General features: G+C 72.1%; 98 protein-coding genes, 1 pseudogene and 1 riboswitch (2 of these 100 cut by a window edge). Of the genes and pseudogenes, 44 read left to right on the top strand and 55 right to left on the bottom strand.

Translation table 11 applies throughout. The features are described from left to right. The 6 genes in view from ACIRR9_RS08005 to ACIRR9_RS07980 are tightly spaced (at most 15 nt apart) and all read right to left on the bottom strand, a layout consistent with a single transcriptional unit that may run on beyond the window. A protein-coding gene (locus ACIRR9_RS08005) for an XdhC family protein (protein ID WP_403748778.1) crosses the window boundary here: on the bottom strand, nt 1-400 show its start. The gene continues 707 nt to the left of window position 1, outside the view; the window shows 400 of its 1107 coding nt (coding positions 1-400); the start codon lies at nt 398-400; the stop codon falls past the left edge of the window. Beyond that, a complete protein-coding gene (locus ACIRR9_RS08000) occupies nt 393-1589 on the bottom strand; it encodes a VWA domain-containing protein (RefSeq protein WP_403748776.1) in 1197 nt (398 codons plus the stop codon). The genes ACIRR9_RS08005 and ACIRR9_RS08000 overlap by 8 nt, the downstream gene beginning before the upstream one ends. Beyond that, nucleotides 1586-2461 (bottom strand): AAA family ATPase, encoded by an 876-nt coding sequence (locus tag ACIRR9_RS07995; RefSeq protein ID WP_403748774.1) that lies wholly within the window; start codon nt 2459-2461, stop codon nt 1586-1588. The genes ACIRR9_RS08000 and ACIRR9_RS07995 overlap by 4 nt, the downstream gene beginning before the upstream one ends. A 15-nt stretch (nt 2462-2476) precedes the next feature. After that, nucleotides 2477-3331: an FAD binding domain-containing protein gene (locus ACIRR9_RS07990; RefSeq protein ID WP_403748773.1), complete on the bottom strand. Its 855-nt coding sequence runs from the start codon at nt 3329-3331 to the stop codon at nt 2477-2479. Beyond that, nucleotides 3328-5700: a xanthine dehydrogenase family protein molybdopterin-binding subunit gene (locus ACIRR9_RS07985; protein ID WP_403748771.1), complete on the bottom strand. Its 2373-nt coding sequence runs from the start codon at nt 5698-5700 to the stop codon at nt 3328-3330. Before ACIRR9_RS07985 ends, ACIRR9_RS07990 begins: the two co-directional genes overlap by 4 nt. Continuing rightward, complete coding sequence (locus ACIRR9_RS07980; RefSeq protein WP_384562343.1) at nt 5697-6197, bottom strand: (2Fe-2S)-binding protein; 501 nt, start codon at nt 6195-6197, stop codon at nt 5697-5699. Before ACIRR9_RS07980 ends, ACIRR9_RS07985 begins: the two co-directional genes overlap by 4 nt. A 315-nt stretch (nt 6198-6512) precedes the next feature. Between ACIRR9_RS07980 and ACIRR9_RS07975 the strand changes: the two are divergent. Both ACIRR9_RS07975 and ACIRR9_RS07970 read left to right on the top strand, forming a co-directional pair. Continuing rightward, nucleotides 6513-7175, top strand: a pseudogene (locus ACIRR9_RS07975) (GTP-binding protein); the annotation flags it as partial. 77 nt (nt 7176-7252) lie between these two features. Continuing rightward, on the top strand, nt 7253-9109 hold the full coding sequence (locus tag ACIRR9_RS07970) for a cellulase family glycosylhydrolase (protein ID WP_403748769.1): 1857 nt from the start codon (nt 7253-7255) through the stop codon (nt 9107-9109). A gap of 86 nt (nt 9110-9195) precedes the next feature. Here ACIRR9_RS07970 and ACIRR9_RS07965 read toward each other — a convergent pair whose 3' ends face one another. Beyond that, the gene (locus ACIRR9_RS07965; protein ID WP_365349591.1) at nt 9196-10440 is read right to left on the bottom strand and encodes a YncE family protein; all 1245 of its coding nucleotides are present in this window, start codon (nt 10438-10440) and stop codon (nt 9196-9198) included. Nucleotides 10441-10613: 173 nt separating this feature from the next. Between ACIRR9_RS07965 and ACIRR9_RS07960 the strand changes: the two genes are divergently transcribed. Both ACIRR9_RS07960 and ACIRR9_RS07955 read left to right on the top strand, forming a co-directional pair. After that, nucleotides 10614-11279, top strand: a complete 666-nt coding sequence (locus tag ACIRR9_RS07960) for a TetR/AcrR family transcriptional regulator (protein WP_403748766.1) — start codon at nt 10614-10616, stop codon at nt 11277-11279. 183 nt (nt 11280-11462) lie between these two features. Then, nucleotides 11463-13442, top strand: a complete 1980-nt coding sequence (locus tag ACIRR9_RS07955) for a ricin-type beta-trefoil lectin domain protein (protein ID WP_403748763.1) — start codon at nt 11463-11465, stop codon at nt 13440-13442. Between the two features lie 111 nt (nt 13443-13553). Here the strand turns inward: ACIRR9_RS07955 and ACIRR9_RS07950 are convergent, their stop codons facing one another. The 6 genes from ACIRR9_RS07950 to ACIRR9_RS07925 all read right to left on the bottom strand — a co-directional run bounded on the left by ACIRR9_RS07950 (nt 13554) and on the right by ACIRR9_RS07925 (nt 16831). Continuing rightward, nucleotides 13554-13892, bottom strand: coding sequence for a response regulator transcription factor (locus ACIRR9_RS07950; protein WP_403748761.1), 339 nt, complete (start codon nt 13890-13892; stop codon nt 13554-13556). Beyond that, nucleotides 13829-14719, bottom strand: coding sequence for a sensor histidine kinase (locus ACIRR9_RS07945; protein ID WP_403748758.1), 891 nt, complete (start codon nt 14717-14719; stop codon nt 13829-13831). The genes ACIRR9_RS07950 and ACIRR9_RS07945 overlap by 64 nt, the downstream gene beginning before the upstream one ends. Before the next feature lie 47 nt (nt 14720-14766). Continuing rightward, entirely contained in the window at nt 14767-15165 is a 399-nt protein-coding gene (locus ACIRR9_RS07940) for a hypothetical protein (RefSeq protein WP_403748756.1), read from the bottom strand. A gap of 160 nt (nt 15166-15325) precedes the next feature. Beyond that, nucleotides 15326-16183: a bifunctional 5,10-methylenetetrahydrofolate dehydrogenase/5,10-methenyltetrahydrofolate cyclohydrolase gene (locus tag ACIRR9_RS07935; RefSeq protein ID WP_403748753.1), complete on the bottom strand. Its 858-nt coding sequence runs from the start codon at nt 16181-16183 to the stop codon at nt 15326-15328. 24 nt (nt 16184-16207) lie between these two features. Beyond that, a riboswitch (ZMP/ZTP riboswitch) is annotated at nt 16208-16290 on the bottom strand. A 17-nt stretch (nt 16291-16307) separates the two neighbouring features. After that, nucleotides 16308-16478, bottom strand: a complete 171-nt coding sequence (locus tag ACIRR9_RS07930; protein WP_403748750.1) for a hypothetical protein — start codon at nt 16476-16478, stop codon at nt 16308-16310. Then, entirely contained in the window at nt 16463-16831 is a 369-nt protein-coding gene (locus ACIRR9_RS07925; RefSeq protein WP_403748748.1) for a nuclear transport factor 2 family protein, read from the bottom strand. Before ACIRR9_RS07925 ends, ACIRR9_RS07930 begins: the two co-directional genes overlap by 16 nt. A 171-nt stretch (nt 16832-17002) precedes the next feature. Here ACIRR9_RS07925 and ACIRR9_RS07920 point away from each other — a divergent pair, with 171 nt between their 5' ends. Next, nucleotides 17003-17299: a hypothetical protein gene (locus tag ACIRR9_RS07920; RefSeq protein WP_403748745.1), complete on the top strand. Its 297-nt coding sequence runs from the start codon at nt 17003-17005 to the stop codon at nt 17297-17299. A gap of 52 nt (nt 17300-17351) precedes the next feature. Here ACIRR9_RS07920 and ACIRR9_RS07915 read toward each other — a convergent pair whose 3' ends face one another. Together ACIRR9_RS07915 and ACIRR9_RS07910 are read right to left on the bottom strand one after the other, a co-directional pair. Continuing rightward, the gene (locus ACIRR9_RS07915; protein ID WP_403749016.1) at nt 17352-19064 is read right to left on the bottom strand and encodes an ABC transporter ATP-binding protein; all 1713 of its coding nucleotides are present in this window, start codon (nt 19062-19064) and stop codon (nt 17352-17354) included. 157 nt (nt 19065-19221) lie between these two features. Then, the gene (locus ACIRR9_RS07910) at nt 19222-19803 is read right to left on the bottom strand and encodes a rhodanese-like domain-containing protein (RefSeq protein WP_403748743.1); all 582 of its coding nucleotides are present in this window, start codon (nt 19801-19803) and stop codon (nt 19222-19224) included. 93 nt (nt 19804-19896) lie between these two features. On the opposite strand from ACIRR9_RS07910, the gene ACIRR9_RS07905 reads away from it, so the two are divergent. Beyond that, nucleotides 19897-20184: a metal-sensitive transcriptional regulator gene (locus ACIRR9_RS07905; RefSeq protein WP_123979367.1), complete on the top strand. Its 288-nt coding sequence runs from the start codon at nt 19897-19899 to the stop codon at nt 20182-20184. A 21-nt stretch (nt 20185-20205) separates the two neighbouring features. Here ACIRR9_RS07905 and ACIRR9_RS07900 read toward each other — a convergent pair whose 3' ends face one another. After that, the gene (locus ACIRR9_RS07900) at nt 20206-20955 is read right to left on the bottom strand and encodes a sulfite exporter TauE/SafE family protein (protein WP_403748739.1); all 750 of its coding nucleotides are present in this window, start codon (nt 20953-20955) and stop codon (nt 20206-20208) included. Next, nucleotides 20952-22619 (bottom strand): rhodanese-like domain-containing protein, encoded by a 1668-nt coding sequence (locus ACIRR9_RS07895; RefSeq protein ID WP_403748736.1) that lies wholly within the window; start codon nt 22617-22619, stop codon nt 20952-20954. The genes ACIRR9_RS07900 and ACIRR9_RS07895 overlap by 4 nt, the downstream gene beginning before the upstream one ends. Nucleotides 22620-22850: 231 nt before the next feature. Between ACIRR9_RS07895 and ACIRR9_RS07890 the strand changes: the two genes are divergently transcribed. From ACIRR9_RS07890 to ACIRR9_RS07880, 3 genes are read left to right on the top strand one after another with little or no spacing between them, the layout of a single operon-like run. Beyond that, the gene (locus ACIRR9_RS07890; protein WP_403748734.1) at nt 22851-23939 is read left to right on the top strand and encodes an S-(hydroxymethyl)mycothiol dehydrogenase; all 1089 of its coding nucleotides are present in this window, start codon (nt 22851-22853) and stop codon (nt 23937-23939) included. Next, nucleotides 23939-24568, top strand: a complete 630-nt coding sequence (locus tag ACIRR9_RS07885) for an MBL fold metallo-hydrolase (protein WP_403748732.1) — start codon at nt 23939-23941, stop codon at nt 24566-24568. Before ACIRR9_RS07890 ends, ACIRR9_RS07885 begins: the two co-directional genes overlap by 1 nt. Before the next feature lie 56 nt (nt 24569-24624). After that, on the top strand, nt 24625-25002 hold the full coding sequence (locus ACIRR9_RS07880; protein WP_403748730.1) for a DUF4180 domain-containing protein: 378 nt from the start codon (nt 24625-24627) through the stop codon (nt 25000-25002). A gap of 1 nt (nt 25003) precedes the next feature. Here ACIRR9_RS07880 and ACIRR9_RS07875 read toward each other — a convergent pair whose 3' ends face one another. Next, nucleotides 25004-25531, bottom strand: a complete 528-nt coding sequence (locus ACIRR9_RS07875) for a hypothetical protein (RefSeq protein ID WP_403748728.1) — start codon at nt 25529-25531, stop codon at nt 25004-25006. 50 nt (nt 25532-25581) lie between these two features. Between ACIRR9_RS07875 and ACIRR9_RS07870 the strand changes: the two genes are divergently transcribed. After that, a complete protein-coding gene (locus ACIRR9_RS07870; RefSeq protein WP_403748726.1) occupies nt 25582-26400 on the top strand; it encodes an SDR family NAD(P)-dependent oxidoreductase in 819 nt (272 codons plus the stop codon). Here ACIRR9_RS07870 and ACIRR9_RS07865 read toward each other — a convergent pair. Continuing rightward, nucleotides 26386-27780, bottom strand: a complete 1395-nt coding sequence (locus ACIRR9_RS07865; RefSeq protein WP_403748724.1) for a pyridoxal phosphate-dependent decarboxylase family protein — start codon at nt 27778-27780, stop codon at nt 26386-26388. The two genes, ACIRR9_RS07870 and ACIRR9_RS07865, sit on opposite strands and share 15 nt — an antisense overlap. A 195-nt stretch (nt 27781-27975) precedes the next feature. On the opposite strand from ACIRR9_RS07865, the gene ACIRR9_RS07860 reads away from it, so the two are divergent. Continuing rightward, nucleotides 27976-28674, top strand: a complete 699-nt coding sequence (locus ACIRR9_RS07860) for a L,D-transpeptidase (protein WP_403748721.1) — start codon at nt 27976-27978, stop codon at nt 28672-28674. A 39-nt stretch (nt 28675-28713) separates the two neighbouring features. On the opposite strand, the gene ACIRR9_RS07855 is transcribed toward ACIRR9_RS07860, so the two are convergent. After that, nucleotides 28714-29916, bottom strand: coding sequence for a Gfo/Idh/MocA family protein (locus ACIRR9_RS07855; RefSeq protein WP_403748719.1), 1203 nt, complete (start codon nt 29914-29916; stop codon nt 28714-28716). A gap of 141 nt (nt 29917-30057) precedes the next feature. Between ACIRR9_RS07855 and ACIRR9_RS07850 the strand changes: the two genes are divergently transcribed. Together ACIRR9_RS07850 and ACIRR9_RS07845 are read left to right on the top strand one after the other, a co-directional pair. Beyond that, nucleotides 30058-31206, top strand: coding sequence for an ROK family protein (locus ACIRR9_RS07850; RefSeq protein WP_403748716.1), 1149 nt, complete (start codon nt 30058-30060; stop codon nt 31204-31206). A gap of 111 nt (nt 31207-31317) precedes the next feature. Then, a complete protein-coding gene (locus tag ACIRR9_RS07845) occupies nt 31318-31476 on the top strand; it encodes a hypothetical protein (RefSeq protein ID WP_365349629.1) in 159 nt (52 codons plus the stop codon). A 93-nt stretch (nt 31477-31569) separates the two neighbouring features. On the opposite strand, the gene ACIRR9_RS07840 is transcribed toward ACIRR9_RS07845, so the two are convergent. Further along, nucleotides 31570-32946, bottom strand: coding sequence for a S1 family peptidase (locus ACIRR9_RS07840; protein WP_403748713.1), 1377 nt, complete (start codon nt 32944-32946; stop codon nt 31570-31572). Nucleotides 32947-33137: 191 nt separating this feature from the next. Between ACIRR9_RS07840 and ACIRR9_RS07835 the strand changes: the two genes are divergently transcribed. Genes ACIRR9_RS07835 through ACIRR9_RS07825 form a run of 3 tightly spaced genes read left to right on the top strand, consistent with a single transcriptional unit; the run spans nt 33138 to nt 35500 of the window. Then, a complete protein-coding gene (locus tag ACIRR9_RS07835; RefSeq protein WP_403748711.1) occupies nt 33138-34310 on the top strand; it encodes a MalY/PatB family protein in 1173 nt (390 codons plus the stop codon). A gap of 26 nt (nt 34311-34336) precedes the next feature. Continuing rightward, entirely contained in the window at nt 34337-35095 is a 759-nt protein-coding gene (locus tag ACIRR9_RS07830; RefSeq protein ID WP_403748708.1) for a type 1 glutamine amidotransferase domain-containing protein, read from the top strand. Between the two features lie 9 nt (nt 35096-35104). Further along, nucleotides 35105-35500, top strand: coding sequence for a PPOX class F420-dependent oxidoreductase (locus tag ACIRR9_RS07825; protein ID WP_403748705.1), 396 nt, complete (start codon nt 35105-35107; stop codon nt 35498-35500). A gap of 33 nt (nt 35501-35533) precedes the next feature. Here ACIRR9_RS07825 and ACIRR9_RS07820 read toward each other — a convergent pair whose 3' ends face one another. The 4 genes from ACIRR9_RS07820 to ACIRR9_RS07805 form a co-directional block, all read right to left on the bottom strand. Beyond that, nucleotides 35534-38293 carry a hypothetical protein gene (locus tag ACIRR9_RS07820; protein WP_403748704.1) on the bottom strand — a complete coding sequence of 920 codons (2760 nt, stop codon included), beginning with the start codon at nt 38291-38293 and terminating at the stop codon, nt 35534-35536. A gap of 114 nt (nt 38294-38407) precedes the next feature. Further along, on the bottom strand, nt 38408-38818 hold the full coding sequence (locus tag ACIRR9_RS07815) for a DUF4440 domain-containing protein (protein ID WP_403748703.1): 411 nt from the start codon (nt 38816-38818) through the stop codon (nt 38408-38410). Between the two features lie 52 nt (nt 38819-38870). Continuing rightward, complete coding sequence (locus ACIRR9_RS07810) at nt 38871-39290, bottom strand: Zn-ribbon domain-containing OB-fold protein (RefSeq protein WP_403749014.1); 420 nt, start codon at nt 39288-39290, stop codon at nt 38871-38873. Nucleotides 39291-39460: 170 nt separating this feature from the next. Next, nucleotides 39461-40258: a TetR family transcriptional regulator gene (locus ACIRR9_RS07805; protein WP_403748701.1), complete on the bottom strand. Its 798-nt coding sequence runs from the start codon at nt 40256-40258 to the stop codon at nt 39461-39463. Between the two features lie 185 nt (nt 40259-40443). Here ACIRR9_RS07805 and ACIRR9_RS07800 point away from each other — a divergent pair, with 185 nt between their 5' ends. Then, a complete protein-coding gene (locus ACIRR9_RS07800) occupies nt 40444-41223 on the top strand; it encodes a peptidoglycan-binding protein (RefSeq protein ID WP_403748699.1) in 780 nt (259 codons plus the stop codon). Nucleotides 41224-41467: 244 nt separating this feature from the next. Here the strand turns inward: ACIRR9_RS07800 and ACIRR9_RS07795 are convergent, their stop codons facing one another. The 6 genes from ACIRR9_RS07795 to ACIRR9_RS07770 all read right to left on the bottom strand — a co-directional run bounded on the left by ACIRR9_RS07795 (nt 41468) and on the right by ACIRR9_RS07770 (nt 50732). After that, nucleotides 41468-43834, bottom strand: a complete 2367-nt coding sequence (locus tag ACIRR9_RS07795; protein WP_403748697.1) for a SpoIIE family protein phosphatase — start codon at nt 43832-43834, stop codon at nt 41468-41470. Nucleotides 43835-43918: 84 nt separating this feature from the next. Further along, the gene (locus tag ACIRR9_RS07790; protein ID WP_185149487.1) at nt 43919-44302 is read right to left on the bottom strand and encodes a hypothetical protein; all 384 of its coding nucleotides are present in this window, start codon (nt 44300-44302) and stop codon (nt 43919-43921) included. A gap of 426 nt (nt 44303-44728) precedes the next feature. Next, nucleotides 44729-45652, bottom strand: coding sequence for a MurR/RpiR family transcriptional regulator (locus tag ACIRR9_RS07785; RefSeq protein ID WP_365352930.1), 924 nt, complete (start codon nt 45650-45652; stop codon nt 44729-44731). A gap of 137 nt (nt 45653-45789) precedes the next feature. Then, nucleotides 45790-47541: an ArnT family glycosyltransferase gene (locus tag ACIRR9_RS07780; RefSeq protein ID WP_403748695.1), complete on the bottom strand. Its 1752-nt coding sequence runs from the start codon at nt 47539-47541 to the stop codon at nt 45790-45792. Nucleotides 47542-47577: 36 nt separating this feature from the next. Further along, nucleotides 47578-49509, bottom strand: a complete 1932-nt coding sequence (locus ACIRR9_RS07775; RefSeq protein WP_403748693.1) for a phosphatase PAP2 family protein — start codon at nt 49507-49509, stop codon at nt 47578-47580. Between the two features lie 275 nt (nt 49510-49784). After that, nucleotides 49785-50732 (bottom strand): N-acetylglucosamine kinase, encoded by a 948-nt coding sequence (locus ACIRR9_RS07770; protein ID WP_403748691.1) that lies wholly within the window; start codon nt 50730-50732, stop codon nt 49785-49787. A 360-nt stretch (nt 50733-51092) separates the two neighbouring features. Between ACIRR9_RS07770 and ACIRR9_RS07765 the strand changes: the two genes are divergently transcribed. From ACIRR9_RS07765 to ACIRR9_RS07740, 6 genes are all read left to right on the top strand, one after another. Next, nucleotides 51093-52226, top strand: a complete 1134-nt coding sequence (locus ACIRR9_RS07765; protein ID WP_403748688.1) for an ROK family transcriptional regulator — start codon at nt 51093-51095, stop codon at nt 52224-52226. A 275-nt stretch (nt 52227-52501) separates the two neighbouring features. Continuing rightward, complete coding sequence (locus ACIRR9_RS07760) at nt 52502-53824, top strand: ABC transporter substrate-binding protein (RefSeq protein WP_403748686.1); 1323 nt, start codon at nt 52502-52504, stop codon at nt 53822-53824. Nucleotides 53825-53947: 123 nt separating this feature from the next. Continuing rightward, nucleotides 53948-54859, top strand: coding sequence for a sugar ABC transporter permease (locus ACIRR9_RS07755; protein WP_316768053.1), 912 nt, complete (start codon nt 53948-53950; stop codon nt 54857-54859). Then, complete coding sequence (locus ACIRR9_RS07750) at nt 54856-55758, top strand: carbohydrate ABC transporter permease (protein WP_403748684.1); 903 nt, start codon at nt 54856-54858, stop codon at nt 55756-55758. Before ACIRR9_RS07755 ends, ACIRR9_RS07750 begins: the two co-directional genes overlap by 4 nt. A gap of 2 nt (nt 55759-55760) precedes the next feature. Continuing rightward, nucleotides 55761-57479: a hypothetical protein gene (locus tag ACIRR9_RS07745; RefSeq protein ID WP_403748682.1), complete on the top strand. Its 1719-nt coding sequence runs from the start codon at nt 55761-55763 to the stop codon at nt 57477-57479. Nucleotides 57480-57532: 53 nt separating this feature from the next. Beyond that, a complete protein-coding gene (locus tag ACIRR9_RS07740) occupies nt 57533-59350 on the top strand; it encodes a hypothetical protein (RefSeq protein ID WP_403748680.1) in 1818 nt (605 codons plus the stop codon). A gap of 109 nt (nt 59351-59459) precedes the next feature. Here the strand turns inward: ACIRR9_RS07740 and ACIRR9_RS07735 are convergent, their stop codons facing one another. Continuing rightward, nucleotides 59460-60110 carry a nucleoside/nucleotide kinase family protein gene (locus tag ACIRR9_RS07735; RefSeq protein WP_403748678.1) on the bottom strand — a complete coding sequence of 217 codons (651 nt, stop codon included), beginning with the start codon at nt 60108-60110 and terminating at the stop codon, nt 59460-59462. A gap of 77 nt (nt 60111-60187) precedes the next feature. On the opposite strand from ACIRR9_RS07735, the gene ACIRR9_RS07730 reads away from it, so the two are divergent. From ACIRR9_RS07730 to ACIRR9_RS07720, 3 genes are all read left to right on the top strand, one after another. Beyond that, on the top strand, nt 60188-60922 hold the full coding sequence (locus tag ACIRR9_RS07730; protein ID WP_403748676.1) for an HAD family hydrolase: 735 nt from the start codon (nt 60188-60190) through the stop codon (nt 60920-60922). Further along, entirely contained in the window at nt 60919-63264 is a 2346-nt protein-coding gene (locus ACIRR9_RS07725; protein ID WP_403748673.1) for a glycoside hydrolase family 65 protein, read from the top strand. Before ACIRR9_RS07730 ends, ACIRR9_RS07725 begins: the two co-directional genes overlap by 4 nt. An 85-nt stretch (nt 63265-63349) precedes the next feature. Beyond that, the gene (locus ACIRR9_RS07720) at nt 63350-63424 is read left to right on the top strand and encodes a 50S ribosomal protein bL37 (RefSeq protein ID WP_100661309.1); all 75 of its coding nucleotides are present in this window, start codon (nt 63350-63352) and stop codon (nt 63422-63424) included. A 20-nt stretch (nt 63425-63444) separates the two neighbouring features. On the opposite strand, the gene ACIRR9_RS07715 is transcribed toward ACIRR9_RS07720, so the two are convergent. The 4 genes from ACIRR9_RS07715 to ACIRR9_RS07700 are packed head-to-tail and all read right to left on the bottom strand — an operon-like array spanning nt 63445 to nt 66428. Further along, nucleotides 63445-64554 carry a DNA alkylation repair protein gene (locus tag ACIRR9_RS07715; protein WP_403748670.1) on the bottom strand — a complete coding sequence of 370 codons (1110 nt, stop codon included), beginning with the start codon at nt 64552-64554 and terminating at the stop codon, nt 63445-63447. A gap of 55 nt (nt 64555-64609) precedes the next feature. Further along, a complete protein-coding gene (locus ACIRR9_RS07710) occupies nt 64610-65173 on the bottom strand; it encodes an SDR family NAD(P)-dependent oxidoreductase (RefSeq protein WP_403748668.1) in 564 nt (187 codons plus the stop codon). Then, nucleotides 65155-66048 (bottom strand): M56 family metallopeptidase, encoded by an 894-nt coding sequence (locus tag ACIRR9_RS07705; RefSeq protein ID WP_403748666.1) that lies wholly within the window; start codon nt 66046-66048, stop codon nt 65155-65157. The genes ACIRR9_RS07710 and ACIRR9_RS07705 overlap by 19 nt, the downstream gene beginning before the upstream one ends. Beyond that, a complete protein-coding gene (locus ACIRR9_RS07700) occupies nt 66045-66428 on the bottom strand; it encodes a BlaI/MecI/CopY family transcriptional regulator (protein WP_123979401.1) in 384 nt (127 codons plus the stop codon). Before ACIRR9_RS07700 ends, ACIRR9_RS07705 begins: the two co-directional genes overlap by 4 nt. A gap of 177 nt (nt 66429-66605) precedes the next feature. Here ACIRR9_RS07700 and ACIRR9_RS07695 point away from each other — a divergent pair, with 177 nt between their 5' ends. Beyond that, nucleotides 66606-67526, top strand: coding sequence for a lysylphosphatidylglycerol synthase domain-containing protein (locus ACIRR9_RS07695; protein WP_403748664.1), 921 nt, complete (start codon nt 66606-66608; stop codon nt 67524-67526). Nucleotides 67527-67613: 87 nt separating this feature from the next. Further along, entirely contained in the window at nt 67614-68474 is an 861-nt protein-coding gene (prcB, locus tag ACIRR9_RS07690) for a proteasome subunit beta (protein WP_403748662.1), read from the top strand. A 1-nt stretch (nt 68475) separates the two neighbouring features. Here the strand turns inward: prcB and ACIRR9_RS07685 are convergent, their stop codons facing one another. Beyond that, entirely contained in the window at nt 68476-69159 is a 684-nt protein-coding gene (locus tag ACIRR9_RS07685; protein ID WP_403748660.1) for a phosphatase PAP2 family protein, read from the bottom strand. 285 nt (nt 69160-69444) lie between these two features. On the opposite strand from ACIRR9_RS07685, the gene efeU reads away from it, so the two are divergent. The 3 genes from efeU (at nt 69445) to ACIRR9_RS07670 (ending at nt 74377) form a co-directional block, all read left to right on the top strand. After that, nucleotides 69445-71760, top strand: coding sequence for an iron uptake transporter permease EfeU (efeU, locus tag ACIRR9_RS07680; RefSeq protein WP_403748658.1), 2316 nt, complete (start codon nt 69445-69447; stop codon nt 71758-71760). 47 nt (nt 71761-71807) lie between these two features. Continuing rightward, on the top strand, nt 71808-73079 hold the full coding sequence (efeB, locus tag ACIRR9_RS07675; RefSeq protein WP_403748656.1) for an iron uptake transporter deferrochelatase/peroxidase subunit: 1272 nt from the start codon (nt 71808-71810) through the stop codon (nt 73077-73079). Between the two features lie 137 nt (nt 73080-73216). Continuing rightward, complete coding sequence (locus tag ACIRR9_RS07670; protein WP_384562208.1) at nt 73217-74377, top strand: HoxN/HupN/NixA family nickel/cobalt transporter; 1161 nt, start codon at nt 73217-73219, stop codon at nt 74375-74377. Nucleotides 74378-74392: 15 nt separating this feature from the next. On the opposite strand, the gene ACIRR9_RS07665 is transcribed toward ACIRR9_RS07670, so the two are convergent. The 5 genes from ACIRR9_RS07665 to ACIRR9_RS07645 form a co-directional block, all read right to left on the bottom strand. Continuing rightward, on the bottom strand, nt 74393-75352 hold the full coding sequence (locus ACIRR9_RS07665; protein ID WP_403748654.1) for a hypothetical protein: 960 nt from the start codon (nt 75350-75352) through the stop codon (nt 74393-74395). A gap of 12 nt (nt 75353-75364) precedes the next feature. After that, a complete protein-coding gene (locus ACIRR9_RS07660; RefSeq protein ID WP_403748652.1) occupies nt 75365-76837 on the bottom strand; it encodes an APC family permease in 1473 nt (490 codons plus the stop codon). A gap of 295 nt (nt 76838-77132) precedes the next feature. Next, the gene (gene sthA, locus ACIRR9_RS07655; RefSeq protein ID WP_403748651.1) at nt 77133-78536 is read right to left on the bottom strand and encodes a Si-specific NAD(P)(+) transhydrogenase; all 1404 of its coding nucleotides are present in this window, start codon (nt 78534-78536) and stop codon (nt 77133-77135) included. 194 nt (nt 78537-78730) lie between these two features. After that, the gene (gene denD, locus ACIRR9_RS07650; RefSeq protein ID WP_403748649.1) at nt 78731-79741 is read right to left on the bottom strand and encodes a D-erythronate dehydrogenase; all 1011 of its coding nucleotides are present in this window, start codon (nt 79739-79741) and stop codon (nt 78731-78733) included. Nucleotides 79742-79873: 132 nt separating this feature from the next. Beyond that, on the bottom strand, nt 79874-80080 hold the full coding sequence (locus ACIRR9_RS07645) for a hypothetical protein (RefSeq protein WP_123979411.1): 207 nt from the start codon (nt 80078-80080) through the stop codon (nt 79874-79876). Between the two features lie 169 nt (nt 80081-80249). Between ACIRR9_RS07645 and ACIRR9_RS07640 the strand changes: the two genes are divergently transcribed. Next, nucleotides 80250-82085 (top strand): glycoside hydrolase family 15 protein, encoded by a 1836-nt coding sequence (locus tag ACIRR9_RS07640; protein ID WP_403748647.1) that lies wholly within the window; start codon nt 80250-80252, stop codon nt 82083-82085. A 3-nt stretch (nt 82086-82088) separates the two neighbouring features. Here ACIRR9_RS07640 and ACIRR9_RS07635 read toward each other — a convergent pair whose 3' ends face one another. The 7 genes from ACIRR9_RS07635 to ACIRR9_RS07605 form a co-directional block, all read right to left on the bottom strand. Beyond that, nucleotides 82089-83393, bottom strand: a complete 1305-nt coding sequence (locus ACIRR9_RS07635) for a hypothetical protein (RefSeq protein ID WP_403748644.1) — start codon at nt 83391-83393, stop codon at nt 82089-82091. A gap of 66 nt (nt 83394-83459) precedes the next feature. After that, complete coding sequence (locus tag ACIRR9_RS07630; RefSeq protein ID WP_403748641.1) at nt 83460-86192, bottom strand: SpoIIE family protein phosphatase; 2733 nt, start codon at nt 86190-86192, stop codon at nt 83460-83462. A gap of 43 nt (nt 86193-86235) precedes the next feature. Then, nucleotides 86236-88818, bottom strand: coding sequence for a SpoIIE family protein phosphatase (locus ACIRR9_RS07625; RefSeq protein ID WP_403748639.1), 2583 nt, complete (start codon nt 88816-88818; stop codon nt 86236-86238). 138 nt (nt 88819-88956) lie between these two features. After that, entirely contained in the window at nt 88957-89667 is a 711-nt protein-coding gene (locus ACIRR9_RS07620; protein ID WP_403748636.1) for a 2-phosphosulfolactate phosphatase, read from the bottom strand. Nucleotides 89668-89697: 30 nt separating this feature from the next. Beyond that, nucleotides 89698-89985 (bottom strand): DUF1232 domain-containing protein, encoded by a 288-nt coding sequence (locus tag ACIRR9_RS07615; protein ID WP_365348843.1) that lies wholly within the window; start codon nt 89983-89985, stop codon nt 89698-89700. Nucleotides 89986-90025: 40 nt separating this feature from the next. Next, entirely contained in the window at nt 90026-91177 is a 1152-nt protein-coding gene (locus ACIRR9_RS07610) for a hypothetical protein (protein WP_403748633.1), read from the bottom strand. 427 nt (nt 91178-91604) lie between these two features. Further along, entirely contained in the window at nt 91605-92969 is a 1365-nt protein-coding gene (locus ACIRR9_RS07605; protein ID WP_403748630.1) for an FAD-dependent oxidoreductase, read from the bottom strand. Between the two features lie 265 nt (nt 92970-93234). Here ACIRR9_RS07605 and ACIRR9_RS07600 point away from each other — a divergent pair, with 265 nt between their 5' ends. Then, nucleotides 93235-94293: an NAD-dependent epimerase/dehydratase family protein gene (locus ACIRR9_RS07600; protein WP_403748628.1), complete on the top strand. Its 1059-nt coding sequence runs from the start codon at nt 93235-93237 to the stop codon at nt 94291-94293. Between the two features lie 29 nt (nt 94294-94322). Here the strand turns inward: ACIRR9_RS07600 and ACIRR9_RS07595 are convergent, their stop codons facing one another. Together ACIRR9_RS07595 and ACIRR9_RS07590 are read right to left on the bottom strand one after the other, a co-directional pair. Then, nucleotides 94323-96650 (bottom strand): C40 family peptidase, encoded by a 2328-nt coding sequence (locus ACIRR9_RS07595; protein WP_403748626.1) that lies wholly within the window; start codon nt 96648-96650, stop codon nt 94323-94325. A gap of 382 nt (nt 96651-97032) precedes the next feature. Continuing rightward, nucleotides 97033-98262, bottom strand: a complete 1230-nt coding sequence (locus tag ACIRR9_RS07590) for a PP2C family protein-serine/threonine phosphatase (protein ID WP_403748623.1) — start codon at nt 98260-98262, stop codon at nt 97033-97035. A 299-nt stretch (nt 98263-98561) separates the two neighbouring features. Between ACIRR9_RS07590 and ACIRR9_RS07585 the strand changes: the two genes are divergently transcribed. Further along, nucleotides 98562-100523, top strand: a complete 1962-nt coding sequence (locus tag ACIRR9_RS07585; RefSeq protein WP_403749011.1) for a DUF1996 domain-containing protein — start codon at nt 98562-98564, stop codon at nt 100521-100523. A gap of 6 nt (nt 100524-100529) precedes the next feature. On the opposite strand, the gene ACIRR9_RS07580 is transcribed toward ACIRR9_RS07585, so the two are convergent. Next, nucleotides 100530-100910 carry a lipoprotein gene (locus tag ACIRR9_RS07580; protein WP_403748621.1) on the bottom strand — a complete coding sequence of 127 codons (381 nt, stop codon included), beginning with the start codon at nt 100908-100910 and terminating at the stop codon, nt 100530-100532. 247 nt (nt 100911-101157) lie between these two features. Between ACIRR9_RS07580 and ACIRR9_RS07575 the strand changes: the two genes are divergently transcribed. The 6 genes from ACIRR9_RS07575 (at nt 101158) to ACIRR9_RS07550 (ending at nt 108135) form a co-directional block, all read left to right on the top strand. After that, nucleotides 101158-102474, top strand: coding sequence for a lipase family protein (locus ACIRR9_RS07575; RefSeq protein WP_403748620.1), 1317 nt, complete (start codon nt 101158-101160; stop codon nt 102472-102474). A 77-nt stretch (nt 102475-102551) separates the two neighbouring features. Then, on the top strand, nt 102552-103010 hold the full coding sequence (locus ACIRR9_RS07570) for a flavodoxin family protein (RefSeq protein WP_403748617.1): 459 nt from the start codon (nt 102552-102554) through the stop codon (nt 103008-103010). Nucleotides 103011-103137: 127 nt separating this feature from the next. Next, complete coding sequence (locus ACIRR9_RS07565; protein WP_403748614.1) at nt 103138-105285, top strand: acetoacetate decarboxylase family protein; 2148 nt, start codon at nt 103138-103140, stop codon at nt 105283-105285. A gap of 16 nt (nt 105286-105301) precedes the next feature. Further along, nucleotides 105302-105610: a hypothetical protein gene (locus tag ACIRR9_RS07560; protein ID WP_403748612.1), complete on the top strand. Its 309-nt coding sequence runs from the start codon at nt 105302-105304 to the stop codon at nt 105608-105610. A gap of 316 nt (nt 105611-105926) precedes the next feature. After that, nucleotides 105927-107177 (top strand): beta-ketoacyl-[acyl-carrier-protein] synthase family protein, encoded by a 1251-nt coding sequence (locus ACIRR9_RS07555; RefSeq protein WP_403748609.1) that lies wholly within the window; start codon nt 105927-105929, stop codon nt 107175-107177. 31 nt (nt 107178-107208) lie between these two features. Next, on the top strand, nt 107209-108135 hold the full coding sequence (locus ACIRR9_RS07550) for an acyl-CoA desaturase (RefSeq protein ID WP_403748607.1): 927 nt from the start codon (nt 107209-107211) through the stop codon (nt 108133-108135). Between the two features lie 14 nt (nt 108136-108149). On the opposite strand, the gene ACIRR9_RS07545 is transcribed toward ACIRR9_RS07550, so the two are convergent. Beyond that, nucleotides 108150-108881 carry a DUF6454 family protein gene (locus ACIRR9_RS07545; protein ID WP_403748604.1) on the bottom strand — a complete coding sequence of 244 codons (732 nt, stop codon included), beginning with the start codon at nt 108879-108881 and terminating at the stop codon, nt 108150-108152. 269 nt (nt 108882-109150) lie between these two features. Continuing rightward, nucleotides 109151-109831 carry an ATP-binding protein gene (locus tag ACIRR9_RS07540; protein WP_403748601.1) on the bottom strand — a complete coding sequence of 227 codons (681 nt, stop codon included), beginning with the start codon at nt 109829-109831 and terminating at the stop codon, nt 109151-109153. A 331-nt stretch (nt 109832-110162) separates the two neighbouring features. Here ACIRR9_RS07540 and ACIRR9_RS07535 point away from each other — a divergent pair, with 331 nt between their 5' ends. The 3 genes from ACIRR9_RS07535 (at nt 110163) to ACIRR9_RS07525 (ending at nt 112217) form a co-directional block, all read left to right on the top strand. Further along, nucleotides 110163-111038: a helix-turn-helix domain-containing protein gene (locus ACIRR9_RS07535; protein ID WP_403748599.1), complete on the top strand. Its 876-nt coding sequence runs from the start codon at nt 110163-110165 to the stop codon at nt 111036-111038. 1 nt (nt 111039) lies between these two features. Continuing rightward, the gene (locus tag ACIRR9_RS07530; protein WP_174856016.1) at nt 111040-111276 is read left to right on the top strand and encodes a DUF397 domain-containing protein; all 237 of its coding nucleotides are present in this window, start codon (nt 111040-111042) and stop codon (nt 111274-111276) included. 125 nt (nt 111277-111401) lie between these two features. After that, nucleotides 111402-112217 (top strand): SAM-dependent methyltransferase, encoded by an 816-nt coding sequence (locus ACIRR9_RS07525; RefSeq protein ID WP_403748596.1) that lies wholly within the window; start codon nt 111402-111404, stop codon nt 112215-112217. A gap of 73 nt (nt 112218-112290) precedes the next feature. Here ACIRR9_RS07525 and ACIRR9_RS07520 read toward each other — a convergent pair whose 3' ends face one another. After that, nucleotides 112291-113076 (bottom strand): NPP1 family protein, encoded by a 786-nt coding sequence (locus ACIRR9_RS07520; RefSeq protein ID WP_123979431.1) that lies wholly within the window; start codon nt 113074-113076, stop codon nt 112291-112293. A 229-nt stretch (nt 113077-113305) separates the two neighbouring features. Between ACIRR9_RS07520 and ACIRR9_RS07515 the strand changes: the two genes are divergently transcribed. After that, on the top strand, nt 113306-114102 hold the 5' portion of the coding sequence (locus ACIRR9_RS07515) for a carboxylesterase/lipase family protein (RefSeq protein WP_403748593.1). Its footprint extends 853 nt past the window's final position; the window shows 797 of its 1650 coding nt (coding positions 1-797); the start codon lies at nt 113306-113308; the stop codon falls past the right edge of the window.

Below are 114102 nucleotides of genomic sequence, written 5' to 3'. Positions count from 1 at the left end.
GGGCGGGCCCGTCGACCACCGTGGCGACGGTCACCGGCTCGCCCTCGGCGACGGACGCGGCGACCGCGCCGAACACCGGGTCCGACGCCGCCGTGACCGGCCGCACCAGCAGCGTGATCTCGCCGCCGCAGGTCAGCCCGACCGCGAACGCGTCCTCGTCGCTGTAGCCGAACGTCGCCAGCCGCGCTTCCCCGCTCGCCACCACCTCCTGCGCGAGCTCGAACACCGCCCCCTCCACACAGCCGCCGGAGACACTGCCCACGACCTCGTCGTCGCCCCCCACCGCCATGGCGGCGCCCGGTTCGCGCGGTGCGCTGCGGCTGACCGAGACGACCGTGGCCAGCCCGAACGGGACCCGGTCCGCATACCAGCGCGCCAGCGCCGGGAGGATCTCACGCACGCTCCGCTCCTCTCGCCCGCCCCGCGGCGAACCCGTCGGCCTCCGCCCCGCGCACCACCGCCGCCAGCCGCTCCAGCGCCGCCAGGCTGTGCCCCTCGACGAACGCGTCCACGCTGGGCAGCGCCGCCGCCATCCCGGCCGCCAGCGGTGCGTAACCCGGACGTGCCTTGCGCGGGTTGGCCCAGATCACCCGGTGCGCGAGGCCGTGCAGCCGGCGCATCTGCGCACCGAGCAGCTCCGGATCGTCCCGTTCCCAGCCGTCCGAGAGCAGGACGACGACGGCGCCGCGCGCCATGCCGCGCTGTCCCCAGCGGTTCAGGAACTCCCGCAGCAGCTCGCCGAGCCGGGTGCCGCCGCGCCAGTCCGGCACCGCCGCCGCCAGCGCCGCCATCGCCAGGTCGGGGTCCCGGTGCGAGAGCTCACGGGTCACCCGGGTCAGCCGGGTGCCGATGGTGAACACCTCCGTCCGGCCGCCGCGCACCGCGGCAGCCGCGAACCGCAGCAGCGCGTCGGCGTACGGTGCCATCGAGCCGCTCACGTCCACGAGCAGCACGACCCGGCGCGGCCGCGCCACGCGCGCACGGCGCCGCAGCAGGGCCGGTTCCCCGCCGCGCCGCAGCAACTCCCGTACGGTGCGGCGCGGGTCGACGTCCCCGCGCCTGGCGGGCCGCCGCCGGGCGGAGCGCCGGGTCTGCCCGGACAGCGCGAACGCGGCCAGCAGCCGGTTGAGCTGGGCACGCTCCGCGGCATCCAGCGCGCCGACGTCACGGTGCCGCAGCACCTCGGTGGCGCTGGCGAGCGCGGCCGTCGGCGGCCCGGTCCGCTCGCCCTCGTTCCGGGAACGGCTCCCGGCCGGGGTGTCCCGCGCGACGAACCGCAGCCGGGGCGCGGGAGCGCGCCGCGCCGGCTGCCGGGCGGGCCCGTCCGACGGCCCGAAGTAGGCGGCGAAGACCCGCTCGTACCGCTCCAGGTCGTCGTGGCCTCCGCACAGCGTCGCCCGCCCCGCCCAGTACACGTCGGCACGCACCCCGGGCCGCAGCACCTCCACCGAGCGCAGGAAGGCGTACGCCCGCTGGGCGCTCGCCTCGACCCCCGCCGCCCGCAGCGCCCGGACGAACCCGAGCAGCACGGCGTCCGCCTGCGCCGTCCCCGCGGGGCCCCGCTCTCCCGCCCCGGCCACGGCGGTCACGCTCCCCGGCTCGCCAGGACCGCCGCCAGATCGAGGCCCCGTGCCCGGTCCGCGTCCTCCCGGTACTTCAGCACCGAGCCCAGCGTCTGCACGGCCAGCTCCGCGTCCACCTCGGTCGCGCCCAGCGCGTCCAGGGCCTCGGCCCAGTCGATGGTCTCGGCCACACCCGGCGGCTTGAGCAGGTCGGCGCCGCGCAGTGCCTGGACCAGCGCGGTGACCTGTTCGGCGAGCCGCGCCGACACCCGCGGCAACCGGGTGCGCACGATGGCCAGTTCGCGGGCGAAGGAGGGATGGTCGAACCAGTGGTAGAGGCAGCGCCGTTTCAGGGCGTCGTGCACCTCCCGGGTCCGGTTCGAGGTGAGCACGACCACCGGCGGCACCTCCGCCCGCAGCGTGCCCAGTTCGGGGATGGTGACCGAGTACTCGGAGAGCAGCTCCAGCAGGAACGCCTCGAACTCGTCGTCGGCCCGGTCGATCTCGTCGACCAGCAGGACCGACGGCTGCGTCTGCAGGGCCTGCAGCAGCGGCCGGGCGATCAGGAAGCGCCGGTCGTACAGCTCGCTCTCCAGGCGGTCGGCGTCGTTCACCCCGGCCGCCTCGGCGGCCCTCAGATGCAGCAGCTGGCGCGGGAAGTCCCAGTCGTACAGGGCCTGGGAGGCGTCGATGCCCTCATGGCACTGGAGCCGGATCAGCGGTGCGCCGAGCGCCCCGGCCAGGGCGGAGGCGAGCGCGGTCTTGCCCACGCCCGCGTCGCCCTCGCAGAATAGCGGCCGGTGCAGTCTCAGTGCCAGGAAGCAGGTGACGGCCAGCCCTTCGTCGACGAGGTACCCCGTCTCCTCCAAGCGGGCCCGCACCTGATCCGGGTCGTGCATGCGGGTGATCGGCGCTCACCCCATTCCGCCGGCCGCCAGCACCGCCCGCCGGGTCAGCACCCGTGCCAGGTGCTCCCGGTACTCGGACGAGGCCGACAGGTCCTGGGACGGCCGGGTGCCCTCGGCCGCCGCCTCTGCCGCCCGCGCGACGGCCTCGGGGCCGTCGGCACCCGCGAGGGCCTGCTCGGCGGCCGTGGCCCGCAGCGGGGTCGAGCCCATGTTGGTGAGCCCGATACGCGCCTCGGCGACATGCCCGTCGGCACGCCGGACCAGCGCCGCCACGCCGACGATCGCCCAGGCCTGCGCGACCCGCTGGAACTTCTCGTAGTGGAAGCCCCAGCCCTCCGTCTTCGGGATCCGCACCTCCACCAGCAGTTCGTCGGGCGACAGGGCGGACTGGAGATAGTCCAGGAAGAACTCCCGCGCCGGGATGGTGCGTTTGCCGCCCGGGCCGACCGCGACCAGTTCGGCGTCGAGGGCGAGGGCCACGGCAGGCAGGTCTCCCGCCGGGTCGGCGTGCGCGAGGGAGCCGCCGAGGGTGCCGCGATGGCGTACGGCGGGGTCGGCGACCGTGGCCGTGGCGGCCGCCAGCAGCCCGGCGTACCGGCGCACCAACGGGTCGTGGATGACGTCGTGATGCGTGGTCAGCGCACCGATGGCGAGCGCCTCGCCGTCCTCGCGGACCCCGCGCAGCTCCGGGATCCGCCCGACGTCCACGACCAGTTCGGGGAAGGCGAGCCGCAGCCGCAGCAACGGCAGCAGGCTCTGCCCGCCGGCCAGCACCTTCGCCTCCTCGCCCGCGTCGGCGAGCGCGCGCACCGCCTCGTCGACGCTCGCCGGACGGGCGTACTCGAATGCCGGGGGAATCATGCCGACGCCTCCTTCACCGCTCGCCACACCCGTTCCGGTGTGCAGGGCATCCGCACGTCCGTCACGCCCAGCGGACGCAGCGCGTCCACCACGGCGTTGACCACCGCCGGCGTCGACGCGATCGTCCCGGCCTCGCCGACCCCCTTGACGCCCATGGCGTTCGAGGACGCCGGGGTCTCCGTCCGGTCGGTGACGAAGTCCGGCAGATCCGCCGCCGACGGCACCAGGTAGTCGGCCATGGTGCCGGAGACGAGGTTGCCCTCGTCGTCGTACACGGCCTCCTCGTAGAGCGCCTGGGCGATGCCCTGCGCGAGGCCGCCGTGCACCTGGCCCTCGACGATCATCGGGTTGACGACATGGCCGACGTCGTCGACGCAGACGTACGACCTGATCCGCGTCCGCCCTGTCTCCGTGTCCACCTCGACCGCGCACAGGTGGGTGCCGTGCGGGTAGGAGAAGTTCTCCGGGTCGACCACGGTCTCGGCGTTGATGGACGGTTCGACGCCGTCGGGCAGGTCGTGGCTGGTGAACGCCTCGAAGGCGATCTCCTGGATGGTCTTGCGCGCCTCGGGCGAGCCCTTCACGGAGAACACGCCGTCCGTGAATTCCAGGTCCTGCTCGCTAGCCTCCAGCAGATGCGCGGCGACCTTGCGGGCCTTGGCGACCACCTTCGTCGCCGCCCGGTGCACGGCCTCGCCGCCGACCGCCAGCGACCGCGAGCCGTAGGTGTCCATGCCCTGCGGGGCGGCCCTGGTGTCGCCGTGCACCACCTCGACGTCGTCGAACGGCACCCCCAGCACGTCGGCCGCGATCTGGCTCCAGCAGGTCACATGCCCCTGCCCGTGCGGGCTGGTGCCGGTGACCACCTCGACCTTGCCGGTGGGCAGCATCCGGATGCTCGCCGCCTCCCAGCCGCCGGCCGCGTACCTGAGGTCCCGCAGCACCCGGCTGGGAGCGAGGCCGCACATCTCCGTGAAGGTCGACACGCCGATGCCGAGGCGTACGGTGTCACCGCGCTCGTTGCGCTTCCGCTGCTCGGCGCGCAGGTCGTCGTACCCGAACAGGGCGAGGGCCTTGCCGGTGGCCGCCTCGTAGTTGCCGCTGTCGTAGGTCAGCCCGGCGATGGTGGTGTACGGGAACTCCTCGTGCCGGATCCAGTTCCGGCGCCGCAACTCCACCGGGTCCAGGCCGAGTTCGGCGGCCAGCTCGTCCATGATCCGCTCGATGGCGAAGGTCGCCTCCGGGCGGCCGGCACCGCGGTAGGCGTCGGTGGGGGTACAGGTGGTGAAGACGCCCGTGCAGGTGAAATCGTAGGCGTCCATCTTGTAGATCCCCGGGTACATGAAGGCGCCGAGGATCGGGATGCCCGGGGTGACCAGCATCAGATAGGCGCCCATGTCGGCGAGCAGATCAACCTTCAGGCCGAGCAGCTTCCCCTCGCGGGTGGCGGCGATCTCGACGTCCTGGATCATGCCGCGGCCGTGGTGGGTGGCCAGGTAGCCCTCGGAGCGGGACTCGGTCCACTTCACCGGGCGGCCCAGCCTGCGGGCGACCGCGAGGGCGAGGGCCTCCTCGCCGTACACCTGGAGCTTGGAGCCGAAGCCGCCGCCCACGTCGGGGGCGATCACCCGGAGCTTCTGCTCGGGGATCCCGGTGACCGTGGCCAGCATGATCCGCAGGATGTGCGGGATCTGGGTCGACGAGTAGACCGTGTACTCGCCGGAGGCGGCGATCGGCGTCACCACGACCGCGCGCGGCTCCATGGCGTTGGGGATCAGCCGCTGCTGGTGGTAGCGGCGCCTGAGCGTGACCTCGGCGCGCTGCCGTACCGAATCGAAGTTCTCGCCGGTGGCGAGCGGCCAGGTGTAGCAGCGGTTGGTGCCCTTGTCGGAGTGGACCAGCGGGGCACCGTCGGCGAGCGCGGCCTCCAGGTCGAGGACCGGGGGCAGCGGGTCGTAGTCGACCTCGATCGCCTCCAGCGCGTCGGCGGCCGCGTACCGGTCGCGGGCGACCACGACGGCCACCGGGTCGCCGGCGTAGCGGACCTCGTCGACGGAGATGGGCGGGTGGTCCGGCAGGACGATGTCCTCGGTCACCGGCCAGGCGCAGGGCAGCGAGCCCAGCCCCTCGGCGAGGTCGGCGCCGCTGAACGCGGCGACCACACCGGGGCGTTCGAGGGCGGGGGAGACGTCGATGCGGGTGATGCGGGCGTGCGCCATCGGGCTGCGCAGCACGGCCAGCTGGAGCAGTCCGGCGACCTGGATGTTGTCGGTCCAGTTGGTCTGGCCGGTGATCAGCCGGGCGTCCTCCTTGCGCAGCCGGGCGCGGCCGACCTCGTGTTCGACATGGTGGACGGCCTGGTCGGTCATGCCGTGGCCTCCTCGGGTACGGGGTGCCTGGCGGTGTCCTGCTGTCCGGCGGCGGCCAGCACCGCGCGGACGATGTTCTGGTAGCCGGTGCACCGGCACAGATTGCCCTCCAGGGCCTCCCGCACCTCGTCGGAGGTGGGGTGCGGGTTCTCGCGCAGCAGATCCCGCGCGGCCATGATCATCCCGGGGGTGCAGTAGCCGCACTGCAGACCGTGCCGCTCGTGGAACGCGTGCTGGAGCGCGGTCCACTCGCCGTCCTTCGCCAGCCCCTGGACGGTGGTCACCGTGGAGCCGTCCGCCTGTACGGCGAGGACCGAGCAGCTCTTGACGGTCGCCCCGTCCAGTTCGACCGTGCACGCACCGCAGTTCGAGGTGTCGCAGCCGATCGGGGTGCCGGTCAGACCGAGACGGTCGCGAAGGTAGTGGGCCAGCAGCAGACGGGGTTCCACCTCGTCCTCGTAGGGCGTGCCGTCCACGTTCACCTTGATGTGGGTCATATGCCCTCCAGGCCGTGCGGCCGCGAATGAGGAAAACAAGGCAAAAGGGTCACCGTGGAGTGATGTAGGTCACTCTAAGACCGGGCCCTGGAGGCGGCGAGTGCTGCGGCGGCGATTTTGTTGACCATTAATCCATCGCTGTCGAGTGAGCGCCCCTGCTGCACTGCTCCCTGCCCGACGTCACACGGAGAGGGCCACCGATGCGCGCTGCGTGCATGTCCACCCGGGAAGGAATCCCACCCATGCCGAAGGACATCACGCTCGGTGCAACTGCTCGATCTCGGAATTCTCGCGCATGTCGACGCGGGTAAGACCAGCGGCAACCCGTTCCCGGCCACCATCGGTCTGCGGGTGGAGCCGGCCCCGGTCGGCGCGCGCGTCGGCTTCCGGCTGGAGGTGGAGCTGGGCTCGATGCCGTACGCCTTCTTCAAGGCCGTCGAGGACACCGTGCGCGAGACCCTCGGCCAGGGGCTGCACGGCTGGCGGATCCCCGACTGCACGGTCACCATGACCCACTTCGGCTACTCGCCCCGGCAGAGCCATGCCCACCTGGGCTTCGACAAGGGCATGTCGAGCACCGGACACGACTTCCGGGGGCTGACCCCGCTCGTGCTGGTCGAGGCGCTGCGGTGGGCCGGTACCCGGGTGTACGAGCCGATGCACCGGTTCCGGCCGGAGGCCCCGGCGGACATGCTGGGCGCGCTGCTGCCCGTGCTCACCCGGTTCGGCGCGGTGCCGCAGCGGACCGGGACGCAGGGGCCGCTCGCCGTCCTGGAGGGCGTGGTCCCCGCGGCCCAGGTGCACGAACTGGAGCAGCGGCTCCCGGGGCTGACCCGCGGCGAGGGCGAGTTGGAGAGCGCCTTCGATCACCGCGCGCCCGTGTCGCGCGGTGCGGTCCCCAGCCGCGCACGCACCGACCACAATCCGCTCAACCGCGGGGAGTACCTGTTGAAGGTGACCGGTCGGGTGAGCGGTTGAGCGCCAAGTGCCAGGCAGGTATTCAACTTACTCATGAGTCAGAAGTATTGACGGTGTCCGGAAAGCGCCTGACTGTAATGAGCATGACGAGTATCCGGGCGCGTTTGGTCGTTGTCCTGGTTGTCCTCTGCGGATTCCTCGCGGTGGCGGGCGCCCCGTCCGCCTCCGCTGCCACCCCGTCCGACTCCCTCTGGTTCGACGGCACCTCCCTCACCGTGCAGAACGGCCGTTTCGTCGACGGCCAGGGCCGTGAAGTGGTGCTGCGCGGCTACAACGTCTCCGGCGAGACCAAGCTGGAGGAGAACAGCGGCCTGCCGTTCGCCTCCGTCGCCGACGCGAAGAAGTCCGCCACCGCGCTGCGTGCCCTCGGCGGCGGCAACGCGGTCCGCTTCCTGCTCTCCTGGGCGCACGCCGAACCCGTGCAGGGCCAGGTCGACACCACCTACCTGGCCGCCGTGACCGCGCAGATGCAGGCGTTCCTCGACGCCGGCATCCGCGTCTTCCCCGACTTCCACCAGGACCTGTACTCCCGCTACCTGTTCAACACGGGCAGCTGGTACACCGGCGACGGCGCTCCCAAGTGGGCGGTGGCGCTCGGGAACTACCCGGCCGAGTCGTGCGGCATCTGCCTCTTCTGGGGCCAGAACATCACCCAGAACACGGCCGTCCAGGACGCCCAGTACGACTTCTGGCACAACAACTACGGCCTCCAGGACTACTTCCTGGCCACCGCCCAGACCACGATGACGTACCTGGCCGGGCATCTGACGTCCGACGAGTTCGCGGGTGTCGTCGGCTTCGACCCCTACAACGAGCCCTACGCCGGCTCCTACGACTCCGGGGAGACCTCCCGCACCTGGGAGCAGAACCGGCTGTGGCCCTTCTACCAGAAGTTCCGGGCCCGGATGGACGCGGCCGGCTGGACCAGCAAGCCCGCCCTCATCGAGCCCAACCTCTACTGGAACGGCAACGTCACCAACCAGGAGGGCGGCCTGCTGGACGTGGGCACGCTCGGCTCGCGCTATGTCTTCAACACCCACTTCTACGACCAGAAGGCGATCTCCGGCATCCTGATGTGGGGCAACGCCTCCGACGGCCAGTACTCCACCGACTTCGGCACCATCCGCGACCGCGCCTCGGCCACCGGCACCACGGCGGTCGTCAGCGAGTTCGGGCATCCCCTGTCCGGCACCACCTCCGGCAAGGCGCCCACCGTCGACAAGGCCATGTACCAGGCCCTCGACTCCCGCCTCTCCGGGGCGAACTGGTGGTCCACCCCGGCGTCCTCCGGCCCGGTGCTGTCCGGCACCCAGTGGCAGTGGGACATCTACAACGGCCGGCACCACGAGCTGATGAACGACAACGCCGGCAAGGTCCTCACCTCCGGTGACGCCTGGAACGACGAGGACCTCTCGGCCGTGAACATGAACGACTCCGGCACGGTGACGCTCCGTCAGGACGCCCGGCTGCTCGACCGGATCTACCCCGGCGCCACCTCGGGCTCCACCCTCGCCTTCACCTACGAGGACCGCTCCCGGGACGGCTCCACGACCCTGACCTGGAACCCGGTGCCCAGCTCGCTGCCGAACGTGGCCGCGCTGGTCGGCTCCGGACAGTACGCCGTCCAGGTCTGGCGCTCCAGCAGCGCCACCGCACCCACCGAACTCCACCTCCCCGCCTCCTTCCCGACCGCGTCCACCACCGTCGTCTCCGACCTCGGCACGGCGTACGCACCCCCGTCGTACACCTCCTCGACCCCGGTCGGTGTGGCGGTCGAACCGGGCGGAACGGGCAGCCGCCGACTGCTGCTCACCGACTCGGACTCCGGCGTGCTGCACTTCGCGCTGGTGACCAACGGGGCGACCTCGCCCAGCTCCACCGTGCTGAACGCGGCCAAGTCCGAGCTGGCCGCCTGGGTCGCGTCGAAGTTCTGAGCGCTCTGAGTGCTGTGGGCAACGCTTCGGCCTCCGGGGTGCCGCGCATCCCGGAGGCCGAAGTCCGTGCGGGTCCTGCCGGACCGTCAACTCGTGGACGCACCGGTCCAGTCGGCCGGCACATGGCCGAGCCGGACACGCTGCGGGTGGTCGCCCACCGGGACCGAGAGCACCTTCTCGCCCGTCGCGAAGTCGATGGCCGTCACCTGGTCGGCGCCCGCCTCGGAGATGATGCAGTCCTTGCCGTCACCGCTCACCGTCGCCCAGTACGGGGTCGACGCGGTGATGAGCGGGCCCTCCTGGAGGGTGGCCCGGTCGACGACGGTGGCGTAGTTGTCCATCGTCCCCGCGACGCACAGCTTGGTGCCGTCCGGCTTCATCGAGATGCCGTGGTGACGGGAGTCGAGGAGCCAGGTGGTGCGGTCCGTGCTGGTCGCCGGGTTCACCGGCAGCGTCTTCACCCGGGTGATCTTGTCGCTGGCGATGTCGTACTCCAGGAAGCCGTTGAAGAACGACACCTGGAAGTACATCTTCGACCAGTCGGGAGTGAAGGCGGCGGGCCGCACCGCGTCGGAGAAGTCGGTCAGACCGATCGCGTCCAGCCGGGAGCGCATGTCGATGATCTTGACCTGCTTGTAGGTGGTGGCGTCGGCCACGGTGATGTGGCGGTCGCCCTTGGTCCAGTCCCAGGCGGGGTCGTCGAGCGAGGTGGTGACCTCGCCGATCGCCATGTTCCAGATGTACTTGCCGTCGGGGCTGAAGACGTTCTCGTGCGGCTTGTCACCGGTGGCGAACTCGCCCAGTTCCTTACCGGTGTTGATGTCCAGCACCTGCACCTTGTTCGCGGTGGACGCCGAGACCGCGACCTTGCTGCCGTCGGGGGAGACGGCCATGTGGTCGGCGCGGTAACCGGCCACCGGGAAACGCCAGTTGACCTTGTCGGTGGCCAGGTCGATGGAGACCACGTCCGCGAAGCTCGGCCGGGACACCACCACGGACTTCCCGTCCGGTGTGGAGTACATGTCGTCGGCGTACTGGTCGTGGCCCTGTCCGACCTCGTTGCGGATCGACGTGTAGTAGATCCACTTGATCGGGTCGGCGTTGATCTCCGCGATCCGCGCGTCCTTGTCCGGGATCACGTTGATCTGGCCCACCTTGGCGAAGTCCCCTGAGGACTTCAGCACGGTGGCGGTGCCGTCCCAGTTGTTGCCCACGAACAGCACCTCGCGCAACGAGGCGTCGGCGGAGTGGGCAGCGGTCGCGGGCGCGGCGACGGTCAGGGCGAGGGCGGCGGCTACGGAGCAAAGGTGCCTGGGTCTGAAGGCAGGCATGACTGCTCTCTCCTCTGATGGGGGGTGGGGGCGCGCGTGCAGTATCGGGTCGCGGAATCTGAACACGGGCGCGTTCAAAACGAACTTACTGAAAAGTAAGGAGGGGTGGGCCTACTCCACAAGAGGCGTACACGACAAAATTGGCCAACGGGTGGATGACGGAGGGGGCGGTCTTGGCGGGCAGGATCAAGGCACCGACGGGTCGTTACGGCGGCCGGTCCGCCGAGGAACGCAAGGCAGAGCGGCGTCGGCGGTTCCTGGAGGCGGCGCTCCGACTCTTCGGCGAGGCACCGGGATTTCGCGCCACCACCGTCGCCGCGCTCAGCCAGGCGGCGGGGCTGTCGACCCGTCAGTTCTACGAGGAGTTCCAGACCCTGGAGGATGTGCTCGCCGCGTTGCACCTGGAGGTCAACGGGTGGGCCGAGCGTGCGGTGGTGGAGGCGTTCGCCGAGGCGGAGCCGCTGCCGCTGGTCGAGCGGGTGACGGTGCTGTTCCGGGCCTACGCCCGTGATGTCACCTCCGACCCCCGCCGTATCCGTATCGCCTTCGTCGAGATCATCGGGGTCAGTCCCCGGCTGGAGGAGCAGCGGCTGGCGCGGCGGGCGCGGTGGGTGGAGCTGATCTGCACCGAGGCGAACGCGGCGGTGGCACGGGGCGACGCGGCGCCGCGTGACTACCGGCTGGCCGCGACGGCGTTCATCGGCAGCGTGAACGGGGTGCTGCACGACTGGAGTGCGGGGTGGGTGGACGCGAGCCTGGACGAGGTCGTGGAGGAACTGGTGCGGCTGCTGCTGGGGATCCTCCGGCCGGACGGGTGGACGCCGGAGGGCTCCCGGTAGCCGTTCGGTCGAGGATGCGAACGTCCGCTGGAGAAGGGCGACTTCACGCCTGTCACATCCGTTGACTTCACCCTCTGGCGGCTCTACGGTCAGCGCGCGACCTGTTCGGGACATCGATCCATGTTCGGAATGCCGAACGCGGTTGGGTCGCACCCCCCTCGTGCACCCCCGTGGAGGAGCCGCATGTACCCCCCGCCCCGATCGACCGGCAGCGGTCTCGTACGACACCTGTGGACCGCTGCCGTACGCACGCTCGCCCTTGCCCTGACGGCCGCCGCCGCGCTCCTCTTCGCCACGCCGGGACCGGCCCAGGCGGCGACGGCCGCCCAGGTCTCGGTGCCCACCGCCCCGATGGGCTGGGCCTCCTGGAACAGCTTCGCGGCGAAGATCGACTACGACGTCATCAAGGCACAGGTCGACGCGTTCGTCGCGGCCGGCCTCCCGGCCGCCGGCTACAAGTACATCAACATCGACGAGGGCTGGTGGCAGGGCACCCGCGACAGCGACGGCAACATCACCGTCGACACCAGTGAGTGGCCCGGCGGCATGAGCGCCATCGCCGACTACATCCACAGCAAGGGCCTGAAGGCCGGTATCTACACCGACGCCGGCTACAACGGCTGCGGCTACTACTACCCGACCGGCCGCCCCGCCGCCGCCAACACCGGCAGCGAGGGGCACTACGCGCAGGACATGCTCCAGTTCTCCAAGTGGGGCTTCGACTTCGTGAAGGTCGACTGGTGCGGCGGCGACGCCGAGGGCCTGGACGCGGCCACCGCCTACAAGTCGATCAGCTCGGCCGTCACCACGGCCGCCGCCACCACCGGCCGTCCCCTCACCCTCTCCATCTGCAACTGGGGCTACCAGAACACCTGGAACTGGGCGACCGGCCTCGGCACCATGTGGCGGACCAGCACGGACATCTACTACTACGGCGGCACGGCGTCGCAGTCGGCGGTGCTGTCCAACTTCGACCAGACCCTGCACCCGGCCGCCCAGCACACCGGCTACTACAACGACCCGGACATGCTGACGGTCGGCATGACCGGCCTCACCGCCGCCCAGAACCGCACCCACATGGCCCTGTGGGCGATCTCCGGCGCCCCGCTCCTGGCCGGCAACGACCTCACCACGATGACCGGTGAGACCGCCGCCATCCTCAAGAACTCCGATGTCATCGCCGTCGACCAGGACGCGCGCGGACTCCAGGGCGCCAAGGTCGCCGAGGACAGCACCGGACTGCAGGTCTACAGCAAGGTCCTCGCCGGCACCGGCAACCGCGCGGTCGTGCTGCTCAACCGCACCTCCTCCGCCGCGAACATCACCGCCCGCTGGTCCGACCTCGGCCTGACCAGTGCCTCCGCGACGGTCCGCGACCTGTGGGCGCAGTCGAACCTCGGTTCGTACAGCACCGGTTACACCGCCAGTGTCCCGGCCGGCGGCTCGGTGATGCTCAAGATCAGCGGCGGCACGGAGGCGTCGAGCACCAGCTACAGCGCCTCCTCCACCGGCAAGTACACCGGCGTGAGCGCCGCGAGCACCGGCCTCGACGTCGTCGACGTCGCCTACACCAACACCGGCTCCACCGCCGTCACCGGCACCCTCCAGGTGAACAGCCAGACCGCCACCACGGTCTCCTTCCCACCGACCGGGTCCTCGCAGGGCACGGTCTCGGTACAGGTCGATCTGAGCAAGGGGGCGGGCAACTCGCTCACCTTCACGGGGAGTTCGCTGCCGACGCTAGGCTCGATCGCGGTCAGTCCGATCCCCGGCACCAACGGCACCCTCCTCGTGGGCGGCGCCTCCAGCCGCTGCGCCGACGTCTACAACAACACCATCACCAACGGCACCCAGGCGGAGATCTGGGACTGCAACGGCGGCCAGAACCAGGCCTGGACGTACACCTCCCGCAAGGAGTTCGTGGTGTACGGCAACAAGTGCCTGGACGCGTACAACAAGGGCACGACCAACGGCACCAAGGTCGTGATCTGGGACTGCAACAGCCAGACCAACCAGCAGTGGACCGTCAACTCCAACGGCACGATCACCAACGTCAACGCGGGCCTGTGCCTGGACGCCTACAACGCGGGCACCAGCAACGGCACCTCGCTGGTGCTGTGGACCTGCAACGGCGGGACCAACCAGCAGTGGAGCCAGAGCTGATCCGGTAGCCCGGAGCCGATCAGGCAGCTGCGCGGGCGCGGTCGGGCACTGTCCGGCCGCGCCCGCGCGCGTCCCGGACACAGTCGCAACGGCCCTTCGACGGCCGGGAGTTCACACCTCGTCCGAAGAGTGCCCCGCCCCGCCCGGTCCGGCGCGCATGGCGAGCAGCCCGGCCTGCACCCGGCTCTCGCAGTGCAGTTTCTCCATGATCCGTGAGACATGGGCTTTCACGGTCGGCACGCGCAGGTCGAGCCGTCGGCCGATCTGGGCGTTGCTCAATCCGTCCGCTATCGCGGCGAGGACATCCTGCTCGCGTGGGGTGAGCGGGGGTAGCCTGGGTGGCGCGGCCGGCGGTGGCTCGGCGGCGGCCCGGGCCACCAGGTGGTTCACGGCCTCGGGGGCGAGGGCGTGGCGCCCGGCCGCGGTGTTGCGTACCGCGTCGCGGACCACGGCGCCCAGTCCACGGGCACGCCCGCCGCGGCTGAGTCGGCGAGCAGCTGTGGCAGGTCCCGCAGATCCGGGCCGGGGCGGAAGGAGCTCTCGACGGTCTCCGGGTCGCGCAGCACATCGAGGATCTGGCGCAGTTGAGCCAGCGCCCGCCTGCCGGTGACCCTGACCAGCTCGCCGGTCTCGCGGGCCCGCTCCGACTCCTGCGGGTCCACACTCAGCGCGCCCGCGTGCAGCGTGATCAGGCTGACCTCGTGAGCCACCACGTCGTGCATCTCACGTGCCAGCGCGGCCCGTTCCTCCGCACGGACCCGGCGGGCGATCAGCAGTGCCTCCCGCTCGGCCTGCTCGGCGCGCTCGGCCAGCTCCTCCAGCCTGGTGTGCCGGTACCGGATCACCGTGCCGCGCCAGGCGGGCGCGCCCACCAGCAGGGCCGTTGCCAGGGCGCCCACCACCGGGGCACCCGTGGTGAACTGGCCGAGGACCGCGGTGGCGTAGACGCCGTAGCGCAGGGGACTCGCCGCCCGTCGTCTGGCCAGCGAGTACATCGCGAACGGCAGCGCCGCCTGAACGGTCAGCAGGCTCACCACGGCGACCACACCCGCCACCAGGGTGGGCCGGTCGCGCCGCCAGGCCAGCAGCAGCCCGGTGGCGCACCCCAGGCCGCCGGAGACGGCGAGGGGCAGCGGCAGCAGGGACTGTGGTGCGGCGGCCGACAGCAGCGCTCCGGAGGCGATCAGAGCCGCCAGCGCCCAGGCGACCGGCTCGGAGGGCCACCGGATCCGGGCAAGGCGAGCCGCCACCGAGGCAGGCAGAGAGGAAACGAACACGCGCTCCAAGGTGGAGGGCCCTTCGTGACGGCGTGCGACCGAGCGGCTCAGGGCTTGGCGCTCACACTGCTCTGGCCCTTGCCCTTGTCCTGGGCGCCCTCCTCCGCGGCGGACGGCAGGACCTTGGTGGCGGCGACCGTCCCGTCCCGGTAGCAGATCTGGAACGTCTGCTTCTTCTCCAGGGACACGTCCTTCTCCAGGTAGTAGTCACAGGTGGTGCCGGCCGGCGGCTTCGGCTTGTCCCCCGGCTGGAGACCGCCGGGCTTGCCGAGGCGGTCGTGTACCGCGTCCTGGGTCTCGCCGACGTGAACACCCTCGAACTGGGCCGAGGTGATCATGTGCGAGCCGATGTCGCTCGCGACGTGCCTGATGCCGAACCAGAGACCGACGCCGGCGAGCACGAGGACTCCCACGATTCCGAGCAGGATCTTTCCGAGAACGCCCATGACAGAGCTCCTTGGCTGTGGGGATTCCGACGTCCTTCGACGTCGCCCAAGCAGTCTGTTCCGGCGATCCGCGCCGATCGTCGCTCTGGACGGGTGACCCGACCCCCGACTTTCGTATCCCCCCGAGTCCTCCGTGCGGGAGAATCCGCCGGACCTCGCCTCACACCCCGAGCTGCCGGGCGGCCGCGTCGACGGTCTGCTCCAGCAGCAGCGCGATGGTCATCGGGCCGACACCGCCCGGCACCGGCGTGATCAGCGAGGCGCGTTCGACGGCGGTGTCGAAGTCGACGTCGCCGACGTTCCCGTCGTTGTAGCCCGCGTCGAGCACCACCGCGCCCGGCTTGATGTCCTGCCCCCGGATCAGCCGGGCGCGGCCGACCGCGGCGACCACGATGTCCGCCTCGCGGACGACCGCCGACAGGTCCCGGGTGCGGGAGTGGCAGTAGGTCACCGTGGCGTCGCGGGCGAGCAGCAGCATGCCGGCCGGCTTGCCGAGGATCGCGCTGCGGCCGACGACCACCGCCCGCTTCCCGGCCGGGTCGACGTCGTAGGCGTCCAGCAGGCGCATCATGCCGCCGGGGGTGCAGGAGACGAAGCCCGGCAGGCCGAAGCTCATCGTCGCGAACGACGCGAAGGTCACGCCGTCCACGTCCTTCTCCGGGGCGATCGCCTCGAACGCCGCCCGCTCGTCGATGTGTTCGCCGACCGGGTGCTGGAGCAGGATGCCGTGCACGGCCGGGTCGGCCGACAACTCCCGCAGGGCGGCAACGAGTTCTCCGGTCGTCGTGGTGGCGGGCAGGGCCACGTGCCGGGAGGCGATACCGGCCTTGCGGCTGCGGTTCTGCTTCATCCGGACGTAGGTGACGGAGGCGGGGTCCTCGCCGACCAGCACCGTCGCCAGACACGGCGTGACACCGGTCCGTGCGGTCAGGGCGGCGGCCCTCTCCGCGGTCTCCTCGACGATCCGGCGGGCGACGGCGGTTCCGTCCATGATGCGGGCGATGCGGGCCTGGGTCATGCGGCACACTCCTGAGCTGGTCGACTCGATCGCCCAGGCGCACGGCATCCTCAGTGCGGACCGCTCCCCGGTGGTGCTCCACCTCAGCGCCAGTCACGGCCCGCCCCCAGGGTAACCGAGCCGCTCAGCGCTTCCGGTGGCAGCGGACGGTCCGCAGGATCGACTGCAGCAGCACGACGGACGCGCGCGGACGCGCCCGGCGACTTTGCCCCAGCGCGGCCCGCGCCGAGAAGGTCCAGGTCACCCGGGAGCTGACCTGGACCCTCGCGGTCCTTCCGACTATTCGTCGTCCCATGCCTGGATCATGATCTGCTCGGAGATCTTGCCGTCGCGCAGCGTGATCATCGACTCGGCGAGGACCCGGACGCCGTCCCCGTACTGGCAGGACTCGCTGAAGGCGGCCTTGTCGCCCTGCACGATGCACTGGTCCAGCTTGTGCGTCATGTCGCGGCTGTAGACGTCGTCCAGCATCGCGGCGATGTCCTGGCGGCCGTGCAGGACCTTGGGGTGGCTGGGCTGGGTGTCGCGGTCGACGATGCGGATCTCCGCGTCGTCCGCGTAGAGCGCCAGAAGGCTGTTCCCGGTGTTTCCTTCTATGGCCCGGCGCAGTGTCTCGGTGTCGAAGGCGGAACCTGTCGGGGTGCCCATGGTGACCTCCTGCGGGCGCCCGCGACCCGATGCGGAGGGGTCGCGAGAACCCTCACTCCGAGCGTGCTCCGCCCCGCCGGGCTCGGCAAGCGCAGGCCGGGCGCTCCTCCTGACGGGTGAGGCGGAGTGGCTGCCCGTGTCCGGTCCGGCGCCGGGGCCGTTGCTGGAGACATGATCTCAACACGACGTATCGTCGCCGCCGTCGGCCTGGCCGTCGGGGTCACCGGCCTCGCCGCGCCGCTGGCGAACGCGGCCGGTGCGAGCCCGCAGCACACCGGGAAACTCACCGCGCTCGGCGTGCTCGACTCGCTCTCCCGCAGCGACATCCCGGCGCACTACAAGGACGAGATCCCGAAGGTCTCGGAGCAGGTGCAGGGGCTGAACGGAGTCCACAGGCTCAGCGAACTGCACCAGATCACCGACCTGGCCGCGCCCGTCATGGGACTGGTACCGGGCATCGAAGCCTGACCCCGTCCACACAGCGAGGGCCGTCCCGCGAGGGGGCGGCCCTTCGTCGTACTCAGTGCTCCGAGGCCAGGAACTGGGTCGCCGCCAGCTCCGCGTAGAGCGGGTCCGCCGCCACCAGTTCCCGGTGCGTGCCCACGGCGCGGACCCGGCCCGCGTCCATGACGACGATCCGGTCGGCCATCGTCACCGTGGAGAGCCGGTGCGCGACCACCAGCACCGTGGTCGACCGCGCCACGTCGGCGACCGTGTCCCGCAGGGCCGCCTCGTTAACCGCGTCCAGTTGCGAGGTCGCCTCGTCCAGGAGCAGCAGCCGTGGCCGGCGCAGCAACGCCCGTGCGATCGCGACGCGTTGCCGCTCCCCGCCCGACAGCTTGGTCCCGCGGTGGCCGACCAGCGTGTCCAGCCCCTGCGGCAGCCGCGCGACCAGACCGTCCAGGCGGGTCGTCTTCACCACCCGGGTCACCGCGTCCTCCGCCGCCTCCGGGTTGCCGAGCAGCAGGTTGTCCCGCAGCGAACCGGACAGCACGGGCGCGTCCTGCTCGACGTACCCGATCGCCGCACGCAGCAGGGACAGGTCCCAGTCGGCGAGCGGGCGGCCGTCGAGGCTGATCGCGCCGGACTCGGGGTCGTAGAACCGCTCGATCAGCGAGAAGACGGTGGTCTTGCCGGCACCGGAGGGGCCGACGAACGCCGTCATGCCCCGCGCCGGGATCGTGAAGCTGACCCCGTGGTGGACGTACGGCAGGTCGTCGGCGTAGCGGAAGCGTACGTCGGTGAAGGCGAGGGAGGCCGGTTCGGCGCCGGCCGACGGCAACTCGGCGGGCTCGGCCGGGGGTTCGGCGGGCAGTCGCAGCGCCTCCTGGATCCGGGCCAGCGCGCCGGCGCCGGTCTGGTACTGGGTGACCGCGCCGACGACCTGCTGGATCGGCGACATCAGGTAGAAGACGTAGAGCAGGAACGCCACCAGCGTGCCCACCCCGATCGCACCGGTCGCCACCCGAGCCCCGCCCACCGCGAGCACCGTGATGAACGCCAGCTGCATCGCGAGCCCCGCCGTGTTGCCCGCCGCGGCCGACCACTTGGCGGCGCGCACACTCTGCCGCCAGGACTCCTCGGCGGCCGCATGCAGCGCGAGCTCCTCCCGGTGCTCGGCGCCCGACGCCTTCACGGTCCGCAGCGCGCCCAGGACCCGCTCCAGCGAGGCACCCATCACCCCGACCGCGTCCTGCGCCCGGCGGCTGGCCCGGTTGATGCGCGGCACGATCGTGCCCAGCACCGTGCCCGCCGCGGCGATCACCGCGAGCGTGACTCCGAGCAGTACCGGATCGACCACCCCCATCATCACCACCGTGGCGACCAGGGTGAGTCCGCCGGTGCCGAGCGCGACCAGCGAGTCCGTGGTGACCTCGCGCAACAGGGTGGTGTCCGAGGTGATCCGGGCCATCAGGTCACCGGGTTCGGTCCGGTCCACGGCGGCGATCCGCAGCCGCAGCAGATACGACGACAGGGTCCGCCGCGCCCCGAGCACCACCGACTCGGCGGTGCGCCGCAGCACATACGAACCCAGCGCGCCCAACCCGGCGTTGGCGACCACCAGACCCGCCATGGCGAGCAACTTCCCGGTGATGGAACGGTCGTGGGACAGGTCCTCGATCAACCCCCGGGCCACCAGCGGCAGCAGCAGTCCGGCCGCGCCCGTCAGCAGTGAGAGCAACGCGCCGGCCAGCAGGGCCCAGCGGTGCGGCCGTACATAGGAGAGGAGCAGCGGGAAGACGGACGGACCGGACCGCTCGCTCGTGTCTCCCGGATCTCCCGTGTCTCTCGTCGTCGGAACTGCGTCTGCGGTGGTCACGGTGCTCCTCGTCCGGGAGGTGGGCGGCGCACCCCAGGCTACGACGGCCGCTCCCGGGTCCGGGGCCCGCTCATCTACGGGCGGAACCGATCTTCGCGAGGGTCGCGTCGAGGTCTGCGGGGCGGGGCCGGTTGTGGGGCAGCTTCGACAGGACCGCGGCCATCCCGCAGGTGTCGGTGAGCGCCGAGAAGACCAGGCCGCCCGCGACCCCCGCCGACAGCAGCAGCCAGGCCGGGTGCAGCTGCCCGAGGGCGAGGCCGGCCAGGACGACCGAGCCGGCGGTGAGGCGGACCTGGCGTTCCATGGCCCATGTCGCACGCGACCCGCCCCGCGGGCGGTGCAGTTCGTGACCGCGCTCGGCCCAGCCGCGGGTGCCGCCGGTGAGGGTGGCCGCCGGGATGCCGTGCTCGGCGAGGACCGCCCGGGCGTTCTCGGCACGGGCGCCGGAGGCGCACACCAGGAGCAGCTCGCCGTCGGCGGCGCGGAGCGCGGGCAGGGCCCGGCGCAGGGCGTCCAGGGGGATGTTGTGGGCGCCCGGCACATGGCCGGCGGCGTACTCGCCCGGCGTGCGGACATCGACGACGGTCAGCTCGGGCAGGCGGGGGAGGGCCTGGTCGGGGGTGAGATCAGGGTTCGGGGGAGTGGTGGGCATGGCGGGTGCGATCCTTCCTTGTGGTGATGAGTGACAGGGTTGCCCGAGGGGCGGGTAAAATACCCCTACGGGTATGTAAGGAGTGGTGTGGTCGTGGAGCTTCAGTTCGAGGGCGATGAACTCAAGTCGGTCCTGAACCGGCTGCGCCGGGCGCAGGGGCAGATCTCCGGAGTGATCAAGATGATCGAGGAGGGCCGTGACTGCGAGGACGTGGTCACCCAGCTCGCCGCCGCCTCGCGCGCCCTGGACCGGGCGGGCTTCGCGATCATCGCGACCGGGCTCCAGCAGTGCATCATCGACCCCGCCCGGAACGGGGCGGACGGCGAGACGACCGAGCAGATGAAGGCCCGGCTGGAGAAACTGTTCCTCTCGCTGGCCTGAGCGCGGTGTCGGGGGCCGGCGCTAGATCACCGCGTCGGCCAGCATGAACGCGGCGACCGCGAGCAGGGCGTACGCGAAGACGCGCTGGAGGGTGCCGGAGGACAGCCGGGCGGCGAGCCGCTTGCCGTCCCAGGCGCCGAGGACCGCGGTCGCGGCGAACGGGCCCACGGCCGACCAGTCGACGTCCGCCGCCGAACCGGAGCGAGCCGCGAGCGCGGTGAGCGAGTTGATGGTGATGACCAGCAGGCTGGTGCCGATCGCCGCGCGCATCCGCAGTCCCACGACGTTCACCAGGGACGGTACGGCGAGAAACCCGCCGCCCACCCCGAGCACCCCGGTCACCGCGCCGAGACCGGCGCCCGCCCCGGCCACCCGGGAGGCCCGGACCGGTACCGGCCCGCCGGACCGGGCGTCCGACGGCCGCAGCATCCGCAGCGCCGCCACGGCCGCGAGCGCCGCGAACGCCCCGGTCAGCAACGCGGCCGGCAGGTGCCGTGAGAGCAGTCCGCCGAGTGCGGCGGGTACGATCCCGGCCGCCGCGAACACCGCACCCGCCCGCCACCGCACGGTGCCCGCACGGGCGTGTGCGACGAGCGCGGTGGCCGAGGTGACGGTGACGACGAAGAGGCTCGCGGTGGTGGCCGCGGCCGGGGTGAAGCCGAGCAGATAGATCAACGCGGGTACGGCCAGCACGCTGCCGCCGCCGCCCAGGGCCCCGAGGGCCAGGCCGGTGACCGCCCCCGCACCGAGGGCGAGAAGAAGTGCGGTCATCCGTGGATGCCCTCGACACTCACCGCGAGTCCCGCCGCACTCCAGGCGTCCATGCCCCCGACGACGTCCACCGCGTCCAGGCCCCGGGCCGTGAGCAGCGCCGCCGCCTGACGGGACCGCCTGCCCGAGCGGCAGATCACGACGATCGGACGGTCCTCGGCGACGGGCGGGAGCGGAGCCCCGGCCGTCAGCGCGGACAGCGGGGTGTGCAGGGCCTGAGGCGCGTGTCCGGCCGCCCAGTCGGCGGCCTCGCGGACGTCCAGCAGGACGGCACCCGTGTCCGTACGCTCCTGCGCCTCGACCGGGGTGAGCCGGGCCATCGGCAGCCCGGCCTCGCGGGCCGCGCCGAACCCGTCGTCGACGGCGACCACGTCCCGCCCGGTCGCGTCGAGGAGCGACGCGGCGACCGCGGCCCGCATCCCGCCCGCGCAGTGCACCCACACCGTGCCGCCGGGTATCTCGCCCAGCCGTTCCCGCACCTGGTGCAGGGGTATGTGGAGGGAGCCGCGGATGTGGTCGCCGGCCCGCTCGGAGTCCCGGCGCACGTCCAGGACGACGACCCCGTCCGTCCCGTGTGCGGCCAGCTCCGCGAACGTGGCCCGGGGGAAGGTGCGCGGGGCGTCCCCCGGCCGGAGCCAGGCCCCGGGGGCGCCGGTGGCGGCCGCGGCCGGGCGGTCGATGCCGACACGGGCCAGTTCCCGCTGGGCGGCGGCGAGTTGGGTCGCCGACTCGGCGAGGAGGCTCACCGGTCTGCCCCAGGGCAGCAGCCAGGCCAGATAGGCGGCGAGCTGCCCGTCGGCCTCGAAGTTGAGCGTCCCGGAGACATGCCCCTCGGCGAACGCCACCCGGTTGCGCAGGTCCACGACCCACTCCCCGGCGGCCAGCCGCGCCGCGATCTCCTCGGCGTCCGCCGGGCGCGGCGGGGTGAGGTCGACGGGAGCCGGGCCCCTGGAGTTCAGCGGAGCCATGTGCGCGTAGTACGCCGGTATGTCGTCGAGCCCGGCCAGCAGCTCGGCCACGAACGTGTCGACGTCCTTGACCAGTGCCTCGTTGACCGCACGCTCCCGGCCGATGGTGGTCGCGGTGCCCGACGCGTCCCCGGCCGAGCAGAAGCTGCCGAAACCGTGCGTCGGCAGTACCGCCGTGTCCTTCGGCAGCTCGGCGGCCAGTCGGTGCACCGAGGCGTGCTGCGCCCGGGCCAGTTCGCCGGTCAGCCGGGGCTCCACCAGGTCGGGCCTGCCGACCGTACCGATCAGCAGCGAGCCGCCGGTGAAGACGGCCGTCGCCCGGCCGTTCTCCTCCAGGACGTACGACGTGTGGTGCGGGGTGTGCCCGGGGGTGGCCAGCGCCCGCAGCGCCAGCCCCTCCTCGATCTCCAGCACGTCCCCGTCGGCCACCGCCGTGCGCTCGTACGCCACCCGTGCCCCGGCCGGCACCACGTAGGAGGCCCCGGTCAGGCGGGCCAGCTCCAGCCCGCCGGAGACGTAGTCGTTGTGCACATGCGTCTCGACGACATGGGTGAGCCGCACTCCGCGCCGGGCGGCGGTCTCGATCACCCGGTCGATGTCCCTGGGCGGATCGACCACGACGGCGCTGTGCGCCCCGCCCGCCAGATAGCCCCGGTTGCCCAGTCCGGGCACCTCGATGGTGTCGACGAAGGACACGGCGGCACTCCTCTCTCGAACCCCGGCTCGGAATTACCCCCGGGGGTATGCTCACCACCGTAGCAGAGGTACCCCTGGGGGTATCTGGAGAGTGTCGACGGCACATCGGCGGCGGGTGCGGCGGCCGGCCGGAAAGATCGGGAACGGTCGACGCGCTCCGTGCGGTTACCGATCGGTCACACGTAGGGTCGGGAGGCAGCACGTCCATAGATCGACGGAAGGGTCAGGAGCATGGCGCAGGAAGTACGCGGCGTGGTCGCACCGGGCAAGAACGAGCCCGTGCGGGTCGAGACGATCGTGGTGCCGGACCCCGGGCCGGGCGAAGCCGTCGTACAGGTGCAGGCCTGCGGGGTCTGTCACACCGACCTGCACTACAAGCAGGGCGGAATCAATGACGAGTTCCCGTTCCTGCTCGGCCATGAGGCCGCCGGTGTGGTGGAGTCGGTCGGCGAGGGCGTCACGGACGTCGCGCCCGGCGACTTCGTGATCCTCAACTGGCGTGCCGTGTGCGGGAACTGTCGGGCGTGTCTGCGCGGGCGCCCCTGGTACTGCTTCAACACGCACAACGCGAAGCAGAAGATGACCCTCGCCTCGACCGGGCAGGAGCTCTCCCCGGCGCTCGGTATCGGCGCCTTCGCCGAGAAGACGCTGGTCGCCGCCGGGCAGTGCACCAAGGTCGACCCTGCGGTGTCGCCCGCCGTCGCCGGCCTGCTCGGCTGCGGGGTGATGGCAGGCATCGGCGCCGCGATCAACACGGGCAACGTCGGCCGGGGCGACACGGTCGCCGTGATCGGCTGCGGCGGTGTCGGCGACGCGGCGATCGCAGGGTCGAACCTGGCGGGCGCGGCGAAGATCATCGCCGTCGACATCGACGATCGGAAGCTGGCGAAGGCGCGCGCCCTGGGCGCCACCCACACGGTCAACTCCCGCGAGAACGACGCGGTCGAGGCGATCCGCGAGCTGACCGGCGGCTTCGGCGCCGACGTCGTCATCGAGGCGGTCGGCCGCCCGGAGACGTACCAGCAGGCCTTCTACGCCCGGGACCTCGCCGGCACCGTCGTCCTCGTCGGCGTGCCCACGCCCGAGATGAAGCTCGAACTCCCGCTCCTCGACGTCTTCGGCCGTGGCGGCGCGCTCAAGTCGTCCTGGTACGGCGACTGCCTGCCCTCCCGGGACTTCCCCATGCTGATCGACCTGCACCTGCAGGGCCGGCTGCCGCTGGACGCCTTCGTGACCGAGACCATCCAGCTCGACGAGGTGGAGAAGGCGTTCGAGCGGATGCACGGCGGCGACGTGCTGCGTTCGGTGGTGGTGCTCTGATGACCACCCGCATCGAACGCCTCGTCACCGCCGGACAGTTCACCCTCGACGGCGGCACCTGGGACGTCGAGAACAACGTGTGGATCGTGGGCGACGAACGCGAGGTGATCGTCATCGACGCCGCCCACGACGCCCAGGCCATCGCGGAAGCGGTCGACGACCGCACCCTGAAGGCGATCGTGTGCACCCACGCCCACAACGACCACATCGACGCCGCGCCCGCCCTCGCGGACCTCACCGGCGCCAAGATCTGGCTGCACCCCGACGACCTGGCGCTGTGGAAGCAGACCCACCCCGACCGGGACCCGGACAACCACCTGGCCGACGGGATGGTCATCGAGGCCGCGGGCACCGACCTGACCGTGCTGCACACGCCCGGCCACGCGCCCGGCGCCGTCTGCCTCTACGACCCCGGCCTGGGCACCGTCTTCACCGGCGACACCCTCTTCCAGGGCGGGCCCGGCGCCACCGGACGGTCGTACTCCCACTTCCCGACGATCATCCACTCCATCCGGGAGAAGCTGCTCACCCTCCCGCCGGAGACGAAGGTCCTGACCGGCCACGGCGACCCGACCACGATCGGCGCCGAGGCGCCCCACCTGGAGGAGTGGATCGCCCGGGGCCACTGACGGCACCGGCCGAAAACCGCGGGCGCGTGGCCGTGGGTCCTCCTAGGATCACGCCCATGACCACCACCGCCACGCTCGTGACCCTGCACACCACCCGCGTCCTGCGCTGCGCCCCCGAGGGGCCGGCGCTCGACGGCGAGAGCGCCGCCCTCGATCTCGTCGGCGACGCGATGGGCCAGGACGCGGAGTTGGTGGCGGTCCCCGCCGAGCGGGTCGGGGACGAGTTCTTCCGGCTCCGCTCCGGGGTCGCGGGCGCGGTGGTGCAGAAGTTCGTGAACTACCGGCTGCGGCTCGCCGTGGTCGGTGACATCTCCCGGCACCTCGCCGCCAGTTCCGCGCTCCGCGACTTCGTGTACGAGGCGAACCGGGGCCGCCACCTGTGGTTCGTCGCCGACGACGCGGAGTTGGCGGAGCGACTGCGCCCCGCCGGGTGACTCACGCCTCCGGCAGCGGCAGGCGGCCCGAGTGGCCGGGGGGCAGGGTCAGGTCCTCGCGTACGGCCGCGTAGAAGGCGTCGCGGCCGTCGCGCTGCCGCTCCAGCAGGGCCCGCCAGGTCTCGGGGTCCTGCCGTTCCTCGCGCAGGAAGCGCTCCATCTCCATCACCGCGACGACCCACTCCTGGGCCTTCGCGACCACCGCCGGATCGCCCAGCATGATGAGCTTCTCCCCGTACGGATCCCGTTCCGACTGGGCCGCCTCCAGCAGGGGTTCGGCCTCCTGCGGGGAGATCGGGTGGGGATGCGGGTCGTTGCCCAGATGCGCGGCCACCCGGTAGTCCACGGAGACGGTCTTCTTCAGCGCCTGCGCCCACTCCGCGTACACGGACAGCCGGCGCTCGTCCCAGCGTGCCTCCTGCTCCCGCCGGAACCGCGCCCGGTCACCGCGCACCACGGCGAGATACGAGCCGAGCGCGCCGATCACGACGCCTATGAGAGCCGGGAGTTGCTGCAAGAACGCGGACATGTGCGCACGCTATCTGTCCGGTTGATCGTGGCGCCCGTACGGTCGTTGCCATGACCGGACTCGATCGCTTTGCGGGACACGGGGTTCTCGTCACGGGCGCGGCCCGCGGCATCGGCGCGGCCGTCGCCCGACGGCTGGCCGAGGAGGGCGGACGGGTGCTGGTGACCGATCGGGACCTGCCCGAGGCGGCGAAGACGGCGGCCACCCTGCGCGAACAGGAACTGGCGGTCGAGGCGTTCGCCTGTGACGTGGCCGACCGGGCGTCAGTGGAGGCGGCCGTCGCCCGTGCCGTCGACGCCTTCGGCACCCTCGACGTACTGGTCAACTGCGCCGCGCACTGCACCCCGGACCTGCCCCTCTTCGAGGACCAGCCGGACGACGGGTGGGCCCTGGACCTCGACATCACGCTCACCGGTGTCCACCGCTCCTGCCGTGCCGCCCTCCCGTACCTGGCCGCCTCGGGCAGGGGCGCGATCGTGAGCATCGGCTCCGTCAACGCCGAGGCGGACTTCGGCAACCACGCCTACAGCGCCGCCAAGGCAGGCCTGGTCTCGCTGACCCGTACGCTCGCCGGGCACGCGGCCGCGCGCGGGGTCCGGGTCAACCTGGTGGAGCCGGGCACGGTCCGCACCTCGGCCTGGGAGGGGCGCGCGGACGAACTCGACGCCCTCCAGCCGCTCTATCCCCTCGGCCGGGTCGGGGAACCGGAGGACGTGGCCGCCGCCGTCGCCTTCCTCGCCTCCCGCGACGCCGCCTGGATCACCGGCACCACCCTCCGTGTCGACGGCGGGCTCACCGCCGTCCACAGCGGATTCCACGCGGCGCTGCGGCCGCACCGGGAGGCCCGGCGCGCGTCAGAGAGCCGCTGACGCCGCCGTGAGCACGTCCAGCACCCGCCGGGTGTCGTCCTCGGTGGTCCGCCAGTTGCTGAACGCCGCCCGCAGCGCCGGCACCCCGGCGTAGACGGTCGGGGTGAGGAACGTCTCCCCGGACGCGGCGACCGCCCGCGCCAGGGCGCCCACCCGGTCCTGCGTGGGCTGCTCGGCGAGTGTGAAACAGACCACGTTCAGCCGGACCGGGGCGAGCAGGCGCAGGGCGGGGAGGGCGTCGATGCCCGAACCGAGACGGCGGGCCTCGGTGACGTTGCGCTCGACGATCTCGCGATGCCCGTCCCGGCCGTACGCCGTCAGCGAGAACCAGGCCGGCAGCGCCCGCATCCGGCGGGAGTTCTCCGGGGTGAGGTGCACGAAGTCGGGCTCGCCCGTGGGCATGCCGAGGTAGGGGGAGGCGTTGTGGAACACGGCCACCTGGAGATCACGGCGCCGGGTGAACTGGACGGCCGCGTCATAGGGGACGTTCAGCCACTTGTGCAGGTCCACACAGACCGAGTCGGCCGCGTCCAGGCCCGCGACGAGCGGGGCGTGGGCGGGGGAGAGGGCGGCGAAGGCGCCGAACGCGGCGTCCACGTGCAGCCAGAAGTCGTACCGCTCCTTCAGGGCGGCGATCGCCCGCAGGTCGTCGAAGTCGACGGTGTTCACCGTGCCCGCGTTGGCGACGACGATGGCCGGCCGCCCCTCCAGTGCGGCCAGCGCCGCGTCGAGCGCGGTCACGTCCACCGCCTCCCGGTTCCCGGGCAGCGGCGGCACCCGACGCAGCCGTTCCCGCCCGATGCCGAGGACCGAGAGTGCCTTGCCGATGCTGGAGTGCGGGCTGCCGGAGAGCACGTCGACCGGGCCGAGCGCGGCGGCACCCGCCCGGGAGACATCCACCCCTAGCCGCTCGCCGAGCCATTCCCGGGCGATCGCCAGACCGACGGTGTTCGATGTCGTCGCCCCGGTCACGAACGCACCGCTGTGCGCCTCGCCGAGCCCGAACAGCTCGGCCAGCCAGGCCACGGTCTCCTGCTCCAGGGCGGCACCCCAGGAGCCGACGGCCCCCGACAGGTTCTGGTCGTAGGCCGAGGTCAGCCAGTCGCCGGTGAGGGAGGCGGGTGTCACGCCACCGGTGACGAAACCGAGGTAGCGTGGCCCGGCCGAGGCGGACATACCCGGCGCCCACCGCTCGGTGAACCGGGCCAGCGCGCCGGCACCGCCCTCTCCCCGCTCGGGCAACGACGCCCGCGCGGGTGCGGGTCCGAGCGCGACCACCGGCCGCCCGGCCGGCCCGGCCACCTCACCGGCGGCCAAGTCGCGGGCGGACTGGAGCAGTCCGGGAAGCCGGGCGAGATCCTCGGCGAGCACGGGGTCCATGGGCCGCAGACTAGGACGGCCGTGACGCGGTGGCGCGGGCCACTCCGGGGAAAGTGGACTGATACCGCCCGCGGAGGCGGCGGCGCCCAAAGCAACCGTTTCGTCACAGGCCGACCCGGGCTACAACCAATGCCCGTCAGTGGGTGGTCTAGGAGCACGAGATCGCAGGACAGAGGAAAAGGAGACAGACGTCACATGGGGGTCATAACCAGACGAAGTGCCGTGGTGCTCGGTGTCGCCGGGATGGTGGCGCCGCTCGCGCTCGCCTTCACCGCCGTACCGGCACAGGCCGCGAGCAGCTGCACCACGCAGGCCGGCCCGTACCAGAAGCAGGTCGAGAAGTTCCTCGGGCGGCCGGTCGACGGCAAGCAGTCCACCGCCGACTGCAAGGCGATCCAGGCGTTCCAGAACAAGCACGGCATCACGCCCGCCGTCGGGTACGCGGGGTCCGTCACCTGGGGCGTGATGGATCTCATGAACAAGCAGAAGGCCGTCGGGAACAACCCCAACAAGGACGGCAAGTGCCCCACCGACAAGGGGCGCATCGCCTGTGTGAACCTGACGCTCCAGCTGTCCTGGATCCAGGACGGCAACAAGCTCGTCTACGGCCCGGTCCCGGTGCGTACCGGCCGCAAGGGGTTCGTCACCCGCACCGGCCTGAAGAAGATCTACTGGCGGGACATCGACCACGTCTCGTCCGTCTACAACGTGCCGATGCCCTACAGCCAGTTCTTCGACGGCGGCCAGGCCTTCCACTCGGTGAACCTCAGCATGTGGAACCCGCCGGGCTCGCACGGCTGCGTCAACATGACCCCCGCCGTCGCCAAGAAGTACTGGTCGCTGCTGAAGACCGGTGACGACGTGTTCGTCTACGGCCGCAAGCCGGGCACCTGACGGCACCCGGCCTCCGGTCTTGGGCCCGCGGCTTCGGGCTCAGCTCTCCGGGGCGTCCCCGAAGTCCGGGATCTCCAGCCTGGCCCCACCCTGCCGCGCGGACTCGTGCGCGATGATGCCCGGCAGGGTGTAGCGGGCGGCGACCCACGCGTTGACCGACGGCAGGGTGCGCGAGTTCACGGCCGTCACGAAGTCGTCGACCAGGAAGTGGTGGCTGCCCTCGTGCCCGTTGTGCAGCGCGTCGAACTCCCGCGGCAGCCGCGCCCGGTCGTGCACCGGCGCCGAGCCGGAGGTGAAGGCCGCCCGCAGCTCCGGTGCGATGTGCTGCAGTGACGGGTCGTCCGGGGACATGGTCGGCTTGGGCTCCAGCAGCTCGCTGATGTCCTTGACGCCGTTCTTGTCCTGCCACAGCGCGACCGTCGCCAGCTGCTCCATGCTCGCCTCCGTGCCGAAGAACCGGAAGCGCGACTCACGGATGTGGGACGGGTAGCCCACCCGCCGGAACTCGTTCGTACGGAACGAGCCCCCGCCCGCCACCTCGAACAGCGCGGTGGCGTTGGACATGTCGTTGCCGAACTGGCTGACCTCCTTGTCGAAGACGCCGTCGCCGCGGTCGTCGACCACGCCGATCGCCGAGACGCTCACCGCGTGCGTCTGCCAGGCGCCGAGCACCCCGCCCACCGAGTGCGTCGGGTAGAGCAGCGGCGGGTAGCTGGCCGTCGCCTTCCAGTTCTCGCCGCCGCTGTAGCGGTACGCGTCGTAGAAGCCGAGGTCCATGTCGTGGACGTAGTCGCCCTCGGCGTAGAACAGCCGCCCGAAGGAGCCCTCGGCGATCTGGTTGCGGGCGTGCACGGTCGCCGGGTTGTACTGGCTGGTCTCGCCCATCATGTACGTCAGTCCGGTCGCCTTGACCGTGTCGATGATCGCGGCGATCTCCTCGGCGGCGATCGCCATGGGGACCGCCGAGTACACGTGCTTGCCGGCGTTCAGGCCCTGCAGGACCAGCGGGCCGTGCGTCCAGCGCTGGGTGAAGATCGCGACCGCGTCGACGGCCGACGACTCCAGCATGGCCTCGTACGACGGGAAGGTGCCCGCCAGTCCCTGGGCGGCGGCGAGTTTCTCCGCGCGCTCCGGCAGCAGGTCGGTGACGTACACGTCGCCGACGCCGGGATGGGCCTGGAACAGCGTGGCGAACTGGCCGGAGAACTGTCCGGCGCCGACGATGCCGAGTGAGAAAGTCATGGTGGTTACTTTTGCTGCGAAAGAATCTCGAAGTCAAGGGGCGGAAGGAAGTAGGAAAGGTGGCAGGAGGGCGCTTCTGCGGCGCACCGGGCGCACAGTAGGGTTGTCAGGTTGCTTCAGCTCCAGAAGAAAAGGGATGCCGTGACCGACTGGCTGCCGCTGAGCCCCGCGGTGCGCTCCGTGGCGATCGAGGTACTCGTCCACGGCCCGCTGTCGCGCACCGAACTGGCCCACCGGCTGAACCTCTCCCAGGGCAGCCTCACCCGCCTCACCAAGCCGCTCATCGAGTCCGGACTGCTCGTCGAGACCCCCTGGTCGGGCGCCCCGGCGGAGGCACGCCAGGGACGCCCCTCGCAGCCGCTGGACGTGGTCGCCGAGTCCCGCTCCTTCCTCGGCTTCAAGGTCACCGACGAGACGGTGTACGGCGTCGTCACCACCCTCAGGAGCGATATCGTCACCCGCCTCGAACGGCCTCTCACCAGCCACGATCCCGATCGGGTCGCCGACCTGCTGGCCGCCATGGCCGCCGAGCTGGCCGACCGGCACCCCGCCGTCGCCGGTATCGGCATCGGTGTCGGCGGGTACGTGCGCGAGCACGCCGTGGTCGGCGAGTCGCCGTACCTGCGGTGGCGGGACGTCCCGCTGGCCGACCTGGTCCGCGAGCGCACCGGGCTGCCGGTCGTCGTCGAGAACGACGTGGCCGCCCTGGTCGAGGCGGAGACCTGGTTCGGCGCCGGCCGTGGCCTGGACCGCTTCGTCGTCCTCACCATCGGCGCCGGTATCGGCTACGGGCTGGTGCTCGGCGGCAAGCGGGTCCCGTACGCCGAGGAGGACCGCGGCTTCGGCCGGCACTGGATCATCGACCCGCAGGGCCCGCTCACTCCTCAGGGCGAGCGCGGCAGCGCGGTCTCGCTGCTCACCATTCCGAGCATCCGCTACCAGATCAGGGCCGCCACCGGCCATGACGCGTCGTACGAGGAGATACTCGCCCGGGCCGCCGCGGGCGAGCCGATGGCCGCGCGGGTGATCGGCGAGGCCGGCCGGGCGCTGGGCACCCTGCTCGCGCAGATCGCCAACTTCGCCATGCCGCAGAAGATCCTGCTCGCCGGGGAAGGGGTCGGCCTCATGGACGTGGCCGGGGACACGGTGCGGGACGCCGTCGGTGCCCACCGTCATCCGCTCGCCGAGCCGATCCGTCTGGAGACCAAGGTGTCCGACTTCCACGACTGGGCGCGCGGTGCCGCCGTACTGGCCATCCAGGTGCTGGTGCTCGGTGGGGCCGGGGACTGAACTCCCGCTTCTCCTTGACATATTGACGTGACGAGTAACACGGTCCGAAATGTCCATATCGGTCGTACTTACTCACGGCGTCTTCACGCCGATCGGCATATGCTTCACACCATGTCCACCACTGTTGAAGCCGTCACCGAGCGATCGGCCGACGAGGTCAACGAGGAGATCCGGGCCCTGTGGCTCCGGTCGGGCGGGACACTGAGCACCGAGCAGCGCGAGGTATACCAGCGGCTCGTCCTCGAATGGGCGGCAGCGGCCCCGCAGTAGCCGGATCAGGCGGCCTGACCGTCCGTCCAGGGCACCCGTCGGAACGGGTGCCCTTCTCGTAGGCCCGTGGGTCCATGACCCCTTCGGTCCCCGTCAGCCCCAAGTCGCCGAGTAGTAGCGCTGGTACGCCTTGCGGTCCTGTTCCGCGCGGATCCAGCGGGTCCCGACCAGGGCGATCAGGCTGCCCCCGATCACCAGCAGACCCGGACCGACGTTGCGGGTGTCCGTGAGCCGGGCGACCAGGCTGGTGTCGTCCGAGGAACCGACCGCCGCCGTCGACCCCGGCGAGGCGGCGCTCGGCGCGATGGTGCTGTGGGTGGCCGACGCGGACGGCGCGGCCGAAGCGCCCTGCGTCCCGGTGGCGGCCTGCTTCGTCACGATCAACTGGACGTTCAGCGCGGCCATCGCCCGCGTCACCGGCTGGAAGAACGTCACCCCGCCCGTGGTGCAGTCACCGCTGCCGCCCGAGGTCACGCCCAGCGCGATGCCCTCGGAGAACAACGGGCCGCCGCTGTCGCCCGGTTCGGCGCACACGTTCGTCTGGATGAGCCCGGTGACCGTGCCCTCCGGGTAGTTGACGGTCGCGTTGAGCGCCGTCACCGTGCCGTCGTGCAGACCGCTGGTGCTGCCGCTGCGGAACACCTTCTGCCCGACCGTCGGATCGGCGGACCCGGTGATCCGCACGCCCTGGCCGTTGCCGATCGCGACCACGTCGGCGTTGTCGCCGGCCTTGCCCTTCGCGTACTGGATCAGCGAGAAGTCGTTACCGGGGAACTGCGTGTTGATCGTGGTGCCCAGTTGCTCGTTGCCGCCCTGGGCCTCGTCGAACCAGATCGTGTTGGCCGGACCGCAGTGGCCGGCGGTCAGGATGAAGTCGGTCTGCCCGTTGGTGACGTTGAACCCCGCCGAACAGCGGCCGCCCGTCGACAGGATGGGCTGAGCGCCGTTGAGCCGCGGCGTGAACGTGCCCCCGGTGCGCTGCATCTGCACGAACCCTCCGATGCCGGCGGCGACTTGCTTGAGGGCCGCCCAGTCGGAGGTGGAGACCGTGCTGTCGGCCTCCACCATCACCCGGTTGGTCCGGTAGTCCACCGCCCACGCGGTGCCGGCCACCCGCGGCGCCGCACGCAGCGTGGCGGTGGCCGCCTTCAGTACGTTCATGCTGTGCGAGACCATCTTGGGCTCGGCGCCCGCCTGCTTGACCATCGCGGCGGCCTGTTCGTCGGTCACCGCGACCACCGGCTTCCCGTCGGCGCCGATCCAGCTGCCCGCCGTACGGGCCGTGCCGAGCCTGGTGACCAGCGCGGTACCGGTGTCACCGGCCTCCGTCGCGGAGCTGAACGGCACGGCGGACGTGCCGGGAGTCTCGCTCGCCATGGCCGTGGTGACCATCGCACCTCCCAGAAGGAGTCCGCCGACCGCCGCCAGCTGTGTCCCTCGCCGGACGACCCGTCGTCGTGCGTGCCTCATCCATGGCTCCCGAAACCCCGAACGCGCGGTGTCGACACCGCGGGGCCCTCCGGTCGTCGAGCGCCCTGCTCTTCATACGCGGACGGGGCACGGGGCGTTCACAGCGTCGGTGATCTTTGCGATCCCATGGCAGTACGACGTTGCCGTCCGCCTCGTTCCCGGGCGCCCGGCAGCCGCCTATCTTGACAGCCATGACCAGCATCCCGCAGGAGAACCCGGACGAACCGAACCCGCTGCGCGCCCTCACCCTCGACCGGCTGCGATGTCGTACCAGCATGAAATGGCGCACCTACCCGCAGGACGTGCTCCCGGTGTGGGTGGCGGAGATGGACGTACCGCTCGCCGAACCCGTGATCCGCGCGGTCACGGACGCGCTCGCGCTCGGGGACACCGGCTACCCGGCGGGCACCGCCTACGCCGAGGCGCTGGCCGCGTTCGCCGCGAAACGCTGGGGCTGGGACGGGCTCGACGTGGCCCGCACCGCGATCGTGCCCGATGTGATGCTCGGCGTGGTCGAAATGCTCAGACTGGTCACGGGGCCCGGCGACCCGGTGGTGGTCAACTCGCCGGTGTATCCGCCGTTCTACCAGTTCGTCGAGCACATGGACCGCCGGGTGGTGGAGGCCCCGCTCGGCATCGGCGCACGCATCGACCTCGACGTCCTGGAAGACACCTTCCGGGACCTCGGCGGCGGACCGGCCGCCTTCCTGCTCTGCAGCCCCCACAACCCGACCGGCACCGTCCACACCGTCGAGGAGCTCACCGCCGTCACCGCCCTCGCAGGGCGGTACGGCGTCCGGGTCGTCGCCGACGAGATCCACGCCCCGCTGACCGCCCCGGGCGCCGGCTTCGTGCCGTATCTGAGCGTGCCGGGCGCCGAGCGCGGGCTGTCGCTGATGTCGGCGTCGAAGGCCTGGAACCTGGCGGGCCTCAAGGCCGCGCTCGCCATCGCCGGACCCGGGGCCGCCGCCGACCTCGCCCGGATGCCGGAGGAGGTCAGCCACGGCCCGAGCCATGTCGGCGTCATCGCCCACACGGCCGCTCTGACCGACGGCACCGCCTGGCTGGACGCGCTGCTCACCGGCCTCGACGAGAACCGGCGCCTGCTCGCCGGCCTGCTCGACCGCCACCTGCCCGCCGTCCGGTACCGGCCCGCCGAGGCCACCTACCTCGCCTGGCTCGACTGCCGCGCCCTCGGCCTCGGCGACGACCCGGCCGAGGCCTTCCTGGAGCGCGGGCGGGTGGCGGTCAACTCCGGGATCCCCTTCGGGACGGGCGGCGCCGGGCATGTCCGGTTCAACCTGGCCGCCTCGCCCGAGGTGATCACGGAGGCGGTACGGCGGATGGCGGCGGCGCTCGGGTGAACCGCGGCGGCTGACATCATGGCCGTATGCGTGTGCTGATGCCCGTCCCCGACCACGACTTCGACGTGACCGAGGTGGCCGTGCCCTGGCGGTTGCTGACCCGGGCCGGCCACGAGGTCGTGTTCGCCACCGAGCGCGCCGGCACCCGGCCCGCCGCCGACCCCCGGCTGCTCACCGGCGTCCTGTTCGGACAGCTCGGCGCCGACGGCGAACCCAGGACGTTCTACGAACAGCTCACCGCCGCACCGGAGTTCGCCGCCACGCTCGCCTGGTCCGACCTCGACGTCACGGACTACGACGGCCTGCTGCTGCCCGGCGGCCACGCGCCCGGCATGCGCCAGTACCTCGGCTCGGCCGAACTCCAGGAGCAGGTGCGGAAGTTCTGGGCGCTCGGCCGCCCGGTCGGCGCGATCTGCCACGGCGTACTGGTCCTCGCCCGCACCCTGGACCCGGCCACGGGCCGCAGTGTGCTGTCCGGCCGCCGGACCACCTGCCTGCCCAAGTACATGGAACGCACCGCCTACTTCGCGACCGCCTGGCGCCTCGGCCGCTACTACCGCACCTATCCGGCCTACGTCGAGGACGAGGTGCGTGCCGCGCTCGCCGACCCGGCCGCCCAGTTCGAGCGCGGGCCCCGCGAGCTCTCCCGGCGCGGGACCGAGACCGACGACACCGCCGCCTTCGTCGTCGAGGACGGCACCTATCTCTCGGCCCGCTGGCCCGGCGACGCCTATCTCTTCGCCCGCCGCTACCTCGGCCTCCTCGCACGGCCGAGGGACGCCTAGACTTCCGGCATGGACGACACCACCGGGACGGACCTCGACCGGCTCGGCGCCGGTAAGTATCTGCTGGTCACCAGCTATCGCAAGGACGGCACGCCCGTGCCCACCCCGGTGTGGGTGGTGCAGGACGGGGACGGGCTCGGCGTCTGGACGACCACCGACAGCTGGAAGGTGAAGCGGATCCGCCGCCGCGCCGATGTCCAGGTCGGCCCCTGCGACCTGCGCGGACGTCCGACCGGCGACCCGGTCCCGGCCACCGCCGAGATCGCCGACGCGGCCACCACGGCCCGCTACCGCGGCCTCATCGCCCGCAAGTACGGCATCACCGGCCGCCTCACCCTCCTCGGCAGCAGGCTGCGCCGGGGCCTGGACGGCACCGTCGGCATCCGGGTGACCCTGACGCCCTGAGGAGGCCGCGACCTCCCCAGGGCGCACGGGGCGTTACGAGGCGTCCAGCACCGTTCCGGTGAGCACCAGCCCGCCGGGCAGCGGTCTGTCCGAGTCGTCGGTCTGCTGGAAGCTCACCGTCTCGGCGGACTCCCTGACCTGGTCCTTCACCGTGGGTATGGTCACGTCGAGGCTCGTCTTCCCGGCGGGGACGTCCAGCCACAGGTAGAGGCCGTCCACCTTCGACAGCGGCCGCTCCGGGTCGGGTTCGGCGCCGGAGGTCCCGGCCAGCCATTGCGGGTCGACGTCCTTGGTGGACAGCTCAGGGCCGCTGACCGGAACCGGGACGAACAGCGTGGCGATGTCCGTGTCCGCGGCCTCGGACAGCGAGATCCGCCACTTCAGGGCCTCGCCCTCGGTCACCCGGTCGGCGAGCGGGGTCACGGTGACGGTGGGCGCCGGGTCGTCGTTGCGCACGGTCAGCCCGCCCCGGTAGGAGCCGACGACCGCCCCGTGCACGGCCTTGACCAGCACGTCGTACGGCACGTCGGTGCCGTAACGCGTGTTGCCCTTCACCTCGATCGGCACGTCGATGTCGTGGCCGCCCGGCCGCACGGTGACCAGGCGGTCCCCGGCCTCGCCGGTGGCCGGGTCGACGACGTACACCCGGACCCGGCCGCTGCCCTGCCCGGACACCCGGACCGGTACCCGGTAGGTGCGCACGCCCGAGTCGCCCTCGTCGACCGTCAGCCGGCCGATGTCGACGCGCGGCAGTGCCGCCGCCCGTACCGCGGGGGTGCCCGGCCGCCAGCCCCAGGCATCCATCAGCCAGGCCTGTCCGGACGCCGAACGCGAGGTCAGATCAAGGGACTTGACCGACCGCAGGTCGACCCCGGCGCGGCGGGCGGCGGTCAGCGGCACCCGGACCTCGCGGGCCCAGTAGGACGCGGTGCGGTCGCTGCCGGGCAGCCCGTCGATGCCGACCCGGCCCAGCGTCGCCTGCCGGCCGTGGGTGTCCGTGACGGAGACGTCGAGCTTCGTGCCCCGGGAGTTCGGCGGCACGAAGAGCCGCAGGGCGAGCGCCTCGCTGCCGTGGAGGGAGACCGGCCGCGCCACCGCGACGCGGGTCCGTGCTCCCGTGGCCGTCCAGCGCAGCGCGACCGCGTGCCGGCCGGCCTCCCGTCCCGTCTCCCACTGCGCGAAGTGCGGCGAGACGCCCTCGGCACCCTGGCCCAGGCAGGCCTTCGCCGGGGCGGGGTCGACCGCGGCGCACAGCCGGCCGCCGGTCACGGTCACCCCGCCGTCCGGCAGGAAGCCGGCGCCACGGTTCGCGCCGACCGCGTGGCTGAGCACCCGCGCCGGATCCGCGGAGGGCGCCCGCCGCCCCGAACCGTCCAGCAGCGGACGCACCTTGTCGTCACCGGCCACGAACAGCCGGGCCGCCGCCGCGATGTAGGTCGAGCCCGCCCGGTGCTGCTGGTCGGCGGTCAGCCGGGTCGCGGCATGCTTCCCGCACACCGGGTCCGGGTGGTCCCCGTCGTCGTAGAAGTCGTCCTCCGCCGGGGCCTGCGCCTGCCCGGGCGTCCACTCGGTGTTGAAGAAGTTGTGGTTGGCGCCGATGACGAACACCGCGCTGTGCAGGGCCTTTCCGGCGCTGACCGCGCGGGTGCCGTCGACGTACACCTCGCCCTGGAGGTCGGAGACATCACCGTCGCAGCCGGGCAGGACCGTGAGCGACGGTACGTCCGGCACCGGGTTCTGGCCGAAGACGGTCGGACCGATCAGCACGGTCCCGCTGATGTGCCAGCGCACCGCGCCGTGGTAGCCGTCCTGGTCGGCCGGTGGCGGGTAGAGGCTGTCCAGCGCGGCCCGGTTCACGCCCTCGCCGCCCCGCGAGTGGCCGATCAGCAGGACCCGGGACAGGTCGGCGCGGGGCGCCTCGCGGACGATCCGCGGCGCACGCTGCGGATGCCGCGCCCAGTCGGCCCACTGCGCCAGGTGCAGCCGGATCAGCGACGAACGGGCCTGTGCCCCGCCGTCCTCGGCCTGCCAGTCCTGGCCGTTGATCCCGTTCGCCGCGATCGAAACGGTCACATAGCCCTGGGACGCGAGCAGTCGCTGGTCGCGCAGATAGCCCCGGTCGCTCGGCACCGCGATCGACCCGATCGGGCACGGCCAGGCGCCGGCCGCCTCACCGTCGTCGCCGTGCGGGGTGTAACAGGTGGCGTGGCGGCCGTGCAGGAACAGCGCGAGCGGGCGCGGACCGGAGATCCCGGTGGGCGCGACCACGACGGCACTCATCTCCACGGGGACGGAGAACCCGGGCAGCCGGACGGACTTGAGCTGGTACGAGCCGGTGGTGGTGCGGTAGCGGCCGGGCTTGCCAGGGTCCACCGGATCGGCGGGCAGCGGAGCAGGGGGCCGGGCGGCCGGCGTCGGTGACGTGGTGACGGGGGAGCTGGTGTCCAGCCGCCGTCCACCGGACCAGACCTGGAGGTCCTTGAGGTCGCCGGTGCGCGCCGCTTCGAGACCGAGCCGGAAGGTGTGCCCGTCGCGCTCGGGCTTCGGCACCCCCAACAACCGTCCGTCCGAACGGAATTCGACCCGGGCGTCCCCCATCGGCACCTGTCTGCCGGACCGCCACACCAGCTCGGGCGCCGACCGCCCGTCGTCGATGCGCCAGCCCGGCGGCAGCTTCCCGCCGGACTCGGTGGCCGCCAGAACCTGTTGAGCGTGTGCGGTGGTACCGGACACCCCTCCCGCCAGCGCGAGCACCGCGGCCGCGGTGACCCATATTCGCCGGGTACGGACCAATGTTCCCCTCCTCGGAAGGCGAGCACAGGCACCCCGGCCGTCCCGGGATGCCTCTCGCGTTCCGGAGGACGGAGAGGTGAGTCTGTGGGTTGCCTGTGAGGGGGGAGTGGCTGGTTATGGGGCAGTGGCCGGTGGTACGGGATCGACGCCGGGCGGTACGGCCGTGGCCTGGTGGTAGTACATCCGCCAGCCGCTCTGTCCGTCGCGCCGGCGCCACAGGGAGCTGTGCCGGGAGCGGCGGTCGCCGAGCCTCGCCTCGAAGGTCACCTGCACCAGGCCCGGGGCCAGGACCACCCCGGTCATGCCGGAGGGCTCGTACCGCGGGCCGTCCTTCGACGCGCCCGGCTTGTCCGGCAGTTCGGCGAGCAGCTGCTCGTACCCGTACCGGCGGCCGGACGCGCCCACCTCCACGAACTCAGGGTCCAGCAGCTCGCGCGCCAGTACCCGCGAGGCGCGCACCTCGGGGTCCATGAGCCGCAGCTCGCCCGCGATCGCCGCCGTCACCTGGGCCGATTCATCGTCCATGGCCGTATCCTCGCCCAGGCCGCCGGCTGCCGCGCAACCGGGTTTCCGACCGTCAGCTCCAGGCCCGGTAGGGCTCGTCGAGCAGCTGGAAGACCGGCTCACCGCGCACCGGGTCCCTGGTCGTGGAGAGCTTGACCCGGTCGCCGCTGTGGATGCCGATCGGCGGGCCCATGACCCTGCCCCGCACCACGAACCCCTCGGCCATCTCGATCAGCGACACATTGCGTGCGGCGGGCGTGTTGCGGTGCACCACCGACGAGTGGCGGACCGTGCCCACGCCTTCGCTGCGCTCCGTGCGCAGCTCGCTGCCCTGGCACACCGGACACAGCAGCCGGTGGTACATGGCGGTGCCGCACCAGGTGCAGCGCTGGAAGACGATGGCGTCCTTGTGGTGGTCCGCGGGCGCGGGGTCGAGAACGCTCGTCGCGAATCCGACCGCCGACTGTGCGGCGCTCGCCGAGTGGTGGTACACGCTGGTCAACTCCCTGCGCTCGCCCGGAATCCCGAATCCGGCGTGCCCGGACCCGGCCGGACACGCAGGTGCCCGGTTCGCCGTGCCACCGCGCACGTCGACAGGGTATGGCACTCAGTGCCACTCGTAAAGGCACTGCGTACCCCAAATTTTCGCCGGTCTTCCGGCGGTCAGGTGCGGCCGAACGCGGTCTCGATCTCCTGCACCACCCGCCACAGCGGGGCGTCGCGCCGGGAGACGAGGACAACGACGTCGTCCGGGTGCTCCGCGGGGCCGCCGAACAGCGCGGCCGACGCTCCGTCGGACGCGACCTCCGTTGCGGCCCCGGCCCCGGCCCCGGCCCCGGCCCCGGCCCCGGCGTCGGCGTAGGCGGCCGGGGTGCCGAACGCGTCCTGCACATAGCGCAGGGCGTGGTCGACGGTGGCGCCCGCGTCTGCCCGGCCGTCCGAACGCAGCCAGGAGCGGAGCGCGTTGTTGTGCGCGGCGACCACGGCCGCCGCGATGACGTCCGCCCGCAGCGTCCCGTCCCGGCGGCCGGCGAAACGGTCGCGCAGATACTCGGCCAGCGCCCGCTCGTAGCGCCACACCACCGAGAGCTCGTACGCCCGCAGTCCGGGCACCTGCTTGGTGAGCCGGTAGCGCTGCACGGAGAACGTGGGGTTCTCCGCGTACATCCGCAGCACCAGCCGGGCCGCGTCGCACACCCGCCGCACCGGCTCGTGCTCCGGTGCGCTCGCCGCCAGGAAGGCGGTCATGTCGGCCAGGCAGCCCTCGTGGTCGGGGAAGACCACGTCCTCCTTGGACGGGAAGTAGCGGAAGAAGGAGCGCCGCCCGACGCCGGCCAGGGCAACGATGTCGTCGACCGTCGTCTGCTCGTAGCCGCGCTCCAGGAAGAGCTGGAAGGCCGCCGCGACCAAGGCGTCCCGCATGGCCGGTTTCGCGGGTGGTGCCGTGCTGCTGGAGCTCATGGACGCGAACGTAGCATTCCGTCCGCCCTCCTGGCACTCAGTGCACTCGTGTGGGGGACTGAGTGCTCTTCAAGGCCCCGTCCGCCCGCTCGGTCCGCCCGGGCTGAACCGTTGTGCCGGTCCTCCCGTATCTGTTCTCGGGGATCGCGGACACCCGTGCGCACGGGACGTAGAAGGAGAGCAGTGTGTCGACACCGCCCGACCCGGAACAGCCGCACCGCGGACCGGTCCTGGAACCGGTCCGGGTGCTGCGCCCCCGCCGGCTCGACGCCCTCGCGGAGCTGATGCGCGAGATCCGTGAGGAGGCGGAGGCCGACGAGAGGGCACGGGAACAGAACAACGAGCAGAAGTACGGGCAGAAGAACCAGCCGGGCCCGGCGGAGTTCGACGCCTTCGGCACGGCATCGTGGACCGGCGCGGGAACCGAGGACGAGACCCAGGAACTGCCACCCGTCACCGACGGCCCGCGCACCGGGCCGGGCGGCCATGCCCACGGCCACGGTCACGGACCGGGCGCCCACGTGTCCCGCGCCTTCGGCTTCGGCCCGGGACTGCGCCGGGCGGCCGCCGTCGTGGCCGTCGGAGCCGCGGCCCTGGTCGGCTTCGGCTGCGCCCTGCTGCTGCCCGGCCGCGGGAGCACCGCCGAGGCCGCCCAGCCGTCCCCGTCCGCCACCACGGCACCGGCCACCACGGCCCCGACGGCGTCCGGCTCCGCCGACCCCGACGGCGCCGGCACCCTGCGCCAGGGTGACAGCGGCCCCCAGGTGGTCGAACTGGAGCAACGCCTGCTGCGCATCCCGGACGTCTACCGCGACGGCTCCACCAGCGGAACGTACGACGCCACCCTCGCCGCGGCCGTGGAACGCTTCCAGATCTGGTACGGCATCAGCGGCGACGAACGCGGTGTCTACGGCGACGACACCCGCAAGTCCCTGGAGTCCCGCACCAGCCTCGGCGACGGCTGACCCCGCCGCCTCGAACGCCGGGCAACGGATCGGGAAAGCACCGGAAAGTCCGCTGGGCGGGCGCCACGATGGGCAGCCACCCGGCGGTTCCGTGCCGCCGTGCTCCCGTCGTACGACCCCGAAGGCCATGCCGATGAACGGCTCCCGCGTCCCGGGCCTGCTGGTGCCCGCCGTCTTCCTGCTGGCCCTCGTGGCGGGCCTGTTCTGGTACTGGCTCCACCGGGACGACGACTGACCGGTCCGGCTACTCCTCGTCCGCGACCGGCACCCGGATGTCCAGCACGCAGACGTCGTCCCGCCGCTCGCCCTCCAGCATCGCGGCGAGGAGCGCGTCCAGGGAGCCGGGGCCGGCGGCGCGGACGGCCCCGGACAGGCGGGCCAGGCCCGTGTCGATGTCCTCGCCCGGCCGTTCGACCAGGCCGTCGGTGTACATCAGCAGCCGGTCGCCGGGCTCCAGCCGGCACTCGGCGGACTCGTAGACCGGGTGCGCCGAGGCGCCGAGCAGCATGCCGTCCGGGCGGTCGAGCAGCTGGACCTCGCCCGCGCGGACCAGGAGGGGCGGCAGATGACCCGCCTGGGCCCAGGTGAGACGGCGATCGGCGGGCTCGTAGCGGGCGAGGACGAGCGTCGCGGTGGCCTGGGCGTCGCGCGAGTGCAGCAGCAGGAAGTTCAGCCGGGCGAGCGCACCGGTCAGGGAGGATCCGGTGGTCACCATGCCCTTGGCGGTGAACCGGAGCTGGGCCATCGTCGCCACCGCGTCGACACCATGGCCCGCCACGTCGCCGATCACGAACAGCGCCGCGTCGTCGGGCAGTTCGATGGCGCTGAACCAGTCGCCGCCGACATGCACCCCCGCCTGAGCGGGCAGATAGGCGACCTCGACGCGCAGCCCGCGCAGCCGCATCGGCTTGCTGGGCAGCGGCAGCAGCGCGTGCTGGAGCCGGGCGGCCAGCGCGCGCTCGGCCTCCAGGACACCGCGCTGCACCAGGATCGCCCGCTCGCTGTCCACCAGGGCGAGTTCGGCGCTGCGCTGCGCGGTGAGGTCCTGCACGAAGCCGTGCACCTCGACGACCGTGCCGTCCGGGGCGGTCACCGCTTCGGCGACGGCTCGCAGATGCCGTACGGCGTTCCCGGACCTTATCCGGAACGGGACGTCGAACTGGTTGCCGCCGCGGGCGAGTTCGGAGACCGCGCGGGCCAACGCATGGGCGTCCTCGGGCAGCACGAGATCCGGCAGCAGGTCCAGCGGAACCGCTCCGCGTCCCGGGTCGCGGCCCAGGATGGTGTAGACCTGCGAGGACCAGGTGACCTGACGGGTGACCAGGTTCCAGTTCGCCCAGCCGAGGTTGCCCAGCCGCTGCATGTCCGCCAGCCGCTGTTCCTGCCGTTCCTCGGTGTCGTGCCGCAGCCAGGTCACGAGCAGCCCGTCATCGAGCCGCGCGGCCCGTACCGAGTAGGTGGCCGTCACGGTGACCCCCGCGACGACCTCCTCGTAGACGAACGGCTCGCCCTCGTACGGCTCACCGCCGAGCGCCTTGAGGTATCCCTGCCACAGCGACTCGCCGGCGACGGCGGGGTAGCTCTCCAGGATGCGCGCGCCGACCATCTCGCGGCCCGTGCGGCCCAGGATGTCGAAGGCGTCCGGGGTGGCCGCCTCCACGAGGTAGTCCTCCACCTCCCCGGTGGCGGCGCGCAGCGGGGTCAGCAGCACCGCCGCTCCCGGCAGCGCGTCCAGCACCCGCTGCACCGTCCGGGAGAAGCCCGAGGCCTCCGGTTCGGGCGGGCCGTCGAGGGCGGTGAGCCGGCCGGCGCACAGCCGGGTGACGGCCCTTAGCAGCTCACGGGCCGCGGGACCGAAGACGGCCTCGTCCCGGCGCAGTACCCCGAGGGCCGTGGCGGCCGGCCCGTCACCCGGGACCGGCAGCCAGGCACGGGACCGCCAGCGCCCCGGCGGCTCGTCGATCAGCTGGAACTCCTGCCGGTCCACGGCGAAGCGCTCCAGCCAGAGCGGCTCACCGGCCTTGAGCGCCTCCAGCGGGGCGATGCCGTCCAGCGGGGGCACCTGGTGCCACCGGACGGCGAGCGTGGTGTCGATCCCCGCGTGCCCGATGAGTTCGAGCCCGTCGCCGGGCAGCCGCCGGTACAGCAGCACCGCGTCGGCGTCGACCTTCGGCGCCAGGTGCTCCAGCAGCGCTCCGGCCAGTTCCTGCGGGGAGCCCACGTGCACCAGGGCCCTGCCGAGGCGGCCGAGCGTCTCGGTGGTGCCGGGCGCCGCGATCGGCTCCCGGGGGGCTGCCGGGGCGGGCACCTCGGCGGCGGCGGCCGGGGCCAGGGGTGCGGTGGGCATCAGCGCGCCCAGGGTGAGCCAGCACTCCTCCAGCAGCGTGCGGTTCCCGGTTTCGGCCCGCTGCCGCAGTGCTTCGTGGGCGGCCTCGGGCGAGCAGCCCGTGGTGGCCATCAATGCGCCCGTGGCCCGCTCCACCACGGCGGATGTGGCCATCGTCTCCCGTAGCCGGTCCAGCTCGGCGCGTTGCCTGGACACGATCTTGGCGAGTGCTGTCAGCTCGGCGACCGCGCCGGTGCCCACAGGAGATGCGTGCTCGCTCGTCACGGGTCGAGCATCGCACAGGAGGGTGCCTCTGATCACACCCGTGCCGGATCCGTGAAGGACATGCGCCTACGTGGGCCGCCATGGTCAGCGGCCGGTGCTGTGCCCGACGAGCGCCTCGGTGACCGCGCGTACGCTGCGCGCGATGTGCTGGAGCTGCATGACCTCCGCCGCGTACAGCTTGATCGTGTGCTCGATGACCGACTCCGGCAGGCCCAGCAGGGGCAGTTCGGCCCGCGCGGTCTGCAGTGCGGTGCGCGCCACCCGGACCTCGTGCTGGACCTGGATCTGCGCGTGCCGGGCGAGCAGCACGGGGTGGCGGATCAGCGCCGGGTAGCTGGCGTAGCGGGCCGGCACCAGTTCGCGCAGCCACTTGGTGGCCGAGCGTTCCCAGTCGTAGCTGCCCGGCGCCTTGACCTGGCAGGGCCAGTCGGGGCTGATGCGCGTGGTCGTCGTCAGGGTCATGATCATCGCTTCCGGGTGCGGCGTCGTGAGGGTGGTCGACGGAGGTCTCGGCGGCTCCGGCCTAGGGGATGGCCGGAGCCGCCGCGGGCGAATCGCGCAGGCGATGCCCGTTCGAACACCCGGGGCGCCGACGCGGGTAGGAGACGGCGGCAGAGGGTGTCCGTGCAGAGGCCCCGGGCGACGGCCGCCGGCACTGCGGGTGGTGCTGCGTGCGCATGGGCGGTCCGTCGGCTTTCTCGGGGCGGGTGCGGGTGCGTCCTCGGTTGCGGAACGTGCCCGGGGTGTGCCGGGGTGATCCGTGAGCAGTATTTATATATGCCGTCCGCTTTGCAAGACGTATGAAAACATTCATGCGTGGAATGCGATGAATGATCCCCTTACGCGGCCATGCGGTGGGAAGAGGACGGGACGGCCGGTACGCCGGACCCGGGGTCAGTCCTTGAGGAAGAACTGGTGCTGCTCGGCGACCTGCTCGTACTCCTCCAGACGTGCCTGGGTGCGCTCGGGGTCGGCGTCGGTCATGGCCTGCAGCAGCGCGGCGGCCATCAGACCGGGCACCGCGTAGGTGTCGAAGACCAGGCGGGCCCCGATGCCGGTGCTGAAGGTGACGTCGGCCTCGTCGGCCAGCGCGCCGAGCGCGAGGTCGGTCACCAGGGCGACCCGCAGACCCGCGGTGCGCGCCACCCGGATCGCGGTGAGCGTCTCCTGCGCGTGCCGCGGCATACCGAACGCCAGCACCCAGGTACCGCCCGCCTCGCGCGACTGCAGCAGCGCGTCGTAGGCCACGCTGCCGCCCCGGGTCACCAGCCGTACGTCGGGGTGGATACGGCGGGCGGCGTAGGCGAAGTACTCCGCCAGCGAGACGGAGATACGCAGGCCGAGCACGGTCAGCGGGGACGACTTCGACAGCTCGCGGCCGATCCAGATCACCCGGTCCGGATCGGCGAAGTCCCGGCGCAGGTTCTCCAGGTTCTCGATCTCGGCGTCCACGGCCGCCTGGAGCTCGTTGCTGCGCTGCTCGGTGGCCGGCCCGGTACCGCCCGCCAGGGTGCGCAGCGCGATCGACTGGAGCCGCTCCCGCAGCGCGGGGTAGCCGCTGAAGCCGACCGCGGCCGCGAACCGGGTCACCGACGGCTGGCTGACCCCGACCCGGTCGGCGAGGTCGGTGATGGAGAGAAAGGCCGCCTCGGTGATGTGGTCGATCAGGTACTGGGCGATGCGCCGCTGCCCGGGGGAGAGCCGGGGGCCGTCGAAGAGCTCGCGGAGCTGGGAGGTGGGCGCGGCCTCCGCCTCCGGCACGGTTTTGCCCGAGGTGATCGCGGATGCCTGAGCGCGAGCCTGCTGCGGCGATGGCACCGAAGCGCCTCCTTTGTCTCCCACGAGGACTCAACATAGCTCACGGACCGTGGTGACCAGGGGGTGTGCACTACGCCGGACCGCCCCGGCGGCCGGACTCCCGGAGAGCGGAACCGGCGCCGGAGTCCCGGTGATCGTCACCGCCGGTAGATGGTGATCGAATGCCCGACATCATCGACCGGACGGCTGCTGTGGATCAATTCGGCCAGTTCACCCCGGGCTTTGGCGACCCACGAGTCCGAGACGACCAGCAGCCCGTGCACCTTCCCGGCCGGCACCTTGCGGGGGTCGGCGGCATGGATGCCGTAGTACGCCGGAACGCCACTGCCCTTGTACACCAGCCAGATCCGCTCGCCCGGATAACGCTCCTTCAGCCGGTCGGCGAGCCTGCCCAGGTCCTGGCCCCAGTCCACGTTGGAGTCGTGCAACCGCAGATGCGTCTTCGCCGGACCGCCGAACGCCTCGTTGGAGTACGGCAGATACAGCGGGAACGTCCGCAGCGAACTCACCGCGACGAACAGCACCAGCGCCCCGGCGGCCGGCCGCGCCCACCGCCGGCGCAGCGCCAGCACCGAGGCCCCGCCCACCGCCAGGAACATCGGCATGAACACCGCGTACCGCGTCCCGAAGTCCCGCGACCCGGTCATCGCCGAGGCCAGCAGCACGGCCGGCGGCACCAGCACGTACGGCGCGGCCGGCCGCAGCCGGCGTACCGTCACCACCGCCACCGCGCCGGCCGCCCACAGTGCCAGCATGCCGAGCGGGGTCTTCACCAGCAGCGCGGCCGGCAGGTAGTACCAGCGGGACCCGGTGTAGAGGTGCCCGAACAGATAGCCCTGCCAGGGCAGGTCCTCCAGGGCGAACTGCACCCGCATACCGTCCCGGTAGGCCCGGGGGAAGGGCATCAGATCGACCAGGGCTCCGCGCAGGCCGTGCACCGCCGGCACCGGTTCGGCGGGCAGGAAGCGCAGCCGGGGATCGACCGCCAGGTAGGAGAGCCAGACCACGGCGACCGCCGTCACCGCCACCACCGCCGCGGCCGCCAGGGCGCGCAGCGCACGGCCCGGGCGTGCGCCCCACACCGACACCACCGCCAGCGCCGCCAGCACCGGGATCGCCGGCAGCGCGCTCATCTTCGTCGCCACCGACGCCCCCAACGCGGCCCCCGCGAGCGGCAGATACAGCCGGGGCCGCCGCCGGGCCCGCCACACCAGCCAGGCCGAGGCCAGCACGAACCCGGCCGACGGCACGTCGAGCGTGGCCAGCGAGCCGTGTGCGATCAGGTCGGGGGAGAAGGCATACAGCGTGAGCGCGAGCAGCCCGGCCGTCCTGCCCAGGATCTCGCGGGCGAAGGCGAAGGCGACCAGACCGAACAGCAGCGTCAGCACGATCATCGGCAGCCGGGCCCACAGCATCACCCGCCAGGGGTCGTTGCCCGACGCGTACAGCAGATGCCGGCCCACCTGCCCCTGGTTCCCCTTGTACGACGGGTCGTAGTGCGGGTCGGCGACCGCGAGGCCGGCCATGATGACGAGCTTGCCCAGCGGCGGGTGCTCGGGGTTGTAGCGGATCCGGTGCTCGTGCAGATAGTCGACGGCCGTCGCCACGTACACAGGTTCGTCCGTGGTGGGCGTCTGCTGGACGGCCGTGGTCACCATCGCCGCCGCCATCTGGGCGAGCAGCAGCACCACGAGGGCCGGCAACAGCCACCGGCGGCGGGCGCGCAGGGCGGCGACCAGCCGGGCCGCGGGGGTGGGCCGCGGGACGGGCCCGGGGCCGACGGGGACGTCGGGTACGTCGGGTTCGAGAACCGACTGCTGTTCGCTTGCCATCATCCGCCCCGCGGGGACACCGGGCCCGCGGTGACGGGAACGATCACTGGCCGCCATGGGCCTACTTTCGCATCGCTCCCGTCACCGGGCGCGTCACCGCTTCACGAGTCGTACCGACAGACCGTCTGCCGTGTACACGGGTACGGCCCGCAGCGTGGCGGAGTTCAGCTCCACCTTGTCGAACTGACCGCGCAGTCGCGGCACGTCGATCACGGCGAGGGTGCTGCCCGCGGCCGGCGGGTGCTCGGTGTCGAGGTTCAGGGTGAGCGTGGTGCCCTTACCCAGGGCCGCGAGGTGCTTCACCGTGAGCGGCGCCTTGCAGCCCCTGCTCAGCGTGACCTCCAGGGAGCCCCCGTCCTGCGCGTACGCACCGCGCACGAACAGCCGGTCCGTCACCCGCAGGGTGCCGGCCGAGACCCGGACGTCGCCGTGGCCCAGCGCGTCGTCCGAACCGGCGGCCAGGGTGCCCGCGGCCAGCACGGTCCCGCCCGAGTAGCGGTTGCGGCCGGTCAGTGTGAGCGTGCCGGTGCCGAGCTTGGTCAGACCGCCCCGGCCGTCGATGTCGTTGCGCCAGCTGTCGGCCGCCGCGAAGCCGCCGGCCGCCGCGTCCAGGGTGACCGCGACGTCCGAGTCGAAGGCGCCGTAACCGTCCGCCGCGGCGAACAGGTTGAGACGGCCCCACTGCTCGACGCCGTCCAGCAGCACATAGCCGGAGGGCAGGCCGGTGGTGCGCAGCACCTCGCGGCGCTGGTCGGCGGTGAGGTACGGCTGGCGGGTCTCCAGGAGCACCTCCGCGCCCTTGGGCACGGTGAGCGGCAGGTCGCGGCCCTGGCGGGGGAGCACGTACGTCAGCCGGGGGGTGGCGGCGCGCTCGTTGGCCTCGCGGTCGGTGTACGGGTCGGTGGCCGCGCCGGCCGAGTGCGCGTAGGCGTACAGGGTGTCGGCGGTGGTGCCGGTCTGCGCCTCGAAGTAGGCGAGGGCCTGGGCGCGGGCGGCGGCCTTGAGATCGGCGTTGGCCGGGTCGGCGAGGGTGGCGGCGGCCAGCGCGGTGGCCATGATGCGGCCGCCGATCACGTCGACCGTGTTGTGCATGCCCGCGACGATGCGGGTGTCGGCGAGCTCCAGGGCGCGGGTCACCAGCTCCTGGAAGCGCTCCGGCACCGCGTACGCGTAGGCCAGGCCCGCCAGGTGGAAGGCGTTGGTGTGGCCGGACGGGAAACCGCCGTCGTCGGTGGGGGAGGTGCCGCGCTGGCGCAGCAGCTGCGGGGCGACGACCACGTCGGACTCGTAGACCGGGAAGCCGAAGGCGTCGGTCGTGCCGGTGTCGACGACCTCGCTGTCCTCGTTCATCCGCCACGGACGCGGGTACTGGTAGGCGTACTTGGACGGGTTGCCGGACGCGTAGTTGCCGCGCACGGTGTCGACCAGGGTGGCCACCTTGCCCAGCGCCGAGTCGTGCGAGCCCGCGCCGAGCGCCGAGCCCGCCGGGGCGCCGGCCGGGACGGCGTCGCTGATCGTGGTGGCGGGCGTGGAGTCGGGCGCGCTGGTGATCGAGGTGACCGCGAGGGAACCGGCCTTGTAGAGGTCGGCCAGCGGGCCCAGGCCGGCGATCATCGCGTAGCTCTGGTGCTGCCGGTCGTACAGGAACGCCTTCTTCGCCTCGGCGTCGGTGCGCCGGGTGGTGACGCGGGCGCAGTAAAGCATGTTGGCGCGCAGGATGTCGGCGCGCAGCACGGTGCCGGTGTTCCAGGCCGAACCGGTCTTCCATATCTGCGCGAAGCCGCCGAGGATCCGGACCACCGCGTTGGTGTCGGCCGTCAGGTTGGTGCTGATGTTCGTCTTGTAGTCGTCGACGAACGCGAGGGCGGTGGCGGCCTTGGCGTCGGCGGCGGCCAGCCAGCTGACGAGGGTCGGGGCGGCCACCATGCCCGCCGACGCGCCGAGCGAGGTCTTCAGGAATCCCCGTCGGCCGACGGCGAGTCCACGGGCCGGAGAGGAGGAGTGGTGCCCGGCAGGTGACGGCATGGGTGTGCCTCTCTTGAGTTCTACGGGGAGTTCACGCGAACGGCCGGTGCGCCCGATGTGCGTGAGCGTGTGGGTTCGCGTGGGAAAAGTGTTGAACGAGCGAAGTTCTAGGACCGGCCCGTGTCCCGATGGTCATGGTCCGACGACCGCCACATGGCCCGGAGTTGAACGGCAGTCCGGTGGTTCACAGGAAGCGGGCCGGGACCTGCGTGTTCGCAGCGTCGAACGGCCCGTGGTCCGCGGGCCCGTGGGTGAACGGCCTGCGGACGGATTCCTCACAGGATCGAACGCGCGAGTGCCACCGCGCCCGCCACGGGCGGACTGCGCAGCGGCTGCGGCCGGGCGCCGGGTACGGCCTCGGCGAGCGCGGCGGCGAAGGCGTCGTACAGGCGCGGCTGGGACAGGATCGTGCCGCCCGCCACCACCACGTCGTCCACGGCGAGACCGCGGGCGGCGAGCCGGGTCACCAGGGCGGCGAGCGCGCGGCCGCCGTCGGCTATCACGTCCCGGGCGATCAGGGAGCCCGCGTCGGCCGCCGCGAACAGCACCGGGGCGTGCCGGCCCCACTGGGCCGAGACGTCGGTGGCGCTCTCCAGGGCGGCGCCCAGCGCGGGTACCTCGGCCACCTCGAAGGCGGCGACCAGTCCCGTCGCGAGCGCGTCGGGTGTCTCGCCGCGGTCGTGTGCGGCCCAGGCGGCGCGGGCGGCCTCCCGGACGAGTCCGGCGGCGCCGCCCTCGTCGCCGAGCACCGCACCCCAGCCGCCCACCTGCACGGGGCTGCCGTCGGCGAGCCGGCCGACCGCCACCGAGCCGGTGCCGGCGACCAGACCGACGCCCTTGTCCAGACCGGCGGCGGGGACGAGGAGCTCGGCGTCGCCCACCACCCGGACCGGTACGCCGAGGGAGTTCCGCAGCGCGGCGGCGATCCCGGCGCACTGCCGGGGCGTCTCACAGGCATGCCCGCCGACGGCCAGTGCGGCCGGGCGGGCGTCTGCGGGCAGAGCTTCGTGGACCAGCGCGGTCAGCCAGCGGGCCGCGGCGGCCGTGTCGTGCGGCCGCCAGCCGCTGCTCGGACGGACGTGGTCGGCGACCTGCTCCGCGCCGGCGAGCGCGCGGAGGTGGGTCTTGGTGCCGCCCACGTCGATACCGACCACGAGCGGGGAAGAAGGAACGACCGGCACGGATCCTCTTTCGTCGTCTGGGCACGGAGCGCCGAAGAACATGGCACTCAGGGCCTGGCCGACGGATCCAGCCGCAGAAGCGGACAGTGACCGCTGATTCTCTGCGACTTGATCCGCCGGCCGGGCCCTGGCTGCGACGGCGGGCGAACCGCGCCTGGCAGAACGGGAGTTGAGCAAGTAGGGAAGCCCCGGGACGGGCTTCTTACGGAGCACGGCAGGCGAGTACCGTGTACTTCGTTAGGAAGTTAACTAACGAAGTACAGTGCGTCAAGAGTTGTCGCGCTCTCGATCGACGGGCCGCTGTCGAGGGCAGAGCCGCGCGGCACAAGGGCACCGCATCGCCGCATCCCACGACACCCGGGAGCGCGGCCCCTGACCCATGGGGGAACTGTGGAACACGTCGTGACTGAAGCCCCCCGTCTCACCGAGAGCGCCGGCGCGGTGTTCGCCGTGCTGGCCCAGGCCGGCAGCGCCACCCGGCCGCAGCTGGCGAGCCTCGCCGGCCTGTCCAAACCGACGGTCTCCGCCGCCGTCGCGGAACTGGAGGGAGCGAGGCTGGCCACCCACTCCGGTACCGCCTCCAGCGGCACCGGCCGCTCCGCCGCCGTATACGGCCTCGGCCCCGCCGCCGGCTCGGTGCTCGCCGTCGACCTCGGCCCGGCCCGCACCCGGGTGCGCTGCTGTGCCCTGGACGGCACCCTGCTCGCCGAGGTCAGCACACCGAGGGCCCGGGCGGCCGACGCCGTCCGCGAGGCGCTGGACGCGCTGCCGGCGGACGCACCGCTGCGGGCCATCGTGGTCGCCGTCGGTGACGTCACCGAGCCCGACCGGACGAGCGGCGGCATGCGCCCGGCCACCGCCAAGGCGGGACCCGTCTTCGACGCGGTGTCCGTCGCGCTGCCGCCTGGCGTTCCCGTCCACCTGGAGAACAACGTGAACTGCGCGGCCCTCGCGGAACTCCACGAGGGGGCCGCCCGGGGCCGGCGCACCTTCGGCTATCTGCGGATCGGCGTCGGTATCGGTCTCGGCATCGTCATCGGCGGCCAGGTGCTGCGTGGTGCCAACGGAGCCGCCGGTGAGCTCGCCCGGCTGCCCTACCCCTGGGACGACGACCGGGAGCCCCGCCAGGAGGCTCTGGAGGCCTACGTGGGCTCCCAGGCACTGCTGCGCCGGGCTGCCCAGGCCTGGCGGCCTGCCGACGGTCCACGCCCGCGCACAGCCGACCGGCTCTTCGCGCTGGCCGCCCAGGGCCGGGAGCCCGCCCGTTCCCTCGTCGCCCGGCACGCCGCCGACGTGGGCCGGCTGGCCGCCGCCGTGACCGCCGTACTGGACCCGGGGCTGCTCGTACTGGGCGGCAGCACGGGCGCCGATCCGCAGCTGCTGCCCGGCGTGCGGGCCGAGCTGGGGCGGCTGAGCTGGCCCACCGAGGTGGTGAGCAGCCAGATCGGCGACCTCGGTACCGTGGTGGGGGCCGCCCGTCTCGCCGTGGCGCAAGGAGTCCAAAACGTGACCGAAGGAGCGCAGGTGAAGGATTGACGGCCTCCGACTTGGTCTGCCAATGTCCGGACAAGCGCTTTCTAAGCCGGTCGGGACACCGGCTTGGGGTGAGCCTCCCAGCCCGTACACGACGTACGGCAACCGCACGAGGGCGTGTCCGTGCGGTGACGGCCAGGACGGCCGGGGATCTCGCCCCGCGTGGACGATGCGGCCGGGCGAGGCCGCGCCCCCGGAAAGTGACTTTCCTCAAAAAATGCACCTGTGCCGCCTCAGCCGGCGCCGTGCTCCGTCCCTCCGAAGAAATGGGATCGAAGATGACCACTGTGGGTGTGCGGCGCTCTCGCCGACTCGGCCGCGGCGGTATGCGCCGCCTGGTTCCCCTCGCTGCCGCGACCGCGGCAGGTGCCCTGCTGCTCTCCGCCTGCGGGTCGGGCTCCGGCTCGGGCGGGACCGCCAAGTCGCTGACGTTCTGGATCTCCACGGTTCCGGGCCAGGACGCGGGCTGGAAGAAGCTGGTGGCGCAGTACAAGAAGGAAACGGGCGTCAACGTCAAGCTCGTCAACATCCCCTACGACGGCTACCCGACGAAGCTGCACAACGCCGCGCAGGCGAACTCCCTGCCCGACGTCGCCGACGTGCCGGCGCTGGACCCGATCTGGTCGAACAAGCTGATCGACCTCAGCTCCATCGCCAACAACAAGAGCTACAACATCAACTCCAACTTCCTCGCCAAGGACACGTCCGGGAAGGTGCTGTCCATCCCCTCGGACGTCACCGCGTCCGGCCTGTACATCAACAAGACGCTGTTCAAGAAGGCCGGCGTCGCCGTCCCGGCCTCGCCCTCGAACACCTGGACCTGGGACGAGTTCATCGCCGCGGCGAACAAGGTCCGCGAGAAGACCGGCGCCAAGTACTCCCTGACCTTCGACCAGTCGCCGTCCCGGCTGCGCGCCATGGTGTACGAGATGGGCGGGCAGTACGTCCACGCCGACTCCTCCGGCAAGTTCTCGGTGGACGCCGCGACCAAGAAGGCCGTGAAGTACTTCGTCGGACTGAACGACGACAAGGTCATGCCGAAGTCGGTGTGGACCAGCGGCGCCGACCCGTCGGCCCTGTTCCAGAGCGGTGACGTGGTCGCCTACTGGTCCGGCGTGTGGCAGGTCGCCTCCTTCGCGGACAGCATCAAGAAGTTCGACTGGGCGAGCGTCCCGACCCCCGCTCAGCCGGTGCAGGCCAGTGACGTCAACAGCGGCGGCATGATGGTCGGCTTCAACAACAACAGCGACGCGGCCACCGCCGCGAAGAAGTTCATGTCCTGGGTGTACGACCCGAAGCAGTACACCCAGCTGGTCGAGTCCTCCGGGTTCCTCCCCGTCGAGAGCGGTCTGAGCCCGAAGTACCCCTTCACCTCCGAGGCGGCGCAGGCGGCGTTCAAGCTGTACAACGAGGAGATCCCGCTCTACGCCCCGATCTCGGGTTACTTCAACAACGCGCAGACCGCGTGGGTGCTGAAGGGCAAGAGCCTCACCACCGACCCGACCAAGACGGAGCTCGGCAAGGCGATCAACGGCCAGCAGTCGGCCGACAAGGCCCTCCAGAACATCGTCGACGGCTACAACCAGCAGGTCGGCGGCTGATCACAGGCCGGTGGGCCGGGCGGCGGTGTCTCGACCCCGCCGCCCGGCCCCGGCCGGCCGCCTGATCACGGGCTCATGGCCCGAGCCCACGGCAATCCATCCCCACAGCACGGAGTCAGGAAGATGACAAAACGCGCCTCGGACGTGTCCGGGAGCCCGCCCAGGCGACGCAGCACCTACACCCTTGCGCCGCTCGTCCTCATCGCGGCCAATGTCGTGCTCTTCGCCCTGTTCTTCGTGTGGCCGGCGGTGATCGGGCTCGTCTACTCCTTCACGAACTACACGGGTGTGGGGGCGTTCCAGTTCGTCGGACTGGACAACTACCACAACCTGTTCGGGGACTCCGCCTTCTACGACGCGCTGACCCGGACGCTGCTGTACGCGGTCCTCTTCGTGCCGCTGAACTTCGCGGTCTCGCTGCTCATCGCCAATGTGCTGGTGAGCAAGCACGCCAAGGGCACGTCGGTCGCACGGATCATCTTCTTCATCCCGTGGCTGCTGTCGCCCATCGTCGTGGGTGTCCTGTGGCGGTGGCTGTTCGGCGAGAACTTCGGACTGGTCAACTACTTCATAGAGAAGCTCGGCGGCCACGCCGTTCCGTGGCAGTCCAACGCGGACCTCTCGCTGCTCGTGGTGGTGATGGCGGCGTCCTGGGCCTGGACGGGCTTCTCGATGCTGCTGTTCATCGCGGCGATCAAGAACGTACCGGTGTCGTACTACGAGGCGGCCTCGCTCGACGGCGCCGGCCCATGGCGCCAGTTCTTCAGCATCACGCTGCCGAGCATCGCGCCCACCTCCTTCATCGTCATCCTGCTCAACACGATCAACGCGATGAAGGAATACCCGGTGTTCGTCTCCCTCAACAACGGCGGACCCGGAACGTCGAACAACCTGCTTGTCCAGTACATCTACCAGACCGGATTCCAACGGGGCCAGATCGGCTACGCGAGCGCCGCGTCGTTCGTGCTCATGCTCATCCTGATGGCCGTCGCGATCATCCAGCTGATCGTCAACCGACGGGTGGAGAACCGATGACAACCACAGACCTGCCACGCCCGGTCGACGCCGATCCCGAACGGTCCGTCTCCAAGAAGCGGTCCCGCGGCGCGAACAGCGGCGGGCTCCGGCGGGCGGTCCCCGCGACGACGCTGCTGTGGATCCTGGCGTGCCTCTACGGGCTGCCGGTGCTGTGGTTCATCCTCAGCTCCTTCAAGCCGGCCGGGGACCTGTTCTCCTATCCGCTGACGATGGTTCCGCACAACCCCACCCTGTCCGGTTACCTGACGGCGTGGCGCAGTGCCAACTTCTCGCAGTACTTCATCAACACGACCCTCGTGTGCGTGATCACGACGATCCTCACGGTGGGCGCCAGCTGCTGCACCGGGTACGCGCTGGCCAAGTACGACAACAAATGGCTCAAGGCGTTCTTCATCTGCATCCTGGCCACCACGATGCTGCCCGGCGAGGTCATGCTCGCCCCCGAGTTCCTGGTGGTCCGCAACCTAGGCCTCTACAACTCGTTCGCCGGCGTCATCCTCCCGGCCGTGCTCACCGCGACCGGATGCTTCATGTTCCGCCAGTTCTTCCTGACGGTTCCCGACGAACTCGTGGAAGCCGCCCGCATCGACGGCGCCCGTGAACTGTCGATCTTCCTGCGGATCATGGTGCCGCTCTCCCGGCCCATCATGCTGACCCTCGCCATCCTGTCCTTCCAGTGGCGGTGGAACGACTACATCTGGCCGCTGCTGATGCTGAACGACCCCGACAAGTTCACCGTGCAGATCGGCATCCAGAGCATCGTCGGCGCGCAGAACATCAACTGGTCGGTACTGCTCGGCGCATCGGTGATCTCCATGATCCCGCTGATCGTCATCTTCCTGGTCTTCCAGCGCTATGTGATGGGCGCCGACATCAACGCCGGACTGAAGGACTGATCTTGCCCACCCCGCTCGACCACGAGTTCGTCCGCGCGGTGGCACTCGCCGCCGACGGGTCGGCCGCCCCGCTGGCGGCCGGCCCCGGCGAGGAACCCGCCGGGGTGCCGCACCGCGCTCTGGCACGCCGGGTGAAGACTCTGGTCGCGGCGTACCGGTCCCCGGACTCGGCACTGCACAGCAGCGGGCAGGCCGTCGCCGCCGCGACGACCCACCTCCGCGCCCTGAGGGCCGCACAGACACCCACCGGCCTCTTCGCCGGCGGCGACAACGTGCAGTCACCGCCGGACTCCGCGTTCACCGTCAACGACGTGTGCGACGCGCATGTCCTCGCCGCCGGCGCGGGGCCGGAACTGCGCGAGGTCACGGCCGCGCTCGCCGAGATCGCCGGCGCCGCCACCGGCGCCCTCCTGACCGGCGGGGTGCACACCCCGAACCACCGCTGGGAGCTGTGCGCGGCGCTGGCCCGGCTGCACCGGTCGTTCCCGGACGACCGGCTGCCGGCCCGCGTCGAGCAGTGGCTCGCCGAGGGCGTCGACATCGACGCGGAGGGCCTCTACTCGGAGCGCAGCGCCGTCTACGCGTCCCACGTGACCAACCCGTCACTGCTGCTGCTGGCCGACGTGCTCGGCCGCACCGACCTGCGGGACGCCGTCGAACGCAACCTCACCGCGACGCTGGACCTCATCAGGCCGGACGGCACGGTGGAGACCGTCCACTCACGACGGCAGGACCAGCAGCACCCGTTCCCGCTGGCGCCCTACCTGCCGCACTACCGGCTGCTCGCGATCCGCACCGGCCGGGGCGACCTCAGCAGGGCGGCGCGGCTGGCGGCCGCCGACGGCATCGACGACCCCGACCTGCTCGCCCAGACCATCCTCACCCCCGACCTGTGCCGCGCACTGCCGACACCGGCGCCGGAACCCCTGCCCCGCGGCCGCTACCTCACCACCGCACGCCTCGCCACCCGCGCCTCCGCCACCGCGCACACCGTCCTGTACGGCGGCTCGGACGTGCCCGAGCACCGGCGCATCCGCTCGGGCCTCGCCTGCAACCCCACCTTCCTGCGCCTGTTCGCCGGCGACGCCGTCCTCGACGCGGTCCGCCTCTCACGGGGATTCTTCGACCTCGGCCCGTTCCGCGCCGCAGGCATGGAACAGCTCGCCGGCAACCGGTACCGGCTCACCGAAACCCTCACCGCGGCCTACTACCAGCCGCTCCCGCCGGACCTGCGGCGGGCCGACGGCGCCTACCGGATGGCGGACGAGGGACGCTTCTCGGCCGCGATGGCCTTCCCGGACCGCCCCCGGGACGAGGTCTCCCAGACGACCCGCGTCGACGTGGACCTGCGGGAGGACGGCGCCGACCTGCGGATCGACATCGACGGACCACCGGTGCCCTGGGCCCTCGAACTGACCTTCCGGCCGGGCGGCGTGCCCGAGGGCGCCGTACCGATCGGCGACGGACGCTGGTGCCTGACGACCGGGCCGCTGACCTACCGGGTCGGTGACGACGAGATCCGGGTCGAGGCCGAGGTCGAGGCGGGCGAACCGCTCGCCGGGCCGGACCGGAGCGACATACTGCGGTACGACCCGGGCCAGGACCACACCGTGGTGGGCGGCACCGACGCGACGACGGGAAACCGCGTCTACATAGGCGGGCAGGGCCCGCAGAGCCTGACCGTCGCACTGCGCGCCCACCGACCCGCGCCTCTCCTCTGACCCCGACGACCCACGCCATGGCCACCTCCGGCATGAAGGGCTGACCTCCTCCGATGCATCTGCCGCGCCAACTCGGCCCGCTGCACGACCTGCCGTCCACCCCCGAGGCGTACGACGCGGTCCTCGCCGACGTCGTGGAGCAGGCCCTGTCCCGCCTCACCGCCGAGGGCAACCTCGAACACCCCGACGCCGACGACGACATCGGCGACACCTCCCTCGGCATCACCTCCCTGCTGGCCCTCGCCTGGCAGCGCTCCAAGGACCCGCGCCTCCCGGAGGCCGTGCACCGCAGTCTCGCCTTCCACCTGCGCGAGCGCGTGTACACCGAGGACAACCCCGGCTACCCGAACCTCACGGTCCGCGACTCCGGTTTCCCGTACGCGCGTTACGTCCTGGCGGCGGGCGCGCATCCGATCGGGGACTGGCCGAGCACCGTGTGGGCGCTGCTCCAGGCCGTCGACGTCCTGGACCTGTCGGACGGTCTGGTCGACGACGGACAGCGCGCCGAACTCCTGGCGCTGGCCCAGGGCTACTGGAGCTGGCTCACCGAGGCCACCTTCTTCAACCCGCAGGAGGCCGGCAACCAGGCGATCGGATGCGTGGTCGGCGGGCTGATGCTCGCCCGCCATCTCCCCACCGGGGAAGGGGAGCCGGTCCGTGAGCGGGCCCTGACCCTGTACGCCGACGAGATCCGCGCCCATCGCGTCCTCGACCGGGGTGCCCTGCTGCCGCCCGAGCACGGCGGCGCCTACGACAACAACTACGGCCCGATCTCCCTCTCCTTCCTCGCCCAGGCGCACCGGATCAGCGGCGCGGAGATGTTCGCCGAGGACGGCGACGCGCTCGCGCGGTACATCGACGCCCGCCTGACGAACGGCGGCTTCGACAACGGCGGCCCCCGCTACAGCGAACAGCACTCCGCCTTCGAATCGGTGCTCGGCCTGCGCTACTTCGGCGCCCGGATCGGCTCGGACCTGGGCCGCTACCGGGGCGACACCAACTGGGGGCGGCACGCGGTCAAGCCGGACGGCGGTGTGGACGGGCACTTCGCCTGGATGCTGGTCTGGCAGATCCAGGACACCACCCCCTGGCACCGCACCCCGTCGACCACCCCGGCCCGCCATCAACTCCGCGCGGGATCCGTCTCGGTGGCCTTCGACAGCAGGATGACCCCGGCCCTGGTCGAGACGGCCGGCACCTACTACCTCCCGGCGGCGGTGAACCGGCAGCACGGCTTCGGCCCGGTCCTGGACGGCTTCCTGTTCTGCCGGCCGATGGGCGAGGTCCGCGTCCGGGACGTGAGCGCCGACGGCCTGACCGCCAAGCTGGTCAGCAAGCCGGTCGTGGGGCGCGACCACGTCCTGCGGCAGGTGCGCTCCCTGTATGTCACGGACGGCACCAGCCTGTGGGTGACGGTGGCCGTGGAACGTTTCGACGGGACGCCGTACCTGCTGGCCGGGCTGCCGTACGCGGCGGACGACGGGGACCGGGTGCGCCGGGTCGCCGAGGGGGAGGTCGCGGCGGCGGGTGCGCTGCGGCTCACACACCCCTCAGCCCAGGGCGCCGACCACTTCGACGCACGCGCGGAACTCACCCAGGAACAGGCCGCGTTCGCCCTCGCCGCCGACCCGCGCGGCTACGGGAACCCGGACGAGGGCTGGAGCCACCTGGTGACCTCCAGCGCCTACGAGGCCGAACCGGCGCCGGGCGCACCGGAGCACCTGCAGGTGTTCGCCGTACGGTACGGGGCCGCCGGTGACTTCGCGCCGTCCTTCGAGGGCGACCTCACCGTGCGCACCGAGGCGTTCACGGCTGTCATCGGGCCCGAGGACGCCCACGGCGTGCCCGAACTCGCCCTCACCGCCTGCTGAGCCGCTCGGCCGGCATTGCCGCGGCATGCCGTCCGCGGACTGCGGCGCCGTCGTGGCTGGTCGCGCAGTTCCTCCCCCAGCCTTCGGCCGGGGGCACCCCCAGCGCCCCCTACGGGGCGCTGCCCAGCACCGTCTCCGGAATCACCAGGTCAGCCCGGTCCCGGGTGGCGGCGACCAGGTCGGCGTTGAGCTGGTCGGTGCCCGCCACCCAGGCCACGGCCTGCTCGTACCCCTTGCCGAACTCCTCGTGCCGGGCGACCAGTCGGCGTAGCCGCTCGGTCTCGTCGAGCTCGCAGAACCACACCTCGTCCAGGGCCGGCCGTACCCGCGCCCACAACCCGTCCGCCAGCAGCAGGTAGTTGCCCTCCGTCACCACCAGCCGGGCCGTCGGCAGCACCGGGATCGCGCCCGCGATCGGCTGTTCCAGCACCCGCTCGAAGCCCGGCGCGTACACCACGTCGCCGGTGTCCTCGCGCAGCCGCCGCAGCAGCGCCGCGTACCCGGCCGCGTCGAAGGTCGCGGGCGCGCCCTTGCGGTCCCTGAGGCCAAGGCGTTCCAGCTCGACGTCGGCCAGATGGAAGCCGTCCATGGGCACATGCGCCACCCACGGCTCGCCCGTGCCGTTCAACTCCCGCACCAGCCGCTCGGCGAGGGTCGTCTTCCCGGCGCCGGGGCTGCCCGCGATGCCGAGGATCGCGCGCGGACCGCGTCCGGCGAGTGAACGGGCGCGGTCGAGGAGGTCGTCGAAAGTCAGCGGCACGCAAAAAGTGTGACACCGGCCCCGGGATGTGGCGGAGGCCACCCCCTCAAAGGCGCGCGGTGGGGAAGATGCCGGACATGACTGCACTCGGTCTGCCCGACACCATCCAGGCCTGTCTCTTCGATCTCGACGGGGTCGTCACCAAGACCGCCGTCGTGCACGCGGCGGCCTGGAAGGAGACCTTCGACGCCTTCCTGCGCGGCTACGACGGCCAGCGCCCCTTCGACGCGACAGCCGACTACGACGAGTACGTCGACGGCCGCCCACGGGCCGACGGTGTCCGCGCCTTCCTCGACTCCCGGGGCATCCACCTGCCCGAGGGCACCCCGGACGACCCACCCGACGCACCCACCGTGCACGGCCTCGGCAACCGCAAGAACGTACTGCTCCTGGAGAAGATCCGCACCGACGGCGTCGAGGCATACGACGGCACCCTGCGCTATCTGGAGGCGGTCCGAGCGCACGGACTGCGCACCGCGATCGTCTCCTCCAGCGCCAACTGCCTTGACGTGCTGCGCTCGATCGGTGCCGAGCACTTCTTCGACGTCCGTATCGACGGGGTCGTGGCCGCCGAGCGCCGGCTGCCCGGCAAGCCGCACCCGGACACCTTCCTGGCCGCCGCCCACGACCTCGGCGTCGAGCCGTCCCGGGCGGCCGTCTTCGAGGACGCCCTCGCCGGGATGGACGCGGGTCGCGCGGGCCGTTTCGGGTACGTCGTCGGAGTCGACCGCGTCGGACAGACCGACGCCCTCTACGCGCACGGCGCGGACACGGTCGTGAAGGACCTCGCCGAACTGGGAGGCAAGCAGTGATCACCCACCGGTCGTACGCCGTGGAACCCTGGGCGGTCCGCGAGACCGAGCTCAACCTCGACGTGCTCGCGCAGAGCGAGTCGGTGTTCGCGCTGTCCAACGGACACGTCGGCTGGCGCGGCAACCTCGACGAGGGCGAACCGCACGGCCTGCCCGGCAGCTACCTCAACGGCGTGCACGAGGTGCACCCGCTGCCGTACGCCGAGGCCGGCTACGGCTATCCGGAGTCCGGGCAGACGGTCATCAACGTCACCAACGGCAAGATCCTGCGACTGCTGGTCGACGACGAGCCCTTCGACCTGCGCTACGGCCGGCTCGTCGCCCATGAGAGGGTCCTCGACCTGCGCCGGGGAGTCCTGGAGCGGACCTGCGAGTGGACCTCGCCCGCCGGATCCACCGTGCGGGTGCGCTCGACCCGGCTGGTGTCGCTGACCCAGCGGGCGGTGGCCGCGGTCTCCTACGCGGTGGAGGCGGTCGACCGGCGCTGCCGGATCGTGATCCAGTCCGAGCTGGTCGCCAACGAGCAGCTCCCTGAGTCGGACGGCGATCCACGCGCGGCCCAGGCGCTCCAGTCGCCGCTGGAGCAGGAGGACGGCTTCGCCTCCGGACAGCGGCTGCGGCTCGTGCACCGCACCCGGCACAGCGGCCTGCGGGTCGCCGTCGCCGCCGACCACACGGTCTCCGGGCCCGAGCGGACCTCCACCCACGCCGAGAGCGGTGCGGACGTGGCCCGGCTGACCGTCACCTCCGTGCTGGAGCCGGGGGAGCGGCTGCGGGTGGCGAAGTTCGTCGCGCACGGCTGGTCCGGGGTGCGCTCGCTGCCCGCGATGGCCGACCAGGTGGACGCGGCCCTCGCGGCCGCCTCGCACGAGGGCTGGCAGGGGCTGGTCGACGAACAGCGCGGCTACCTGGACGACTTCTGGTCCCGGGCCGATGTGGAGGTGGACGGCGACGAGGAGGTCCAGCAGGCCGTCCGCTTCGCCCTCTTCCACGTCCTGCAGGCCGGGGCCCGCGCCGAGCAGCGGGCGATACCCGCCAAGGGCCTGACCGGCTCCGGGTACGACGGGCACGCCTTCTGGGACACCGAGATGTTCGTGCTGCCCGTCCTCACCCACACCGCCCCCGGCGCCGTCGCCGAGGCGCTGCGCTGGCGGCACAACACCCTGCCCGCCGCCCGTGAACGCGCCACCCAACTGGGCCTGGACGGGGCCGCGTTCCCCTGGCGGACCATAGCGGGCTCGGAGGGCTCGGCGTACTGGCCGGCGGGTACGGCGGCCTTCCATGTCAACGCCGACGTCGCCGACGCGGTGGTCCGCTATGTCGCCGCCACCGGCGACACGGACTTCGAACGGGACACCGGCGTCGAACTGCTCGTGGAGACCGCCCGGTTGTGGCGTTCGCTCGGCCACCACGACAGCCGGGGCGCCTTCCACATCGACGGCGTCACCGGCCCCGACGAGTACAGCGCGGTCGCCGACGACAACACGTACACCAACCTGATGGCCCGGGCGAACCTGCTGGCCGCCGCCGACGCCGTCGAACGCCACCCGCGCCAGGCGGCCCGGCTCGGCGTCGACGCGGAGGAGAGCGCCGCCTGGCGGGACGCGGCCGAGTCCGTGCACATCCCCTACAACGACGAACTGGGCGTCCACGAACAGCACGCCGGGTTCACCCGCTACCAGCGCTGGGACTTCGAGAGCACCCGCCCCGAGCAGTACCCGCTGCTGCTGAACTTCCCCTACTTCGACCTCTACCGCAAACAGGTCGTCAAACAGGCCGACCTGGTGCTGGCGATGTACACCTGCGAGGCCTTCTTCGACGAGGAGCACATCGCCCGCAACTTCGCCTACTACGAACCGCTGACCGTACGCGACTCCTCCCTGTCCGCCTGCTGCCAGGCCGTCGTGGCAGCCCAGGCCGGCCACCTCACCCTCGCCCACGCCTACACCGCCGAGGCCGCTCTGATGGACCTCGACGACCTGGAGCACAACACCCGCGACGGACTGCACATCGCCTCCCTCGCCGGCACCTGGATGGCCCTGGTCGCCGGATTCGGCGGGCTGCGCCACTACGACGACGGAGCCCGCTTCGCCCCCCGGCTGCCGGAGCGGCTGCGCCGGCTGGCCTTCAGCCTGCAGCTGCGGGACAGCAGGCTGCGCGTGGAGATCGGCTCCGACAAGGCGACCTACACCCTTCTCGACGGCCCACCGCTCACCGTCCACCACTACGGGGAGCCGGTGACGGTCGGCACCGACGGCCCCGCCGTGCGCGCGGTGCCCCCGGCACGCCCGGGCCCGGCTCCGCGCCAGCCACCGCACCGGGCTCCGAACCGGCCGGCCTGAGGGCAGCGTCACCTGATGCGGACATATCGGGGCGAATCTAGACTGGCGAGGCCCGGAGAATGACGGAATCAGGGAGATATGTGCCATGGCCAAGCGAGGGAACAAGCGACGGGCCCGCAAGAAGAAGAAGGCCAATCACGGCAAGCGCCCCAACGCCTGAGCCGGCCTGGACGGTTGCCGTCAGGGCTGCAGCAACCGGAAGTCGACAGCGTCGAACTGGTGGCCGTTGACCTGGAGTTGCACCTGGTGGGCGCCTGGGTAGTAGACGCGGGTACTGATCGGCCGGAACGAGTGCTCGCGTGTGACCTCGGTCGAACGGCCGGGGTCCAGGGTGCGTTTGGCGAGCTTGAAGACTTTCGGTGCGGTCCTGCCGTTCGCCTTCATGTGATGGATGACGTAGTCGATGGAGAGGGTGACCGGCCGCCGGGAGATGTTCGTGATCCGGGCGGTGAAGGCGAGCGCGCCTCCGAACGGGATGTCGGTCTCTTCCGGCAGCGGTCCGACGACCGTGAGGTCGTCGCGGCCGCCGTGGAAGCCGACCAGCCGCAGGGCGGTCGGGTCGCCTTTCTTGACCAGGGTGCGCATCGCGTGGCGGATCAGGGCCGGTGTGGTGTCCTGCGGGGTGCCGGCCCAGCGCGCGGCGGTGCTGCCGGCGAGGCCTGCGTCCAGCCGGGAGACGTCGTTGAGGTGGTTGGCGACCGAGCGGCGTACGAACGCCGAGCTGTCCGGGTAGAGGGCGTCCAGGATCGGGATGGCCAGGGCGGGGTTGTGGTTGAGGGCGGGGACCTGGCGCGCCCAGGGCAGTTTGGGCCGGGTGCCTTCGCTGGCCAGGCGGCGCACGGCCTCCTCGGGTGAGGTGGTCCAGGTCCGGGCGACGGCAAGGGTGCGTTCCAGGTCTGCGTTCAGGAAGGTACGCAGCGCGAATTCGCTGGTCAGCCGGGGTGTGAGGGCGGCCATGAGGGTCAGGCCGTCGTCGAGGTCCCAGCCCGTGCCGGATTCGGCGGCCGCGGTGGCGACGGCCTCGGTGACCGGCCAGACCATCCAGCCGGTCAAGTCCTGCCGGGGCAGGGCCGCGCGGACCGCGCGGGACAGCCGGCGGTAGTCGTGGCCGGCGTCGGCCAGCAGCGCCTCACCGACCGTACGCGCGCGTTCGCTCAGGCCCAGCGATGCCAGTGTCCCAGCGCTCTCGGCCACGGTCTGCCACGACGAGGTCCCGGGTGAGGTCTCCTGCAGGATCAACGCCAGGCTGCGGATGCTGCCGGGGCTGATCAGCTCGTCGGCGGTGGGCACTGATCCTCCAGGAGAACGAGATGTGGGGCGGCTGCTCAGGGGGTGCGCGCTCGGGCTACGCCGCTCGGGGGAAGTCCGCGGCCCGGGAGGCGGTCTCCTGGGCACGCAGCTCGTCCAGGGCGCCGCGCAGTTGGTCGTGGACGCGGTCGTAGCCGCGGTTGCCCAGCACGATACGGCGGGGCGGCGAGTCCTGGCTCATGGCGTCGACCACGGCCTTGACGCCGCGGTGGGGATCGCCGGCCTGTCGGCCGTCCTGGCCGACCATGTCCACCCGCACCGTCTCCACGAACGCCCGGCAGGCCTCCACGGTCTCGGTCGCCGGCTCCTCGACGAAGCCGGCATAGGCCTGGGTGCGGAAGGCACCCGGCTCCGCGGCGAGGACCTGGATCCCGAACGGCTCCACCTCGGTCCGCAGCGCGTCCGTCATGCCCTCCACCGCGAACTTGGCGGCACTGTAGAAACCGAAACCGGGCACGCTCGCGATCCCGGCCACCGAGGACATGTTGACGATCCATACGGTCCCCCTCGCGCCGGTGGCACACACGAGGCCCCCGGCGGCAGCGGTCATGTCGCAGTGGAAGACCCCGGACGGGCTGCCGGTCAGGTCAGCGCGTTCCACAGCAGCCCCACCAGATCGCTCGTCGCGTCGGCCGCGAACAGCGCGGCCAGCGCGCCCAGCGCGAGAACGGCCGCGGCGGCGGACCACAGACGCGGGGGCGGGGCGGTCTGCAGCGCCGCGATCCTGCGGGTGACCGCGCGGTCGGTGAAGCTCAGGGCGCAGGACCGGCGGGCGTGGCCCGCGCTGAGGGCGGCGCGGGCAAGTGCGCGAGCCGTGGTCACCCGGTCCCCGACGGCGGACGCCGCCTGCTCGTCCGCCCAGCGCTCCACCAGGAAGGACACGGTGGCACGGACCCGGCCGAGCAACGGGTTGGCGGCCTCGGCGAGTGTCGCCGCCGTCACCAGACGGCCGTGCCGGTGGGTCAGATGGGCCCGTTCGTGGGCCAGCAGCACCCGCCGCTCCGCCGGTGCCAGCGCGCTCAGCATCGCCGACGTGACCAGGATCCGGCCCGGCCGGCCCGGGATCGCGAACGCCTGCGGTACCTCGGAGGCGGCCACCACCAGTTCGACATCCCGCGGATGCCCCTCGCACAGCCGCCGCAGCGTCCGCCGGGTACGGCGCTCGGCCCGCACCGCCCGCTGCACCCGCCGGACCACCACGGCCAGTGCGAGGCACGCGGCCATACCGATCACCTCGGGCACCGGGTCGGCCAGATGCCGGCCGTCCGCCCGGGCTTCCCGGACCACCGGTGGGGCGTCGCCCACCAGAGCGGTCGTCAGCAGGATCAGGGACCAGGTGGTCGCGGCGGCGGTCAGCACGGCGGCGGACGTGAGCACGCGGGCGGCCAGCGCCGGGGCCACCCGCCGGCCGATCACCGGGCCGACCAGGGGCAGCAACAGGGAGACCAGCAGCGGGGTGTAGACGTCGAACCTCATGCGCCGCCCCCGGCGAACAGGTTCCTAAGTGCCCGCTCCTCCTCCGGACTCAGCCCGGACACGAACTGCTGGAGCGCCGCGATCGGATCCGGACCCCGGTCCAGGGCCTCGTGCATGGCCTGGGCGGTCAGCTCGGCCGCGTTCTTCGCCGGCCGGTACGCGCCACGCCGCCCGTCCGCGTCCCGCAGCACCAAGCCCTTGTCGTACAGCCGCTTCAGGATCGTGTGGACCGTGTTGTACGCGAGGCCGCCGCCGATCTCGGACTGGATCTCGGCCGGGGTCAACGGGCGTTCGGTCGCCCACAGGGCTGCCAGTACTTCGCTCTCCAGCTCTCCGGCACTGCGCCGCTCCGCTCTGCCATGGGCCCCGGTACCAGCCATGGCACAACCTTACAGGCTGTAGTGCCGCTGTCCGGGTGGGCGTACCGGCGCTGCCTCGACCCACAATCTCGGTTAATTTGTCACTGTTTGTCCCCTAAGTCCATGGACGGTCCTACGAGCTGTAGGGGAACAGGGGTGGGTGCCTCGATGGTCCCGAACGTGAACGCGGTGCCCGCCATGAGCCGCCGAGGGGTCTACTGGCATGCCGCCGCCTGTCTCGCCGTGCTGCTCGGTGCGGGCTGGCTGGTCCGGCGGCACTGGCCGGTCGTGGAGCACGGGGCGCTCCGGCTCGCCGTCGCCGATCAGGGCTGGCTGCTCGTGGCGGCCCTGGCGGCGGTCGGGACCTGGGCGTCCTCCGCGCTCGCCCAGCAGGGCGCGGTCGCCCGCCGGCTCCCCGGCGGGCGACTGGTGGCCGCGCAGTTCGCCGCCTCGGCCGCCAACCATGTGCTGCCCGCCGGGGTCGGCGCGGGCGCGGTGAACCTGCGCTTCCTGATGCGCTGCGGACTCCCGCCGGGCCGCGGTGCGTCGGCCCTCGCGGTGAAGGCCGCCGCCGGGGCCGTGGTCCGGCTGGCCCTCGTGGCCGTCCTCGCGCCCGCCTGCCCCGGGCTGTTGCGGGCCCCGCACCTGCCCACGGCCGTACTCCTGGCCGGGGCCGCCGTGGTCGCCCTGGCGGGCGTGCTGCTGCTGCGGGCCCGGGTGTGGCCCCGTTGCCGGGGCGCGGTGGCCGCCGTGGTGGCCGACATCAGGGCCCTGCACTCCCGACCGGCCCGTGCGGCCGCGCTGTGGGGCGGTTCCCTCGCCTTCATCGGTCTGCACACCCTGGTGCTCATCTCCGTGGCCCGGGCGGTCGAACTGCCGCTGTCTCCGGTCCGGGTGGCACTGCTCTACCTCGCCGCCAGCGGTGCCGCCGCGCTGCTGCCCACCCCGGGCGGCCTCGGTTCGCTGGACGCGGCTCTCGCGCTGGCCCTCACCGCCTCCGGAACGCCGGCCGCCGCGGCCGCCTCCGCCGTGATCGGATACCGGCTGCTCACCGTGTGGCTGCCGTTGCTGCCGGGCCTGCTCCTGCTCGGGGTGCTGATCCGGCGCCGGGCGCTGTGACCCGCGAGGCGTTTCCCGGCGGCCCGCATCAGGTAGGAGTCCGATGTCGTCGGCCGACTCAAGGGGCCTGCACGGGAGGGGAGTGGCATGGCAGCGAACGACTACGACAGCGGTGGCCGCCTGGGGGAGGAGTTCTTCACGCCCGGGACCTCGTCCTTCGCGGGGTTCCTCGCCGCCCACCGGCCAGGACTGCTGCCGACCCGCAGCCCCCTGCCCGCCGGCACGGTGGCCGGACCCGACGCCTTCCCGCACGGCACGACCGTCCTCGCGCTGGCCTACCGCGACGGCGTACTGATCGCCGGCGACCGCCGCGCCACCATGGGCAACCTCATCGCCCAGCGCGACCTGGAGAAGGTGCATCCCGCCGACGACCACACGGCGGTCGCCTTCGCCGGCACCGTCGGCCTCGCCCTCGACATGGTCAAGCTCTACCAGGTCGAGCTGACCCACTTCGAGAAGATCGAGGGCATCCCCATGACCCTCGACGGCAAGGCCCGCCGCCTCGCCGGGATCATCCGGGAGAACCTCGGCCAGGCCATGCAGGGCCTCGCCGTCGTCCCCCTGCTCGTCGGCTACGACACCAAGGCGCCCGAGGGCGAACGCGGCCGTATCTTCAGCTTCGACGTCGCCGGCGGCCTCTACGAGAAGCGGGAGTTCCATGCCGAGGGCAGTGGGTCGCCGTACGCCCGGGGTGCCCTGAAGAAGCTGTACCGCCCCGGCTTCACCCGCCGCGAGGCCGCCCTCGCCGCGCTCCAGGCGCTCTACGACGCGGCCGACGACGACTCGGCGACCGGCGGCCCCGACATCAACCGCCGTATCTTCCCGCGGGTCTCGGTCATCACGGACGACGGCTTCGAACGGCTGCCGGAGCCCGAGACGGAGGAACTCACCGGGGAGATGGTCGAACAGCGCCGCACCCGCCCGGACGGACCGGGCGCCACGCCCTGACTCAGGGAGCGGTCACCGGTCTCTCCGGTACGCCGTTGCGGGCTCCCGGAGCCGGCACCCACCGGGCGCCCACGCACAGCCAGATCCCGAGCCAGCCGGCGGCGAACAGCCAGCCGCCGAGCACATCGGTGGCCCAGTGCACGCCGAGAAACACCCGGGTGGCCCCGACGGCGAGCCCCCAGCAGGCGGCGGCCGCGCACCATGCCGTACGACCGTGCGGGGCCCGTACCCACAGGGCGAGGATCACCAGGCCGGCGGTGAGCGCTGCCGTGGTGCTGTGCCCGGACGGGAACGACAGGCCGCTGGCCTGTGTCTGCCAGTCGGCCTGTGGCGGCCGGGCGCGGGCGACCAGTTCCATCACGCCGAACCGGGCCGTCTGGCCCAGTCCCAGGCAGGTGACGCCGAGGAGCGCGGCGATCAGCCGCTGCCGTCGGGTGCGGCCCGCGAGCAGCCCCGCGACCACGACCAGGGCGTACGGGACGAACCCGGTGCCGGTCGCGGTGAGTCCCCGGGCCACGGCCACCGCCACGTCCGGGCGATGGCCGAGGGACCAGGTGAGCAGTGTGCGGTCCAGGGGGAGCGGGGCGCCGTGGCGGCCGGTCACGACCAGGGCCAGCACGGCGAACGCCGCCCAGGCGCCGAGGCCGACGCTCCCCGCGAACTCCGCGATCCTCTTGCGGTTCATCACGCAGGCAGCGGCCCTTCCGGTGACTACTTAGGTGACGACTTCGATGACGAGTTCGGTGACTACGAATGTGTAGACGGTCTACTCGACTGTAGACGATCGTGGTCCGACCCGTGGTTCCGGGTGTGCGCGCCCCCGTTCGTTCACGGCTTTTGCCGCACCATTGCCATTTCATGACTTTCCGACTACATGGGTGTAGTCATCATGGTCGGCGGAAGTAAGGCATGCCTTCACTAAGTTCGAGCCATAGGGCGGGGACGGGCCTGCCGGGGAGGGCTGCGACGGATGTGGGACGACGCGTTTCCGAGTTTCCTGATCGGGCTGAGGGAAGGTCTTGAGGCCGGGCTGATCGTTTCGATCCTCGTCGCCACCCTGGTGCGGGCCGGCGCCAGAAACCGGCTGGCGCAGGTGTGGACCGGTGTCCTGGCCGCGATCGCGCTGGCGATGAGCTTCGGTGCGGTCCTCACCTTCACCGCCGCCTCCCTCTCCGCGACCGCCCAGGAGGCCTTCGGCGGCACCCTCAGCGTGATCGCGGTCGCCTTCGTCACCGCGATGGTCTTCTGGATGCGCCGCTCGGCCCGCAGCCTCTCCGGCGAGATCAAGGAGAAGGTGACCGGCGCCCTGGCCATGGGCTCGGGCGTGCTGGTCGTCACCTCCTTCCTCGCCGTCGGCCGAGAGGGCCTGGAGACCGCGCTGTTCCTGTGGACCACGGCCCGGGCGGCCGGTGAGTCCGCGGGCCCCCTGACCGGCGCCGGGATCGGCCTGGTCCTGGCGGCCGGCCTGTGCTGGGGCCTGTACCGCCGCGTCCTGAAGATCAACCTGACGAAGTTCTTCACCTACACCGGTGCCGTCCTCATCGTGATCGCCGCCGGCGTCCTCGGCTACGGGCTGCGCGACCTCCAGGAGGGCGGGGTCTTCCCGGGCAACACGGCATACGCCCTCGACCTCAGCGGCAGCGTCGACGCGGGCTCCTGGTACAGCACCCTCCTCCAGGGCGTCCTCAACATCACACCGACCATGACCTGGCTCCAGACGGCCGCGTACGTCGGCTACCTCGCCGTCGTCATGACGCTGTTCGTGCGGGGAGTGCGCGCATCCGCACCGAAGCCGGCCGCCGAGCCGAACGCGCCGCGGCCCGCCGCCGACCGGCCGGAGCCGGAGGCCGCTGCGGGCGCGGCCGCCGGAGGCCTGCCCGAACCGGACCGGGCGCCGGCCGCCGACGGCTCTGCGCCGCAGTCCCCGGCTGAGAAGTCCGAGGCACCGGAACCGGCGTCCAGCGCCGAGAAGCAGGGGCAGGAGCAGGAGCAGGAGCACGAGCAGGAGCCGGAGCCGGAATCGGAGCCGCAGTCGGCTGCCGGAGAGTCGGAGTCGCGGCCCCCCGCCCCCGCCCCCGCTCCCGCCGCCGACCGTCCCGAGCCGCAGCCGGCCAGGGGGTCGCGCCGCCGCCCCGCCTGGGTCGTCCCCGTGGCCGTGGTCGCCGTTCCCGTCGTGGTCGCCGGGGTGGTCGTCGCGGTCGCCCGGCCCAAGCCCAGCAGCGGGCAGACCGTCGCCGTCTCCGAGACCGAGTGCGGCAAGGGCTTCACCGCGCCCAAGGCGGGCCGCCAGACCTTCCAGATGCAGAACACCGGCAGCAAGACCTCCGAGGTGTACCTGATCGACCCGGGCACCAACGCGGTCTACGGCGAGATCGAGGGCCTCGCCCCCGGCACCACCCGCGACCTGGTGGCCACGGTCGCCGGCGGCACCTACGCCTGGCGCTGTGTCCCGTCCAGCGGCAAGGCCGTCACCTCCAAGTCCGTCACCGTCACCGGCGGCGGAAGCAGCGCCAAGGCGGTCGTACCGGTCTCCGAGAACGACCTAGCCGCGCCGCTGAAGGCGTACAAGGAGTATGTCGACCAGGGGCTGGCCACCCTCGTCGCCCAGACCCGTACGCTCGACGCCGACATCGAGGGCAACCACCTCGACCAGGCCCGCACCGACTGGCTGACCGCCCACCTCACCTACTCCTCCCTCGGCGCCGCGTACGGCACCTTCGAGGACTTCGACAAGAAGATCAACGGCCGCGCCGACGGCCTCGCGGGCGGGGTCGCCGACCCGGACTTCGCGGGGTTCCACCGGATCGAGTACGGGCTGTGGCACGGCCAGTCCGCCGACGCGCTCAAGGCCCCGGCGCAGGCGCTCGTCGACGCGGCCGCCGGACTCCAGAAGGCCTTCCCGACCCAGGACTTCGACCCGGGCGACCTGCCGCTGCGCGCCCACGAGATCCTGGAGAACACCCTCCAGTTCGAGCTGACCGCCGACACCGACGAGGGCAGCGGCACCAACCTCGCCACCGCGAACGCCAACCTCGCGGGCACCGACGAGCTGCTCACCGTACTGAGGCCGCTGCTCACCGCCCGCGCCCCGAAGCTCCTGCCGACCGTCGACGCGGACATCGCCCGGCTGCAGAAGCTGCTGGACGCCGAGCACCAGGGCGCCGTATGGACCTCGGCCGAGGCGCTCGACGCGGCCACCCGGCAGCAGCTGAACGGGGCCACCGGTCAGCTGCTGGAGGACCTCGCCCCGGTGCCGGACCTCCTGGAGATCAGGAAGTCCGCCTGATGACCGCCGCAGACCACACGCACCCGTACGACGAAGGGACCCCTCCGATGTCCGCTGCCGACACCCCGTCCTGCCCGATGGGCACGGGCCGCCGTTCCTTTGTGCGGACGGCGCTGGGCGCCGGTGCCGCGGGCGCGGTCCTGGCCGGCGGCGGCTTCGCGCTCAGCCAGGCCGGCGGCACCGCCGAGGCCCAGGCCGCCGACGCGACCGGCACCGCCAAGGTCCCCTTCCACGGCGCCCACCAGGCCGGCATCCTCACGCCGGCCCCGGCCGCCGCCACCTTCGTCTCCCTCGACGTCATCGCCGGCAACCGGCAGGAGCTCGCCGACCTGCTGAAGACGATCACCGCGCGGGCCCGTTTCCTCACCTCCGGCGGCACCCCCGAGGACCTCGGCGTCGGCGCGCCGCCCTCCGACAACGGCATCCTCGGCCCCGACGTCCCCGCCGACGCGCTGACCGTCACCGTCGGCGTCGGCGCCTCCCTCTTCGACGACCGCTACGGTCTGACGAAGGCGAAGCCGGTCCGGCTGACGCCGATGCGGACCTTCCCCAACGACAACCTGAACGCGGCCGAGTGCCACGGCGACCTGTCGCTGCAGATCTGCGCCGACAGCACGGACACCGTGCTGCACGCCCTGCGCGACATCGCCAAGCACACCCGCGGCGCCATGCAGATCAAGTGGCGCATCGACGGTTTCCAGAACGCCCCGCGCCCCACCGGCGCCCAGCGCAACCTGCTCGGCTTCAAGGACGGCATCGCCAACCCGGACGTCACCTCGGCCCGCGAGACCGACCGGCTGATCTGGGTCGGGGAGGGCCAGGGCGAACCGGCCTGGACGACGGGCGGCAGCTACCAGGTGATCCGGATCATCCGGATGCTCGTCGAGTTCTGGGACCGGGTCTCGCTCAGCGAGCAGGAGCTGATGTTCGGCCGCCGCAAGGACACCGGCGCCCCGCTGGACGGCGCCAAGGAGACCGACATCCCCAACTACGCCAAGGACCCGAAGGGCAACGCCATCCCGCTGGACGCCCACATCCGGCTCGCCAACCCGCGCACCGCCAAGTCCGACAGCACCCGCATCCTGCGCCGCGGCTACAACTACGACCGGGGCGTCGACAGTGTCGGCAACCTCGACATGGGCCTGGCCTTCTGCTGCTACAACCAGGACGTCCAGCGTCAGTTCGAGGCCACCCAGACCCGGCTGATCGACGAGCCCCTCGTCGACTACATCTCCCCGACCGGCGGCGGCTACTTCTTCGCCCTGCCCGGTGTGAAGAACGGCAAGGACTGGCTGGGCAGCGGGTTGCTGTCCGCCTGACCGCCTTACCTTCCCTTTACCTTCTCATGGGAAAGGCCTGTCACCGGATTTAGTGCGAACGATTTGCAAGTACGGGAGGATGGCATAAGGCTGTCGATCGCAGCTGCCCATGCTCGACCGAAGGATGTCACCCCCCGATGACGGCCGCCCCTGGTTCCGCCCCGTCCCTCCCCGCCCAGGCCGACGCCAAGCGCTCGGCCTGGCGCCGTGTCCGGGCCTCCATGACCCGGCAGGAGTGGACCAGGGTCGGCGGGATGGCCGCGTTCGTGCTCGCCCTGCATGTCATCGGCTGGGGGACCCTGGTCGGGATCATCGCCCCGCAGCACTTCAGCGTCGGCAAGGAGTCCTTCGGCATCGGCATCGGCGTGACCGCCTACACGCTGGGCATGCGGCACGCCTTCGACGCCGACCACATCGCGGCGATCGACAACACCACCCGCAAGCTGATGGGGGAGGGGCAGCGCCCGCTGTCGGTCGGCTTCTGGTTCTCCCTCGGCCACTCCAGCATCGTCTTCGGGCTCTCCCTGCTGCTGTCGTTCGGCATGAAGGCCCTGGCCGGACCGGTCGAGAACGACGGCTCGAACCTCCACGACGTCACCGGCCTGATCGGTACGACGGTCTCCGGCACCTTCCTCTACCTCATCGCCGGCATCAACCTCGTCATCCTGGCCGGCATCTGGAAGGTCTTCCGGCAGATGCGCTCCGGCGCCTACGACGAGGCCGCCCTGGAGACGCAGCTCAACAACCGCGGCTTCATGAACCGCTTCCTCGGCCGGGTCACCGGCTCGATCAGCAAGCCCTGGCAGATGTACCCGCTCGGCCTGCTGTTCGGCCTCGGGTTCGACACCGCCACGGAGATCGCCCTGCTGGTCCTGGCCGGCTCCGGCGCCGCCTCCGGTCTGCCCTGGTACGCCATCCTCTGCCTGCCGGTGCTCTTCGCGGCCGGCATGTCGCTGCTCGACACCATCGACGGCTCGTTCATGAACTTCGCCTACGAGTGGGCGTTCTCCAAGCCGGTCCGCAAGGTCTACTACAACCTCACCATCACCGGCCTGTCGGTGGCCGTCGCCCTCATCATCGGTACCGTGGAACTCCTCGGCCTGCTCGCCGACAAGCTGGACCTGCACGGTTTCTTCTGGGACTGGATCGCCGGGCTCGACCTCAACACCGTCGGCTTCGTCATCGTCGGCCTCTTCTTCGCCACCTGGGCGATCGCCCTGCTGGTCTGGAAGGCCGGCCGCATCGAGGAGAAGTGGACGACGGGCCTCGCCCGGCCCGCCGAGCAGACCGAGGGCTAGCCCGCCGCCCTCATCTCAACCCCGTACCTTCAGATCCGCCCGCCACTTGATGATCTGCTTCTCCGGGTCGCCGGTGTACGACCAGGGGGTGCGGGTCGCCCGCCGGCCCTGGAGGCGCAGCAGTTCCGCCGCGATGTCGGTGGCGCCCGCCTGACAGGCCGCGTGCGTCAGGTAGTTGAGGTCGCGGAGCTCGCCCGGGGCGATCGGGCCCTCGCCGCGCTGGGCGATCCAGCGCTCCCAGGTGCGCCGTACGTCGCTGACCGCGCCGTCGTGCTTCCAGTGCTGGCTGAGCCCTACCGGGTTCTGCTGTCCCTCGGCCCCTTCCACGATGTACCGGAACTCCTCGACGCGGGCGTACTGCACCAGGACCGGCAGCGCACAGCCGGGCGGGGCGACCCCTGCCGCGTCGCGGGCGAAGTCGTACATCAGGCCGTGCGTGCCGTGCCAGCGTGCGGAGTAGTAGTGGAGCACCTGGAGATGGCCCTCCACGTTGTACGGGTCGCGCCGGTGCAACTCGTCCCACCAGCGGGCGAGTTCCTGCCGGCGCACTCCGGTCGGGTAGAGGCGGGCCACCGAGATCAGGGAGACCCAGGGGGTCGGGTCCTGCGGGTACGCCTCCGCGGCCGCCAGGCAGGCCAGCACGGCGGTGTCGATCCTGGCCCGGTCCATCGGGGCGCCCCGGCCCGCCGAGATGGCCAGGGTGAACGCCCGGGCCGTCTCGGTCGCCGCCCGCAGCACCAGCGCGTCGGCGCTGTGCGGCTCGGCGGCCAGCCAGGACTCCGACGTCGAACTGCCCGCGCAGGCCTGCGCCAGCAGCCGTACCCGGTGGCCCCGGACGAGCCAGTCGGGGCCGGTGTCCCGCAGCAGTGCCCGCAGTCCCTGCCAGCGGCCGATGACGATGTCCTGTCGGGCCGAGGTCAGGGGTTCGTCCCCGCAGTCCGGGGCGAAGTCGGGGGCGAAGCGGTCTCGCGCCATCGGACTCGTACCTCAGAAATCGGTGGGGAGGCCTTCGTAAGCCTGGGCATGGACGGTGGCATGATCGTCGGGGACCCAGTCGGCCTCGACCGTACGGGTGGCGTCCAGCTTGGCCGGCCGGTAGTAGTCGCTGCCCTGCTTCCAGTACCAGAGCATCGGGATCAGTCCGACGGCCAGACCGCCGATGCCGATCGCGATCGCCGCGTCGCTCAGCTCGCCCAGCGACTCGACGAAGATCCAGAACATGAACACCGCGCCGAACAGCGGCCACACCCCGCCGAGCAGGAAGTTGCCCGCGGACTTGAAGAGCATCTTGCGGTAGGCCACGACCACGGCGAGGCCGGCGAGCCCGTAGTAGACGGCGATCTGCAGACCGATCGCCGAGATGGCGTCGGAGAGGATCTCGCCCACCGACTTCAGCGCGTTGGCGGCGACGAACATCGCCAGTGCCACGCCGCCGACCACGGCGATCGCCACATGCGGGGTGTTCCAGGTGCGGTGCACCTTGCCCAGCGCGGCCGGCATCGTACGGTCGCGGCCCATCGCGAACAGCGACCGGGTGACCTGGATGAGGGTCGTCTCCAGGGTGGCGATGGTGGACAGCATCACGGCGACGATCAGCACCTTGCCGCCCCAGCCCGGCCAGACCTCCTCGCCCAGCACGCCGAGCACGTTGGCGTCGTTCGCGGCGATCTGGTCCGAGGACAGGATGACGTTCGCGGCGATGGTGAAGACCTCGAAGAGGAGGAAGACGATGCCGATGCCGACCAGGCCCGCGAGTCCGGTCGTACGGCGGGAGTTGCGGGTCTCCTCGCTGAGGTTGCTGGTGACGTCCCAGCCCCAGTAGTAGAAGGCGGCGATGAGGGCGCCCGAGGCGAAGCCGGAGACGCCGTCGAAGTGGGAGAAGCCGAGCCAGGACCAGTCGAAGGTGCGGGCGTTGTTGGTGTGGAAGAGGGCGAGTACCGCGAACAGCAGCAGGATCGCCAGCTCGATGCCGGACATCAGCAGCTGGGCCCGGACGGTGAGGCGGGCGCCGCCGAGCACCACCGCCAGCATGATCACGAACCAGGCGGCGCCGACCACCGTCGACAGCGCCACGTTGTCGGCGAGACCCGTGTCGAACAGGGACAGTGTCATCGACCCGGCGGGCAGTGAACCGGCCACCATGAAGATGGTCGCGGACACCACCAGCGCCCAGCCGCTGACGAAACCGAGGAACGGGTGCAGGGTGCGGCCCACCCAGGAGTAGCTGGCCCCCGCGTTGACATCGATCCGGCCCAGGTAGCTGAAGGCGAGCGCGATGCCCAGCATCGGTATCGCGCACCACAGCAGCGCGGCCGGACTGGCCAGTCCCACCGACCCCACCAGCACGGCCGTGGTCGCGGCCAGCGAGTACGCCGGTGCGCTGCCCGCGACGGCCATGACCACGGTGTCGAACGTACCGAGGGCGTTGGCCTGCAGCCCTCTGCCCCTGTTGTTGCTCATGGTTGTGCTGCTTTCCGGTCGTGCAGGGCGCACGGGAGTGCAGGCCCGCGATGGTACGGGTGGGGGGTGCGCGACCCGCCTCGTACCCGGAGAGGGATGGCCTCGGGCAAGACGCCGGTCAGAAAGAAGAAAGAACTGGTGAAGGCCGTATGCCGAGCGTCGGCGAACGGTCACACCGCGTGTGTGGGTGTGACTATAGCGGCCCTCTTTGACCTTTCAAGCTGACTGACCGGTAATCACATATGCCACTTGAGTGAGCCAACTGTCACGACGGAAGCAGCGGTTCCGGAAGCTCTCAGTCCTCCAGCCGGTCGAGCTGGCGCAGCTTGTTCGTGGCGTCCAGGGCCGCGACCTTGTACGACTCCGCGAGCGTCGGGTAGTTGAACACTGCATCCACCAGGTAGTCGACGGTGCCGCCGCAGCCCATCACCGACTGACCGATATGGATCAGTTCTGTCGCACCCGTTCCGAAGCAGTGCACTCCGAGCAGCCGTCGGTCCTCGGGCGACACCAGCAGCTTGAGCATGCCGTGCGAGTCGCCGATGATCTGGCCCCGGGCCAGCTCCCGGTAGCGGGCCACCCCGACCTCGAACGGCACGCATTCCTCGGTGAGTTGGTCCTCGGTCCGGCCCACGAAGCTGATCTCCGGGATGGTGTAGATCCCGATCGGCTGGAGGTTGTCCAGCTCCCCGACCGGTTCCCCGAAGGCGTGGTAGGCGGCGACCCGGCCCTGTTCCATCGAGGTCGCGGCGAGCGCCGGGAAACCGATGACATCGCCGACGGCGTAGATGTGCGGCACCTCGGTGCGGAAGTGCTCGTCCACCTTGATCCGGCCACGCGGGTCCGCCGACAGACCGGCCTTGTCCAGGTCGAGTTCGTCGGTCAGGCCCTGCCGGCCCGCCGAGTACATCACCGTGTCCGCAGGTATCTTCTTGCCGCTCTCCAGCACGGTCAGCGTGCCCCGCGGATGCCGTTCGACGGCGGCGACGGTCTCGCCGAACCGGAAGGTGACGGCCAGATCCCTGAGGTGGTACTTGAGCGACTCGACGACTTCGATGTCGCACATGTCGAGCATGGCCGCGCGCTTCTCGACCACGGTGACCTTGCTGCCCAGCGCGGCGAACATCGAGGCGTACTCCATGCCGATGACGCCCGCGCCCACGATGACCATGGAGCGCGGGACCCGCTCCAGGGACAGCACGTTGTCCGAGTCCATGATGGTGCGGCCGTCGAACTCGACGCTGTCCGGCCGGGCCGGCCGGGTGCCGGTCGCGATGACGATGTGCTCCGCGCTCAACAGCCGTTCGTCGCCGTTCGGTTCGCGCAGGGCGACGGTGTGCGCGTCGACGAACCGGCCGGTGCCGGAGCAGAGGGTGACGTGGTTGCGGGAGAGCTGGTTGCGGATGACGTCGACCTCGCGGCTGACCACGTGCTGGGTGCGCGCGGTCAGGTCGGCGACGGTGATGTCCTCCTTCAGCCGGTAGCTCTGGCCGTACAGATCGCGCTGGGTGAGACCGGTCAGGTAGAGGACCGCCTCGCGCAGGGTCTTGGAGGGGATGGTGCCGGTGTGGATGGACACACCGCCGACCATCTCGGGGTTGTCCACTACGGCGACCCGGCGGCCGAGCTTGGCCGAGGCGATGGCGGCCTTCTGGCCGCCCGGTCCGGATCCGATGACGAGCATGTCGAAGTCTGGCACCTTGCGGAGTCTGTCAGCAGGCGCACCCGCACCGGAAGGGTGAACAGGCAAGCTTCCCGTGAAATCCGGTGCGGACCTGGGCCGTTGCCCGTCCCGAGGGCCGCGCCCGCCTCACCGCGCCCCGCCCGCGTGCTTCTTGCGCGGCGTCTGCGCCCGCGGTGCCGAGCAGTCCGAGGAGGGGCGCCTGTCCCACGTCATCGGCTCTCCTCCGGCGGTGCCTGATCGGCGAGGTAGTCCTGTACCAGGGAGAGCGGACTCGGGTCGGGGTCCAGGCCGAGCGCGGTGGCACGGGTGTTGTCGAAGACGGCGGGCCACGAGCCCACGATGGCCTCGACCGCCGGGTCGGGGGCGACGGTCACCAGGTCGGCCGCGCGGTCCCCGGCCACCTCCCGGACCGTGGCGAGCAGGTCGGCGACCGAGACCGTGAGCCCGGGAAGGTTGACGGGCACATGGCCTTCGAGGCGGCCCGGCCCGGTGCCGCGCTCGGCCTCCGCGATCCGCAGCAGCCCCTGGACGGTGCGGCGCGGTGAGGCCAGCGCGACCCTCAGGTCAGGGCTGACCGGGCAGGTCGCGGGGAGTCCCGCGAGCGGCTCGCGGACGATCGAGGAGAGAAAGCCGGAGGCGGCCGCGTTCGGGCGGCCCGGCCGCACCGCGACCGTCATCAGACGGGCGACGCGCCCGTCCACGAAACCGCGGCGGGTGCAGTCCGCGATCAGGTGCTCGCAGACGAGCTTCTGGGTACCGTAGCTCGACCGCGGCAACGGCGGGGTCGTCTCGCTGACCACGGGCGGCAGCGGCAGCGCCGGGTCGACGCCGTAGACGGCGATACTGCTCGCGAACACCAGCAGCGGCACCGGCCCGCCGTCGCGGGACTGCGCCCGGGCGGCGTCCAGCAGGGCACGGGTGGTGTCCACGTTGGCGCGCATGCCGAGGTCGAAGTCGGCCTCGCACTCGGCGGACACCGCGGCGGCGAGATGGAACACCGCGTCGACCGGGCGGGCGAACACGTCGTCGAGGCGGTCGGTGAGGTCGCCCCGCACGACCTCCACCAGCGGATCTGCCGCCGCCGGGGAGCCGGGCGGTGCCATCCGGTCGGCGAGGACCAGCCGGTCGATCGGTGCGCCCCGTAAGGTCCGGGTCCGCAGCAGGGCGCCGGTCAGCCGGCCTCCCAGGAAGCCGGACGCGCCGGTGACGACGACCCTCACGTCTTCTCCTCGACGAGCGCAGGCGTGGCGAGCGCCGGTCCCGGCAGCCCCGTACGGGCTACCCGCGCCGATCCGCTCGCCAAACGCCACGCGCCGCCGGGCAGGGTGCCGTCGGGCCCGACACCGCCGGATTCAGGGCAGGAGCCGTTCGATGCAGTTCGGCCCCTCGCGCTCCATCTTCTTCCTGGCCCATTCCAGCGTGGCCGGGGTGACGTCCCGGCCGGACGCCATCACCAGGTCTTCGGGCGCCACCCCGGTGCCGGGGGCGCTGTGCAGCAGGGAGTCCGGGGTGGCGCGGTCGTCGGACGGCCGGGACGCTTCGGGTTCTGAGGTCGACATGGGGCCCTCCTTCACGGAGCGGGGTGCACACTCTCACGATTGCCCGCCCGGACGCGCCCCGCATCCCGAACGGGCCAAGACCCCCGTCCGAGCCGGTAGCCGGTGCGGAAAGGAGAAGGGCGCTCCTAAGCTGGTAGGTGCTCGTACGCACATCCGGGGAGGCCACACCATGGCCGAACAGCAGTTCTATCAGAATGCGCCCGGCAGCCCCCGCTACCTGCCGATCGCCGAACATGGCCTGATCGGCGACCTGCGTACCGTGGCCCTGGTCGGCAGCAACGGAACGATCGACTGGTACTGCTGCCCGTCCTTCGACTCGCCCAGCGTCTTCGCGGCCGTGCTGGACGCCGAGCGCGGCGGCTTCTTCGCGCTCGCCCCGGCCGTACCGGCGCGCACCAAGCAGTTCTACTTCCCCGACACCAATGTGCTGATCACCCGGTTCTTCACGGACGACGGCGTCGGAGAGGTCCAGGACTTCATGCCGGTCACCGGCGAGTCCGACGAGTGCGAGCGGCACCGGCTGATCCGCCGGGTGCTCTGCGTGCGCGGGACCGTCCCCTTCCGGGTCCGGGTGGCGCCCCGCTGCAACTACGGCGCCGACCCGCACACCCTGCGCATGGGCGGTGACGCTGCCCTGTTCGAGTCCGAGTCGATGTCCCTGGCGCTCACCTCCACCGTGGTCATGGAGAGCGACGGCCCGGACGCCCGCGCCGACTTCAAGCTCGCCGAGGGCGAGTCCGCCGTCTTCGCCCTCGACCAGGCCGGCGAGCACATCGCCCCGCGCGGCTGCGCCCGCACCGAGGCCGAGCTGCAGTTCGAGGCCACCGTCTGCTACTGGCGGCGCTGGCTGCACAAGTCCCGCTACCGGGGCCGCTGGCGCGAGATGGTGCACCGCTCCGCGCTGACCCTGAAGCTGCTCACCTTCGCGCCCACCGGCGCCATCGTCGCCGCGCCCACCACCAGCCTCCCCGAGCAGTTCGGCGGCGAACGCAACTGGGACTACCGCTACGTCTGGATCCGGGACGCCGCTTTCGCCGTCTACGCCCTGCTGCGGCTCGGCTTCAGCGGCGAGGCCGAGGCCTTCATGAAGTTCGTGACGACCTTCATCAGCCCCGGCGACGGCTTCGCCTCCGGCCCGCTGCAGATCATGTACGGCATCGACGGCCGCTCCGAACTGCCCGAACGCGAGCTCCCGCACCTGGAGGGCTACTGCGGATCGGCCCCGGTACGGGTCGGCAACGGCGCGGCCGGCCAGCTCCAGCTGGACATCTACGGCGCCCTCATCGACTCGATCTACCTCTACGACAAGTGGGCCCAGCCCATCTCCAGCGCCCAGTGGGACGACGTCACCCGCCTCGTCGACTGGGTCTGCGACCACTGGGACCAGCCCGACGAGGGGGTCTGGGAGACCCGTGGCGGCCGAAAGAACTTCCTCTACTCGCGGCTCATGTGCTGGGTCGCCATCGAGCGCGCGATCCGCCTGGCCAACCGGCGCGGCCTGCCCGCCGACCTGCCCCGCTGGCGGCAGTCCCGCGACGCCATCTACCGGTGGATCATGGACCGCGGCTGGTCGGAGCGGCGCGGCGCCTTCGTCCAGCACGAGGGCGGGGACGTCCTGGACGCCTCGCTCCTGATGATGCCCCTGGCCAAGTTCATCGCTCCGACGGACCCCAAGTGGCTGTCCACCCTGGACGCCCTGACCGAGGACCTGGTCTCCGACTCCCTCGTCTACCGCTACGACCCGCAGGCCAGCCCCGACGGACTCCGCGGCGACGAGGGCACCTTCTCCATCTGCTCCTTCTGGTACGTCGAGGCCCTGGTGCGCGCCGGACGTCTGGACGACGCCCGGCTCGCCTTCGAGAAGATGCTCACCTACGCCAACCATCTCGGCCTGTACGCCGAGGAAATCGGCCGCACCGGCGAGCAACAGGGCAACTTCCCACAGGCGTTCACCCACCTCGCCCTCATCAGCGCCGCGTTCAACCTGGACCGGGCGCTGGGCTGAGCGTCAGGCGAACCGGGAACTGCGCACCGGCCCGGACGACTTGATCCGGGCCCGGTCGCCCCGGAGCCAGGTGTCCCGGACGGAGCCGGCGAACGCGGCGAACGCCTCGTCCGTGTCGGCCGGGCCCTCGCCGTCGCCCTCGTCGGGGGTGGCTTCGGCCCCGGCGATCTCGTCGGCCAGCTCCTCCTCCGGGCGGTCGTCGGCCGGCTCCTGATGCCTCTCGCCGTCCTCGCCGAACCGCAGCCGCTCGCCCCACGGGGCCACCACCACCTGGTGCAGCAGCCCCACGCTGTCGGCCGCGACGGCCGGGGTGTCCGTCCAGGAACTCGCGTGCTCGTGCAGCACCTGACCCGGGGCGCGCTCGAAGAGACCGCCGATGATCTCGGGGCCCGCGGGATGCCCGGCCAGCTCGTCGAGGTCGTACGCCACGACGACGGTGTCCGGGCATCCCGCCTCGAACGGCACGGCCGGCAGCCGCAGCACCTCGGCGGCGGCCAGACCCAGGATCCGTGAGCCGCGGTCGGGCAGCAGGGACACCGAGCGAGGGCTCTCCCCCGTAGCGGCCAGGAGGGTCTCCAGCCGGCGCAGGCCGCGCAGACACAACTCCGGGGTGTCCTGGAGGTAGGCGTACCGGCCCGCCATGCCGGCGTCGAAGCCGAACGGCGAGAGCGTAGCGAGCACCTGACCGCCGATCACGTACTGCCAGTCCCGCAGTCCGGACGGTTCGCCCAGGGCGGCGGCGCGCTCCAGCATCCGGGTCTGGCGCGCCTGCGGGGGCCGCCACTGCTCGTCCTCGGGGTCCGGCAGCAGCGCGTGCTGACGGCGGGCCAGGTCCAGGTCACCCGCCATGATCGCGTTGTACACCAGCAGATACCGGTCCGGCCAGTCGGCGAACTCTCCCTCGCGCAGGGCCAGTTCGGCGGCGGCCTCCTGGTGGCGCTCCTCGCGCTCGTATGCCGACACCAGCTCCCGCAGGACCATGAGGGAACCCGGGTTGTGACTCAGCACCGTGCGCAGCGGCGGGATCGCCAGGAAGGACAGGCTGCGTTCGACGCACGCGTACCCGAAGCCGAAGAGGCTGTTGGCGTCGCCGGGCTCGGCGGCCAGCGCGGCGGCGGCCTGTTCGAGGTCGTCGAAGCCGGCGCTCCGGGCGGCCCGCTCCACCACGAGGGCCACCTCGGCGATCGGCGCCTCCTCCCCGGCGGCCCGCAACTGCCGTACGGCTCCCGGGAGATCCCCGGAGTCCAGGCACTCCCAGGCCTTGGTGAGTTCGGCGGACCTGGGGCGACGGGCGCGGCGCGAGAACATGCCGGAGATCATCACCCATGCGATGACGTGTCTTCAACACATTTGTGCGAGGGGTGTCTCCCTGGCTCAGGGCAGCGGCTGCTCCGCCCAGATGACCTTGCCGGCGGGGGTGTACCGGGTGCCCCAGCGTTCGGCCATCTGCGCGACCAGGAACAGGCCCCGGCCGCCCTCGTCGGTGCTCGCCGCGTACCGCAGATGCGGCGAGGTCGTGCTGCCGTCGGAGACCTCGCAGATCAGCGTCCGGTCGCACAGCAGCCGTACCCCGATCGGCTCGCGGCCGTAGCGGATGGCGTTGGTGACCAGCTCGCTGAGGATCAGCTCGGTGATGAACGACAGCTCGTCCAGGCCCCAGTGCGCGAGCTGCCGGGTCACCTTGGACCGGACCTCGGAGACGGCCGCCGGGTCGGCCGGCACCTGCCACTCGGCCACCCGGTCCGCGGTGAGCGCCCGGGTGCGGGCGACGATCAGCGCCACGTCGTCGTTGGGGTGGGCCGGGAGCCGCTCCAGGACGGCCGCGCAGGTCTCCTCGGGCGTGCTGCCCGCCGCCGACTCCAGGGCGCCGGCGAGCAGTTCGAGCCCCTCGTCGATGTCCCGCCGCCGGTCCTCGACCAGTCCGTCGGTGTAAAGGACCAGACTGCTGCCCTCGGGCAGCTCCGACTCGGCCGTCTCGAAAGGCAGTCCGCCGAGCCCCAGGGGCGGTGCCGCCGGGACGTCCAGGAACTCCACGCTGCCGTCCGGCTTGAGGAGGGCCGGCGGCGGATGACCGGCCCGGGCCACCGTGCAGCGCCGCGAGACGGGGTCGTAGATCGCGTACAGGCAGGTCGCGCCGGTGATCGTGGCCGCGTTGTCCGCCGGGGTCTCGTCCTGGTCGATACGGCCCACCAGCTCGTCCAGCAGGCCCAGCAGCTCGTCCGGCGGCAGGTCCAGCGCCGCGAAGTTGTGCACGGCCGTGCGCAGCCGCCCCATGGTCGCCGCCGCGTGCAGCCCGTGGCCCACGACGTCCCCGACCACCAGCGCCACCCGGGCCCCGGACAGCGGCAGTACGTCGAACCAGTCGCCGCCCACGCCCGCCTGCGCCGGCAGATAGCGATACGCGATCTCCAGGGCGCTCTGCTCGGGCAGGCGACGCGGCAGCAGACTGCGCTGGAGGGTCACCGCCATGCTGTGCTCGCGCGTGTAGCGGCGGGCGTTGTCGATGGAGACGGCGGCGCGGGCCACCAGCTCCTCCGCGAGGGCCTGCTCCTCCGTGTCGAACGGCATGAGCTTCTCCGAGCGGCAGAAGTTGGCGAGGCCCAGCACCAGGTTCCCGGCCCGCAGCGGCACGCTGATCAGCGAGTGGATGCCGAACTCCAGGATCCGCCCGGTCAGTTCCACGTCCTGGGCCCGCCAGCCGGGCGAGTCCCGCAGCCGGGGCTCGATCACGGACTCGCCGGTCTCCAGACTGCGGCCCTGCGGCGAGGACGGCACGAACTGGAACCGTTCGCCGAGCGGGTACAGCGGAGCGTCCTTGCGGATCCCGGTGACCGCCACCCGGCGCAGCGCGTCCCCGGGCTTCGGCTCCTCGCCCTTGAGGATCGCGTCGTACAGGTCGATGGTGACGTAGTCCGCGAACCGGGGCACGGCCAGCTCCGCCAGTTCCTCGGCGGTGCGGGTGACGTCCAGGCTGGTGCCGATGCCCACGCCCGCGTCGTACAGCATGTTCAGACGCTCGCGGGCCACCTCGGCGCGGCCGGACAGGGCGCGCAGCTCGGTGGAGTCGCGCAGGGTGATGACGCTGCCGGGCGGGCCGCCGTGCACCGCGATGGGCCGCTGGTTGACCGCCAGCAGCCGGTCCTTGACCAGGTGCACCTCGTCGGTGGCCACCCGGCCCGAGGCGATCAGCTGCGCCGTGTCGCTGTCCAGCCCGAGGTCCAGGACCCGGCGGCGCTCGGCGTCCGCGGGCAGGTCGAGCAGGCGTTGCGCCTCGTCGTTGGCGAGCATCAGCCGGCCGTCGCCGCCGACGATCAGCACGCCCTCCCGCACGGAGTGCAGCACCGCGTCGTGGTGCTCGTACATGCGGGTCATCTCACCCGGGCCGAGGCCGTGCGTCTGGCGCAGCAGCCGTCGGCTGACCAGCGCCGTCCCCGCCGTCGCCAGGGCCAGACCGGCCGCGGCCGCGGTCAGCAGCAGCGGCAGCTGCTGGTCGGCGGCGCCGCCCACGTGCGCGGTGGTGATGCCGGCCGACACCAGGCCCACCACCTTGCCCGCGGAGTCCTTGACCGGCACCACGGACTGCACCAGCTCCCCGATGGTGCCGTGCACCTCCTGGGAGACCGTCCCGCCGGCCAGCGCGGGTCCGATGTCCCCGACGAACTTCTTGCCGATGCGGTTCGGCTTGGGGTGCGTGTACCGGATCCCGTCGGTGTTCATGACAACGATGAAGTCCACGCCGGTCGCCTTGCGGGCCGCCTCGGCCTTCGGCTGCAGTACGGACGTGGGGTCCGGCAGTTGCAGCGCCGCCGCCGTGCCGGGTGCGTTGGCGAAGGTCTGGGCGACCGCCAGGGACCGGTTGCGGGCCTCGTTGCTGCTGTCGTGCCGCACCTGGAGCACCTGGGCCACCACGGCCGACACGACCAGCAGCAGCACGATCACCACCTGCAGCATGAACACCTGTCCGGCCACGCTGCGTCCGCCGACGACCGATTTCAGCCGTCCGGCCCGGCCCTGGCCCGCTGTCTGCTCATGCTCGCTGAGCGGGACGTGCGGGCTCCCGGAACCACGGGGCGGCCGAATGACGGACCGGCCGGGCTGACGGACCATGAGCCCATGTCTACACTGCCAGGCCCCGCGAGGCGAGAGCGTCTCAAGAGGTAACCGGCTTGATACCCCGTTGTGCCGTGTCACCGGCGCTGCTCGGGCGCCGGGTGGCGAGCAGCAGCGCCACGTCGTCCGGGCGGTCGGTGGCGTGCCGGGCCCCGGCGGTGAGCCGGTCCGCCACCCCGGCGAGCGAGCGGCCGCCGCGCCGTCCGGGCAGCGCCCCGGCCTTCGCCAGCGCCACCCGCAGCGCCGTGATGCCGTCGTCGATATCGGCACCGGGCCGCTCCACCAGCCCGTCCGTGTACAGGGCGAGGATCGCGTCCGGCGCCAGCTCCAGCTCGGTCACCGGGTAGCGGGCCCGCGGGTCCACGCCCAGCACGACGCCGCCGGGTATCTCCAGGACCCGGGTGCGGCCGTCCGGGGCACGCAGCAGTGGCGGCGGATGACCGGCCCGAGCGATTCGGGCGTGCCCGGTGGCGGGGTCGAGGCGCAGATAGCAGCAGCTGGCGAACTGGCCCGGGTCGAGGTCGATGAGCAGATGGTTCGTGCCGCTCAGCACCTCGTCGGGCGGCCGGTCACCGAGCGCGAACGCGCGCACCGCGCTGCGCAGTTGGCCCATGGTGGCGGCCGCCTGCACGCCGTGCCCCTGCACGTCGCCGATGACCAGGGCGAGACCGTCGCCCGCCTCCACGACGTCGTACCAGTCGCCGCCCACGTCCATGCCCTGGGTGCCCGGCAGATACCGGCCGGCGGTCTCCACCAGCGGATGCGTCGACAGCCGGCGGGGCAGCAGCGCCTGCTGGAGCCCGCGGGCGAGGGCGGCCTCGGTGTCGTAGCGCTGGGCCTTCTCCATCGCGTGCGCTATCAGGCCCGCGAGCGCCGTGAGGACGGTGCGCTCCTCGGTGCTGAAGCCGCGATCGACGTCGAAGCCGAGGATGCAGGAGCCGACCGGACGGCCGGAGGCGATCAGCGGCAGGAAGGCGCGGGCGCCCTCGGAGGCGTCCAGCGGGATGCCGGGGTAGGAGTCCGCCAGCTGCCGCATCGACTCGAAGAACAACGGCCTCCCGCTGGTGAGGGTCTCGACTCCGGGCAGGTGGGCGTCCAGGCCGACGCCGTCGAAGGGGGCGAGGAAGCCCGGCGGGAAGCCGTTCTCCCAGGCCAGGTAGAAATGCCGGTCCTGGAGCAGGTAGATGGCCAGCCGGCCGCCGCCGAACGCCGGGAGCAGCTCCTGCGTCACCACCTCGGACACCTGCCGGGCGGTCACGGCGTCGGTCAGCGCGATGGCCAGGGCGATCGGCCGGTACAGCGGAGCCATCGAGGGCCGACTGCCCGGCCCGGCCCGGCCCGCCTCGCCGGTTTCGCCCGCCGCTCCCGCTTCTTCTCCCGGCTCGCCGGCCTCGCCCGGCTCGGGCCGACGGGGCAGATGCAGGGCCGGGTCGATGCGGTTGGCCGGGACCACCGTGCAGGTGACCAGGTCCGGGCCCGGGTGCAGGGACAGTGCGAGCCAGTCGCCTTCGCCGGTGTCCTCGTGGCGGACCTGGAAGTGCACCGGGCCCGGGGCGAGCAGCGCGCCGCGCCAGTGGTCGTCGTACGGCGGCCCGCTCAGCCACGGCATGCTCTCCCACACGGGCCGGCCGAGCAGCTCGGCGCGCGGCCGGCCCGCCAGACGGGCGGCGGCCGGGTTGACGTAGAGGACGAGCCCCGTGCGGTCCAGGCAGAACACGCCATGGGGGAGCAGATCGGCCGCGCCGTCGGCGGAGGCGGCCGGGCCCGGGTCGACGACGATTCCGGAGACCAGGCTCGGATCGGCGGCACCGGGCGGCGGCCACAGCTCCAGCAGCCGTGCTGCGCCGTCCCCGGCCCGTACCCGCAGCGGGGACACCGGGGGCTTGCCGGCCGCGGTCTCACGCAGCGCGGTGAGCACATGGGGGGCGTCGGCGGGCGCCACGGCCGCCGCCAGCTCCGCGCCGGTGCCGGGGAAATCCTCCGGTGCCATGCCGAGCAGGGCGTGCAGCCGGTCGTCCGCGCGCACCGCCGAGGTGGCCGGGTCCCAGGTGAAACGACCCACCCGGGCCGGCCCGGGATGCCTCGCCGGCGGCCGTACGCACACCGGCTCGCCCTCCCAGGCGACCGCCGCGTCGCCCTCCTCGGCCACCAGCTCGCGCAGCCCCGCACCCAGGTCCTCGGCCAGCCGGCACAGCCGGTCCAGGTCGGGCAGCTCGTCCACCGTGTCCGGGGTCGCCGGACGCAGCACGGTGAGCACCCCGAAGGACGGGTCCGCCCCGGGCACGGGTGTGTACACCGACCCGAACTGGAACGGCAGGCCGGCCGCGAACTGGGGGTAGCGGCGCACCATCTCGGTGGCGTTGGGCAGCACCACCCGGACCCCGAGCCGGTAGGCGTCCGCGACCGGGAACGGCCGGTCCACCTGCAGCCGCCACCACGGCCGGAACAGCTGGCCGGGCAGCCCGAGGAGCGTCGAGAGCCGCAGCAGGCCGGGCGTGCCGGTGCGCAGGTACACCCCGGCGACGTGGCCGCCCGCCGCGCCCAGGGCGCCGGTCGAGGCGTCGACCAGCAACGCGGTCAGCCGTTCACGCGCCCGGCCCACGTGCTCCCCGCTCCCAGTCATCCGGTCCTACCTCGTCCGTGCACCGCCGGGTGGGTGACACAGCAAGAATGCGTCAGGACGGCCTGGAATCGCACCTCCGCGGCACGGATTCGGTACAGGCAGTCGGCGTCGAAGGTCAGGGAAGTGTGCACCGGCGGCTCATCCGAGGGGGCCGAATACGGCCGGATCACCGGAAACCTGGCGCAGCACCAGGTGTCCGTCCTCCAGGGCGGCCGCCATCGCGAACGGGAAGGTGTCCGCTTCCAGGCACAGTGGTACGTCCTCGGGGTCGACGCCCTCCCAGCCGAGCCGCACGCCCTCGGCGAGCCGCGCGGCCGCGCCGGAGTTCCGCGCCCGCTCCACGAACGGGTCCGGGGCCACGGTGTCGTCGGCGACGCGCTCCGCGATGTACTGGGCGCAGGCCAGGTCCTCGTCGGCCCGCCCGCCGTCCCCGGTGACGACGAAGGTGACCGAGTCCGGCCGCTCCTGCCGCAGTACGGCGGCGGTGGCCTCGGCGACCACGAAGCTCGCGCACAGCAGCAGCCGGGCGCCCGCGACGGACAGCGCCCCGACCGTCCCGGCGGTCGTCTTCTGTACGACCGTGCGGCCCGCGACGTCCAGCGAGCGCAGCCGGGCCGGTGAGTTGGCCAGATCAAAGCCCGGCACCACCGGACCGTCCTGGAAGGCCAGCCAGCCGGGGTTACGGGCCTTCAACTCAAGGGCCTCGTCGAGGGTTTCGGCGAAGACGATCCGCTCGGCGCCCCGCCGGAAGGCCCAGGCGGTCACCGTGAAGGCGCGCATCACGTCGATGACGACGGCGACATCGGGCGTCGAGGAGAGACCGGAGACACCCGTGAAGGTGGATCGCATCGCCCCATCATGCCCTGGACGCCTCGGAGTTCAGAGCTCGGGGTCCTCCGAGGGCAGCACCCGGGCCGCCCGCATCGAGCGCAGGGCCAGCAGCAGGACGCCGATGTCGTCCAGGTAGATCGGGTCGGGCAGCAGGTCGGTCGGCAGCACCAGATACAGGACGGCACCCCAGAAGATCCAGCGCGGGCCGGTCGGCAGCCCGGCCCGGCGCAGCGTGCGCCGGGTGCGGACCAGCCGTACCAGCACGGCGATCGCCCCGGCGAGCAGCGCCGCGGCGACGAGCGCGCAGATCACGAGCACGGTCGTGGTGGTGTCCATGGCTGTCCTGTCGTCCGGCCCCGATCCGGCCCGGGGTCTGTCACTGGTCCGTCTTCCCGGTTTCTTCCTCGGGCATGGCAGCCGGCCCGGCACTCTCCTTCGGGGGCCGCAGTCCCTTGAAGACGCGGGTCAACTGCTGCAGGGGCGAGGCGGTCTGGGGCAGGGGTGCGAGGGGGGCGGGGGTGTCGCGGAGGGCGGCGAGCGCCTCATGGGCACGCTCGGCGGACTCCCGGTACAGATCCCGCGACCTGGTCATCGCCTCCAGCGCCTCGGAGTACTGCGCGACGAGTCTGCGCTGGCGGTCGAGCTGCTCCTCCAGCGTCATCAGGGTCCAGTTGTCGCGCAGATCGGCCAGCGCCTCCTCGGCACCCTGTGGGGCCGGCTTGGGGAGCGCGGTGAACCGGCTCACGGCGGCGATCAGTTCGGTGGGCTCCGAGCCGTCCAGGAAGACGCTGCGCACCGCGAACTCCTGCGCGTCGTACCCGGACGGTGCCGGGTCCGGGGGCAGCAGGACGGCGCCACCGCGCGGCACCTCGACACCGAGGTCGCGCACCGCCCAGTTCACGGCACGGAACTGCTGGGGCGTGGCCCGGTGTTCCACGACGCGGTGGACGAGGCCGGGCGGCAGCCGCCGGACCAGTGGCAGCCGGCCGAGCGTGTCGGGCGTCATCGCCTCGTGCACGACGAGGTTGACGCACCAGGCGTCCTTCGCGGCGTCGCGCAGGTCCCGGCGCATGTCCTTGTCGTCGGCGGGCAGCGGGTTGACCGTGCGCAGCCGCAGGCCCGCGACGGCCGGGTGGTAGTCCCAGGCGGCCTCGCCGCCGTCACCGGCCTCGTCCCCGTCCGGCCAGAACATCGTCGCCGGGGAGGGCCAGGCGTCGTCCCAGGGCCGCTCGGCCTCGGCGACCAGCTGCCACTCCCGCCCGGCCGCCTGCCGGCCGAGCGTCGATACGAGCGTCAGCCGGGCGCGGACCGTGACCGCGCCGTCGTCGACGCGCCAGCGGGCTTCGAAGACCCGCCGGTCGGGATCCTCGGGTACGGGGGGTTCTGCGAAGTCGTCGAGGGCGCCGGTCTCCTTGCGGCTGCGCAGGATCCGGCGGATCACCTCCTCGGAGTCCGGGCCCGTGTGGCGCCCGCGGGCGGGCCAGACGGTCGGCGGAAGGACGGCACGGTCGGTGGCGGAGTTCGACATGGGCCAATCTGCTGGTCGGAGCGGGGTGCGTCCTCCAGTATCACCGCTCGGGAGCATGTCTCACAGAGCGGGGGGCGCCCGCGCACGGGGAGCACGCCCCGCACCCGGGGTGTGAACGGAGCGCGCCATACGACGCCGGTTCACCCGTGTCCATGATCCGCCGCGCCCCGCACAATGGTGCGGCGAACGGGGCCCGCCCGCCCATCCGCTCAGGGACGGGCCCCGTTCACCACGGCTTCGGCCGCCTTCGCGCAGGTCACCGGCGCCTTCGTGCCGAAGGCCTCGCCTGTCATGAGCTCGCGGCGCACCGGCCGCAGACCGCCGCGGTGCGGTTCGCCTCCCGGGCGGTCGCGAGCGAGCCGGCCGCCTGCCGGTGAAACGCGGAAAGGGGGCCGGCGCAGATCCGCCGGCCCCCTCTCTCAGTGCGTCACGCGCCGCTCTCCCGGAGCATGTCCTCGCGCTCGACGAGCTTCACACGCTCGCGGCCCTGCGGCTCGCCCAGCGCCTTCTCGGCGGCGTCCAGCTTGTACCAGCCCTCCCAGGTGGTGAAGCGGACGTCGCGCTCGGCGAGGAAGGCATCGACGGCCTCCGGCGCGGGCGCCTCGGGGGTGTGCAGCCGGCCGCCCGCGTAGTCGTCCAGCAGGTTGGACACCGTCTCGTTGGCGTCACCCTTGGTGTGGCCGATCAGACCGACCGGGCCGCGGCGGATCCAGCCGGTGACGTACGTCGACTGCTGGTGGTTGCCGCTCTCCTCGATGACCCGGCCGCCCTCGTCCGGGACCGTGCCCGACTCGATGTCCCAGGGCAGCTTGGGCAGCTTGTCGGAGAGGTAGCCGACCGCGCGGTAGATGGCGGTGACGTCCCAGTCCTTGAACTCGCCGGTGCCCTTCACGTTGCCGGTGCCGTCGAGGGCGGTGCGCTCGGTGCGCAGGCCGGTGACCTGGCCGTCCTCGCCGAGGATCTCGGTCGGGGACTCGAAGAAGTGCAGGAAGAGCCTGTGCGGGCGGTCGCCGGCGTCGCGGATCGCCCAGTTCTCCAGGGTCTTGGCGACCATGTCGGCCTGCTTGTTGCCGCGCCGGGTCTCGATCGAGCCCTTGTCGTAGTCGATGTCCTCGGGGTCGACGATGACCTCGATGTTGGGGGAGTGGTCCAGCTCCCGCAGCTCCATCGGGGAGAACTTCGCCTGCGCGGGGCCACGGCGGCCGAAGACGTGCACCTCGAGGGCCTTGTTGGCCTTGAGGCCGTCGTAGACGTTCGGCGGGATCTCCGTGGGGAGCAGCTCGTCGGCGGTCTTGGCGAGGATGCGGGCCACGTCCAGGGCCACGTTGCCGACGCCGAGGACGGCGACCTTCTCGGCCTCCAGCGGCCAGGTGCGCGGCACGTCCGGGTGACCGTCGTACCAGGAGACGAAGTCGGCGGCGCCGTAGGAGCCGTCCAGCTCGATGCCGGGTATCCGCAGCTCGCGGTCGGCGGTCGCGCCGGTGGAGAAGATCACCGCGTCGTAGAAGGAGCGCAGGTCGTCGAGGCTGATGTCGGACGGGTAGTCCACGTTGCCGAAGAGGCGGATCTGCGGCTTGTCGAGCACCTGGTGCAGGGCCGTGATGATGCCCTTGATGCGGGGGTGGTCGGGGGCGACGCCGTAGCGGATCAGGCCGAACGGGGCGGGCATCCGCTCGAAGAGGTCGATGGACACGCCGGGCTCGGCGGCCACCTCGGACTTGAGCAGGGCGTCGGCGGCGTAGATCCCGGCCGGGCCGGCTCCGACGATGGCTACCCGCAGGGGGCGCGGCATGATCAGGTTCCCTTCGAGCGGAGACTGTCGATCGAGTGAAGACAATCGATCTCGAACGGGAAGCCTAAACTAAGGCAGTCCTAAGTTAGTACGCGGGTCCGGTCTATGACCCCATAAGCTGATCTTATGCCCTCTGTCGGGCCCGGCTTATGCCCCCAGGACGTTACCGGTGCCCTCCCGGTGCTTGGCGCCCGCCCCGGGCATGCACCAACCTGTCCTCTGCGGCGCACCGAGGCGCGGTGGCCGGAGGGCGAGGGGGAAGAGCGTGGACGCACGCGGGGAGACGGCCGTCGCGGTGACCGGCGGCAGCGGATTCGTCGGCAGCCATCTGGTCCGGCGCCTGCTGGAGCGGGGGTACGCGGTCCGCGCGACCGTCCGCGGAGCCGCCGACGCGACGAAGGTCCGGCCACTGTGGGAACTCCAGGAGGCCTTCCCCGGCCAACTCACCCTGTTCGAGGCCGACCTGCTCAAGGAGGGCTCCTTCGACGAGGCCTTCCGCGGCTGCGCGACCGTCTTCCACGTGGCCTCGCCGTTCCTGATGCCCGAGTGGATCAAGGACGGCCAACGGGACCTGGTGGACCCGGCGTTGCTCGGCACCCGCAATGTGATCGGCAGCGTGGAGCGCACCCCCGAGGTCGAGACCCTGGTCTTCACCTCCACCGTGGGCGCGATCTTCGGCGACTACGCGGACGTCCGCGAGATGGCCGGCCAACTGCTCATGGAGAAGTACTTCAACACCAGCAGCACGGTGGCGAACAACCCGTACCACTACGCCAAGACGGTCGCCGAACGTGCCGCCTGGGACGCCGAGGCCGCCCAGGACCGCTGGCGCCTGGTCTCCGTCAACCCCGGCCTGATACTGGGCCCTTCCCTGACCCCCGCCTCCGAGTCCGGCAGCCTGTTCCTGCTGGACGAGCTGTTCAAGGGCTACTTCTGCTACGGCGCCCCGGACTTCAGCTTCACCACCGCCGACGTCCGCGACGTGGCCGACGCGCACATCGCGGCGGCGGAGAACCCGGTGGCCAAGGGCCGGTACATCGTGGCCAACGAGACGATGACGTCCTTCCACGAGATGTCGCGCATCATCCGCACCCGCCACCCCCGCGACCTGCGCCTGCCCCGCACCGCGCTGCCGCACTGGCCGGTACGGATCCTGGGCCCTCACTTCGGCCTGACCCAGGACTACATAGAGAAGCACCTCGGCATCCGCTTCCGCGTCGACAACAGCCGCAGCGTCGACGAACTGGGCCTCGTCTACCGGCCGATCGAGGAGACCCTCCTGGACCACCACGAGAGCTGGCGCACGCGGCGGCGGAGGGTCTGACCTCGACGGTCGTACGGCGGTCGTACGGGCTACGCGGGGCGGACCACCCGGTGGATGGCCGACTCCCCGGCGTTGTAGACCGACTCCTCGCGGATGGTCGCCCCCGGGCTCGGCGCGTGGATCATCGTGCCGCCACCCGCGTAGATCCCGACGTGGCTGTCGTTGTCGAAGAAGAAGATCAGATCGCCCGGCTCGATGGCGGCGAGCGTCATCGGGGTGCCGGCGAACGTCTGCTCCGGTGCGGTACGCGGCAGCGTGACGCCCGCGGCGCGCCAGGCGGCCTGGGTCAGGCTGGAGCAGTCGTACGACTCCGGACCGGTCGCTCCCCAGACACACGGCCGCCCGATCTGCGCCCGTGCGAACGCCAGCGCCTTCATGGCCTTCCCCGGCTCGGGCACGGCGGCCGGCTGGGGGAGGGCGCCGGTGTCGACGAAGGTGCCCGGGGCGAAGGTGCCCGGGGCGAAGGTGCCGGTGGCGTAGAGGGGGTCGGCCACGGGGGGAAGCGGAGCCGAGGCGACCGGGGGCGCGGCGACGGGCATCGCAGCCGGGGCGGCCGGGGGTGCGACGGGCATCGCCGCAGGGGCAGGGGCCATGGTGCCGACGGCCATGTTCATGGCCATGGCTGCGGGTGCCGGTGCGGGAGCCATGGCCGCCGACATGCCCGCAGGGGCAGGCGCGGGGGCCATGGTCGCGGCGGCCATCGCCATGGGGTCCGCGGACGCCGTCATAGGGGCGGCGTAGGCGGTGGCGGCAGGCTGCGCGCTGCCCGGATAGGCGTACGGGGCGGGGGCGGGCTGCGCGGCGTAGGCGTACGGGGCGGGGGCGGGCTGCGCGGCGTAGGCGTCGACCGGCGGCATGGGGGCCATCTGGGGCATGGGGGCGGCGGCGGGTGCTCCCATGGCGTACGTGCCGGTGGCGTAGGCAGGTCCGGCGGCGGCCGGGGGCGCTGCGGCGTAGGCCGCGGGGGCCGCGGGCGCGCCCGGGGTCATGACCCGGAACGTGCCGGTGTCCATCGGGTTCTGGGCGGGGATGACGGCGGTGGCGGCGAGAGCCTCGGCCTGGGCGGCACCGGCGTTCGCGTCCGGTATCGGGGAGTAGGCGGTGGACGCGCCCGGGGTCATCACTCGGAACGAGCCGGTGTCGGCCGGGTGCGGGGCCGGAGCGGCACCCATGTCCATGGGGGGCACGGCCGGGAAGCTGCCCGTGCTGCCCGGGGTCATCACGCGGAATCCGCCGGTGTCGGCCGGGTTCGGAGCGGGGGCCGCGGGGGCGCCCGGGGTCATGACCCGGAAGGTGCCGGTGTCCATCGGGTTCGGGGCCGGAGCCGCACCCGCGCCACCCGGGGTCATCACGCGGAATCCGCCGGTGTCGGCCGGAGACGGGGCGGGGGCCGCGGGGGCGCCCGGGGTCATGACCCGGAAGGTGTCGGTGTCCATCAGGTTCGGGGCCGGAGCGGCACCCATGTCCATGGGGGGCACGGCCGGGAAGCTGCCCGTGCTGCCCGGGCTCATCACGCGGGCGCCCGTGTCCGCCGCGGTCACCGTCGGGAACGCGCCCGTGCCGGTGAGGGCGTCGGTCCCGAAGGAGCCGCTGTCGGTGCGCTGGGCGGGGATGCCGAAGGGGGGCGCCTGCCACTGCTCCGCCGGGGCCTGCATCTGGGGCTCGGGGGTGGGCCAAGGGCTCTGCGCGACCGGAGCGGGCTGGGCGACCTGGGCGGGCTGCGGCATCGGAGCCGGCTGTGCGGCCGGGGCCGGGTCGAGCGCTGCGACCGCACGCTGCCCGGTCCGCTGGGACAGCAGCTCACGCGCCTTGGCGACCTTGAGCTGGCTCTTGGTCTTGGAGGTGCCCGGTGCATGCCGCTGCGGCACGGCGGAGGAGGGGGCCTTGGGTGCGGGCGCGCTCGGCGCGCCCGGCGGCAACGCCGCGCCGGGCCCCGCGGTCAGCTCCAGCTTCGGGCGCTCCGCCGGCAGCTCGCGGACGACCTCGATGTCGCTCTGCCCGGACGTTCCCGCGGGCAGCGCCAGACGGGACGGGCCGGAGTCCTCCAACTGGCTGAGCAGGTCGGCGGCCATGGCGCTGACGGGCCGTCGCGGGCCCGAACGGTCGGGCATCCGGTCGGTCGGCAGCGCGGCGGGGACACTCGGTCCCAGCTTCGTGCGCGCCCCCTCGAACCACTCCCTGGCGATGTTGTCGAGGCCCGGGTCGTCACGACGCTGGCGCTTGAACAAGGGGACACCGCGTGAGCGCGAACCCCCGCTCATCGCACGTGTGGCGTTGTAGTTCCCGGTGGCGTTCTCGGCCTGGTCGTAGAGGTTGTTGATCCGCTGTCGAACCTCGTCACGGCTCTCGGACGCCATGGGGGTCGTGCTCCTTCCGTACTCCGCCTACCGGGTTGGCGATGGGGGTACCCCCAGGCCTTTCAGGCACTGGGGGAGGGTTCGGGCGTCGAATCCGGAAGGTATGCCCTACGGCCCTTGCCCTGGTGGGCAGTCGGCCGATTCACCCCAGTGGTATCGGTCGGGTCCCCGGCTCCGGATCGCCTCGGGAGGCCCGGACTCGGCGGAGGCCGCGCGGCCCGACGGGATTCGCCGGGGGGAGCCGAGCGGCTTAAACGTCAACTTAGCCAACTTGTGTCACTCGTGTGAAGGTTGAAGTGCGTAATGTCCGATACGTATTTGTGATGTTCGTCGTACTGTTCGGAACTCGACCGTGGGGGACGGCATTTCGCACGGTGATCGATCACAGTCGTACGACCACCAGGGCGGTGTCGTCGGTGGCTCCCTCCGGGGGCAGCAGCTCCCGCAGGACGGCGTCGGCGAGTGTCTCCGGATCCAACTCGCCGTGCAGGGCGAGGGATCGGGCGAGGCGGTGCAGTCCCGTGTCGATGTCCTCGCGGCGCCGTTCGATCAGTCCGTCCGTATAGAGGACAAGAGTGGCGCCGTCGTCGAACGCGGTGACGGCCTGCGGGCGCGGCAGCGGATCGGGGCGGGCGTCGAGCGGGGGATCGGTGGCCCGGTCGAGAAACTCCACGCGGCCGTCGGCGTGCAGCAGTACGGGTGGCGGATGCCCGGCGCTGCTGTAGGTGACCGTGTGCCGGTCGAAGTCGACGAACGTCGTCACCGCCGTGGCCGACTCGGCGCCGTCCACCACGTGCGCGTACCGTCCCAGCACGTCGAGCGCCTGGGCGGGCCCTTCGGCGACCCGGGAGGCCGCGCTGAGTGCGCTGCGCAACTGTCCCATGACACAGGCGGCTTCGAGTCCGTGCCCGACGACGTCGCCCACCGAGACGCCGATGCGGTCGCCGTCGACCAGGTCGACCAGGTCGTACCAGTCGCCGCACACGTTCAGCGCGCCCACGGCGGGCCGGTAGCGTACGGCCGCCAGGTGGTGGGCCGGCTGCCGGGGTGCGGGCAGCATCGCCTCCTGCAGGGCGACCGCCACCTCGCGTTCCCGGGCGTGTGCCTGCCGCAGCCGCTCGTTGACCTCCTGCAGCTCGCCCGCGCGCCGGTACAGCTCGGCCTCCAGGACCCGTGTCTGCCCGTCGTCGGCGGCCCGGCGCGCTCGGATCAGCTCGGTGACCTCCTCGACCCGGTGCACCAGCAGGACGACCTTCCCGTCCGCGCCGAGGACCGGCACGTTGACCGGGCTCCAGTAGCGCTCCTCCCAATATCCGGGCCGGTCGGGGATCTGTACGTCGTACCGCTGGAGGGCCATGGTGTCCCGCTCGCCGGTGGCCAGGACCCGCAGCAGCGATGTCTCAAGGTTGCGCATGCCGGTCGCGTCGTCGTGGTTCGGATTGTCGGGAAACACATCGAACAGATACCGGCCGATCAGGTCCTCGCGCTTGCGCCCGGACATGCGCAGGAACTCCTCGTTGGCGTCCGCGTACACCAGGTCGGGGGTCAGCAGCGCCACCATCCCGGGCAGGGTCTGGAACACCGTCGCGTAGTCGATCTCCGCATCGGTCATGACAGGGCCACCTCCCCGCCTTTTTCGCACCAGTTTCTCATGGAAAGTCTTCATCGCGCGGTGTGATGGCCCCGGCCGGAGGGTGCGCACCGTGTTCGCTCGATCACTTTGCGGAGTGGCAATCTGTGAGGTCGCCGTGAATGTGCGGGGTTGTTGAACACGGCGGTGCCACGGCCCGTATCCGGCGGGGGATTTCCATGCCCGGCCGCCCACGACCACGCAGGGGTACGACCGTGAGACGCAACAGGCGCAGACGCCCGACCGGCGCACGACGCGCGACCTTCGCAGCGGTCGCGCTGATGCTCGGAGGGGGAGGGCTGGTCGCGGCGAACGTCTACGCCTCGGCCACCGAAGGCGGCTCGGACCAGCAGTCCTGGCCGAACGTCCAGGTGCTGTCCGCGCCCACGGTCTACTGCCCCGACGTCGGCAGCAGACTGACGGCCGTGCCCGACGGGGCCCGGTCCGACGTCGACGGTGAACTCGCCCAGCTGGATCAGCAGATCGCGGCCGCCTACCGGCAACTCAAGGAATCGGGACAGGCCCTCCAGCAGGACCCCGGCTTCGCCGACCGGGAGATCATGAACCCGCTGAAGGAGAAGCGGTCCGCGACCCTCCAGCGCATCGCCGACGCCATCGGACGCGAGGGCGACCGCCCCCAGGGCCTCGACGACCTCGCCGCCTGCACCCTGCACTCCTCGAACGAGGGCGGCCAGCAGTCGGCGTCGCCCCAGGACAGCGCCACACCGAGCCAGGGCGGCGCCGCGCCGAGCCAGTCCGCCGGCGCCGGCGGCCAGGGCGGCAACGGCCCCGTCGTCGCCGACTACGCCGACATCACCACGGTCCAGCCCGACGTCTCGACCCCGGCCGAGCGGCCCGGCGGTTCCACCGGCACCTTCAGCTCCAGCTGCGGCGTCAACGCGAACGGCCTGTTCAACTCGGACAACGTGATCGTCGCGCCCGGTGTCTCCAACGGCGCCCACCACTTCCACGACTACATCGGCAACCAGTCCAACAACGCCTTCGCCAGCGACCAGGACCTCGCGAACGCCGACACCAGCTGCGCCGACAAGGGTGACAAGTCCACGTACTACTGGCCCGTCCTGCGGCTGCAGAACGGCAAGCAGGAGCGGGACGCCGACAAGCCGGGCGGCGGCACGGAGGGCAACGCCGGCCAGATCGTCACGGCGAAGCAGGTCACGCTGACCTTCGAGGGCAACCCGACCTCCAAGGTCACCGAGATGCCCCGGCTGCTGCGCATCATCACTGGCGACGCCAAGGCCTTCGTCAACGGCCCGAAGAACGCCAACGCCTCTTGGAGCTGCACCGGGTTCGAGGACCGGCAGCTCAAGGACAAGTACCCGCTCTGCCCCTCGGGCAGCGACGTCGTGCGCACCTTCAGGTTCCAGAGCTGCTGGGACGGGCGGAACATCGACAGCGCCAACCACCGCACCCATGTGGCGTTCGAGGGTCCCGACGGCAGCTGCCCGGAAGGCTTCAAGGCCATCCCGCAGCTGGTCCAGCGCATCGTCTACGACGTGGCCGCGCCGAGCCTCCAGGACGGCGGCCGGACGGTCCCGCTGTTCGCGGTGGACTCGTTCCCCGAGCAGCTGCACAAGCCGGTCACCGACCACGGTGACTTCATCAACGTCTTCGACGAGAGCCTGATGCGGGACATGGTCGACTGCATCAACTCGGGCCGGACCTGCGGGGCGGGCGCCGCCCAGCAGCCGCCGTCGCAGAGCGCCGAGCCGGACCCGACGCAGACGGCTTCGAGCCCGGCCGACCCGCCGAGCGACGCGTCGACCCCGCCCGCCGAGACGTCGACACCGCCGAGCGACACGACCGCGCCGCCCGCGGAGACCGAGAGCGCCCAGCCGTCCTCCGAGCCCCCGGCCGACACGCCGACGACGGAGGCTGCCCCCGGCACAGTGACGGAGCTGCCGAGGGTCGACGCGAGCGTGTCGCCCAAGAAGTCGTCCACCACCACGGGCGGCGGTGACATCAGCCGGCCCACAGAGCGGCCCGACACCCAGGCCCCGGCCGCGTCGACCGCGCCGACCAGCACCGCCGCGGCCGCCCCGGCCGGGCAGCAGGAGAGCCCGTCCACCGCACCCCAGACCGAACCCCAGACCCAGCCCCAGGCCGTCCAGGGCGGTCTCGCCGAGACCGGCGCCCACCTCTGGCCCGCCGCCCTCGGCGCGCTGCTGCTGGCGTCCGGGTTCGTGCTCCTGTGGCGCACCCGGTGGCGGAACGAGGCCTGACCCTTCCTAGGTCGTGTGCAGCGTCTCCTGGGCGAGCTCGAACGCGGGGAGCATCTCTTCGTGCTCCTCGCTGTCGAGCCCGCCCAGGTGCAGTACGACGGGGCCGCGAGGCGTGACCACGGTCAGGGCCGACTCCTTCTTGCCCTCGTTGAGGACCCTGCTGCTGCAGACGTAGTCGACCCGCACCCCGGAGAGGCCGTCCGTCCTGAAGTTCCGGTACTTCGCTCGACCGGCGCAGTCCTCGGCGGCCACGAACGCCCGCAGCACCGCGCCCGCGTCACCGCTGCACCGCTCGACCCGTGCCCCGACACCGTGACGTCGGCCGAACGCGGCGACACGTCGCACCCGGTCAGCGCCCCCGTCGGCCCCGTCAGCAGCGCGAGCCACGCCACCCATCTCCGTGCGGTCCCCATCCCGCGCCTGCCCCTCGGCTCGTTGACCCACCGTCATATTACTGAACCGTAACCAAACGGCCGCTACCACCGGTAACGCATCGCTCGTTACCGTCGAGTAAATCGCGCATGCCCCACATACGCACCGCGCGTGTACCGCACACGCACCGCACACGCCCCGTCGGCCGCTCCGGGGACTCCCCGTACCACCTCCCACGTCCAGCACGTCCAGGAGGTTCCCCATGCCCGTACGCATCCGTCTGCTGGCCACCGCCGTCGCCGCTGCCGCCTGCCTCTGCGTCCAGACGCTGCAGGCCACGGTCTCCCAGGCGGAGGTCTCCCGAGGCGTCACCATCCCAGCCTTCTACGACCCGCCGGCCACCCTGCCCACGGCCGACGGCACCCTCATCCGCACCGAGCCCCTTCCGCTGGCCCTGAGCCTGCCGAGCCTGCCCGGCCCGTTGCCGGGCAGTGCGACCCGGCTCATGTACAAGTCCACCGACTCGGCCGGCGAACCCGTCGCGGTCACCGGCGCCTACATCGAGCCGACGCTCCCCTGGCTGGGCCCCGGCGCCCGCCCGCTGGTCGCTCTCGCCCCCGGCACCATGGGCCAGGGCGACCAGTGCGCCGCCTCCATGGGCCTGCAGTACCCGCTGGTCCTCAACGGCCAGACGGTGTCCGTAGGTTACGAGGACCTGTCGATCTACCGGCTGCTCGCCGAGGGGGTCGCGGTCGTCGTCACCGACTACGTCGGCCTCGGCGCGACCGACCGGCTGCACACCTACGTCAACCGGCTCGACGGCGCCCACGCGGTCCTGGACGCCGTACGCGCCGCCCGGAGCGTGCCCGGCACCTCGGTCACCGCGGCCTCGCGCGTCGGCCTGTTCGGCTACAGCCAGGGCGGCGGCGCGACCGCCGCGGCCGCCGAACTCCAGCCCCGATACGCCCCCGATGTCACCCTCTCCGGCAGCTACGCCGGGGCGCCGCCCGCCGACCTCACCGCCGTCACCGCGGCCATCGACGGCAGCGACCTGGCCGGCGCTCTCGGCTGGGCGGTGAACGGCTTCGTCCAGTCCGACCCTGCGCTGAAGCCGATCGTCGACGCCCACCTCGGCGCGGCGGGCCGGGCCGCGCTCACCGACCTGTCGACGATGTGCGTCGGCGACGCGATCCTCGCCTACGGCTCCACGCACAGCACCGCCTGGACGAACGACGGCAGCTCCATCGCCGACGTCATCGGCGAGGAGCCCGCCCTCCAGGCCTTCCTGGACGACCAGCGCATCGGTACGACGGCACCCGCGAGCCCGGTCCGGCTGGCGACCGGCGTCAGCGACGACCTCGTGCCGCACGCCCAGGCGCGGCGGCTCGCCGTCGACTGGTGCGACGAGGGCGCGAACGTCACTTACGTCCCGGTCGTCCTGCCGGACGCGGGCCGTGCCCTGCTGAACCACCTGGAGCCGTTGATCACCGACCAGGGCGACGCGGTCGCCTGGCTCACCGCCCGGCTGTCCGGCGTACCGGCCGTCTCCAACTGCTGGACCATGCCCGCACAGCCCTGACCGGCCGCCGCCCTGTGCCGCCGCCCGTCCGCGGTCGCGGTTTGCCGTCGGCGGGCGGCGCAGGGCAGGGTGCCGGTGTGCCTACCTTGCTGATCGTCCATCACACTCCCTCACCGAACTGCCAGGCCATGTTCGAGGCCGTCGTCTCCGGGGCGACCACCCCGGAGATCGAGGGGGTGCGGGTCGTGCGGCGGGCGGCCCTGTCCGCCACCGCCTCCGACGTGCTCGCGGCCGACGGATACCTCCTCGGCACCCCGGCCAACCTCGGCTATCTCTCCGGCGCCCTCAAGTATTTCTTCGACCAGATCTACTACCCGTGCCTGGACGAGACCCGGGGCCGCCCCTTCGGCGCCTACGTCCACGGCGGCAACGACGTCACCGGCGCCCTGCGCGCCCTCGACGCCATCACCACCGGCCTCGGCTGGCGCCGGGCGGCCGAGCCGGTCACGGTGACCGGCGAGCCGGCCAAGCCCGACCTGGAGGCGTGCTGGGAACTGGGTGCGACCGTCGCCGCCGGACTCACCGCCGACGCCTGAGCGGTCGCCGCCGGCCGCCGCAGGCCACCGTCGGACGGGGCCGGCGGCGACGGAGTCGAAGGTGCGCGCGCCCGGTCCAGGGCACACGATGGGACCAGGCCATGTCGTCGATCCGAGGGAGCGTCGGATGGCAGCGCATCGCCGCGCCTCCGGGCCGCCCACGAAGGAACTGCTGCGGGAGTGCGCCCATGACGTGGTGGACGTCGCCGAAGGCATCCGCGAGGTCTGCGCACGGACCAGCTCGGTCCTGTTCGCCCCGGCGCTGACAAGCTCCGCGCACCGCCGCCCGCGCACCGGCCTGGCCGCCCGCTGGGCGCTGCTGCGGGCGCTGACCAACAAGCAGGGACTCGGCGGCTCGGCGATCGTCGCGCCGGACGGGGTGGGCCATCTGCTCGGCGCGGCGGGCGAGGCGCTGGGCCGGGAGAGCCTGGCCGCGCAGGTGGCGGTCACCTCGCTGCGGCTCCGGATCGCCGCCCTGCTCCTCGACCACCCCGAGTTCGAGCACGACCCGGGGATGCGCCGGCTGACGGACGCCGTCACCGCCGACCGCGACCCGGAGGCCGTACGGGCGCTGCGCACCCTCTTCAAGGACCAGGGCGCCCAGCACGCGCTCGCCGGACTCACCCCGATCCTCGCCGAACTCCTCGCCGTCCGGGGCCTGCTGGACGAGGACCCGCTGAACGACGAGACCGCCTGGGCGCTCGCCGTCGGCCGTGACCTCACCGCCGACCCGGTGACGGGCCTCGGCGCCTCCCGGCTCTTCGCCGTGGACCAGGGCGAAGGCGCCACCGCCCGGTCCGTCGAACTGTCCGTGCGGGAGCGCCAGGGCGTCGCCGACGAGGGCTCCTTCCTCGGCTTCCTGCGCAACATCGACCTGCTCTCCGCCGACGGCCGTGTCCTCGTCCAGGAGGTGCGCGGCCCCGACGGCGTCCTCCGGTACGTCGTCCAGGCGCCCGGCACGGCCCCCGGCCGCCCCCGGCACGACTCCCCGCAGGACTTCGCCGACGCCTGGCGCAACCTGTTCATGGCCGACTCGCCGTACACCCGCTCGATCCTGCTGGCGATCCGGCGCCACGGCATCCCGCGCGGCGCCGACCTCGCGCTGCTCGGACACGGCGAGGGCGGGACCGCGCTGATGAACCTCGCCCAGGACGACGAGTTCTGCCGCGCCTACCGGGTCACCCACGTCGTCGCCGTCGGCTCGCCGGCCGGCGACAAGAGGCCCGCCGACCCGCGCACCTGGGTCGCCGGCATCACCAACCGGTACGACATCGTCCCCGGCCCCGACGGCCGGGGCGCGAGCGCCCTCGCCCCGCACCCCAACCGGTACGAGGCCGACTACGCAGGACCGGACCGCGAGTTCCCGCTCTGCCACCTGCTCCGCGTCTACATACAGCACCTGGAGACGGTGATCCCGCAGACGGCCCAGGACATCGACCGGGCCCTCACCCCCTACCGGGGCCCGGTCGAACTCACCCGCGCCTACCAGCTCCAGGACCGCGCCCACCCGCCCGAGGGCTACCCCTTCCTGACCGTCCCCACCACGAGCCTCCCCACTTCCGCCGGTCCGGTCGACGTGCCGGTCCGCTACTACGACTCCTCCGCCGCCCACCTGTGCTACCCGGTCGACACCGACGTGGCCCGCAGTCTGCTGCCGGACGTGACCTGGATGGTCCCCACCCGGCTCGGCCGCCGCGCCCTGGCCGTGCTCTCCCTCTACGAGCACCGCTGCACCACCATCGGCCCCTACACCGAGCTCGGCCTGTCGATCCTGGTCGACGACCTGTGGCGGCCGCACGCGTACGACATCGCCGTGGACCTGCTGCGCCGCGTCGACCTGCGCCGCACCGGACGGTACGTCGTCTCGCTCGCGGTCGGCACCGAGGAGGCGCGGGCGGTGGCGGCGGAGGTGTGGGGCCAGCCGGCCGTGCACGGATCCGCCGCGGTCGACCTCCAGGCGCGCGAACTCCATGTCGAGGCACCTGAGCTGGGTCTCAGCGTGGAGGGCGGTCCGGGCCCGGGCGTGCGCTGTCCGGAGGTGGACTGGGTGTTCTACGGCCGCCGCGGCGACAGCACGGTCCGCACCCTCGTCCGCGCCCACGGGAGGCTGCAGCTCCATGGCCGGCCCCGGGTGCGGCTGCGGCTCGACGGCGCCCACGGGCCGTTGGCCCGCCACCTCCAGATCCTCGAACTCGACACGGTCCGGCCCAGGTTCGTGCTGTCCAGCCGGCGCTTCGTGGCCCGCAGAAGCGCCGGCGCGGTACTGCCCCGCTGAGAACAGGTGAGCCCCCATGGCGACCGAATCCCGTCCCGCCACCGCGTCCCCGGAACTCCTCGCCTACGTCGACGACCTGAGAGTCGACGCCGACCGGATGGACGGCTATGCGCAACGGCTGCGCGGCGCCGCCGCGACCCTGGGCGGCCGCACCGGGACACCGGAGTGGAGCGGCGCCGCGCTGGAGCGGCACGCGGTCGCCTGCACGGCCGCGGCGGCACAACTACGCTCCGCGGCAACCGCATTGCTGGCCCACGCGACAGAACGCACCGCCCGACCCCACCACCCGGCACCCATCGACGCCAGCCTTCGCCCTCTCAAGTAGAACCAGCGGCCCCACCTCCTCGGGATCGCCGAGAACCACGCGCCCAGCCCCCATGGGCCCGCAGGGGCCGGAGGCTTGAGCGCACTCCACACCCGCTCCTTCGGTTGGGACCGGTGGGCCGACCTGCTTGGGGGCGCGGGGATCTGCTCGCCCAGCCCCCGCCGGCCCGCGCGGGTCGGCGGTCGCTCGGTGTCGCGTGCCTCCCGGCGCTGCGCCGACGGCGTTCGCACTTCCGGGTGGTAGCGGACCGTCCGCCTGGGCCGAACGAGGCGTGGCGGCCGGTAACCGCCGGTCGCGCCGCGCATAATCACCGCCCATGCAGCTCGTGAACACAGGCGACGCACGGCGCGCCCCGGTGGCCGTCACCGGCCTCGGACTGGTGACACCGGCCGGCATCGGCAGGGACGCGGCCTGGGAGGGACTGTGCGCGGGCGACTCCACGGCGCAGCCCGACCCGGAGCTGGCAGGGCTGCCGGTGGCTTTCTCCTGCCGGGTGCCCGACCTGGACGCGACCACCCTGCTGGGGCGCCGGCTGAGCCGCCGGCTCGACCGCTTCACCACCTTCGCCCTGCTGGCCGCCCGGGAGGCGGTCGCCGACGCCCGGCTCGACCCGGGCGCCTGGGACGGGACGCGGATCGGTGTCGTGATGGGGGTGGGCACCGGATCCATGCAGGGCTGGCAGCCCGAGTTCGACCGGCTCGCGAACCACACCCCCGAACGTGTCTCCCCGCTGGCCCTGCCGCGCAGCGTGCCCAACATGGCCGCCGCCGAGATCGCCCTGGACCTCGGCGTCACTGGCCCCAACATGGTCGTCAGCACCGCCTGCGCCTCCGGCACCAGCGCGATCGGGCTCGCCCGGGACTGGCTGCTCGCCGGCCGCTGCGACCTGGTGCTGGCCGGGGGCAGCGAGTCGGCCCGGCTGCCGATGACCGCCGCCTGCTTCGCCCAGATGCGGGCGCTGTCCCGCCGTAGCGGCGAACCGCACAGCGCCTCACGGCCGTTCGACCGGGACCGGGACGGCTTCGTGCTCGGCGAAGGGGCGGGAGTACTGGTCCTGGAACGCGTCGCGGACGCCCGTGCCCGGGGCGCGCGGCCCGAGGCGTACCTGGCCGGGTTCGGTGCCTCCTGCGATGCCCATCACTTCGCCGCCCCGCACCCGGGCGGCGACGGTGCCGCCCAGGCCCTGCGCGCCGCCCTCGCCGACGCCGGGCTCGCCCCGGCGGACGTCGATCACGTCAACGCCCATGGCACCGCCACCCCGCAGGGGGACGCGGCCGAGCACAACGCACTGCACCAGGTCTTCCACCGGCCGCCCCCGGTCACCGCCGTCAAGGGCACCATCGGGCACGCCATCGGCGGCGCCGGCGCCATCGAGGCCGCCTGCACCGTACTGAGCCTGCGCCACCAGCTCGTCCCGCCCACCGCCAACCTCGATGTGCTCGACCCGGCGCTGGACCTCGACGTCGTCACCAAGGTGCCGCGCGCCCACCGGATGCGTGCGGCCGTCAGCAACTCCTTCGGGTTCGGCGGGCAGAACGCCGTACTCGCCTTCACCGCCGTCGACTAGCGGCGCCCCCGCCCCCGGCCGAAAGACAGTCATGTCCCAGGAAGCCAGCACCACCCCGGCCCGCGGGCCCGCCCTGCCGACCGCCGAACAGTTCATGATCGGCGTCTTCGTCGCCGTACCGTTCCTGGCGCTGCTCGCCGCCGTGCCGCTGGCCTGGCGGCACGGGCTGAGCCCGGTCGACCTGGCCCTCGGCGTCGTCTTCTATCTCGTCAGCGGGCTCGGCATCACCGTCGGCTTCCACCGGCACTTCACCCACGGCTCGTTCAAGGCGCGGCGGCCGCTCAGGATCGCGCTCGCGCTGGCGGGCAGCATCGCCGTGCAGGGCCCGCTGATCACCTGGGTCGCCGACCACCGCAAGCACCACCAGTTCTCCGACAAGGACGGCGACCCGCACTCGCCCTGGCGGTACGGCCGTTCACCCGGCGCCCTCGCCAAGGGCATGCTCTACGCCCACCTCGGCTGGCTGTTCGAGACCGAGCACGCCTCGCCCCGGCTGTACGCTCCCGACCTGGTCAAGGACCGGACCCTGATGCTGATCTCCCGTCGCTTCGGGCTCCTGGTCCTCGCCTCGCTCGCGCTGCCCGCGCTGCTCGGCGCGGCCCTGACCCGGTCCTGGCAGGGGGCGCTCACCGCGCTGTTCTGGGCCGGCCTGGTACGGATCTGCCTGGTCCACCACGTCACCTGGTCGATCAACTCCATCTGCCACGCGGCCGGTTCACGGCCCTTCCGCAGCCGGGACCGGTCCGGCAATGTCTGGTGGCTCGCCCCGCTGTCGTTCGGGGAGTCCTGGCACAACCTCCACCACGCCGACCCCACCAGCGCCCGCCACGGCGTGCTCACCGGCCAACTGGACGCCAGCGCCCGGCTGATCCGCTGGTTCGAACGGCTGGGCTGGGTCTACGAGGTGCGCTGGCCGGACCGGCGCAGGGTGGACGCCAAGCGCACCGGGGCAGGTTGAACGCGCGTCGGGCGTCAGCCGCGCAGCGCGGCCTCCAGCACCAGCAGGCTCGCCGCGCCCGGTGCCGAGGAGTCGTCGGGCAGCGCGTACAGCCGGAGCCGGTCGGCGCCGGCGACCTCGAAGTCCGTGGCCCCGACGGTGACCGCGCGCCCGGTGGGGGAGCGGACGGCGACGGCCACGCAGTCGTGGAGGCCGACGCGGCGGCCCGGCACCGCGGTTCTGCCGACGGGTTCGCCGTCGGTGCTCAGCACCAGGATGCGCCGGCCGCCCCAGGTGACGGTGTGCAGCAGCCCGGTCTCCGGGTCCCTGGCGATGCCGGCGAGGTGGTCGGGATAGCGGAACATCTCCTCGACCTCACCGCTCGCCGGGTCCAGGCGGTAGACGATGGACCGCGAGTCGGGCCGCTCCTCGGCCACGGTGACCCAGACGAACTGTCCGTCGTGGGTGAGCCCGCCGGCGTGGTGGACCGTGTCTTCGCCCAGGTCCCAGTGGCGCAGCAGCCGGCCCCGCGGGCTCATCTCGAAGAGGTGCGCACGGCCCCGGCCCGCGGCGTACGACGTGCCGTCCGCACCCCGGACGGCCGCGGCCGGCTCCAGGATCTCCGAGCCGCTCACGAAGAAGGTGCCGTCTGCCCGGTCGATGCCCCGGGGGTGGTGGCAGACGAAGTCCAGCGGAACCGTGTCCACGAGCACCCACCCGGCGGCCCTGTCCACCCGGGCGATGGCCTCGTCGACCGTCGGAGTCATGGGGCTGCCGCCTTCCACCACGGGCCGTTCCACCCTCGATCATGCGGTGCGGCGACCGGGACCGCATCCCGTGCCGCCGCCCCTGCCAGGGGTGCGGTTCGCCGGGGCGGGCACACGGCGGCCCGGCCCTCTTCCCGAGGGCCGGGCCGTGCGGCCGGTGCGGTGGGCAGCCGACCGGCATGGTGCGGGATCAGCGGGCCGGAGCGGTGTGGGGTTGATCCGGGCCGGGTTTCGGGCGGGTGCGGGTCCAGGACGGGTCGGCGGCGGGGTCAGGAGTGGGGGGACGGTCCATGGGTCGACGGGCCTCCTGAGTAGTGCGGGGTGGTGGGGGGTTCGTCCGGTGCCGTCGACAGTTCGGCCCAGACGACGCGTACCGAGGGGCCCTCCGGCGCGATCGCGACGCCCCAGTCGAGACTGAGCGCGTCGACCAGGAACAGCCCGCGCCCGTTCTGCTCGTCGGGTCTGGCCTGGCGGGGCGCCGGGAGCGTGAAGCCGCCGTTCTGGTCCTCGACCTCGATACGGATCCGGTCGCGGCCGGCGTGCACCCGGCACACGATCCGCCGGCCCGCCGAGTGGACGATCGAGTTGGTGACCAGTTCGGAGGTGACCAGGACCGCGTTGTCGCGGGCCTCTTCGCACACGCCCCACGAGTCCAGCAGTTCGCCCACGCTCCGGCGGGCGTTGCCCACCGCCCGCGGCGTCGGCGCCAGGTCGAAGGCCCGGCTGTGGACTGGGGTGGTGGATCCGTCCCCGGAGGCGAACCGATCGAGGCCTTGCGGCCCAGGGAGTCGACCGAGGCGTTCGCCTCCGGGTGGTCTGGGGACGTCGCCCGTCACGTCGGACGAGCGGTGCGGGCCCTCGATACCGGCCGTCAGAGCCGGGCGGGGCAGGCCGGGTATCCGGTCCTCGGGGAGTCGGTCGAGCGGCTGGGGGAGAGAGGGCGGTGCCATCGCCGTACGCCTTTCGTCCGGCTTCGCAGCGTGGGGGGCTGAGTGGTCGCGGTCCGCCCCGGAGCTCCCGCAGGGCAGACGACGGCCCGTGCCTGGACGGCGCCGGGTCACAGCTCAGTCTCCCCCAACTGCACTGTTTCGCCTGCTCCTTGGTCGACCGGAGCATTGAGCCCACTCTGACATCTGCCAACATCGCCTCGCAACCAGCAAGTTGAAAATTGCAAGAAGTGAAGTGCATGCTGCTCCCGACAAGAAGTGATCGAAAGAGTCCGTGTGCCGATCACCGCCGCGTGAGACGGTGACCCTGAAACCTGGTGTGAGGGGGTAGGGCGTGACCTCGGAGACCGACTGGGGCGGTGCCCCTTCCGTCCTGCGCATGATCCTGGGCCGGCAACTGGAGGAGCTGCGGACCCGGGCCGGACTGACCTATGAGCAGGCCGGCACCGCGATCGGCGTCAGCCACTCCACGATCCGCCGGATGGAGGCCGCCAAGGTGGCCCGGCTCCGGCTCGCGGACGCCGAGAAGCTGCTGCAGACCTACGGGGTGACGGACCGCCAGGAGCTCGACACTTTCCTGCAGTCGGTGCGCGAGGCCAACAAGCGCGGCTGGTGGCACACCTACCGCGATGTGATGCCGGACTGGTTCGCCGCCTATCTGAGCCTGGAACAGGCTGCGTTGCAGATCCGTGCCTACGAGAACGAGTTCGTGCACGGCCTGCTGCAGACCCGTGAGTACGCCGCCGCCCTGCTCGGCGCCGGCAACCCGCACGCGCCGACCGAGGCCACCGAGCGCATGGTGGCGCTGCGCATGCGCCGCCAGGAACTGATCACCCGTCAGGCGCCGCCGCGGCTGTGGGTCGTGATGGACGAGACGGTGCTGCGCTGGCCGGTCGGCGGCTCCGGGGTGATGCGCGCCCAGATCGACCATCTGATCGAGCTCAACCGGCTGCCCAACGTCACCTTGCAGATCATGCCGTTCGCCAACGGCCCGCACCCCGCCATGCGCGCGGGCGCGTACCACCTCTTCCGGTTCAAGGCCCCGGAACTGCCCGACATCGTCTATCTCAACGGCCTGGTGGGCGCGGTCTACCTGGACAAGGGTGACGACGTCGTGGTCTATCGCGAGGCCCTGGACCGGTTGGGCGCCCAGGCGGCGCCCGCCAGAAAGACCGAGGCGGTCCTCGGTGTGATTCGCAAGGAGCTCTGACGTGCACCACCCGATACACAACGGCATTCCCTCCCGGCAACTCGGCGCGCGCGGCTGGTCCAAGCCGTGGAGCGACGACGCCGGCGGCGCCTGCGTGGAAGTGAAGAAGCTCGCCGACGGCCGGGTCGCGGTACGCCAGTCGACCGACCCGGACGGTCCCGCGCTGGTCTTCACGCCCCGTGAGATGACGAGTTTCCTGTCAGGTGTGAAGGCGGGTGACGCCGACTTCCTGATGTGACCCCTGTTCCTGGAACTTCCTTGATATAGCTGATCGTTCAACCAACCTCCCGCACCCGACGCACCACCCCCGCAGTCCCTCCGAACACCCCCGCATCCCCCCTCACCTGAATGGGAGACACGGCGTTGCCCGACAACGGATGGCCGGCCGACCGCATCGACACCGAGAACGCGCACTCCGCGCGGATCTACGACTACATCCTGGGCGGCAAGGACTACTACCCCGCCGACCAGGAGGCGGGTGACGCCATGGCCCACGAGTGGCCCGCGCTCCCGATCCACATGCGCGCCAACCGCGACTGGATGAACCGCGCGGTGCGCTGGCTCGCCGAGGAGGCGGGCATGCGTCAGTTCCTGGACGTCGGGACCGGCATCCCCACCTCCCCGAACCTCCATGAGATAGCCCAGGCGGTGTCCCCGGACTCCCGGGTCGTCTACGTGGACAACGACCCCATCGTCCTCACCCTGTCCCAGGGCCTGCTCTCCAGCACGCCCGAGGGCAGGACGGCGTACATCGAGGCCGACTTCCGTGATCTGACGGACCTCTTCGACGCCCCCGAACTGCGCGAGACCCTCGACCTGGACAAGCCGGTCGCGCTCACGGTGATCGCCATCGTGCACTTCATGCTCGACGCGGACGACGCGGTCGGTGTCGTACGACGCCTCCTCGAACCGCTGCCGTCGGGCAGCTACCTGGCGATGTCCATCGGCACCGCCGAGTTCGCGCCCGAGGAGGTGGGCCGGGTCGCCCGCGAGTACGCGGCCCGCAACATGCCGATGCGGCTGCGCACCATCGACGAGGCCGACGAGTTCTTCGAGGGCCTGGAGCTGGTCGAGCCGGGCATCGTCCAGGTCCACAAGTGGCACCCGGACGGCACCGGCGAAGAGGGCATCCGCGACGAGGACATCGCGATGTACGGAGCGGTCGCCCGCAAGCCGTGACACGGTCTCCGTGCCGGGGCCCGGCTCACCTTCCCGGCCCCGGCACGGTCGTTCCCACGGGGTACCGGCCGGCTCAGGCGTTCGGGTCGAACGAGATCCCGGACGGCATGGAGTACCCCAGGTTGGCGTTGAACGAGCCGTCCTTGATCTTGATGGTGGCGTCGCCGAAGTCCGCGTTCATCAGCTTGTCGCGGTAGCCCGCCGGGTAGCCGTCCCAGCCCACCAGTCGCGGGTAGAACCAGCCGCCGGTCACGTTCTCCGGCGGGTCGTCGTTGGAGTTGGCGAAGCGGAAGTCGTGGGTGGACAGGCCGTCCTTGTGGTACACGATCTTCGGGTGGGTGCCGTCGAACCGGATCGCCGAGGCCGCCGCCACCTGGTAACTGCTGTGCTGGGACACCGAGACGTACTGCACCTGGTTGTTCTGGATCCACACGATCACGTGTTCCCAGTCGTGCCGGTGACCGATTGCCAGCGGCCCGTACGTCGCCTGGTCCTTCTCGAAGTAGCTGGCGTACATCACGGCGCACCAGCCGTTGTTGCACTTCTCGCGCGAGTACGTGTTGGCATTGGCGAGCTGCGCGTAGTCGTGGCAGTGGCCGTTGACGTCACCGCCGAGCTTCAGGCCCGGGTTGATGGTGCCGTCGGCGCCGATCGCCGCGGTGGCGTAGCAGCCGTCCCCGTCGTAGTCGTAGGCGGGGGAGAAGGTCTGCTCCAGTCCGTCGGCGTTCTGCGGCAGCAGTGTCAGGACGTCGGCGTGCGCGGTCGCGGGCACGGCGACGACCAGAGCGAGCGCACCGAGGGCCGCGGCGAGGGCCTTGCGGAACGGCCGTCTGCGGGTGGGGGGTTGCAGGTCGGGCATGTCGGCTCCCTGTCTGTGAAAGGCGAAGCGGAGTCTGGCAGGCAGCCAGTGGTCAAGACCACCTGTAGGACTGAACTTTTATCCGAAGCCGGTTGAACAGTCGCCCCAACTCCGTTGCTATAAGCGCCTGTTGAGTTGCTGTCAGTCATCCGGATGCGCTTGCCGCACGGTCCGCTCCGGCTCCACGCTTCTCGTCTGCTCGTCCCCCCACCACCCGAAAGGGAGCTCCGTGAGCGACAGAGACATGCGTTCCGCCGTGCTGAACCGGCGCGGCTTCCTCGCCGCCGCCGCTGCCGGACTGCTCGGCGCGACGGTCACCCCGGCCGAGGCGGCACGGAGCGCGGCCGCCACCCCGGTCACCACGGAGTCCGGCCAGGTCACCGGAGCCCAGGGCGGCCTGCGGGGCGTCACCGTCTACAAGGGCATCCCCTACGCCGCCTCCACCGCCGGAGCGGGCCGCTGGCGCCCGCCGCAGCCGGCCCCGTCCTGGGACGGCGTGCGTGCCGCCGACTCCTTCGGCCCCGCCTGCCCGCAGCCGGTCACCGGCATCGCCGGCGACCAGGTGCCCGCGCTGAGCGAGGACTGCCTGAACCTCAACATCTGGACGGCGGCGACCAGTTCGAGCGACGCCCGCCCCGTCCTCGTCTGGCTCTACGGCGGCGACCGGGCCCTGTGGTCGGGCCAGGAGCTCTACGACGGCTCGCTGCTCGCCGCCAAGGGCCTCGTCGTCGTCACCCCCAACTACCGCGTCGGTGTGCTCGGCGGCCTCGCCCACCCCGAACTGACCGCCGAGTCCGCGTACGGCGGTTCCGGCAACTGGGGGATCCTGGACGCCGTCGCCGCACTGGAGTGGGTCCAGCGGAACATCGGCGCGTTCGGCGGCGACCCGGACCGGGTGACCCTGGGCGGCTGGTCACAGGGCGCCTCCTTCGTCGGCATCCTGCTCGCGTCCGGGTGTGCGAAGGGCCTCTACCACCGTGCCCTGCTCTCCTCCGGCGTCCGGTACACCAAGGACCCGGCGCTCGC

Origin of the sequence: Streptomyces sp. NPDC101234 (assembly GCF_044767525.1) — a bacterium.
Classification (GTDB): domain Bacteria; phylum Actinomycetota; class Actinomycetes; order Streptomycetales; family Streptomycetaceae; genus Streptomyces; species Streptomyces sasae.
This window is presented reverse-complemented; position numbering and strand designations above follow the sequence as displayed.

Coding starts and splice junctions, on each gene's coding strand:
- ACIRR9_RS07995 (WP_403748774.1), bottom strand. CDS start 2,461: ATGCACGACCCGGATCAGGTGCGGGCCCGCTTGGAGGAGACGGGGTAC.
- ACIRR9_RS07990 (WP_403748773.1), bottom strand. CDS start 3,331: ATGATTCCCCCGGCATTCGAGTACGCCCGTCCGGCGAGCGTCGACGAG.
- ACIRR9_RS07985 (WP_403748771.1), bottom strand. CDS start 5,700: ATGACCGACCAGGCCGTCCACCATGTCGAACACGAGGTCGGCCGCGCC.
- ACIRR9_RS07980 (WP_384562343.1), bottom strand. CDS start 6,197: ATGACCCACATCAAGGTGAACGTGGACGGCACGCCCTACGAGGACGAG.
- ACIRR9_RS07970 (WP_403748769.1), top strand. CDS start 7,253: ATGAGCATGACGAGTATCCGGGCGCGTTTGGTCGTTGTCCTGGTTGTC.
- ACIRR9_RS07965 (WP_365349591.1), bottom strand. CDS start 10,440: ATGCCTGCCTTCAGACCCAGGCACCTTTGCTCCGTAGCCGCCGCCCTC.
- ACIRR9_RS07955 (WP_403748763.1), top strand. CDS start 11,463: ATGTACCCCCCGCCCCGATCGACCGGCAGCGGTCTCGTACGACACCTG.
- ACIRR9_RS07940 (WP_403748756.1), bottom strand. CDS start 15,165: ATGGGCGTTCTCGGAAAGATCCTGCTCGGAATCGTGGGAGTCCTCGTG.
- ACIRR9_RS07935 (WP_403748753.1), bottom strand. CDS start 16,183: ATGACCCAGGCCCGCATCGCCCGCATCATGGACGGAACCGCCGTCGCC.
- ACIRR9_RS07930 (WP_403748750.1), bottom strand. CDS start 16,478: ATGGGACGACGAATAGTCGGAAGGACCGCGAGGGTCCAGGTCAGCTCC.
- ACIRR9_RS07925 (WP_403748748.1), bottom strand. CDS start 16,831: ATGGGCACCCCGACAGGTTCCGCCTTCGACACCGAGACACTGCGCCGG.
- ACIRR9_RS07920 (WP_403748745.1), top strand. CDS start 17,003: ATGATCTCAACACGACGTATCGTCGCCGCCGTCGGCCTGGCCGTCGGG.
- ACIRR9_RS07910 (WP_403748743.1), bottom strand. CDS start 19,803: ATGCCCACCACTCCCCCGAACCCTGATCTCACCCCCGACCAGGCCCTC.
- ACIRR9_RS07900 (WP_403748739.1), bottom strand. CDS start 20,955: ATGACCGCACTTCTTCTCGCCCTCGGTGCGGGGGCGGTCACCGGCCTG.
- ACIRR9_RS07890 (WP_403748734.1), top strand. CDS start 22,851: ATGGCGCAGGAAGTACGCGGCGTGGTCGCACCGGGCAAGAACGAGCCC.
- ACIRR9_RS07885 (WP_403748732.1), top strand. CDS start 23,939: ATGACCACCCGCATCGAACGCCTCGTCACCGCCGGACAGTTCACCCTC.
- ACIRR9_RS07880 (WP_403748730.1), top strand. CDS start 24,625: ATGACCACCACCGCCACGCTCGTGACCCTGCACACCACCCGCGTCCTG.
- ACIRR9_RS07875 (WP_403748728.1), bottom strand. CDS start 25,531: ATGTCCGCGTTCTTGCAGCAACTCCCGGCTCTCATAGGCGTCGTGATC.
- ACIRR9_RS07870 (WP_403748726.1), top strand. CDS start 25,582: ATGACCGGACTCGATCGCTTTGCGGGACACGGGGTTCTCGTCACGGGC.
- ACIRR9_RS07865 (WP_403748724.1), bottom strand. CDS start 27,780: ATGGACCCCGTGCTCGCCGAGGATCTCGCCCGGCTTCCCGGACTGCTC.
- ACIRR9_RS07860 (WP_403748721.1), top strand. CDS start 27,976: ATGGGGGTCATAACCAGACGAAGTGCCGTGGTGCTCGGTGTCGCCGGG.
- ACIRR9_RS07855 (WP_403748719.1), bottom strand. CDS start 29,916: ATGACTTTCTCACTCGGCATCGTCGGCGCCGGACAGTTCTCCGGCCAG.
- ACIRR9_RS07845 (WP_365349629.1), top strand. CDS start 31,318: ATGTCCACCACTGTTGAAGCCGTCACCGAGCGATCGGCCGACGAGGTC.
- ACIRR9_RS07840 (WP_403748713.1), bottom strand. CDS start 32,946: ATGAGGCACGCACGACGACGGGTCGTCCGGCGAGGGACACAGCTGGCG.
- ACIRR9_RS07835 (WP_403748711.1), top strand. CDS start 33,138: ATGACCAGCATCCCGCAGGAGAACCCGGACGAACCGAACCCGCTGCGC.
- ACIRR9_RS07830 (WP_403748708.1), top strand. CDS start 34,337: ATGCGTGTGCTGATGCCCGTCCCCGACCACGACTTCGACGTGACCGAG.
- ACIRR9_RS07825 (WP_403748705.1), top strand. CDS start 35,105: ATGGACGACACCACCGGGACGGACCTCGACCGGCTCGGCGCCGGTAAG.
- ACIRR9_RS07815 (WP_403748703.1), bottom strand. CDS start 38,818: ATGGACGATGAATCGGCCCAGGTGACGGCGGCGATCGCGGGCGAGCTG.
- ACIRR9_RS07805 (WP_403748701.1), bottom strand. CDS start 40,258: ATGAGCTCCAGCAGCACGGCACCACCCGCGAAACCGGCCATGCGGGAC.
- ACIRR9_RS07790 (WP_185149487.1), bottom strand. CDS start 44,302: ATGATCATGACCCTGACGACGACCACGCGCATCAGCCCCGACTGGCCC.
- ACIRR9_RS07780 (WP_403748695.1), bottom strand. CDS start 47,541: ATGGCGGCCAGTGATCGTTCCCGTCACCGCGGGCCCGGTGTCCCCGCG.
- ACIRR9_RS07775 (WP_403748693.1), bottom strand. CDS start 49,509: ATGCCGTCACCTGCCGGGCACCACTCCTCCTCTCCGGCCCGTGGACTC.
- ACIRR9_RS07770 (WP_403748691.1), bottom strand. CDS start 50,732: ATGTTCTTCGGCGCTCCGTGCCCAGACGACGAAAGAGGATCCGTGCCG.
- ACIRR9_RS07760 (WP_403748686.1), top strand. CDS start 52,502: ATGACCACTGTGGGTGTGCGGCGCTCTCGCCGACTCGGCCGCGGCGGT.
- ACIRR9_RS07755 (WP_316768053.1), top strand. CDS start 53,948: ATGACAAAACGCGCCTCGGACGTGTCCGGGAGCCCGCCCAGGCGACGC.
- ACIRR9_RS07750 (WP_403748684.1), top strand. CDS start 54,856: ATGACAACCACAGACCTGCCACGCCCGGTCGACGCCGATCCCGAACGG.
- ACIRR9_RS07740 (WP_403748680.1), top strand. CDS start 57,533: ATGCATCTGCCGCGCCAACTCGGCCCGCTGCACGACCTGCCGTCCACC.
- ACIRR9_RS07730 (WP_403748676.1), top strand. CDS start 60,188: ATGACTGCACTCGGTCTGCCCGACACCATCCAGGCCTGTCTCTTCGAT.
- ACIRR9_RS07705 (WP_403748666.1), bottom strand. CDS start 66,048: ATGAGGTTCGACGTCTACACCCCGCTGCTGGTCTCCCTGTTGCTGCCC.
- ACIRR9_RS07700 (WP_123979401.1), bottom strand. CDS start 66,428: ATGGCTGGTACCGGGGCCCATGGCAGAGCGGAGCGGCGCAGTGCCGGA.
- ACIRR9_RS07695 (WP_403748664.1), top strand. CDS start 66,606: ATGAGCCGCCGAGGGGTCTACTGGCATGCCGCCGCCTGTCTCGCCGTG.
- prcB (WP_403748662.1), top strand. CDS start 67,614: ATGGCAGCGAACGACTACGACAGCGGTGGCCGCCTGGGGGAGGAGTTC.
- ACIRR9_RS07685 (WP_403748660.1), bottom strand. CDS start 69,159: ATGAACCGCAAGAGGATCGCGGAGTTCGCGGGGAGCGTCGGCCTCGGC.
- efeU (WP_403748658.1), top strand. CDS start 69,445: ATGTGGGACGACGCGTTTCCGAGTTTCCTGATCGGGCTGAGGGAAGGT.
- efeB (WP_403748656.1), top strand. CDS start 71,808: ATGTCCGCTGCCGACACCCCGTCCTGCCCGATGGGCACGGGCCGCCGT.
- ACIRR9_RS07670 (WP_384562208.1), top strand. CDS start 73,217: ATGACGGCCGCCCCTGGTTCCGCCCCGTCCCTCCCCGCCCAGGCCGAC.
- ACIRR9_RS07665 (WP_403748654.1), bottom strand. CDS start 75,352: ATGGCGCGAGACCGCTTCGCCCCCGACTTCGCCCCGGACTGCGGGGAC.
- ACIRR9_RS07660 (WP_403748652.1), bottom strand. CDS start 76,837: ATGAGCAACAACAGGGGCAGAGGGCTGCAGGCCAACGCCCTCGGTACG.
- ACIRR9_RS07645 (WP_123979411.1), bottom strand. CDS start 80,080: ATGTCGACCTCAGAACCCGAAGCGTCCCGGCCGTCCGACGACCGCGCC.
- ACIRR9_RS07640 (WP_403748647.1), top strand. CDS start 80,250: ATGGCCGAACAGCAGTTCTATCAGAATGCGCCCGGCAGCCCCCGCTAC.
- ACIRR9_RS07635 (WP_403748644.1), bottom strand. CDS start 83,393: ATGTTCTCGCGCCGCGCCCGTCGCCCCAGGTCCGCCGAACTCACCAAG.
- ACIRR9_RS07630 (WP_403748641.1), bottom strand. CDS start 86,192: ATGGTCCGTCAGCCCGGCCGGTCCGTCATTCGGCCGCCCCGTGGTTCC.
- ACIRR9_RS07625 (WP_403748639.1), bottom strand. CDS start 88,818: ATGACTGGGAGCGGGGAGCACGTGGGCCGGGCGCGTGAACGGCTGACC.
- ACIRR9_RS07620 (WP_403748636.1), bottom strand. CDS start 89,667: ATGCGATCCACCTTCACGGGTGTCTCCGGTCTCTCCTCGACGCCCGAT.
- ACIRR9_RS07615 (WP_365348843.1), bottom strand. CDS start 89,985: ATGGACACCACCACGACCGTGCTCGTGATCTGCGCGCTCGTCGCCGCG.
- ACIRR9_RS07610 (WP_403748633.1), bottom strand. CDS start 91,177: ATGTCGAACTCCGCCACCGACCGTGCCGTCCTTCCGCCGACCGTCTGG.
- ACIRR9_RS07605 (WP_403748630.1), bottom strand. CDS start 92,969: ATGCCGCGCCCCCTGCGGGTAGCCATCGTCGGAGCCGGCCCGGCCGGG.
- ACIRR9_RS07595 (WP_403748626.1), bottom strand. CDS start 96,650: ATGGCGTCCGAGAGCCGTGACGAGGTTCGACAGCGGATCAACAACCTC.
- ACIRR9_RS07590 (WP_403748623.1), bottom strand. CDS start 98,262: ATGACCGATGCGGAGATCGACTACGCGACGGTGTTCCAGACCCTGCCC.
- ACIRR9_RS07585 (WP_403749011.1), top strand. CDS start 98,562: ATGCTCGGAGGGGGAGGGCTGGTCGCGGCGAACGTCTACGCCTCGGCC.
- ACIRR9_RS07575 (WP_403748620.1), top strand. CDS start 101,158: ATGCCCGTACGCATCCGTCTGCTGGCCACCGCCGTCGCCGCTGCCGCC.
- ACIRR9_RS07565 (WP_403748614.1), top strand. CDS start 103,138: ATGGCAGCGCATCGCCGCGCCTCCGGGCCGCCCACGAAGGAACTGCTG.
- ACIRR9_RS07560 (WP_403748612.1), top strand. CDS start 105,302: ATGGCGACCGAATCCCGTCCCGCCACCGCGTCCCCGGAACTCCTCGCC.
- ACIRR9_RS07555 (WP_403748609.1), top strand. CDS start 105,927: ATGCAGCTCGTGAACACAGGCGACGCACGGCGCGCCCCGGTGGCCGTC.
- ACIRR9_RS07550 (WP_403748607.1), top strand. CDS start 107,209: ATGTCCCAGGAAGCCAGCACCACCCCGGCCCGCGGGCCCGCCCTGCCG.
- ACIRR9_RS07545 (WP_403748604.1), bottom strand. CDS start 108,881: ATGACTCCGACGGTCGACGAGGCCATCGCCCGGGTGGACAGGGCCGCC.
- ACIRR9_RS07540 (WP_403748601.1), bottom strand. CDS start 109,831: ATGGCACCGCCCTCTCTCCCCCAGCCGCTCGACCGACTCCCCGAGGAC.
- ACIRR9_RS07520 (WP_123979431.1), bottom strand. CDS start 113,076: ATGCCCGACCTGCAACCCCCCACCCGCAGACGGCCGTTCCGCAAGGCC.